The organism is Pseudoalteromonas sp. Hal040 (genome assembly GCF_037162425.1).
Lineage (GTDB): Bacteria > Pseudomonadota > Gammaproteobacteria > Enterobacterales > Alteromonadaceae > Pseudoalteromonas > Pseudoalteromonas gelatinilytica.
The window spans coordinates 57,672-173,014 of the sequence record NZ_JARLUU010000001.1 but is presented as its reverse complement, the minus strand read 5'-3'; the positions used below and the strand labels follow the sequence as shown (position 1 = coordinate 173,014).

99 protein-coding genes, 1 tRNA gene, 6 pseudogenes and 1 riboswitch (1 of these 107 only partly in view) are annotated in these 115,343 nt (G+C 42.0%); of the genes and pseudogenes, 37 read left to right on the top strand and 69 right to left on the bottom strand.

Features of this window, described 5'->3' with window-relative positions; all coding sequences use genetic code 11:
• Positions 1 to 900, bottom strand: partial view of a tRNA preQ1(34) S-adenosylmethionine ribosyltransferase-isomerase QueA gene (gene queA, locus P4S60_RS00785; protein ID WP_337114666.1) — the 5' portion only. 132 nt of this gene lie to the left of the window's left edge; 900 of the gene's 1,032 nt are visible here — the first part of the coding sequence; the start codon lies at positions 898 to 900; its stop codon lies beyond the left edge, outside the window.
• A gap of 214 nt (positions 901 to 1,114) precedes the next feature.
• Between queA and P4S60_RS00780 the strand changes: the two genes are divergently transcribed.
• Together P4S60_RS00780 and P4S60_RS00775 are read left to right on the top strand one after the other, a co-directional pair.
• Positions 1,115 to 3,625: an EAL domain-containing protein gene (locus P4S60_RS00780; RefSeq protein WP_105175041.1), complete on the top strand. Its 2,511-nt coding sequence runs from the start codon at positions 1,115 to 1,117 to the stop codon at positions 3,623 to 3,625.
• A gap of 233 nt (positions 3,626 to 3,858) precedes the next feature.
• Entirely contained in the window at positions 3,859 to 4,062 is a 204-nt protein-coding gene (locus tag P4S60_RS00775; RefSeq protein WP_063701809.1) for a hypothetical protein, read from the top strand.
• Between the two features lie 22 nt (positions 4,063 to 4,084).
• Here the strand turns inward: P4S60_RS00775 and P4S60_RS00770 are convergent, their stop codons facing one another.
• The 11 genes and pseudogenes from P4S60_RS00770 to P4S60_RS00720 form a co-directional block, all read right to left on the bottom strand.
• Positions 4,085 to 4,993 carry a hypothetical protein gene (locus P4S60_RS00770; protein WP_063701812.1) on the bottom strand — a complete coding sequence of 303 codons (909 nt, stop codon included), beginning with the start codon at positions 4,991 to 4,993 and terminating at the stop codon, positions 4,085 to 4,087.
• Between the two features lies 1 nt (position 4,994).
• The gene (locus P4S60_RS00765) at positions 4,995 to 5,594 is read right to left on the bottom strand and encodes a hypothetical protein (protein ID WP_337114664.1); all 600 of its coding nucleotides are present in this window, start codon (positions 5,592 to 5,594) and stop codon (positions 4,995 to 4,997) included.
• Positions 5,587 to 5,667: a hypothetical protein gene (locus tag P4S60_RS00760; protein WP_337116806.1), complete on the bottom strand. Its 81-nt coding sequence runs from the start codon at positions 5,665 to 5,667 to the stop codon at positions 5,587 to 5,589. The genes P4S60_RS00765 and P4S60_RS00760 overlap by 8 nt, the downstream gene beginning before the upstream one ends.
• A 14-nt stretch (positions 5,668 to 5,681) precedes the next feature.
• Positions 5,682 to 6,128: an RNA polymerase sigma factor gene (locus P4S60_RS00755; RefSeq protein ID WP_337114663.1), complete on the bottom strand. Its 447-nt coding sequence runs from the start codon at positions 6,126 to 6,128 to the stop codon at positions 5,682 to 5,684.
• A gap of 381 nt (positions 6,129 to 6,509) precedes the next feature.
• Positions 6,510 to 7,436: a hydrogen peroxide-inducible genes activator gene (locus P4S60_RS00750; protein WP_337114662.1), complete on the bottom strand. Its 927-nt coding sequence runs from the start codon at positions 7,434 to 7,436 to the stop codon at positions 6,510 to 6,512.
• Between the two features lie 77 nt (positions 7,437 to 7,513).
• A complete protein-coding gene (locus P4S60_RS00745) occupies positions 7,514 to 8,782 on the bottom strand; it encodes an inorganic phosphate transporter (RefSeq protein ID WP_337114661.1) in 1,269 nt (422 codons plus the stop codon).
• Positions 8,783 to 8,823: 41 nt separating this feature from the next.
• A complete protein-coding gene (locus tag P4S60_RS00740) occupies positions 8,824 to 9,501 on the bottom strand; it encodes a TIGR00153 family protein (protein ID WP_063701824.1) in 678 nt (225 codons plus the stop codon).
• A gap of 150 nt (positions 9,502 to 9,651) precedes the next feature.
• Positions 9,652 to 10,353, bottom strand: a complete 702-nt coding sequence (gene phoU / locus P4S60_RS00735; protein WP_054552476.1) for a phosphate signaling complex protein PhoU — start codon at positions 10,351 to 10,353, stop codon at positions 9,652 to 9,654.
• 47 nt (positions 10,354 to 10,400) lie between these two features.
• Positions 10,401 to 11,228 (bottom strand): phosphate ABC transporter ATP-binding protein PstB, encoded by an 828-nt coding sequence (pstB, locus tag P4S60_RS00730; RefSeq protein WP_337114660.1) that lies wholly within the window; start codon positions 11,226 to 11,228, stop codon positions 10,401 to 10,403.
• Between the two features lie 26 nt (positions 11,229 to 11,254).
• A pseudogene (pstA, locus tag P4S60_RS00725) lies at positions 11,255 to 12,902 on the bottom strand (phosphate ABC transporter permease PstA).
• Positions 12,903 to 12,917: 15 nt separating this feature from the next.
• Entirely contained in the window at positions 12,918 to 15,152 is a 2,235-nt protein-coding gene (locus tag P4S60_RS00720) for an ABC transporter permease subunit (RefSeq protein ID WP_337114659.1), read from the bottom strand.
• 348 nt (positions 15,153 to 15,500) lie between these two features.
• On the opposite strand from P4S60_RS00720, the gene P4S60_RS00715 reads away from it, so the two are divergent.
• From P4S60_RS00715 to ppx, 3 genes and pseudogenes are all read left to right on the top strand, one after another.
• A complete protein-coding gene (locus P4S60_RS00715) occupies positions 15,501 to 16,007 on the top strand; it encodes a glycine cleavage system protein R (protein WP_337114658.1) in 507 nt (168 codons plus the stop codon).
• A gap of 127 nt (positions 16,008 to 16,134) precedes the next feature.
• Entirely contained in the window at positions 16,135 to 18,216 is a 2,082-nt protein-coding gene (gene ppk1, locus P4S60_RS00710) for a polyphosphate kinase 1 (protein WP_337114657.1), read from the top strand.
• Positions 18,209 to 19,695 (top strand): annotated as a pseudogene (gene ppx, locus P4S60_RS00705) (exopolyphosphatase). Before ppk1 ends, ppx begins: the two are co-directional and overlap by 8 nt.
• A 275-nt stretch (positions 19,696 to 19,970) precedes the next feature.
• On the opposite strand, the gene P4S60_RS00700 reads toward ppx, so the two are convergent.
• The 7 genes from P4S60_RS00700 to P4S60_RS00670 form a co-directional block, all read right to left on the bottom strand.
• Positions 19,971 to 20,426: a hypothetical protein gene (locus tag P4S60_RS00700; RefSeq protein ID WP_063701839.1), complete on the bottom strand. Its 456-nt coding sequence runs from the start codon at positions 20,424 to 20,426 to the stop codon at positions 19,971 to 19,973.
• A 142-nt stretch (positions 20,427 to 20,568) separates the two neighbouring features.
• Positions 20,569 to 23,673: an efflux RND transporter permease subunit gene (locus P4S60_RS00695; protein WP_337114656.1), complete on the bottom strand. Its 3,105-nt coding sequence runs from the start codon at positions 23,671 to 23,673 to the stop codon at positions 20,569 to 20,571.
• Entirely contained in the window at positions 23,670 to 25,127 is a 1,458-nt protein-coding gene (locus P4S60_RS00690; protein WP_337114655.1) for an efflux RND transporter periplasmic adaptor subunit, read from the bottom strand. The genes P4S60_RS00695 and P4S60_RS00690 overlap by 4 nt, the downstream gene beginning before the upstream one ends.
• The gene (locus P4S60_RS00685; RefSeq protein ID WP_337114654.1) at positions 25,120 to 26,442 is read right to left on the bottom strand and encodes a TolC family protein; all 1,323 of its coding nucleotides are present in this window, start codon (positions 26,440 to 26,442) and stop codon (positions 25,120 to 25,122) included. The genes P4S60_RS00690 and P4S60_RS00685 overlap by 8 nt, the downstream gene beginning before the upstream one ends.
• 104 nt (positions 26,443 to 26,546) lie before the next feature.
• The gene (locus P4S60_RS00680; protein WP_337114653.1) at positions 26,547 to 26,900 is read right to left on the bottom strand and encodes a hypothetical protein; all 354 of its coding nucleotides are present in this window, start codon (positions 26,898 to 26,900) and stop codon (positions 26,547 to 26,549) included.
• A 43-nt stretch (positions 26,901 to 26,943) separates the two neighbouring features.
• Positions 26,944 to 27,558, bottom strand: coding sequence for a paraquat-inducible protein A (locus P4S60_RS00675; protein WP_337114652.1), 615 nt, complete (start codon positions 27,556 to 27,558; stop codon positions 26,944 to 26,946).
• Between the two features lie 54 nt (positions 27,559 to 27,612).
• Entirely contained in the window at positions 27,613 to 28,890 is a 1,278-nt protein-coding gene (locus P4S60_RS00670) for an EAL and HDOD domain-containing protein (protein ID WP_337114651.1), read from the bottom strand.
• 203 nt (positions 28,891 to 29,093) lie between these two features.
• On the opposite strand from P4S60_RS00670, the gene P4S60_RS00665 reads away from it, so the two are divergent.
• From P4S60_RS00665 to P4S60_RS00655, 3 genes are all read left to right on the top strand, one after another.
• Positions 29,094 to 29,759, top strand: coding sequence for a substrate-binding periplasmic protein (locus P4S60_RS00665; protein ID WP_337114650.1), 666 nt, complete (start codon positions 29,094 to 29,096; stop codon positions 29,757 to 29,759).
• Positions 29,760 to 29,839: 80 nt separating this feature from the next.
• Positions 29,840 to 30,406, top strand: a complete 567-nt coding sequence (locus P4S60_RS00660; protein WP_054563514.1) for a PhnA domain-containing protein — start codon at positions 29,840 to 29,842, stop codon at positions 30,404 to 30,406.
• A 156-nt stretch (positions 30,407 to 30,562) separates the two neighbouring features.
• Positions 30,563 to 31,372 carry an META domain-containing protein gene (locus P4S60_RS00655; protein WP_337114649.1) on the top strand — a complete coding sequence of 270 codons (810 nt, stop codon included), beginning with the start codon at positions 30,563 to 30,565 and terminating at the stop codon, positions 31,370 to 31,372.
• A 57-nt stretch (positions 31,373 to 31,429) separates the two neighbouring features.
• Here the strand turns inward: P4S60_RS00655 and P4S60_RS00650 are convergent, their stop codons facing one another.
• Positions 31,430 to 32,269: a 23S rRNA (adenine(2030)-N(6))-methyltransferase RlmJ gene (locus P4S60_RS00650; protein ID WP_337114648.1), complete on the bottom strand. Its 840-nt coding sequence runs from the start codon at positions 32,267 to 32,269 to the stop codon at positions 31,430 to 31,432.
• 240 nt (positions 32,270 to 32,509) lie between these two features.
• Between P4S60_RS00650 and P4S60_RS00645 the strand changes: the two genes are divergently transcribed.
• The 10 genes from P4S60_RS00645 (at position 32,510) to P4S60_RS00600 (ending at position 39,709) form a co-directional block, all read left to right on the top strand.
• Positions 32,510 to 32,740, top strand: a complete 231-nt coding sequence (locus tag P4S60_RS00645; protein ID WP_054552458.1) for a hypothetical protein — start codon at positions 32,510 to 32,512, stop codon at positions 32,738 to 32,740.
• A complete protein-coding gene (locus P4S60_RS00640) occupies positions 32,740 to 33,027 on the top strand; it encodes a cell division protein ZapA (RefSeq protein ID WP_054552457.1) in 288 nt (95 codons plus the stop codon). The genes P4S60_RS00645 and P4S60_RS00640 overlap by 1 nt, the downstream gene beginning before the upstream one ends.
• A 68-nt stretch (positions 33,028 to 33,095) precedes the next feature.
• A complete protein-coding gene (locus tag P4S60_RS00635) occupies positions 33,096 to 34,082 on the top strand; it encodes an MBL fold metallo-hydrolase (protein ID WP_337114647.1) in 987 nt (328 codons plus the stop codon).
• Between the two features lie 28 nt (positions 34,083 to 34,110).
• Entirely contained in the window at positions 34,111 to 35,607 is a 1,497-nt protein-coding gene (locus tag P4S60_RS00630) for a LysM peptidoglycan-binding domain-containing protein (RefSeq protein WP_337114645.1), read from the top strand.
• Between the two features lie 64 nt (positions 35,608 to 35,671).
• Entirely contained in the window at positions 35,672 to 36,160 is a 489-nt protein-coding gene (locus tag P4S60_RS00625; RefSeq protein WP_337114644.1) for an FKBP-type peptidyl-prolyl cis-trans isomerase, read from the top strand.
• A 9-nt stretch (positions 36,161 to 36,169) separates the two neighbouring features.
• Positions 36,170 to 36,895, top strand: coding sequence for an SDR family NAD(P)-dependent oxidoreductase (locus P4S60_RS00620; RefSeq protein ID WP_337114643.1), 726 nt, complete (start codon positions 36,170 to 36,172; stop codon positions 36,893 to 36,895).
• Positions 36,896 to 37,061: 166 nt separating this feature from the next.
• The gene (locus P4S60_RS00615) at positions 37,062 to 37,487 is read left to right on the top strand and encodes a hypothetical protein (protein ID WP_337114642.1); all 426 of its coding nucleotides are present in this window, start codon (positions 37,062 to 37,064) and stop codon (positions 37,485 to 37,487) included.
• On the top strand, positions 37,438 to 37,734 hold the full coding sequence (locus tag P4S60_RS00610; RefSeq protein ID WP_337114641.1) for an amidohydrolase family protein: 297 nt from the start codon (positions 37,438 to 37,440) through the stop codon (positions 37,732 to 37,734). The genes P4S60_RS00615 and P4S60_RS00610 overlap by 50 nt, the downstream gene beginning before the upstream one ends.
• Before the next feature lie 44 nt (positions 37,735 to 37,778).
• Positions 37,779 to 39,326: a S41 family peptidase gene (locus P4S60_RS00605; protein ID WP_337114640.1), complete on the top strand. Its 1,548-nt coding sequence runs from the start codon at positions 37,779 to 37,781 to the stop codon at positions 39,324 to 39,326.
• An 8-nt stretch (positions 39,327 to 39,334) separates the two neighbouring features.
• Positions 39,335 to 39,709 (top strand): hypothetical protein, encoded by a 375-nt coding sequence (locus P4S60_RS00600; protein WP_337114639.1) that lies wholly within the window; start codon positions 39,335 to 39,337, stop codon positions 39,707 to 39,709.
• Positions 39,710 to 39,790: 81 nt separating this feature from the next.
• Here P4S60_RS00600 and P4S60_RS00595 read toward each other — a convergent pair whose 3' ends face one another.
• The 5 genes and pseudogenes from P4S60_RS00595 to P4S60_RS00575 all read right to left on the bottom strand — a co-directional run bounded on the left by P4S60_RS00595 (position 39,791) and on the right by P4S60_RS00575 (position 46,268).
• On the bottom strand, positions 39,791 to 42,811 hold the full coding sequence (locus P4S60_RS00595) for a TonB-dependent receptor (RefSeq protein ID WP_337114638.1): 3,021 nt from the start codon (positions 42,809 to 42,811) through the stop codon (positions 39,791 to 39,793).
• 410 nt (positions 42,812 to 43,221) lie between these two features.
• Positions 43,222 to 44,397 carry a mandelate racemase/muconate lactonizing enzyme family protein gene (locus P4S60_RS00590; RefSeq protein WP_054552450.1) on the bottom strand — a complete coding sequence of 392 codons (1,176 nt, stop codon included), beginning with the start codon at positions 44,395 to 44,397 and terminating at the stop codon, positions 43,222 to 43,224.
• A gap of 9 nt (positions 44,398 to 44,406) precedes the next feature.
• Positions 44,407 to 45,173 (bottom strand): annotated as a pseudogene (locus P4S60_RS00585) (class II aldolase/adducin family protein).
• A gap of 128 nt (positions 45,174 to 45,301) precedes the next feature.
• Entirely contained in the window at positions 45,302 to 45,625 is a 324-nt protein-coding gene (locus P4S60_RS00580; RefSeq protein ID WP_063701876.1) for a c-type cytochrome, read from the bottom strand.
• Positions 45,626 to 45,728: 103 nt separating this feature from the next.
• Positions 45,729 to 46,268, bottom strand: a complete 540-nt coding sequence (locus P4S60_RS00575; protein WP_063701878.1) for a DUF2058 domain-containing protein — start codon at positions 46,266 to 46,268, stop codon at positions 45,729 to 45,731.
• A gap of 232 nt (positions 46,269 to 46,500) precedes the next feature.
• On the opposite strand from P4S60_RS00575, the pseudogene P4S60_RS00570 reads away from it, so the two are divergent.
• Positions 46,501 to 47,636 (top strand): annotated as a pseudogene (locus tag P4S60_RS00570) (MFS transporter).
• Here P4S60_RS00570 and P4S60_RS00565 read toward each other — a convergent pair.
• Both P4S60_RS00565 and P4S60_RS00560 read right to left on the bottom strand, forming a co-directional pair.
• The gene (locus P4S60_RS00565) at positions 47,603 to 48,103 is read right to left on the bottom strand and encodes a prolyl-tRNA synthetase associated domain-containing protein (protein WP_063701883.1); all 501 of its coding nucleotides are present in this window, start codon (positions 48,101 to 48,103) and stop codon (positions 47,603 to 47,605) included. The pseudogene P4S60_RS00570 and the gene P4S60_RS00565 overlap by 34 nt on opposite strands.
• Positions 48,104 to 48,490, bottom strand: coding sequence for a hypothetical protein (locus P4S60_RS00560; RefSeq protein ID WP_337114637.1), 387 nt, complete (start codon positions 48,488 to 48,490; stop codon positions 48,104 to 48,106). It lies immediately after the preceding gene.
• A gap of 165 nt (positions 48,491 to 48,655) precedes the next feature.
• Here P4S60_RS00560 and P4S60_RS00555 point away from each other — a divergent pair.
• A tRNA-Ala gene (locus tag P4S60_RS00555) sits at positions 48,656 to 48,731 on the top strand.
• 155 nt (positions 48,732 to 48,886) lie between these two features.
• On the opposite strand, the gene P4S60_RS00550 is transcribed toward P4S60_RS00555, so the two are convergent.
• Both P4S60_RS00550 and proB read right to left on the bottom strand, forming a co-directional pair.
• Positions 48,887 to 50,134, bottom strand: a complete 1,248-nt coding sequence (locus P4S60_RS00550; RefSeq protein ID WP_105180673.1) for a glutamate-5-semialdehyde dehydrogenase — start codon at positions 50,132 to 50,134, stop codon at positions 48,887 to 48,889.
• Positions 50,131 to 51,232, bottom strand: a pseudogene (gene proB / locus P4S60_RS00545) (glutamate 5-kinase). Before proB ends, P4S60_RS00550 begins: the two are co-directional and overlap by 4 nt.
• A 921-nt stretch (positions 51,233 to 52,153) precedes the next feature.
• Here proB and P4S60_RS00540 point away from each other — a divergent pair.
• Entirely contained in the window at positions 52,154 to 54,013 is a 1,860-nt protein-coding gene (locus P4S60_RS00540; protein WP_105175062.1) for a cation:proton antiporter, read from the top strand.
• A 210-nt stretch (positions 54,014 to 54,223) separates the two neighbouring features.
• Here the strand turns inward: P4S60_RS00540 and P4S60_RS00535 are convergent, their stop codons facing one another.
• The 15 genes from P4S60_RS00535 to cutA form a co-directional block, all read right to left on the bottom strand.
• A complete protein-coding gene (locus tag P4S60_RS00535; RefSeq protein WP_337114636.1) occupies positions 54,224 to 54,832 on the bottom strand; it encodes a tetratricopeptide repeat protein in 609 nt (202 codons plus the stop codon).
• 112 nt (positions 54,833 to 54,944) lie between these two features.
• Entirely contained in the window at positions 54,945 to 56,258 is a 1,314-nt protein-coding gene (locus P4S60_RS00530) for an adenylosuccinate synthase (protein WP_063701628.1), read from the bottom strand.
• A 226-nt stretch (positions 56,259 to 56,484) separates the two neighbouring features.
• Positions 56,485 to 57,363 carry a protease modulator HflC gene (gene hflC / locus P4S60_RS00525; protein ID WP_337114635.1) on the bottom strand — a complete coding sequence of 293 codons (879 nt, stop codon included), beginning with the start codon at positions 57,361 to 57,363 and terminating at the stop codon, positions 56,485 to 56,487.
• A gap of 5 nt (positions 57,364 to 57,368) precedes the next feature.
• Positions 57,369 to 58,535: an FtsH protease activity modulator HflK gene (gene hflK, locus P4S60_RS00520; protein WP_337114634.1), complete on the bottom strand. Its 1,167-nt coding sequence runs from the start codon at positions 58,533 to 58,535 to the stop codon at positions 57,369 to 57,371.
• Between the two features lie 91 nt (positions 58,536 to 58,626).
• Positions 58,627 to 59,916 (bottom strand): ribosome rescue GTPase HflX, encoded by a 1,290-nt coding sequence (gene hflX / locus P4S60_RS00515; protein ID WP_337114633.1) that lies wholly within the window; start codon positions 59,914 to 59,916, stop codon positions 58,627 to 58,629.
• 17 nt (positions 59,917 to 59,933) lie between these two features.
• A complete protein-coding gene (gene hfq / locus P4S60_RS00510; protein ID WP_337114632.1) occupies positions 59,934 to 60,197 on the bottom strand; it encodes an RNA chaperone Hfq in 264 nt (87 codons plus the stop codon).
• Between the two features lie 80 nt (positions 60,198 to 60,277).
• Positions 60,278 to 61,195, bottom strand: a complete 918-nt coding sequence (gene miaA, locus P4S60_RS00505) for a tRNA (adenosine(37)-N6)-dimethylallyltransferase MiaA (RefSeq protein WP_337114631.1) — start codon at positions 61,193 to 61,195, stop codon at positions 60,278 to 60,280.
• 15 nt (positions 61,196 to 61,210) lie between these two features.
• A complete protein-coding gene (mutL, locus tag P4S60_RS00500; RefSeq protein ID WP_337114630.1) occupies positions 61,211 to 63,055 on the bottom strand; it encodes a DNA mismatch repair endonuclease MutL in 1,845 nt (614 codons plus the stop codon).
• Positions 63,056 to 63,078: 23 nt separating this feature from the next.
• On the bottom strand, positions 63,079 to 64,386 hold the full coding sequence (locus P4S60_RS00495) for an N-acetylmuramoyl-L-alanine amidase (protein WP_337116804.1): 1,308 nt from the start codon (positions 64,384 to 64,386) through the stop codon (positions 63,079 to 63,081).
• A 66-nt stretch (positions 64,387 to 64,452) separates the two neighbouring features.
• A complete protein-coding gene (gene tsaE, locus P4S60_RS00490; RefSeq protein ID WP_063701614.1) occupies positions 64,453 to 64,926 on the bottom strand; it encodes a tRNA (adenosine(37)-N6)-threonylcarbamoyltransferase complex ATPase subunit type 1 TsaE in 474 nt (157 codons plus the stop codon).
• A 141-nt stretch (positions 64,927 to 65,067) separates the two neighbouring features.
• Entirely contained in the window at positions 65,068 to 66,408 is a 1,341-nt protein-coding gene (gene accC / locus P4S60_RS00485) for an acetyl-CoA carboxylase biotin carboxylase subunit (protein WP_337114629.1), read from the bottom strand.
• A gap of 23 nt (positions 66,409 to 66,431) precedes the next feature.
• Positions 66,432 to 66,893, bottom strand: coding sequence for an acetyl-CoA carboxylase biotin carboxyl carrier protein (gene accB, locus P4S60_RS00480; RefSeq protein ID WP_063701610.1), 462 nt, complete (start codon positions 66,891 to 66,893; stop codon positions 66,432 to 66,434).
• A gap of 30 nt (positions 66,894 to 66,923) precedes the next feature.
• Complete coding sequence (gene aroQ / locus P4S60_RS00475) at positions 66,924 to 67,376, bottom strand: type II 3-dehydroquinate dehydratase (protein WP_105175065.1); 453 nt, start codon at positions 67,374 to 67,376, stop codon at positions 66,924 to 66,926.
• Positions 67,377 to 67,725: 349 nt separating this feature from the next.
• Positions 67,726 to 69,552, bottom strand: coding sequence for a protein-disulfide reductase DsbD (locus P4S60_RS00470; RefSeq protein ID WP_337114628.1), 1,827 nt, complete (start codon positions 69,550 to 69,552; stop codon positions 67,726 to 67,728).
• Positions 69,552 to 69,872 (bottom strand): divalent-cation tolerance protein CutA, encoded by a 321-nt coding sequence (gene cutA, locus P4S60_RS00465; RefSeq protein ID WP_063701604.1) that lies wholly within the window; start codon positions 69,870 to 69,872, stop codon positions 69,552 to 69,554. The genes P4S60_RS00470 and cutA overlap by 1 nt, the downstream gene beginning before the upstream one ends.
• A gap of 162 nt (positions 69,873 to 70,034) precedes the next feature.
• Between cutA and P4S60_RS00460 the strand changes: the two genes are divergently transcribed.
• From P4S60_RS00460 to groL, 3 genes are all read left to right on the top strand, one after another.
• Entirely contained in the window at positions 70,035 to 70,511 is a 477-nt protein-coding gene (locus P4S60_RS00460; protein WP_063701602.1) for an FxsA family protein, read from the top strand.
• Between the two features lie 143 nt (positions 70,512 to 70,654).
• A complete protein-coding gene (locus tag P4S60_RS00455; protein ID WP_063701599.1) occupies positions 70,655 to 70,942 on the top strand; it encodes a co-chaperone GroES in 288 nt (95 codons plus the stop codon).
• Between the two features lie 51 nt (positions 70,943 to 70,993).
• Complete coding sequence (gene groL, locus P4S60_RS00450) at positions 70,994 to 72,640, top strand: chaperonin GroEL (RefSeq protein WP_337114627.1); 1,647 nt, start codon at positions 70,994 to 70,996, stop codon at positions 72,638 to 72,640.
• Between the two features lie 161 nt (positions 72,641 to 72,801).
• On the opposite strand, the gene P4S60_RS00445 is transcribed toward groL, so the two are convergent.
• From P4S60_RS00445 to P4S60_RS00395, 11 genes are all read right to left on the bottom strand, one after another.
• A complete protein-coding gene (locus tag P4S60_RS00445; protein WP_337114626.1) occupies positions 72,802 to 73,677 on the bottom strand; it encodes a thrombospondin type 3 repeat-containing protein in 876 nt (291 codons plus the stop codon).
• Positions 73,678 to 74,214: 537 nt separating this feature from the next.
• A complete protein-coding gene (locus tag P4S60_RS00440; RefSeq protein ID WP_337114625.1) occupies positions 74,215 to 75,693 on the bottom strand; it encodes an NAD(P)H-hydrate dehydratase in 1,479 nt (492 codons plus the stop codon).
• A 118-nt stretch (positions 75,694 to 75,811) separates the two neighbouring features.
• A complete protein-coding gene (gene speD, locus P4S60_RS00435; protein ID WP_063701590.1) occupies positions 75,812 to 76,624 on the bottom strand; it encodes an adenosylmethionine decarboxylase in 813 nt (270 codons plus the stop codon).
• An 88-nt stretch (positions 76,625 to 76,712) separates the two neighbouring features.
• Entirely contained in the window at positions 76,713 to 77,126 is a 414-nt protein-coding gene (locus P4S60_RS00430) for an OsmC family protein (RefSeq protein ID WP_063701588.1), read from the bottom strand.
• 144 nt (positions 77,127 to 77,270) lie between these two features.
• On the bottom strand, positions 77,271 to 77,618 hold the full coding sequence (locus P4S60_RS00425) for a DUF3802 family protein (RefSeq protein ID WP_063701586.1): 348 nt from the start codon (positions 77,616 to 77,618) through the stop codon (positions 77,271 to 77,273).
• 128 nt (positions 77,619 to 77,746) lie between these two features.
• Positions 77,747 to 79,216, bottom strand: coding sequence for a succinylglutamate-semialdehyde dehydrogenase (gene astD / locus P4S60_RS00420; protein WP_337114624.1), 1,470 nt, complete (start codon positions 79,214 to 79,216; stop codon positions 77,747 to 77,749).
• Positions 79,217 to 79,234: 18 nt separating this feature from the next.
• On the bottom strand, positions 79,235 to 80,251 hold the full coding sequence (astA, locus tag P4S60_RS00415; RefSeq protein ID WP_337114623.1) for an arginine N-succinyltransferase: 1,017 nt from the start codon (positions 80,249 to 80,251) through the stop codon (positions 79,235 to 79,237).
• Positions 80,252 to 80,331: 80 nt separating this feature from the next.
• The gene (locus P4S60_RS00410; protein ID WP_063701580.1) at positions 80,332 to 81,537 is read right to left on the bottom strand and encodes an aspartate aminotransferase family protein; all 1,206 of its coding nucleotides are present in this window, start codon (positions 81,535 to 81,537) and stop codon (positions 80,332 to 80,334) included.
• Between the two features lie 369 nt (positions 81,538 to 81,906).
• On the bottom strand, positions 81,907 to 83,067 hold the full coding sequence (locus P4S60_RS00405) for an HDOD domain-containing protein (RefSeq protein ID WP_337116803.1): 1,161 nt from the start codon (positions 83,065 to 83,067) through the stop codon (positions 81,907 to 81,909).
• Positions 83,068 to 83,115: 48 nt separating this feature from the next.
• Positions 83,116 to 83,694: an anthranilate synthase component II gene (locus P4S60_RS00400; protein WP_054552416.1), complete on the bottom strand. Its 579-nt coding sequence runs from the start codon at positions 83,692 to 83,694 to the stop codon at positions 83,116 to 83,118.
• Positions 83,695 to 83,776: 82 nt separating this feature from the next.
• On the bottom strand, positions 83,777 to 84,175 hold the full coding sequence (locus P4S60_RS00395; RefSeq protein ID WP_337114622.1) for an acyl-CoA thioesterase: 399 nt from the start codon (positions 84,173 to 84,175) through the stop codon (positions 83,777 to 83,779).
• A gap of 36 nt (positions 84,176 to 84,211) precedes the next feature.
• Between P4S60_RS00395 and P4S60_RS00390 the strand changes: the two genes are divergently transcribed.
• A complete protein-coding gene (locus tag P4S60_RS00390) occupies positions 84,212 to 84,916 on the top strand; it encodes a 2OG-Fe(II) oxygenase (RefSeq protein ID WP_337114621.1) in 705 nt (234 codons plus the stop codon).
• Positions 84,917 to 85,098: 182 nt separating this feature from the next.
• On the opposite strand, the gene P4S60_RS00385 is transcribed toward P4S60_RS00390, so the two are convergent.
• The 9 genes from P4S60_RS00385 to P4S60_RS00345 all read right to left on the bottom strand — a co-directional run bounded on the left by P4S60_RS00385 (position 85,099) and on the right by P4S60_RS00345 (position 99,992).
• Complete coding sequence (locus tag P4S60_RS00385; RefSeq protein WP_337114620.1) at positions 85,099 to 86,337, bottom strand: cysteine desulfurase-like protein; 1,239 nt, start codon at positions 86,335 to 86,337, stop codon at positions 85,099 to 85,101.
• A 9-nt stretch (positions 86,338 to 86,346) separates the two neighbouring features.
• Positions 86,347 to 86,979 (bottom strand): 2OG-Fe dioxygenase family protein, encoded by a 633-nt coding sequence (locus P4S60_RS00380; RefSeq protein WP_063701569.1) that lies wholly within the window; start codon positions 86,977 to 86,979, stop codon positions 86,347 to 86,349.
• A 199-nt stretch (positions 86,980 to 87,178) separates the two neighbouring features.
• On the bottom strand, positions 87,179 to 91,183 hold the full coding sequence (locus P4S60_RS00375; RefSeq protein ID WP_337114619.1) for a PKD domain-containing protein: 4,005 nt from the start codon (positions 91,181 to 91,183) through the stop codon (positions 87,179 to 87,181).
• 108 nt (positions 91,184 to 91,291) lie between these two features.
• Complete coding sequence (locus tag P4S60_RS00370; RefSeq protein WP_337114618.1) at positions 91,292 to 92,293, bottom strand: hypothetical protein; 1,002 nt, start codon at positions 92,291 to 92,293, stop codon at positions 91,292 to 91,294.
• Positions 92,293 to 93,234 (bottom strand): hypothetical protein, encoded by a 942-nt coding sequence (locus P4S60_RS00365; RefSeq protein WP_063701563.1) that lies wholly within the window; start codon positions 93,232 to 93,234, stop codon positions 92,293 to 92,295. The genes P4S60_RS00370 and P4S60_RS00365 overlap by 1 nt, the downstream gene beginning before the upstream one ends.
• 212 nt (positions 93,235 to 93,446) lie before the next feature.
• On the bottom strand, positions 93,447 to 96,044 hold the full coding sequence (gene acnB, locus P4S60_RS00360; RefSeq protein WP_337114617.1) for a bifunctional aconitate hydratase 2/2-methylisocitrate dehydratase: 2,598 nt from the start codon (positions 96,042 to 96,044) through the stop codon (positions 93,447 to 93,449).
• A 293-nt stretch (positions 96,045 to 96,337) separates the two neighbouring features.
• Positions 96,338 to 97,408, bottom strand: a complete 1,071-nt coding sequence (locus P4S60_RS00355; protein WP_337114616.1) for an OmpA family protein — start codon at positions 97,406 to 97,408, stop codon at positions 96,338 to 96,340.
• Positions 97,409 to 97,875: 467 nt separating this feature from the next.
• Complete coding sequence (locus tag P4S60_RS00350) at positions 97,876 to 99,288, bottom strand: protein adenylyltransferase SelO (RefSeq protein ID WP_337114615.1); 1,413 nt, start codon at positions 99,286 to 99,288, stop codon at positions 97,876 to 97,878.
• Positions 99,289 to 99,296: 8 nt separating this feature from the next.
• Entirely contained in the window at positions 99,297 to 99,992 is a 696-nt protein-coding gene (locus P4S60_RS00345) for a DNA-3-methyladenine glycosylase I (protein WP_119853752.1), read from the bottom strand.
• Between the two features lie 183 nt (positions 99,993 to 100,175).
• Positions 100,176 to 100,372, top strand: a riboswitch (Lysine riboswitch).
• A gap of 137 nt (positions 100,373 to 100,509) precedes the next feature.
• Between P4S60_RS00345 and dapA the strand changes: the two genes are divergently transcribed.
• From dapA to P4S60_RS00320, 5 genes and pseudogenes are all read left to right on the top strand, one after another.
• On the top strand, positions 100,510 to 101,394 hold the full coding sequence (gene dapA, locus P4S60_RS00340) for a 4-hydroxy-tetrahydrodipicolinate synthase (protein ID WP_337114614.1): 885 nt from the start codon (positions 100,510 to 100,512) through the stop codon (positions 101,392 to 101,394).
• 14 nt (positions 101,395 to 101,408) lie between these two features.
• Positions 101,409 to 102,149, top strand: a complete 741-nt coding sequence (locus P4S60_RS00335; protein ID WP_105180687.1) for a 2,3,4,5-tetrahydropyridine-2,6-dicarboxylate N-succinyltransferase — start codon at positions 101,409 to 101,411, stop codon at positions 102,147 to 102,149.
• Positions 102,149 to 103,352 (top strand): annotated as a pseudogene (locus tag P4S60_RS00330) (PLP-dependent decarboxylase). The gene P4S60_RS00335 and the pseudogene P4S60_RS00330 overlap by 1 nt, the downstream one beginning before the upstream one ends.
• A gap of 5 nt (positions 103,353 to 103,357) precedes the next feature.
• On the top strand, positions 103,358 to 104,476 hold the full coding sequence (locus P4S60_RS00325) for a succinylglutamate desuccinylase/aspartoacylase family protein (protein WP_337114613.1): 1,119 nt from the start codon (positions 103,358 to 103,360) through the stop codon (positions 104,474 to 104,476).
• Between the two features lie 186 nt (positions 104,477 to 104,662).
• Positions 104,663 to 105,700, top strand: a complete 1,038-nt coding sequence (locus P4S60_RS00320) for a phospholipase A (protein ID WP_188731045.1) — start codon at positions 104,663 to 104,665, stop codon at positions 105,698 to 105,700.
• Between the two features lie 42 nt (positions 105,701 to 105,742).
• Here P4S60_RS00320 and P4S60_RS00315 read toward each other — a convergent pair whose 3' ends face one another.
• Positions 105,743 to 106,636 carry a bifunctional GNAT family N-acetyltransferase/hotdog fold thioesterase gene (locus tag P4S60_RS00315; RefSeq protein ID WP_337114612.1) on the bottom strand — a complete coding sequence of 298 codons (894 nt, stop codon included), beginning with the start codon at positions 106,634 to 106,636 and terminating at the stop codon, positions 105,743 to 105,745.
• Positions 106,637 to 106,862: 226 nt separating this feature from the next.
• Here P4S60_RS00315 and P4S60_RS00310 point away from each other — a divergent pair, with 226 nt between their 5' ends.
• Entirely contained in the window at positions 106,863 to 107,552 is a 690-nt protein-coding gene (locus tag P4S60_RS00310; RefSeq protein WP_337114611.1) for a spermidine synthase, read from the top strand.
• Positions 107,553 to 107,559: 7 nt separating this feature from the next.
• Here the strand turns inward: P4S60_RS00310 and dtd are convergent, their stop codons facing one another.
• From dtd to P4S60_RS00295, 3 genes are read right to left on the bottom strand one after another with little or no spacing between them, the layout of a single operon-like run.
• The gene (dtd, locus tag P4S60_RS00305; RefSeq protein WP_337114610.1) at positions 107,560 to 107,997 is read right to left on the bottom strand and encodes a D-aminoacyl-tRNA deacylase; all 438 of its coding nucleotides are present in this window, start codon (positions 107,995 to 107,997) and stop codon (positions 107,560 to 107,562) included.
• Positions 107,985 to 108,938 carry an alpha/beta fold hydrolase gene (locus tag P4S60_RS00300; protein WP_337114609.1) on the bottom strand — a complete coding sequence of 318 codons (954 nt, stop codon included), beginning with the start codon at positions 108,936 to 108,938 and terminating at the stop codon, positions 107,985 to 107,987. The genes dtd and P4S60_RS00300 overlap by 13 nt, the downstream gene beginning before the upstream one ends.
• A 25-nt stretch (positions 108,939 to 108,963) precedes the next feature.
• Positions 108,964 to 109,836, bottom strand: coding sequence for a virulence factor BrkB family protein (locus P4S60_RS00295; protein WP_337114608.1), 873 nt, complete (start codon positions 109,834 to 109,836; stop codon positions 108,964 to 108,966).
• 86 nt (positions 109,837 to 109,922) lie between these two features.
• Here P4S60_RS00295 and P4S60_RS00290 point away from each other — a divergent pair, with 86 nt between their 5' ends.
• Both P4S60_RS00290 and P4S60_RS00285 read left to right on the top strand, forming a co-directional pair.
• A complete protein-coding gene (locus tag P4S60_RS00290; protein ID WP_337114607.1) occupies positions 109,923 to 110,579 on the top strand; it encodes a DUF2959 domain-containing protein in 657 nt (218 codons plus the stop codon).
• A 132-nt stretch (positions 110,580 to 110,711) separates the two neighbouring features.
• The gene (locus tag P4S60_RS00285; RefSeq protein WP_337114606.1) at positions 110,712 to 111,803 is read left to right on the top strand and encodes an MBL fold metallo-hydrolase; all 1,092 of its coding nucleotides are present in this window, start codon (positions 110,712 to 110,714) and stop codon (positions 111,801 to 111,803) included.
• Between the two features lie 15 nt (positions 111,804 to 111,818).
• On the opposite strand, the gene P4S60_RS00280 is transcribed toward P4S60_RS00285, so the two are convergent.
• On the bottom strand, positions 111,819 to 112,244 hold the full coding sequence (locus tag P4S60_RS00280; RefSeq protein ID WP_337114605.1) for a BLUF domain-containing protein: 426 nt from the start codon (positions 112,242 to 112,244) through the stop codon (positions 111,819 to 111,821).
• Between the two features lie 266 nt (positions 112,245 to 112,510).
• On the opposite strand from P4S60_RS00280, the gene P4S60_RS00275 reads away from it, so the two are divergent.
• The 4 genes from P4S60_RS00275 (at position 112,511) to P4S60_RS00260 (ending at position 115,281) form a co-directional block, all read left to right on the top strand.
• Positions 112,511 to 112,651, top strand: a complete 141-nt coding sequence (locus P4S60_RS00275) for a DUF3149 domain-containing protein (RefSeq protein WP_119852677.1) — start codon at positions 112,511 to 112,513, stop codon at positions 112,649 to 112,651.
• Positions 112,652 to 112,793: 142 nt separating this feature from the next.
• Complete coding sequence (locus P4S60_RS00270) at positions 112,794 to 113,774, top strand: hydrolase (RefSeq protein ID WP_337114604.1); 981 nt, start codon at positions 112,794 to 112,796, stop codon at positions 113,772 to 113,774.
• Positions 113,771 to 114,028, top strand: a complete 258-nt coding sequence (locus P4S60_RS00265; RefSeq protein ID WP_063701522.1) for a YheU family protein — start codon at positions 113,771 to 113,773, stop codon at positions 114,026 to 114,028. Before P4S60_RS00270 ends, P4S60_RS00265 begins: the two co-directional genes overlap by 4 nt.
• A gap of 59 nt (positions 114,029 to 114,087) precedes the next feature.
• Positions 114,088 to 115,281: a dipeptidase gene (locus P4S60_RS00260; RefSeq protein WP_337114603.1), complete on the top strand. Its 1,194-nt coding sequence runs from the start codon at positions 114,088 to 114,090 to the stop codon at positions 115,279 to 115,281.
• The last annotated feature ends 62 nt before the right edge of the window (positions 115,282 to 115,343 follow it).

The following is a 115,343-nucleotide window of genomic DNA, read 5'->3' as shown; positions in this document are numbered from 1 at the left end:
CGGTAAGTGGAAATTTGTTACCATGGCATCAACCACATTGAACTGATAACCCGGGTAAATAAAGATATCGGTATCACCAAAGTAAGTATTTAATTTGCCGCCGTGCACTTTAGCAGCAGACTCTAACGAGCGAACTGAGGTAGTACCTACGGCTATTACGCGACCACCTTTCGCTTTCGTTTCAGCGACCGCTTTAACCACATCATCAGGTACTTCAATGTACTCAGAGTGCATAACATGCTCGTCAACTGAGTCAACGCGCACAGGCTGGAATGTACCCGCACCGACATGCAAAGTCACAAACGCCATGTTAATGCCCTTATCTTTTAAGGCCGCCATTAACTTATCATCAAAATGCAGGCCCGCAGTTGGCGCGGCAACAGCACCAGGCTTTTCACCATAAACCGTTTGGTAGCGCTCGCGATCTGACTCATTATCAGGGCGGTCAATATAAGGTGGTAATGGCATGTGGCCGATGTCGTTTAAGATATCGAGGACATTTTCGTCTTTGGCAAATTCAAGCTCAAAAAGCTCGCTATGACGCGCAACCATGGTTGCTTCAGCTTTACCTTCAAGAATGATTTTTGAGCCTGGTTTTGGCGATTTGCTAGCTCGCACATGCGCAAGCACACGGTGCTCGTCAAGTACGCGTTCAACTAACACCTCAAGCTTACCGCCCGATTCTTTTTGCCCAAACATGCGGGCAGGGATCACTTTAGTGTTATTAAAAACTAATAAGTCATTTTTATTAACAAGCGATAAAATATCACTAAACACTTTATGCTCAAGGTGGCCTGATGGGCCATCAAGCGTCAGTAAACGGCTGCTAGTTCGATCTGCTTTCGGAAAACGAGCAATTAATTCATCAGGAAGGTCAAAGCTAAAATCAGCTACGCGCATAGAGCATATCTCTCATTAATAAAAACGCGCCAAGTTTACTCTGATACGCCCACCACCTCAAGCAAAGCCCTGTGCCAACTTCGTACAAGCTTAAAGGATTGCAAACTTAAGTACTTATTAACCGCTTTTGGGTAAAGTTTGCTTGTAGATTAGGCAAAATGTCATTATTCTAGCTTATTCACTAAACATGGTTTAAGTAAGAGGTAGTAGCGCCATGGCCAAGCAGTTAAAGCTGCTAATTTTGAACGCAAGCGTTGCTGAGCGTGAGACTATTAAGTCGACATTAAACAAGCTTAATGTTTTCATGTTTATCGAAGCCAGTGACTCTCAAGATGCGCTAAAAATTCTCAAAAGCCACCCGGTGGATATTATCATTACAGGCCTTGAAGTCGGTAAGATTGATGGTTGGCGCTTTTCACGCATGATCCGTTCAGGGTTATTAAAAACCCCAAAAAACACACCTATTTTACTTACTCCACCAATCTATTGTGAACGTATAGCCGAAACCACTGCTCGCAGCTATGGCATTGATGCTGTTCTTCCATTTGAACGCCAAGATATGTTGCCGCAAGTGCTTGCCAACGTGTTATCAACACACCTTGAAAAAAGTAGTCGCCTTAATTTATTACTGCTTGAAACCGATAACCGTAAGGCAAAGGATATCAGCGAACAGCTAAAACTTAGCTTCGCGATAACCCATACCACCTCAACAAAAGCGACGCTTGCGACCTATCTACAACAAAAGTTTGCCATTGTATTGATTGACGCCACCGAGTCTCATTCAGATACTGCGGCTGGGTTAATTAGCGAAATATTACAACACAACCCTAAGCAAGCAATCGTAACCATTATTGATAACAATGATGCAGATTACGCAGAGCAGTTATTACTTTCTGGTGTTACTGATTTTATTCGCGCCCCGTACGATCATTCATTATTGAGTAAAGTGTGTGACCACGCTGCTCGTCGTGAAGATTTCATGGTTAGCTACGCAGAGTTTGCACAAAAAGTAGAACAACTAAGCCAAAGTCAAAGCCGTTATAAAGAGCTGTTTTCTGCCCACCAACGTATCTTATTACATTTAAATACGGTGGTACTTGAGTTTAACCAAGAGGGAAATATTCGCTTTATTAACCCAGCTTGGGAGCACTTAACAGGCTATGGCATTAAGTCTAGCTTGGCAAAATCATTGACTGATTTTTGTTTGCCTGAGTGCAAAACAAAGCTACAAGATACAATTCAGAGTATTTTGCATGGTGGTGAGCAACAGCAACAGGTAGAGATCCAACTTAAGCATAAAAATGGCAATGCTATTTGGGTTGAGTGCCGTTTACAGCTGATTAAAAACAGCCAAAACTCTGCGACCATTACCGCCACTATTGATAACATTCATGAACGTAAGCAGGCTGAGTTACAACTTCGCCATTTAGCCTTGCACGATACGCTCACAGAGCTACATAACCGTTACTACTTTGACCAACAGTTACAACGTATTTGTAAGGCCAAATACACCAGTAAAGATACAGAGCATGCGCTCATCTATATCGATTTAGATCACTTTAAAATCATTAACGACAGTAAAGGCCATCAACAAGGTGACATCGTTTTAAAAGAGGTTGCCCAGTTATTCACTGCGAATATCAGTGATGAGCATTTAGTGTGCCGCATCGGTGGTGATGAATTTGCCGTGATCTTAAAAAATACTAACTTACTTGATGCACACTTGGTGGCAGAAAGTATTTGTATGGCGATTGAAAAACACCGCTTTCACTCCGAAGGCCAAGAGTACTCAATTAGCTGCTCTATTGGTTTAACGCAAATCACCGAGCAAAATAACGACCCAAGTGAATGTTTAAAGCAAGCTGATATCGCCCTTTATGTAGCAAAAAGCTTAGGCCGTAACTTAGTTCACTGTTACTCAAAAGAAGATAGCCATCATAACAGCTTACAAGCGGGTCTTGAGTGGGGTCATAGCATTCGCCAAGCATTACAACATGATGCAATCGAACTGCACTATCAACCAATTTGGGACTTCAAACGCGGCCATGTTGCTTATTTTGAAGCGCTATTACGTTTGAAGTTGAATGACGAGCTTATTTATCCCAACCAGTTTATTCCTGCGCTTGAGCTTTTAAACGATACCTTTTTAATGGATCAATGCGTCATTCGTAATGCCATTAAGAGCGTTGCCGAGTACCCAGAGCTTAATCAAGTCGCAATTAACTTATCAGCACAGTCGTTTTTAGATGAGCGCCTATTGCCGCACATTGAATCGAGCTTAAAAGAATATAATGTTGAACCAACACGCATTATTTTTGAGATCACCGAGTCTGCGAGTATCAATAACCTGGTTGCAACCCGTGCGATGATCGAGCGTTTAAACGGCTTAGGCTGTCATTTCTCAATTGATGACTTTGGTACCGGCTTTAGTACCTTCAACTACCTTAAACAATTACCGGCTCAGCATGTAAAAATTGATGGCTCATTTGTTCGTGATATGTTGAATGACCCAATCGATTTAGCTCTTGTAAAAGCGATCAATGATATTAGCCGTTCGCTTGATAAGCGCTCTGTAGCTGAATATGTTGAAAACAAAGATATATTCTTAGCACTAAAAGAAATTGGTATAGACTATGGTCAAGGGTACTTTATTGCCCGCCCTGTACCGGTTGAAAAAATTAGCGCTGAACTTAAAAAAATATCTGAAAATAATCTGTTTAATTAACAGTTAGCTAACATTAAAAAGCCTAGCTCTGATACATTTTTAAACATTTTTTATTAGTTTTTAAGCTTCCATACTCACAATACTCATCTATACTTTAATCCACAGCAAGAACAAATGTCGTGGTTTTATGGTGATTGCCAAATAAAAACATGACATTACTTATTACATTAAACATACTGAATATAACTTAACATCGTTAAGTCCATGTATTGACGGTATAAAGGAGAAAAGTGATGACACAACTAATCGTTTTGTTGCTGATTGTGAATCTAGGGATAGCGTATCAATGTTACCGTAATGCGACCTTTAAGGGGTATCCGGTAAAAATATTTACAGGGCTAGGTTTAGTCCCTTACTTCAACTTAGTCGTGTGGGTTTATTTGTTGTTTTTACCTGACTTAAAACCATTTTCAATGAATGAAAAGCAGCCACTTTAGGCTGCTTTTTAGTTGGGAGAATTTAAAAGCGATAACTTGATGCCTTGTCGATAAGTTGTGCGGCTTTTATATCGCCAACCACGCACTTTTTGATATCTGACTTTTTAAATACTTTAACCAGCTCACCCTTACCTTCACTCACACCGCGAATGATAAAGCTCACATGTTCATCGTTAGGCAGGCTTCTTAAACCGCTACCATAATCACATAAGGTCAGTGATAAGCTTTTATCTACTTGCTTAGCTAAAGCAGCCAACTGCTGTTGTTGCTCTTTCACACGAGCTTGTTTTTTCTCAGCTAGCTCTTTGCGCATTTCTTGTTGTTTTAAAGACAGCTTTTGCTGCTCTTTCTCAAGCTCTTTAATTGATGCTTGTAGTGCTTGTTTACGTTTTTCGAGCTCTTGCTCTTTAGCATCTTTATCGTGGCGACGATCAAACTCAAGGTCACGCTTTTCACGTTCAAGATCACGGATTTCACGGCTCACATCGCGCTCTTGCTCGGCAACTTCACGCACTCGTTCTGCACTTTCGCGCATCACTTCCATGGCCTGCTGATAGGCTTCTTGCGTTTTTACGACCACCGCATCGCTGATCACTTGCACATGCTCGCCTAGCACTTCGATTTCAGTTAGCTCTTCAAAATCGATATCTGGCATGGGTGGAAGCGGTGCATCAGGCACTGACGCAAACACTGTAGACCAGCGTGAGCCGCCTCTTACGTCAAAGCTAAACACCACACCTTGATGCTGCAAATAACTTGATGATACGTTTCTTACCTTGTTATCGGTGTCTTGTTTTAATGCTGCTGTGAGAATTTTTTCCATGATCCCGACTTCACGCTGAATTTTATCTAATTCATCACTTGCTTGTGCTTGTACGCTTACTGCTGTGCAAAGCAATAAGGCAGCCGTGGTTGATTTGTATTTTGACATCTTAATACTCCAAATTGTTGGCAACGGTTGGCATTGGCCTGCCATCCACTTGCTCTGCTAAATCATTTAACTGCATACGTAAGTACGCTTGGTCTTGGGCGCGCTGTGTTTTGATATAAGCCAGCACGCTGGCAATATCTTCTTGGCGCTCTACTCGCCCGGTTTTAATTGCTTCTTTGGCCAGTTGATACATCTGCTGTTGCTGCACTTCGTTTTGCGCAGTGATGATGTTTTGCAACTGATCAATTTGCTTTTGTTGTGACTCTAATAAATTGGTTTGTTTAGCCACTTGTTCGAGTAACTGCTGGTTTCCTTGCTGTGGATTACTAACAAAAATCCACGCGCAAAATGCAATTGATGCAGCTACTGCCCACATCCCAGAACCAAAAAACAAACTCGTTTTTTGCACTTTGGGCATCGTGGATTCTCGATCCCAGTTTGGTACAGATACTGTTTCATAGTGGTGACTTTGTTGTTGCCACTGCATTGCATTGTTCATCATTAATGCATACTCAGCATCGGCTTGAAGTAACGCAATTTGCTCATCAGTTAGGCTTTCGCCTTCTAACCATGCGGTAAATAATGAATCTAAATTAGCCATCTACGGCCTCCAAATGCACTTTTAACTTACCAAGCGCACTGTATAGTCTTGATTTAGCTGTATTGGTTGAAATACCTAATTGCTCAGCTATTTCTTCAAACGTACAGTGCTGAAAAACTTTAACTCCACCACCAAGCGTTGCTCCCAGGGTAAATTGTTCATCATTTCTTTGAGTTCATGATGCTGCTCAGATTGCAGTTGATTGGTTTCTAACTCACTGCGCTCACAGCTTTCTTCTGGTACGGCGTCCAAACCTTGATGCAGCTTACGGCGGCGGTAATATTCAACACTACGCCGATGCACAATTTGATAAAGCCAAGTGCTAAAACTCGATTCACCACGAAAACTCGGTAAGCTCTTATACACAGAAATAAACACTTCTTGCATTAAGTCCATTGCATCATCAGGGTGACTTAACATCCTTAGGCAATAGTTATATACCTGTGATTCGTGCTGCTTGACTAATTTCAACCACGCCCGTTTATTGCCCTGTTGCGCTTTAGCAATTAGTGTCTCAAGTGATTGAAAAAACACGCTAGCCTCGTCATCTGATCTGCCTTTAATGGTTTTGTTATTATGTTAGTCGAGGGAAGGAAAAAAATAGTTTGCTTAAATAATAAAAAACCCCAAATTTTTTATTTGGGGTTCTTTATACCCAAACCACCTCAAAATGCGAGTTTCAGTTGGAATTAAAAGCGATTTAGGCAAGGCATTGATTGCAAGTAATAGTGGTTCTATTGTTAAAATCAATAACGCAGTATAAATCGCTTTTAAACCAACCCGTTGGGCGCTTCACAGGCACTTACTCTCATCGTTGTTACTTCTTAAAAGGGACTGCCATTCTTGCAAAGTAACGCCTTGATATTAAGCACCTGTGAAACGCTGAATTCTGCATCTTGAGGTGGTTTGGGTATATTATTCGTTACACTGACCGTCTAAGCTACACTGCTTATTCAGAAACAGCTCTAGCTGCTGGCTAAACAGCCTAAAATCTCTGATCCGGCCTGTTGTTTTACGCCATACAATACCAATATCTCGGTATGCATCGCCTTGTGATGGTGTGGCAACCATATCTTTTTTATCTAGAATACCGGCGTTAATTGCCATCTGCGGTAAGAAAGTAACACCAAGCTGGTGTTCAACCATACTTAATAAGGTATGTAAGCTTGCCGCTTCAAATGGGTTAATACAGCTTGAGCGATTCAAATGACAAGCACTGAGTGCGTGGCCAGTCATACAATGCTCACGCTCTAGCAAGAATACACTTGCATCCGGTAAAAGATTAAAATCTTCCACGCCATCTGCGGGTGTGTAATCTTTATGATGCACTAGGCTGAAGTGATCTTTAGCAAGGACTTGAGTATGAAACTTTTCAGTGTCATACGGTAACGCGAGCAATGCCATATCAATTTGCCCATGCTCTAGCTTATCGAGTAGTTTGTCACTGGTATCTTCAACCAAAACTAGCTCCAGCTCGGTAAATGTTTGTTTGCAGAAATGATATAACGGCGCAGCAATAAAGCTGGCAATCGTCGGGATCACACCAAGCGTGAGTGTGCCGCTTAATGGCGTTAAAAAGCTCTTCGTCAGCTCTTTTAAACTTAAGGTGTCGTCAATGATCTTACGTGCTTTTTCGACAACCTCTTCACCAATTGCAGTAAACATTAAGCTGCGGTTTTCGCGCTCAATAAGTTGGCAACCTAGGGTTTCTTCTAAGTTTTGAATTGCACTACTTAAGGTTGATTGACCAATAAAACAGGCGCTTGCTGCGCGGCCAAAATGTTGATGTTGGTGAACTGCTAATAAATATTGTAGTTGTTTAATACTTGGTAAGTTATTCATACTCTACCTGAAAATAAAAAGACCCCAACACCTAAGGCATTGAGATCTTTTCAAGCTAAAAGTCTTTTAGTACTTTTTTATACCCCGAAGGCAGTTCTCAGTACGTAGAAAATAACAATAGCAAGGGCTGCGCCAACTGGCAACGTAATTACCCAAGAAACTACAATGTTTCTTACAACACCCATGTTAAGTGCCGCAATACCGCGTGCCATACCAACACCTAATACCGCACCAACAAGTGTTTGTGTAGTAGAGATAGGTAAACCAGTACCTGATGCGATAACAACTGTAGAAGCAGCAGCAAGCTCAGCAGCAAAACCACGGCTAGGCGTTAAGTGGGTGATACCTTCACCAATTGTTTTGATTACTTTCTTACCTAAGATAGCAAGACCAGCAACAATACCTAAACCACCTAGTGGTAAAATCCACCATGCAATAGCCGCTTTCTTAGCGATTTCACCGTTGTGCTCAACAATGTTTACAACAGCTGCTAGTGGACCAATCGCGTTAGCAACGTCGTTTGAACCGTGTGCGAATGCCATACAACATGCTGTTAGTACCATAAGTACCGCGAACACTTTCTCAACGTTGTTGAATTGCATTTTCTTGTCAGCTTTAGGGTCAATCTTAAGGCGTGAAATAGCGAATTTACCAATGATACCGACTACAACAGCGATCGCGATAGAAAGCATGTAACCTTCAAATGAACCTAAGTTGATACCAATGTGCTTCAAGCCTTTCTTGATTGTTACAAGAGACATGATGAAGCCCGCTAGACCCATGTATACAGGTACGTAGCGCTTGGCATTTTTAAGAGGTGCGTCAGTGTCAAAAATTAGCTTTTGCGCACTCATGAAAATCAAATAAGCAATAAAACCAGATATAGCAGGGGTAACAATCCAGCTACCTACAATACCCATTACCTTGTTCCATTGGATTGCTTCGCTACCTACCGCAACCAATGCGAAACCAATGATGGCACCAATGATTGAGTGAGTAGTTGAAACCGGCCAGCCTAAGAACGAGGCAATCAATAACCAGCTACCTGCAGCGAATAACGCGGCGATCATACCGAGTATCATTAACTCAGGTACGTCCATAAATGGGGTCGCATCGATAATCCCTTTACGGATCGTTGATGTAACCTCACCACCGGCAAGGTATGCGCCAGCGAACTCAAACACCATCGCGATGATGATAGCTTGCTTAATTGTAAGTGCTTTTGAACCTACTGATGTACCCATCGCATTGGCAACGTCATTTGCACCAATACCATAAGCCATAAAGAAACCGACTGCGGCGGCAGTTAAAACGAGTAACGTGCCGTAATTTGCAATGATATCCATTGTGTGAACCTTTAATTTTTTTCGTATGAACTGATTTTTAATTAACGAGCTAACATCAGCTCAAGACGAGAACCTACGCGCTCAGCAATATCAGCTAAGTCACCTACCCATTCGATGATCTTGTATAAGAACATCACGTCGATTGGGTTAAGTTCATTTTCAACGGCGCGCAATTGACGGCGAATTTTGATTTGCATGTCATCCGTGTCTTGCTCAATTGCGTCCAATTCAACGAGCATTTTCTCAACTAAAGTCACTTCGCGACCTTTGAAGCCCGTTTCAAGAAGCTCATCTAGCTCATTGATTGCTTTTGATGCTTGTTTTGTTGCATCAACACAACGAGTTACATAAGCAAGGAAATCTGCTTGGATTTCGGTAGGAATAGTCATCTCACGACCAACTACACGACCTGCAATATCTTTTGCTTTATTAGCAATTTTGTCTTGTTGAGTAACAAGCTCTAGCAAATCGGTACGCTCAACTGGCATGAATAAGCCACGTGGTAGTTGAAGGCGAATGTTACGTTTCATTTCATCAGCTTCACGCTCTAAATTACGAATGTTTAGGCGGATTTCTTCCGCTTCTTGCCACTCTTCTTTGAAAACGTGATTAAAGAAAGGGATCAATGCTTTACTTGCTTGATGTGCTTTCTTAATGTGATCTTCCATAGGCTTAATAGGAGATTTAGCAAATACCCCTAAAAATGCATTTGTAGGCATAACTGACCCTTTATAAATTAGTATGCTTTGGCAGCTGCGAATTTTACAGCATTGTGTTCGATTGTGAACGCTTTTTCTGCCTTACATTACCAATAATAGACAAAGCGGCCAAAGGCCGCTCGGTTTAATAATGAAAAGTTGCGGTTAAAATTACAGCGACTTTTCGATATCTGCTTGAGATGTATGACGAATATCTTTGCCGTTTACAAAGTAGATGATGTACTCAGCAATATTTTGACAACGGTCGCCGATACGCTCTAAAGAGCGTACTGACCACACTAAATCCATAATTTTCGGGATTGAGCGTGGATCTTCCATCATATATGTCATGATTTGACGGGTAATTGCTTCGTATTCACGGTCAACTTTGGCATCTTCTTTATGTACTTCAAACGCACATTGCACATCCATACGTGCAAATGCATCAAGTACATCATGAAGCATTTTTGATACTTGGCGACCCATGTTTTCAATGTTCACCAGTAGGTCTTGCTGATCTTTTGTAAATGAGTCCAGCGCAACTTTAGCAATACGCTCAGCTTCATCGCCAATACGCTCTAAGTCAGCAATTGTTTTCGCAATGGCAATTACAAGACGTAAGTCACTGGCAGCTGGCTGACGACGAGCGATAATGCGTGTGCATTCTTCATCGATGTTCACTTCCATTGCATTTACTTTATAGTCGTTCTCACGAACTTTTTGTGCCAGATCTGCATCGCCATTGCTAACAGCATCAAGTGCACTGTTTAGTTGTTGTTCAACTAAACCACCCATGTTTAATACATGGTTGCGCACATTTTCAAGCTCTTCATTAAAGCGGCCCGAAATGTGTTTATTGATATTATGTTCCATTGTCTACCTCTATAAATTTCGTTTACGGTACCAAGTGACTTTATTGACTAACCGTAACGGCCTGTAATGTAGTCTTCTGTTTTCTTCTTGCTTGGTGTTGTAAATAACGTATTGGTATCTGAATACTCAATCAACTCACCCATGTACATGAACGCAGTTTGGTCTGATACACGAGCAGCTTGTTGCATGTTGTGAGTAACAATTACCACGGTAAACTTATTCTTTAAGTCGTTAATTAGCTCTTCGATAACTAAAGTAGAAATTGGATCTAGTGCCGATGTAGGCTCATCCAGAAGTAGTACTTCAGGCTCGATAGCAATTGAGCGAGCAATAACAAGACGCTGTTGCTGACCACCCGATAGGCCAAATGCACTATCGTGTAAACGGTCTTTAACTTCATCCCATAACGCCGCGCCACGTAAAGATTGTTCAACCACTTCGTCTAGTTTACGCTTTTCTTTAATACCTTGTAAGCGTAGGCCATAAACGACATTTTCGTAGATTGATTTTGGAAATGGATTAGGACGTTGGAATACCATCCCAACATTTCGTCTTAATGCTGCAACATCAACACTCTTATCGTAGATGTTGTGGCCGTGTAATAAGATCTCACCTTCAATACGACAACTATCAACTAGGTCGTTCATACGGTTGATACAACGTAAAAGTGTTGATTTACCACAGCCTGACGGACCTATAAACGCGGTTACCTGACCTTTCGGGATGTTCATATTTACGCCGCTAAGCGCTTGTTTATCACCGTAGTATAGATCTAAGTTTTTAATCTCTAACGCTGTTTGCTCTGCAGTTAGGTTATCTAAATCTAGCTTTGCCGAGCTTTTCGCTTGGTTTACTTGTGGTGCAACTGTAATCATCTCTGTCTACCTATAAAAATTCTGTATTAATGCTCAAGAGCTCTAAACTTTTCGCGTAAGTGGTTACGAATACCAATCGCGGTGATATTCAGGGCGATAATTACTGATACCAGTAAGAATGCCGTGGCATATACCAGCGGACGTGCCGCTTCTACGTTAGGGCTTTGGAAACCAACATCATAAATGTGGAAACCTAAGTGCATAAATTTTCTATCTAAATGTACGTATGGGAAGTTACCGTCAAGAGGCAGTGTTGGCGCCATCTTAACAACACCAACAAGCATAAGTGGTGCTACTTCACCGGCTGCACGTGCAACCGCTAAGATTAAACCTGTCATAATCGCAGGGCTTGCCATCGGAATGATGATGCGCCATAGCGTTTCTGCTTTTGTTGCGCCAAGTGCTAATGAACCATGACGAACCGTGCTTGGAATACGTGATAAACCTTCTTCCGTTGAAACAATAACAACTGGAAGCGTTAAAATTGCTAGCGTTAATGCTGACCAAATCACACCTGGCGTACCAAATACTGGACTTGGCGATGATTCTGGGTAGAACAATTGGTCAATACTGCCACCTAGCATATATACAAAGAAACCTAGACCAAATACACCGTATACAATTGAAGGTACACCCGCAAGGTTGATTACCGCGATACGGATCATTTTAGTAACGGCATTCTTTGCTGCGTATTCATGTAAGTAAATCGCTGCAACCACACCAAACGGCGTAACAATCACTGCCATCAGTAATACCATGAACACAGTACCGAAAATCGCCGGGAATACCCCCTTCAGTGTTTGCCTCACGCGGGTCATCCGCTACAAACTTACCAAGTTGTACAAAGTAGTGGCCTAGCTTAGCGAAGAAGCCCATGTCATTTGGGAACCACACATCAAGAACTTGATACAGAGGTAAAGTAACCACTTCACCGCGCATGTCTTTAACCGTTACTTGGTCACGCTTTGCTTCTTTACGAAGTGCAAATAACTGTTTTTCTAGCACGGCATATTCAGCACGTAGCTCAGCGCGTGTTTGTGCAAGCTCAGCAACACGCTCATCCGTCAACTCGTTATCAAGCTGATACGCTTTTTCTTTTAAGCGCAAGCGCTCAAGTTCATAGTTGATATGACCAATATCACCATTTTGTAAATCGAGCGCTTGGTCGTTTAGGTCAACAGCACGGTCAACAAGATCATAAAGTACCTCGATTTTGTTATCTGTAATAACTTCACCGTCTTTAATAACCTGTTCTACATAACCGTAAAAGTTACCGTTTTTGCTACGCTCGAATACTGCAAGTTCAGCTGGCGCTGTACGCGATGTGATATCTGTCTCTAATACCCAACGGAAATCGAGATCAACGTACTCACGGTTACCTGTTTTGATTAGTAAGCGCTCTAGTTGCTCTTTGTCGTAGTGAGATAAATCAACGCCCGTCGCCTCAATACGTGATTTTGCAACTAGCTCACGGTCATAAACTTCACCGATCACTGTTTGTTTAGCAACTGAGCCTTGCAGCTCAAGTTGCACTACTTCTGATGGCCAGAAAAAGCTTAAACCTTTCCAAGCAATCATGGCTAATAAGCCAAGAACCGAGATTAAACTGATGCTTACCGCACCGCCGGTCATCCAAATCCAAGGAGAACCAGACTTAAACCACTGCTTTACCATGTCGTGTCTCTCCACCTACATTGAACTGTATTTTTCACGCAGTTGCTGACGAACAAACTCAGCCACTGTGTTGAAAACGAATGTGAATATGAATAGTACAAATGCTGCTAAGAATAGAATGCGATAATGCGAGCTGCCTACCTCAGACTCTGGCATTTCTACCGCGATATTCGCTGCAAGCGTTCTCATACCCTGGAAGATACTCCAGTCCATAATAGGTGTATTACCTGTTGCCATTAGTACAATCATTGTTTCACCTACAGCACGACCAAGACCCATCATTACTGCTGAGAAGATACCCGGGCTTGCTGTTAGTAGTACTACGCGAACCAATGTTTGCCATTGCGTTGCACCGAGTGCTAATGAACCATTTGATAAGTGCTTAGGAACACTGAATACCGCATCTTCCGCAATTGAGAAGATAGTTGGGATAACAGCGAAGCCCATCGCAATACCAACAACTAACGAGTTACGTTGGTCGAATGTCATACCTAATTCATTGGTTAGGTACTGACGCACATTACCGTCAAACATCCAAAGCTCAATTGAGTTACTCATCGCAAACGACAACCAACCAATAAAGATAACCACTGGAATAAGTAAAATAGAGTGCGAACCTTCAGGAACACGGTGACGAATTGACGCCGGTAGCTTGTTCCAGCCGAATGCGGTTAATAAAATACCAATTGGTAATAACACTAATAATCCGACAATCGCTGGTAAATGCTCTTCAATTAATGGTGCTAACCAAAGACCGGCTAAGAAACCTAAGATTACTGTTGGTAATGCTTCCATGATTTCTACTGTCGGCTTAACCACTTTACGTAATTCACTCGACATAAAGTACGCCGTGTAAATCGCAGCTGAAAGCGCAATAGGTACTGCAAACAGCATCGCATATAAAGCTGCTTTAATCGTACCGAATGAAATTGGCACTAATGAAAACTTAGATTCAAAATCATCACTGGCAGAGGTTGATTGCCAGATATAACCCGGCTCTGGGTAACCTTCGTACCATACTTCTTGCCATAACGCAGACCACGTTACTTCTGGGTGTTCGTTATGGATTTCGATTACTTTTAATGCGTCATCTGCAAGTACTAGTGCCGCATTTGAACGAGGTGCAATTGCAAAGTTTTGAATTGGACCGTCACTTACTTTACCTTGCCACAGTTTTGCGTCGCTGGTTGTGTAATAAATACCAAGCTCACCGTTAGCACCCGCTGTGAAGAAGGTACGACGATAGAACTCTGTAAAAATGTTTAGTTTCGATTGTTTGCTGGTTTCAAAAGCGCGGATCTTTTGGAACTCACGTCCCTCTTCCGTGTTTACTTCAAACCACTGAGATACTTCACCATTATCGTTAGCAAGCATCAGTGAGTTAGCACCCGCTAATAACTGAGTTGAAACTAGGTTCGCGTTTTCTTCGTTAGCTGCAAGCAGTTGGATTTGCTCAACTTCAGAAGGGTAACGCGTATCGTATACGTAAATTTGATTTGCAGAGCGAACGAATGTACGTGTTGTATCAGGTGAGATTAATAGCTCATCCACACGACCTTCGATATCAAGCTCAGTACGCTCGACATTCCACTCGACTTCGCCAGTGAACATGTTTTCTTCACCGACAAAGCTGCTGAATAAAACGCGCTTGTCAGCAGTTAAAGCAACAACAGCCGTTTTATCTTCATAGTGGCTAAACGCAAATTTAGTGATTGCTGCGCCTTGTTCATCAACTTCAAGCGCCATATCACCGAGCGGGTAGTCTAATCGGGGTGTTAATTGGCGTTGGTTATTTGGGAATGTCACCAAAAACTTAGGTGCAACCACAACAACCGTACCATTTTCTAAACCGTACGCATATTGACCTTGAAACGGTGCAGAGCTTGCAAAGCTGCTTACATCGCTAGGTAATTCAGCATTAAGAGTGGTGATCTTTTTACCAAAATGTTCTTTTTCAACATTGTAAAAGTCCACGCTACCTTTTTCACCGAGTAAAAAGGCAACCTCTGTTTGCTCTTCAATGCCAAGGCCAACAACTTCTGACGCATTTTGTAGTTTTACACTGTTACGTGTTTCTACTTTTGCTGATTCAAAAATAGGTTGAACAACATAAAGAAGGTAAAAGAATATGAGTAACAGTGCTACTAGCACCATTACGCCACCTGCGGAAATACCCCACTTGGCAAACCTGTCTTTAAATAGACGGCTTCTATCCGTATGAAAGGTAGGTTTATTCGGATTGGAAGTCATCAAAACACCCTTAAATCTTAACGTTGCGCGAATTATATTTCACCAAGATGACAGTAATGTTACAAACGTCATAATTCAGTGTAATAAAGCAAGCTTTTCGGGAACGTAGTTTAAAGTTAAAAAATGACCAATTTACGACAATTGTAAGCGCTTTTATAAGTCCTAAATTAACAAGCTAACAAACTGTTATATCTAATTTTTTATAACTATATGGAAAAAATTGGACAAACAATAAAACAGCATCAATACTCAAGAAGACTTATTTTTTTCAACAATAAGAATCATTTTTAACCAACGCCTCCTTCCTTTTATTGCATTTTTCAGAGGCATTTTTATAGAGATTTAAGTATGAAGCAGTTAGTAATTACTATTTTGGGGCCAGATAAACCCGGCCTAGTTGAAGACCTTTCAGCCACAATTCTAAGCCACCACGGCAACTGGTTAAGCAGTAATTTAAGCCACCTTGCAGGGCATTTTGCAGGGATCATTGAAGCAGCAGTACCTGAAGAACACTTACAAGAATTACAAGATGCGTTACATAGCCTGCCGCATTTAGAGGTCAGAATCGAACGCGGCACCGAGACGCTGCCTGATGAAAAATCTGAGCAAATTAATTTTGTTATCACTGGCAATGATAGACCTGGCATTGTACAAGAGCTAGCCAGCGTTATTCGTCACAAAGGGGCTAATATCACTCACCTCAATTCAAAGCAACAAAGTGCACCTAACTGGGGTGTGCCTATTTTTAGTGCCGTTGCCACCGTTGCTTTACCAATGGGCATGAACAAAGACGAAGTAATTAGCGCACTTGAGTCTATCACTACAGACCTAATTGTTGATATTGAGGACGCGTAACACAAGTTTATAGGGATATTTTGAACTTTAAAAAAGCGACATACATGTCACAAAACTGACATGTATGTCACACAACCGTCATCTGCATCCTCTATATTCTAACTAGCTATAAACGTTGGAAAACCAGATGAACGCATCACATTCTTCTTCTCAAGCCATCAATTACTTTGCCAAAGAGCTAAGTTGGCTGTCATTTAATGAACGCGTGCTGCAAGAAGCCAAAGATAAATCGAACCCAATTATTGAGCGCATGCGCTTTTTAGGTATTTACTCAAACAACATGGATGAGTTTTTCCGTGTCCGTGTTGCAGATGTAAAGCGCCGAATTTTACTTAATAAAATTCCTGATGCGAACTTTGATGAAGATGAGATCCTACTCCATCAAATCCAGAGTAAAGTGCTCCAGCTTGGCAAAAAATTTAATCAAATTCATAAAGATATTTTGAATGATTTAAACGAGCATAATATTCACGTAGAGTTACCAGAGAAGTTATCTGAATTTCACTTGAGTTGGCTGAAAAAATTCTTCCACGACAATGTACTGCAACACATTTTGCCGATTTTGCTCTCTGAAAAGAAAGACTACTCAGATCAAATTAACGACACCATGACTTATTTGTTTGTCGAGATGACCAATCAAAAAAGTCATTATGCCATGATGGAGGTGCCTACTGACCGCGTCTCACGCTTTGTTATTTTGCCGCCTGAGAAAACACGTCGCCACAAAACCATTGTGATGCTTGATGACATCATTGCCTACTTTATTCGCGATGTATTTAGCAGCTTTTTTAGCTTTGATGATATTCAATGTTATGCCATCAAACTGACCCGCGATGCCGAGTACAATTTAGATGATGAACTCGAAGAAGGTTTACTCGATAAAATGTCGAAAGGTCTGAAACAGCGTATTTCTGCTGAGCCTGTACGCCTTGTTTATGACGAGAGCATGCCTGATGAAATGCTTAAAGTGATGAAAAAGCGCCTTAACATAAGCCAACATGATGCGCTTATTCCCGGCGGCCGTTATCGTAACTTCCGCGATTTTATTGCGTTTCCAAATGTTGGCCGTCAGTATTTAGAAAACAAACCACTGCCTGCATTACAAAGCACGGCCTTTAACAATCACTCGAGTGTGTTTGATGCCATTTCAGAGCAAGATATTTTACTGTATTACCCCTATCACACCTTTAATCATTTACTTGAGTTTGTGCGCCAAGCTGCTTTTGACCCAGATGTAACCCAAATTAAGGTCAATATTTATCGTGTTGCGAGTCAGTCTCGACTTGTCTCTACGCTTATTAATGCGGCAAAAAATGGTAAGCATGTAACCGTAATGGTTGAGCTGAAAGCGCGCTTTGATGAACAGAACAACATTGAATGGGCAAAAACCCTAAGTAACGCTGGGGTTAAAGTGATTTTTGGTATTCCTGCGCTGAAAGTGCACAGTAAGCTATGCGTTATTCACCGTAAAGAAAAGAATAACATCGTGAAGTATGCCCATATAGGCACGGGTAACTTCCATGAAAAAACCGCCAAAATCTACACGGACTTTAGCTTATTCACCAAGCATGAAGGCATTAGTGAAGAATGCGATAGCGTGTTTAAGTTTATCGAAAGTAGTTACCGACCATTTCAATTTGACCATTTAATGATTTCGCCAGTTAACGCACGACAAACTATTATGTCGCTAATTGATGCTGAAATAACCAATGTAGAGCATGGTAAGGCTGGCCGAATTACGCTAAAAATAAACAACCTTGTTGATAAAGAGCTGGTCGATCACCTCTACTTTGCCGGAAGACGCGGCGTAAAAATTCGCATTATTGTGCGTGGTATGTGTTCCTTAGTGCCCTCTGCTGTTAACGATAATATTCGCATTATTAGTATCGTTGACCGCTTTTTAGAGCATCCTCGGGTGATGGTGTTTCATAATAATGGCAACGAAAAAGTGTATATTTCATCGGCAGACTGGATGACCCGAAATCTTGATCACCGTGTTGAAGTCGCGACTCCGATTTATAATGAAAAATTAAAACAGCTTATTATTGATATTCTTGAGCTACAGTTTAAAGATAGATCAAAAGCACGCATAATCGATAGCGAACAAAAAAACAGCTATGTGCGCCGTGGCAATCGTAAAAAAATTCGCTCGCAAATTGCCATTTATGACCACCTTAAGAAATGGGAAAGTAACTACAATAATGAATGATTATCCCTCAATTGCTGCCGTTGATTTAGGCTCAAACAGTTTTCATTTAGTGGTGGCAAGAGAGGTCGATGGCTCTTTGCAAATCTTACACAAAGAAAAACAGCGCGTTTATTTAGCTGACGGTTTAGATGATAAAAATCATTTAAGCCAAGAAGCTATTGAGCGCGCACTAGCCATTCTCAAACAATTTGCCATAACCTTGCAGGACTTTCCCTTGAGAATGTCAAAGTGGCCGCTACTTACACATTGCGCCGTGCGAAAAACATTCATTCATTCTTAACGCAAGCAAGTAAAGTGTTTCCTTACCCGATTGAAGTAATATCAGGGCAAGAAGAAGCGCGTTTAATATACCAAGGTGTTGCCCATTATATTCATCACGATGAGAACCGCTTAATCATTGATATCGGCGGCGGCAGTACTGAACTCATCATTGGTAAACACTTTAAACATAAGCTACTTGCTAGCCGCAACATGGGCTGTGTCAGCTATACCAAGCAGTTTTTTGCAGATGGACAAATCAATACTAAGCGCTTTGCCAAAGCCGAAGTTCGCGCAGAGCAAGAACTCGAAGTGATCTTTGCAAATTACTTATCAGCTGGCTGGCAATCAGTGGTGGGAACATCAGGCACGATTAAATCAATCCTTGCCATGATCAATGCAAACGATGCAGAGCAAGAGCTAATTACTTTAGAGCGATTATTAGAATTAAAAACCCAGTTTATTGCTGCAAAACAAATACAAGCGCTGCAAATTGAAGGTCTTACGCCTGAGCGGCAAGTGAGTATTTGTGGTGGTTTAGCTATTTTAATTGCCATATTTAGACTGTTTAACATCGAAGCGATGCAATATAGCGACTTTTCACTGCGTGAAGGCCTGCTTCATGAAATGCAGCAAAAGCTCGCCCATAAGGATATTCGCACAAATACCATAGCGAACCTATCTGAGCGCAATGCCATAGATAAAGATCATGCTAATCGCGTCTCAACAACCGCAAAGTGGCTATTCGAACAAGTAAGAGAAACATGGCACTTGACTGACTCTGATCACATAAATTTACTGGATTGGGCTGCACAGCTACATGAAATTGGTTTAGGGGTTAATTCTTCGGGGTTACATAAACACAGTGCCTATATCGTGGCGAACAGCCAATTACCTGGCTTTACACAGCAACAACAAACACTTCTTAGCTGTATGATCCGCTTTTATCGTAAAAAGATCCGTTTAGAAGATTTTCCGGCACTGCATACCATGCAACATTATGAAATATTACAGCTCATTGTGATTTTGCGTTTAGCAGTACTACTAAATCAAAAGCGCATTACTGACCAAGGCTTTAAGCTTGAGGTAACAGCCAAGCAAAATAGTATGTTCTTAAAGTTTCACAACAAGTGGCTTAAAGAACATACCTTGCTTTTAGCTGACTTACAGCAAGAACAAAAATACCTTAAAAAAGTCGGCTTCTTACTCGATTTTCATTAAGCTGATTAATATATACCCAAACACCTCAAGATGTAAGTTTCAGTTGGAATTAAAAGCGATTTAGGCAAGGCATTGATTGCAAGTAATAGTGGTTCTATTGTTAAGATCAATAACGCAGTATAAATCGCTTTTAAACCAACCCGTTGGGCGCTTCACAGGTACTTACTCTCATCGTTGTTACTTCTTAAAAGGGACTGCCATTCTTGCAAAGTAACGCCTTGATATTAAGCACCTGTGAAACGCTGAATTCTGCATCTTGAGGTGGTTTGGGTATACTACATATCCATATGGCGGTTTGAGCTTTGCATCATTTGCTTAAGGCCTTGATGTTCAAGTTCTAGCAAACGTTCGAGCTTTTCTTTGGTATCTGCCGTTTCGGCGCGTGACACCAAGTACTCATATAAGTCGATTACTTTTTGGTGTTGCGTGGTTAAGTAAACCTGAATCGCCTTTTCATCAATGCGCTGATCAGTGCTGATATCGTTAAAAGTAATTAGCTCTGGATTTTCAGAAAAATACTCATAGCAATACGTATCGAGTGTGTTTACTTCGGTAATCGCTTTAAAACCAACGAGATCTTCTGCCAGCTTCTTCTCATATTGCAGATAATAGTCCACCAGCATTTGATTGTGCTCGTCCAGTAAGTCTTTAACACTGTGGAAATTGGCTGCCATTTGAGTATGAAATAACACGGTCCAATCATAAACTTGTTGTATTGTTTTAACTTGCATGTGCATTCCTTATCAAAATCAATTTAATATGACTTTGCATAAATCACACCAGCAACAAACAAACCAATTATCAACAAGTTAAAAATAAAATGTGTAACTTGCAGCAATTAAAAGCGCACAAGTTACACACTGACTGTAAAATTTATAGGTCGCGTTTACGCCATATAAAATAAAGCGCAGGTAACACAAGTAGCGTTAAAACTATGGCACTGAGCATCCCGCCGACCATAGGCGCGGCTATTCGGCTCATCACCTCACTGCCCGTTCCAGTGCCATAAAGCACCGGCAGTAACCCAATGATAATAGTGGCAACTGTCATCATTACAGGCCTAACCCGAAGGCCAGCACCATTGATGATTGCTTGGCGCAGCTCTGTAACCGTAAACTGCGATGATTGCGCTTTGGCATCTTGATACGCTTGATTGAGATAAACCAGCATGATCACGCCTATTTCTACGGCAACTCCTGCTAAGGCAATAAAACCAACCCCAACAGCGACCGAAAAGTTAAAACCTTCAAGGTACATCAGCCAAATACCCCCTATCATTGCAAGTGGTAAGGTCAGCATGATCATTGCCACCTCAATAAAGCTTCTAAAATTGAGGTATAACAACACCACAATGATTGCCAAGGTGAGTGGCAATACGTAACTGAGTTTGGCTTTTGCGCGCTCCATGTATTCATATTGCCCCGCCCAAGTAATTGAATAACCAGCAGGTAGCTCAAGTTGCTCATGCAGCGCTTGTTGCGCACGCTCAACATAACTGCCGATATCACTGCCTTCAATGTCAATTAAGCTCCAGCCATTAATACGTGCATTTTCACTTTTAATACCCGGCGGGCCATCTTCGATGAAGACATGGGCAACATCAGCCAATGCAATACGCTGTCCGTCTGGCGTCACAATCGGTAACAACTTAAGCTCTTCTGGCGAGTCGCGATAATCTTGCGGGTAACGCAAGTTAACTGGGTAACGCTCTTGCCCTTCAACCGTTTCTGTCACATTCATACCACCGATAGCGGTGGCAACTACCTGTTGCACATCAGCAATGTTCAAACCATAACGCGCTGCTTTTTCACGGTTGATATCGACTTTGATGTAGCGACCACCAGCAACGCGCTCTGAGTACACCGAAGCTGTCCCCGGTAAATCTTTTAAGATGACTTCAATTTGCTCACCGATTTTTTGAATTTCGCTCAGCTTTGGCCCTGCTACTTTGATCCCCACAGGCGTTTTAATACCAGTGGCAAGCATGTCGATTCGCGTTTTGATTGGCATAACCCATGCATTGGTAAGCCCTGGGAACTTAACCAGATTATCGAGCTCTTTTTTCAGTTTTTCGGTTGTCATACCCTCTCGCCACTGTGATTTTGGCTTTAACTGAATAAAGGTTTCGATCATGGTGAGTGGAGCCGGATCTGTTGCAGTATCCGCTCGACCTACTTTACCAAATACCGACTCAACCTCTGGCACACTGGCAATTAGCTTATCTGTCTGCTGTAAGATTTCACGGGCCTTACCTATTGAAATACCTGGGTAAGTCGTTGGCATATACATTAAGTCGCCCTCATCAAGAGGAGGAATAAACTCACTACCAATTTTATTAACCGGGTAAAAGCCAATAGCAGCCAACACTAATGCCAGTACCAATGTTGTTTTCGGTGCTTTTAATACCGCATTTAACAAGGGTTTATAGGCTGCCACTAATATGCGGTTTACAGGGTTTTTCTGCTCCGAAATAACCTTACCGCGAATAAAGTAGCCCATTAATACCGGCACCAGTGTAATCGCTAAACCAGCCGAGGCCGCCATTGCATAGGTTTTTGTATAAGCCAGTGGCGAGAACATTCGTCCTTCTTGTGCTTCAAGAATAAACACTGGCATAAAGCTGACAGTGATAATTAATAAACTAAAGAATAACGCGGGCCCGACTTCTGCGGCTGAGTCCATCACCACTTGCCAGCGGTTTTCATCGGTCAGTGGGGTTTTCTCCATATGCTTATGCATATTTTCTATCATCACGATAGCACCATCTGTCATTGCACCAATAGCAATCGCTATCCCGCCAAGCGACATGATATTAGCGTTTATACCTTGCCAATACATAACCACAAAAGCCGTTAAAATGCCCATTGGCAACGTAATAATGGCTACGATCGATGAACGTATATGGAATAAAAACACCACACACACTAAGGCCACGACGATTAATTCTTCAATTAGCTTTGAGCTTAAGTTATCAAGCGCTTGGGTAATAAGGTTTGAGCGGTCGTACACTGGGATGATTTCAACGCCCTCAGGCAGACCTTTTTTGAGCGACTCTAGCTTTTCTTTTACTAGTTTGATGATTGCTTCGGCGTTTTCTCCAAAGCGCATCACCACTACACCACCAGTTACTTCGCCCTCGCCGTTAAGCTCGGCAATACCACGGCGCATTTGCGGCCCAAGTTTTATATCAGCCACATCGCGTAATTGCAGTGGCGTGCCATTGGCATTAGTACCCAGCGGAATGGCTTCTAAATCTGCGACACTTTTAATATAACCTGTGCTTGATACCATGTATTCGGCTTCAGCCATTTCGACCACTGAGGCACCGCGCTCTTGGTTACCTTGCTTAATTGCTGTTTGAATTAAACTTAGCGGAATACCATAAGCACGCAATTTATCTGGGTCGACATTAACCTGATACTGCTTAACCATACCGCCAACAGACGCTACTTCTGATACGCCCGGCACAGTTTGCAGCTCAAACTTTAAAAACCAATCTTGCAGGCTTCGTAGCTGACTTATATCGTGCTTACCGGTTTTATCCACCAGCGCATACAAGTAAATCCAACCCACTCCTGTCGCATCAGGGCCAAGTTCAGGCCTTGCTGAGTCAGGTAAGCGAGCACTTACTTGACTCAAATACTCTTGCACCCGACTACGGGCCCAGTAAAGGTCGGTGTCTTCATTAAAAATAACGTATACATAAGAGTCACCAAAAAACGAAAAGCCCCTTACCGTTTCAGCACCCGGCACCGACAACATGGCCGTGGTGATAGGAAACGTTACTTGGTCTTGCACCACTTGTGGCGCTTGTCCTGGGTAAGACGTTTTTACAATAACCTGCACATCAGATAAGTCAGGCAAGGCATCAACTGGGGTATTCTTTAAAGAAAAAATCCCAAAGCCCGCCAACATTAAAGACAGCAGTAATACAAAGAAGCGATTACCGACTGACCAACGGATCACGGCGGCTATCATTGCATTTCTCCTTGCATAGGGTGGCTCATGGTCATGATGTCAAAAATCACAAACTCACCGTCTACCAACTTAAAGGTAAAATGCACTTCATCATCGCTTTGCAAACTAGACATATCAATGCGCGGCGAAAAATGAAACTCCATAGTTGCAGCCTCGCGTCCCCACTTAGGGATGGCTTCGCGACTGATCACGGCTTTGCGGGCTTCGCGGTCAATGCTGTTGATCACGCCATTGACCATTGCGCTGTCACTATCAGGCTCTTGCATACGCATAAAGTCAGAACTCTTACTTGATTCGGAATCTATTAAGAACTGCGCTGAAACCACAACGTTATCGTCTTTCAGTAAGCCTGATAAAATTTCAACATCATGATTATCACTACGACCTAGCGTCACAGCCACTGACTTAAAGCGCCCTTCACCTAAATCAATGACAACACGGTCTTGGCTACCGGTGCGGATCACCGCTTCTTTGGCTATCACTAATTGCGGCTCAGTTGGCTTAGTAGTAATGCTGACTTCAGCAAACATATTCGGTTTTAATAAGCCATCTTGGTTGGCAAAACGTAAGCGCACGCGCAGGGTACGGTTTTTCTCATCAAGGGTTGGGTAAATATAATCGACCTTGCCTTGCCAGCGTTTGCCCGGTAAGTAATCTAAGCTCATGGTAACAGGCAAGCCTTTATGAATAAGCCCTGCTTGACGCTCAAAAACTTCTGCCTCGACCCATACTTCTTCTAGGTGAGCAATACTCATCATGGTTGTGCCTGGTTTCACAAAGAAGCCTTCGCGGATATTTAACTCATCCAATACGCCACTTTGCTTGGCATAAAAGGTAATGTTTTGTCTGACCTTTTGGCTTTGCTCTAATCGGGCAATAAAATCGTCAGAAACATTCAGTGAGGCCAACCGTGCTTTTGCCGCACGTATAAGCACCGCATTGTTACGTTTAAGGGCAAGCAGTAGCTCTTCTTGCGCATTCACTAGCTGTGGAGAATACAAGGTATAAAGTGGCTCGCCTTGCTTAACTTGGTCACCAGCGGCTTTTACATATAAGGTTTCTATCCAACCTTCGACACGAGGGTGAATATGCACGAGTTGGTCTTGGTCGTATTGCACATAGCCAACCGTATCAACCGTCGTTTGTAATGATTTAAACCGTACGGGCGCTGTTCTTACCCCTAAATTATTAACGACTGCTGGTGAGATTCTCACAGTACCTGGGCTGTCTTCAGCGCTACTTTGCTCTTCATAAACGGGCACTAACTCCATACCCATTGGTGATAACCCTGGTTCATCACGGCGGTAATTACTGTCCATAGGCGCCACCCAATATAGCGGCTTTTTCTCAGCGCTTGGCATTTGTTCATGCTCTGGCTCAGCCAATTTATTTACAGCCGTTGCCAATGCTGCACCTACCGCCAAAGCGATAACTAATTTCACTGTGTTATTCATTGCTAGCTCCTTGGCTTTGTGCTGCATTTATTTGGTTATCTTTTGCTGCTGCGTAATAATTAAGGCGAGCGAGGGTTATTTGTTTGTCTATTTCGATGTTTAACGCATCAATTTTTGCGTTAAGTTCGCTGATGCGTGCGCGCATCACTTCTGAAAAGTCACCATCATCATTGGTGTAAGCATTTAATGTCGCCTCAGCTTGCTCTGCCATTTGCGGTAATAGCTGCTGTTGATACAGCGCTTTGCGCTGAGCAAGTCGGCTTAGTTGGCTAAGCTCTTTAAAATACTGACCTTGCAGTTTTTGTAGGGTAATAAGTTTGTTGGTTTTTACCGCCTCGGCATTAGCTATTGCCGCATTGACTTGTTGATCTTGACGGTTATCAGTAAACAGCGGTAAATCAACACTTACCCCTATAGAGAATAAGTCAGCGCGAGAGTCACCCATCGGGGTATCATCACGATAGCCATAGCCTAGGTTCATACCAAATTGCGGCTTATACGCTTCTTTCGCCACTTGCACTTGGGTGTTTTTAGCACGCATTGCATGATCAATAGCAATAATTGCCGGGTGACTCATGAGCACTTCTGTGACACCCGATGGTGCAAGCTCTTGATAAGCCATTACTGCGGCCACCTTGGTGTTTTCATCGCTCACTGCACCGTTTAGCATTTCAATAGGTAGCCATTGTGCTAGTCGCTTTTTGGCACTATCAAACTGTTGCTCTAACATCACCAGCTTATCTTCAAGCCGAGTCAGCTCTAGCTGGGCGCGAATAATATCCTGCTGGCGAGTCGCACCAAGTGTATTAGCATAACTTGCTTCTGTAATATCAATAAGCTGATTAAATAAGGCTTTATCTTGGTTGATCAGTTGAATGCTTTTTTGTGCGCGATAGGCATTTAGCCATGCTTCACTAACCATGGCTTTAACCTGTGCTTGGCGGTCTGCTCTAAGCCAAGGGTATTGTTCAGCCGATTGTTTTAAAGCTTGTTGCTGTAAGGCAAGACTATCACCTCGGCTAAATTGTTGTGACAAGCCCACTTTGAATTGCGTCATACCCTCTTGGTCAAAGGCAAAGCCATCGGTTGGTAAATTCATTAGCCCAACAGTTAACACAGGATCTGGCAAGGTACCGGCGGCAATGCTTTGCGCTTCTATCGCCTGTTGCTGGTATTTATTTGCCTGTAACCAAGGCTCGTGAGTCAATGCATAATCAATCACCTGATTGAGTGCCAACGGCTCTGCTTTCACTAAACTTGAGGTTATCAATACTGCGCCTAGAGAAAGCGCCTTAATCAATTTGCTGTGAATCATCACATGCTCCAAAAATCTTAAAAATGGTTAAAAAACAATAGATTTTGGGTGCAGAATGAGGTGTATTTCAGCGTTTTACTGAATTTTAAATAGACCTATCCTGCTTAAGCAGTAATAGGTGGGCGATATAAAGAACTTGCATGGAAACTCAGCTGGCTGGCGCCTAACACGGTGACTTTTTCTGATTGCTTAATTGATTTAACAACTAAATCATTTAACGGCAGGAGTGAGTGAGCTGTACAGGCATTAAACGGACACGCACAATCGCTGTTATCCATTGCATTTTCATGGCAACAATCCATATCACTCATGTCGCTGTCAGCATTCATATTAGCATGATGATCCATTTGCATGCTGGCATGTGGCATATCACACACCATAGCAACAGACGCAACTGACTGACCCACAAAAGTGAGCAGCATCATAGCTATCAATAAGTAGCTTGAAAGTCGCGTCATCATCATACCTTAAAAATTAATTGCCCAAATTGTAGCCCGAAATTTACGCGCTCGACAAGGGTTTATCTATTTTTATGCTATTGCTGGCAGCAATAGCAAACAGGCAATAGCCAGTAAAATACCAAAATCCATCACCCAGTTCTGCATGCATTTTTATTAGCTCGCCCATTTGCCCATCGGCATTACCTGCTAAATAGGCCACGATCAACGCAATCACAAACACATCGACCATGCTCCATTTACTTAGGCCCTGTATGAGTTGACCGAGTAAATGCTTAAATCTATTCGCAGGTAAAAAACAATAAAGCAACTGCATCAGGAGTTTTAAAGTGGGAATGACAATCGAGAAAACTCCAACAAGCGCGGCGACAAGGTAGTTTTTGTTATTAGCAAGCTCATTCACGGTACCCCAAATGCTGCGTGTTTTTTTATAGGCATCAATTTCACCTTCAAGCTTATCAAGCCCCAACATGCTTGATGCCATCATTAACACGCTACGAGTATTGCGATCGCCTTCATCAGCAATCATTTCAATACCTGTTTTGGCAAGCTTAGATTTATCGATTTTTCCTTCTAGGGTGAGCACCGGCTGGGTTACACCGGGAATAAGTAACGCCAAGGCAATTAAAATAGCCAGTACCGGAAAAACAACACGCATTAGTTACAAACCTTTTAAATACTTTGAGCTCGCATCATAACGAACTCCGCGCATCTAGTCTGTAACCGATGATAAGCTTTCAAACACTTCATCGGCATAAGCACGAGCATCATACATAGCTTGAAAAACCACATCCATTTTTGACGCAGGGCGGATCATCATTAGTAGCTCATGGGCTGTGTGCCACTGCTCTTCTTCCATTGCTTTAACAAGCTGTAAGCTCGCACCTTGCATGCCATTAAAGTTTAATAGTGCGCTCGAAAGCTCACTACCCAGCGAAAACTCTTTGGCAATGATATCTAGCTCCATATCTAAAATTGCATCTAAAACAGAGAGTAAGCCAACTAAATAGCCTTGCTCAGCAAGTTCTTTACCACCGGGTTCAAGCATCAGCGCAATAAATTTAGCTCGTGTTAAACCAAGTTTGGTCAGCTCTTGCGGTTTATCATTACCTAATTCGCTGAGCGCTAATACCCGCACAAATTGTCTAATCGCATCTTCACCGAGATAAATAACCGCTTGCGAAATCGAACGAATTGTTTGCTGACCACTGCTTATACGCGCATTAACTAATTTTAAAATGCGTGCTGTAAGGCCTATATCTTTGGCAACCCGTTGTTGAATTGCATCAAAATTTAAATCTGTTTGCGCAGTACAGTTAAGTAATTCAAGCACGGCAACTTTTGATGGTTCAACATTACCAAAACTCAAAAGCTCTGGCTTGGCAAAAAAGTAGCCTTGAAACAGGTCACAACCAACCGCTTTTAGCTGCTTAAAGTCTTCATAAGTTTCAATGCGTTCCACTATGATAGTGGTCTCTGGGAAGCTGCGTTTGAGCTTTTTGATCATCATGTTGGTTTTGATAATCGGCTGCGTAACTTCAAGCTTAATAAAATCCATTAAAGGTAAAATATCTTGCCATTTATCTGTGCCGTCGTAATCATCAAGCGCGAACAAATAGCCTTCTTGTTTTAACTGCTTAACGCGATTCACTACTTTTGGAATACTGGTAGCCCGCTCGACTATTTCGATAACCGCACTGCGTGGTTGTAACAGCTTAGGAAAGTCATCCAAAATAGCGTCGGTCGATAGGTTGATAAACGCAGGTTGAAAACCCGTTAGCTTCTCGAGTCCCATCAACATTAACGCGTTAAAAAACAGCCGCCCCGTTGCTTGGCCATCACTCGTGCCTGCAGGAAAGACATTATCGCTCGATTCTCTATACAATAATTCGTAAGCATACAAACTTTTATCAGCATTAAATATTGGCTGCCGGGCTATATACTGAGTCACGCTCTGACTTTTGTTACCTTCCATACTTAATTCTGACATTCTACTTCTCACTTAGATGTGGCTATCTCCACATTACTATTGTTATAAGTATAGTGAAAGATGTTTACCTTGCTAAAAAACAAAAACCCAACCAAACTAGGTACATGAAAACGAATCCAATCAGACCATTGCGCTTCTCTAACTCGATTTTCTTAATTTTACTTTTTCTTACTCAAGCAGTTTTGGCTGAGCAGCAACCTGTAATGAAATACAATGTAACTGGCTCTGGTAACTACTACCCTTATTATATTGACGATAAAATCAACCCAGGGATATTCCCTGAAATTATCAAGCAAGTTATGCTGCTTGCAGATATTCAAGTGCTGCATGTCGAGCTTCCTGCCAAACGAACTGTAAAATACCTTCACCAAGGTCATATCGACTTTGATGTCATAAGCCCCGAATGGCTGAGCCAAGCTGAAAAACAAAACCCACAATTTAGTTACTCAGACACCCTATTTACCGTTGATGAGTACCTAGTGAGCCTAACAAACTCTGTGACTCGATGGCAGCAGCTAAACAGTATTCGCAACCAGCCTGTAGGGACTGTTCTAGGTTATTACTATTATGATGATAACCGCTTTAAACGGGTTGATTTTCACTCTGAAAAACAGCTCATTAAGGCACTAAAAATGCAACGTGTTGAGGTCGTTATAATTGATAAACTACCCGCATTATATTGGGCTAAGCTATTTGATGCTGATATCAGCTTTGGCGCATTACATTCACAAGGAAACCTAAAGATTCGCCTGCGCAGTGAACATCAATCATTGTTACCAAAAATAAATGCAGCAATCAAAAAATTAAAAAGCTCTGGCAGCTTAGATGCCATAATCAATAAATACACAAAAAGCATACCCCCACAATAATTAGGGATATTCCGCTTTGGACCTGCTTTTGCTATAATGCGCGCTGTTTTTCTTACCTTGTTAACTAAAAAGAGCCTCCTATGAGCATTGAACAAGCCCTAATCGAACGCAGTAATAACCAATGTGAACTTTGCACTAATACAGATAATCTATCTGTTTACGAAGTGCCACCTGTTACAGAGGCTCATTCTGATAAATGCATTTACGTTTGCCAAACTTGTAAAGATCAAATCGAAAACAATGCTGATTTGACTGCAAACCACTGGCACTGCTTGAACGACAGCATGTGGAGTCAAACTCCTGCTGTCCAAGTTGTGGCTTATCGCATGTTGAAGCGTTTAGCTGCTGACAACGGCTGGGCACAAGACGCACTCGATATGATTTATCTTGAAGAAGACACGTTAAAATGGGCGCAAACGGCCCTAGCTGAAGATGACGATATTAAACACATCGACAGTAATGGTGTTGTACTTCAAGCGGGGGATACAGTGACACTTATTAAAGATCTTGATGTGAAAGGCAGCAGCCTTGTTGCTAAGCGTGGCACAGCAGTAAGAAACATTGGCTTAACGAGCAACCCTGAACACATTGAAGGCCGTGTTGATGGTCAACGCATTGTTATTCTTACCAAATACGTGAAAAAGTAACGAGCACTCAATTTGCTTTATTTCTCTTAAGCGATTCGTTATTAAGAAAATGGGCCTAGTGCCCATTTTTTGTTAATTAAGCTATGATTAAGTCAGCGAACTTTATGCTAATTAAATAACAAAGACGCATAACCCTAAAAACGCAAGGAAACAATCATGGCTTCGGATACCATCTCATCTTTCAAACGCGCTTCTCTATGCAGTTTAATGATCTTAGGGAGCAGCTTAGTATTAACAGGTTGTGGTGAAGACTCTGCCGCACCACAGGCTGAGCAATCAACAATGAAAACTCTTAATACACAGGTTATTTATTTAGATCGCAGCATGCTGCCACCAGGTTCAGTATTAAAAGTACAACTTGCTGATGTATCAAAAATGGATGCCAAAGCTGACGTTATCAGCGAACAAGAAATTGAATTAAATGGCGCGCCGCCATATAACGTAGCACTTGAATATGACGAGAGTAAAATTGCTGACCGTCACCGATATGGTGTGAGTGCACGCATTGAGAATCAAGGTAAATTACTTTACATCAGCACGACTCACAATAATCCATTTGCTGAAGATGTGACGGATGAAGTGTATAAAGTGACAGTGACAAAAGTTTCAGCTAAAAAGCCAGACGTTACTTTGACTAATACGTATTGGAAAGCCGTTACCATCAGCGGAGAAGCAATCACCGTTGAAAATAAAGAACCTTTCGTGCAGTTTAAAGACGATGGTTCAACCAATGGTTATTTAGGGTGTAATAACTTCTCAGGTAGTTACGAAGTTAACGAGCAGACGCTTACATTCAAACCATTAGCAAGCACCAAAAAAATGTGTGTCGCACAAATGGATATCGAAGCAGCCATGTCGGCAGCACTTTCAGCCACAGCTCAATATTCTATCAATGGGGAACAGCTAACCTTGTTAGATGATAGTAATGAGCCGCTTGCAACCTTCGCAGCAACTTACATGAATTAACAACAGTAAAATCAAAAACGCCCAGCAAATGCTGGGCGTTTTTGTATTGAAAAAGAATTACTCTTCAACTAACTGTTCGCGACGATAAAAACCACTGCTATCGCTTAGTAATGAAACAAGCTCAGGTAATACCGCATCCATTGTTTGCTTTAATTTCCATGGCGGGTTGATCACTATCATACCCGATGCAGTCATACCATGAACGTCGGTATCAGCCTCTGTTGCAAGCTCGAAAAGCTGAATGTTACGCATACCCGATGCTATTAAACCCTCTTCCATTCTGTCAATTCGCTCACGATCTACAACCGGATACCAAATCATGTACGTTCCAGTTGCAAAGCGTTTATGCGCCTTAACAAGAGTGTTAACGACCGTGTCGTAATCGTTTTTAATTTCGTATGGAGGGTCAATAAGCACGCAAGCCCGGCGTGATGCTGGTGGTAATAAACCAACTAAGCCTTGAAAGCCGTTTTCACCACGTACGCGAATAGAGCGCTTACCTTTCATGTTGTCTTGCAGTAACTGTAAGTCACGTGGATGCAATTCAAAGAACCACCCGTTATCTTGGCGACGTAAAAAATGCTCTGCTATTTTTGGCGAACCAGGGTAAAAATCTAAATTACCATGTGAGTTAAATGATTTTATCAGCTCAATATACTCATTAAGTGCATCATGCTCACTGTTGTGCTGCCAAAGCTTAGCAATCCCATCTAAATACTCTTGTGTTTTTTGTGCATCACTGCCTGCAAGTTCAAAAAAGCCAGCACCTGAGTGGGTGTCCACATAATCAAGTGGTTTATCTTTAATTGTTTGGTATTTAAGAACTTCAGCTAGAACAAGATGTTTTAGCACATCAGCAGGGTTACCTGCATGAAAAGAGTGTCGATAACTAAGCATATTTATAAGTCGCCAAATGCAAAACTGCATTAAAAATGAATGGCCATATTGTACATGATAAACAGAAAATGATCCTAGGATCTGGCACTTTCGTGAATCAAAAATGAATAAAAAAGCCGCTACGCTGAATTACACCTTAATAATAAATAAAAATCCCCTAAAAAGGCCGTAAATGCTGGCATATCAAGACACTTTCCTTTACATTTGCATGACAATAATCACAGTTTTATGAGCGCATTTATGAATAACGAAACCCTTTCCCAACTCGAACAACTGATCGACAAATTAATCCTTCGCAACAGCGAACTTGAAAGTGAAGTTAAAAGCCTACAAGAACAAACCGCTAAGCTTTTAGATGAGAACGAAACTCTGCAACTGGAAGTACTAGAAAACGAAGAGAAACAAAAAGATACAAGCAGCACATTGACTGGCCTGCTTGAGAAATTGCAAAGCGTTCAACAGGCTAGCTAATGAGCAGCCCACAAAGTCAGCGGGTCACCGTAGAGCTACTAGGTAAAGAGCATGAGTTCTCTTGCCCACCAGGGCAAGAGCATGCCCTAGTTGCTGCTGCACAAAATTTGAATGACTTAGTGGAGCAAATGAAACAACGCTCATCGGTTCGCAATGACCAAAAAGCATTGCTAATGGCAGCATTACATCTAAGTCATGAATTGCTTGAAGTTAAATCGCAACAAGCAGAACAAGAGCAACAACATGACAGCTTAATAGATAAGCTCAGCCAACACCTTAGTATTTAGAAAAAAGCGCATCTGGCGCTTTTTTTGTTTACAATCAACTGCACTGACACTTATTCGAGCTAAACACCATGCGATTTTGTGCTTTTTTGATCTGTATTTTCGTAAGCTATAGCGCCCAAGCAAGCGTTAGCTGGCATAGCATCACTCCCGAAATCCAATTTCTACAACAACAAAATAAGCTGCGCTTTTACGATTCGAATCAAGTGCTGATAGAGGGTAAAGAATGTGCCTTAATGTTTGATGCCAGTGGTAACTTTGCCGAAGTAGAAAAGCTCGCAGAACAGCTAAAAAAACGCTTAAAAACACCATTATGTTATTTAGTGGCGAGTCATTATCATGATGATCATCTGTTAGGCTTGGCCGTTTTACAGGCTGAGTTCCCTGAAGCTAAACTCATTGTACATCAGCAAGTAGCGACTGAGTTTTCAGCAATGCAGCAAGCATTGGCAGATAAATTAGATGGCTATGAAAAAAGCATCGAGCTCAGCTATCAACGGCTTGCCAATCAACCTGAAGATCAACAAGCTATTTGGCGCGACAAACTTGAACTTGCAAAAAAGCGCTTATTTCGCTGGCGAGAGCTCACCTTAAACCCGCCAGCTATTAGCATTACTGAGTCAACACAGCTAAACCTTGGTAACTACCCCGTCGTTATTACACCTTACCAAGCGCATACTAAGGGCGATCTCACTTTAAGTGCAGATCAAGGTCGCGTACTGTTAGGCGGCGATATAGTCGACAGCTTACCCTACCCTGGGCATGGTACATTCACGCGCTGGATAACCACGCTACAAGATATTCAAAAAAATACCGCACTGACAACTATTTTACCGGGTCACGGTAAGTCGCTGACACCTGCTGAACTGGCGCTCCCTTTAAGGTTTTTGAAAACCATTCAAGAGATGACAAATTCCTCGCCAGATAAATCAGTGAGTGAATTAATTCCGCTTTTTCCTTCAAATGTTAAACAGCAATACCAACTTGATGAAGTGGGCGAAAGAGCGTTTTCTATGTTTCTAGAAGCTGGACTTAAACAGAGCAAATTGTCAAAATAGGGCTAAAATAGTAAAAGGATTTTATTATATGGCTCAAGTAAGTTTGAAATATTTACTTTTGCTGAGCTTGTTTATTGGCTTACAAGGATGCCAACTAACTCAGCAAGAAACAGAACAACAACGGGCAAGGCCGGAGATTTTTAGCCATTTCGAGCCCGATTTAACAACCCAGCAAGCACCTAGTGAGTTTGTCGATTCAACAGCTGTCGAACCTCGTCCTATTGCTGCGCCCATAGCAGTCAATAATACCCCACTAGCAAAGCCTCGATCAAAAGATCTATGGCAGCATATCGCCAACAATTTAACGCTGGTATTTCAAACCAACAAACATACATCTGCACGAGTAAAATGGTATTTGAAACAACCTAATTACTTGATTAAAGTAAATAAACGTGCTGCGCCCTATTTGTATCATATCGTCACACGTATCGAGCAACAGAAGCTACCGATGGAGCTGGCACTATTACCCTTTGTTGAAAGTGATTTTAGACCAACAATACGTTCATCAGAACAAGCCGTTGGTGTTTGGCAGTTAGTCGGCGCAACGGCCTATCATTTTGGTGTGCAAAGCGACCAATGGTATGACGGACGCCAAGATATACTCGCTTCAACTGATGCCGCTTTAGCTTATTTAAGTTACTTACATAAACGCTTTGATGGTGACTGGCTGCATGCCCTTGCTGCCTATAACAGTGGTGAAGGACGCGTTAAAAAAGCTATCGAAAAAAATAAAAAGCTTGGCAAAAAAACTGACTATTGGTCATTATCACTACCAAAAGAAACTGCTGAATATATTCCTAAACTTTTGGCGCTTAGCTATTTACTTAAGCATCCTGAGCAAGGCTTAAAGCGCCCTAAATTAGCGAATAAAGCACTCACCACTGAATTTGATGTCGGCCAGCAATTTGATTTTTCGGTGATCGCTAACTTATCTGGCGTGGGGCATAACCAGCTCCACAAATTAAACCCAGGATATTTAAAAAACCAAAGCTCGCCAAATGGTCCACATACTCTGCTTTTACCTATGGAGCGCCGTACCTTGCTGCAAAGTAAGCTGTTTCGCAACAACTTTGCTGGTGAATATATAGTGCAAAAAGACGATACCCTTTATGGCATTGCCAGACGCTTTAATATGTCTGTAAAGGATCTGAAAGCGCTTAATAGTAAAACAAGTAACCTGATTAAAGTCGGTGAACAATTGCGACTATCACAGCCCCAAACCATGCCTGAATCTTTACTGGTTGATTACAATATTAGCCCTTACCTTGAACAGCATGAGGAAGTTATCGCAACCATTGCGGTTGATTACCTCGTTAAACCAGGTGATTCAATTTGGAGTATCAGCCAGCTATACGACGTGCCTCATAAAGACGTTGCAACGTGGAATAAACTCAGTGCCACCAGCATTTTAAAACCAGGCACCATTTTGACATTGCACCTACCGCAAGCAAAACCCGCTGAGCCGCAAGTACCAGCCAGCGAAGCCATGTTGTCAGGTATCGAAAGCTCGTTGAAAAAGCCTTGATTGCTCACGCTTTGTGGTTAGCGTAAAATCAGCGCCTATATTTTAAATTCAAAAGAGAAATAACATGCAAATCAGTAAAGACGCAGTGGTTGAATTTCACTACACACTTAGTGAAGCAGGCGAGCAAATCGAATCAAGCAAAGATGGCGAGCCACTTTCATATATCCATGGCACTGAAGGCATGCTTCCTGGTCTTGAAAAAGCCCTTGAAGGTAAAGCGGCTGGTGTTAACTTCAGCGTAACACTTGAGCCTAGCGAATCTTACGGCGAGCGCGTTGATAATCTAATTCAACGTATTCCTCTTAAGCACTTACAAGGCAACACAAAAGTGTGGAAGCCAGGTATGACTGCAATCGTTCATTCAAACCAAGGTCGTCACCAAGTGACTATCGTTAAAGTAGGCCGTTTCAATGCAGATTGTGACTTAAACCACCCATTTGCTGGTAAAACACTGACATTTGATGTTGAAGTGATCAATGTTCGCCAAGCAACAGCTGACGAATTATCACACGGCCACGTGCACGGTGAAGGCGGTTGTGGCCACAGCCACTAAGGGTAAAAAATGACAAACGTTGCAATTGTCACCGGTGGCAGCAAAGGTATTGGTAAAGCTGTAGTTGAGCGTTTAGAGCGTGAAGCCTACACAGTTTATAACTTGGATATCACCCCGTCTGAGGGAAATTATCACTACTGTGATGTCAGTGATGTTCAGCAGGTGAAGTCGGTTATTGCCGACATTATTACACAGACGGGTCGCGTTGATGCTTTAGTCTCTAATGCGGGTCGTCATTTAAGTGCCAACATTGAAAATACCGATGAAGCAACGTTTGATGCCCTGTTTGCGCTCAATGTGAAAGGTGCCTATGCAGCAATTCAAGCTGTATTACCTAGCATGAAAAGCCTGCAAGGCGGTAGTATCGTATTGGTTGCCTCTGATCAGGCAATCATTGGCAAACCAAACTCGTTTGCTTATAACCTAACCAAGCACGCGCTAGCTTCCATGGCAAAAACGACAGCACTCGATTATGCGGCGTTTAACATTCGTGCTAACGCGGTTTGTCCAGGTACGATAGAAACACCACTGTTTCATAATGCGATTGATGCATATTGCCAGCGCAGTGGTGCCGATAAAGCAGAAATTGTTGCTGAAGAAGCCGCGCTGCAACCGCTAGGCCGTTTAGGGCAACCAGAGGAAATTGCTGCTTTGGTGAACTTTTTAATAAGCCCAGAAGCAAGCTTTATTACTGGCAGCTTACAAAGCATTGATGGTGGATACACCACGCAATGAGCGACAAAATTATTGACCCCCATGTGCACTTTTTTAACCTCACTGAGGGTCAATACACTTGGCTACAAGGTAGCAATTCCCCCCTTGGCCAAATTTAGATAAAATCAAAAAGCAAATTACTACCTCAGAACTTAAAGCCGCTTGTCCATTTCAACTAGAAGCTTTGGTGCATATTGAAGCTGGGTTTGATAATCAAGCGCCTGTGAATGAGCTTAATTGGCTTGCAACATATTTAAATGACATTCCTTATCGCGCAATCAGCTACAGCGCGATTGACGCATCTAGCAAACACTTTGAAGTGTCACTCAATGAGTTAGATCATCCATCTTTGGTTGGTATTCGCGATATAACCGAAGGTGATGAAGCCAAGCGCTTATTAACTCCTCACTGCCAAGACAACCTAGCCATGCTCGCAGGCGAAAACTTACACTTTGAAGCACAGTTTGAAATTGAAAACATGCAGGCAACTGAGCAGCTGATTAAGTATTGCACAGCCCTGCCATCATTACGTGTGGTGATTAATCATTTAGGCTTTATTTGTGATGAGCAAAGATGGCTTGAAGCAATCATTAAGCTCAGCCAGTCGCGATAATATCTCGATAAAGTTCTCAGGCTTAGAATTCACGCAAATTGCCGTAAACAAACATCTTTGGCTGGTTAATAATTTAGTTAAGTATTTTGGTGAACATCGCGTTATGTTTGCCAGTAATTTCCCTGTTTGCCAAATGAATACCAGCTACACAAACTGCTGGAAGCACTATCACTCATTGTGCTCGCAGTCGAGTTTATGGCATAAACTAAGCTATAAAAACGCCCGCGAAATCTATCTAATTGCTTAAAAACTAGCTATATTCAGGTCAGTAAAGCTGTTTAGGTTGGTGTTATGTTTGTTCATTTTAAAAAGCCTTTAGCTGCTGTAGCAGTTACGTGTTCGCTTATCATTGCAGGCTGTGGTGGTTCTGGTAGCTCAGAGTCAGGGACTATCGATGCTGCAGATATCACATGGACTCAAGGTGTATTTGAGCCATCAAGTAAATTTGACCAACAATGCCAAGCACTCAATGAAAAGCACTGGCTACGCGCTTGGAGTCACGAAACCTATCTTTGGTATGACGAAATAACGGACCGCGACCCTGCATTAACTGACGGTGTTTTAAATTACTTTGCCTTATTAAAAACCCAAAACACCACGGAGTCAGGTGCAAACAAAGATAACTTTCATGCCAGCTTGCCAACTGACGAATGGCAAGCTCAGAGCCAATCTGGGCAGTCTTTTGGTTATGGCTTTAAACTTAAGTTAATCAGTGCCAGCGCCCCTCGCAAAGGGATTATCAGCTACACAGAACCTAATTCTCCGGCTGCAAATCTCAATCTGAGCCGAGGCTTAGAAGTCGTTGAAGTGGATGGCGTTGACTTTGTTAATGCCAGCACCCAAGCTGAGGTTGATGTATTAAATGCAGGCCTCTTTCCTTCGGAATCCGGCAAAGTAACCTCTTTTGTATTCAAAGACATTAATACCAGCGAAATTCGTGAAATCACTATGACTGCACAAACCATTACAGGCCAAGCAGTTAGTAACATTCAGACCTTTGCCAATGGTGAAGTAGGCTACTTTCAGTTTAATCGCCATAATGCTGTGGCAGAAAAGCCTTTGTATGACGCCTTTAATAGCTTAGCTGCAAGTAACGTTAAAGACTTGATCATCGATATGCGATACAACCCTGGTGGATACTTATTAATGGCCAGCCAAGTTGCTTACATGGTGGCAGGCGGAAACAATACCTCAGGCAAAATCTTTGAACGCACTATTTTTAACGATCAACATCCAACCTTTAACCCAGTTACTGGCGATCGCTTAGAACCCGTTTATTTTACCGATGAGTTTTTAGGCTTTGCCGAAAACCCAGCTATCAGCCCAGGAACCCCATTGCCTTCGTTGAACCTAGAACGTGTTTTTGTGCTGACAACAGGCAACACCTGCTCAGCCAGTGAGGCCGTGATTAATGGCCTACGGGGTGCTGATATCGAGGTAATTCAAATAGGCGAAACAACCTGCGGTAAACCTTATGGTTACTACCCGACTGATAACTGTGATACCACTTATTTCAGTATTCAGTTTACCGGCGTCAATAACAAAGAATTTGGTGAATATGCTGATGGCTTTGCGCCACAAAATAGCAATGATAGCGAGTATCAGCCAGTGATGATCCCAGGCTGTGCTGTCGCTGATGACTTCACACACCAATTAGGCGATGAAAATGAAGCTATGCTAAGTACTGCACTTAGCTATCGCGAGACAGGCCGTTGCCCTCAAGCCACTTCAACGATTAGTGAACAAGGGTTTGCACCAGCAATTTTTACAGACACACCAAAAGTGCATGACATCCGTACTTCGACCTTACTTCAGCAAAGTAAAATTTTAGAGCAGTAGGAACCTTAATGAGAGCCCAACTAACTAGTGTATTACTGATATCGACGCTGCTAGGCTGTAATGCACAAAGCCAAGAGCCAACACCTAAATTACAACATGCGCGGCTAACTGAGCCACAAAGTGAGCTAATAGCACAAGGTATTGCCAGATTAATGCATAGTAAGCCAATCGCAGTTGCCGATGATGCGTTTATAAATAGCAGTGTGTTAGTCACAGATAGTATGAGTGTTGTGGATGCTAAGGGTAACCCGATGATGGGCAAACAGCTAGCGATGCCTGAGCGCTTTGAATTATTAATCAAAAACAGCATGTGCTTTGTCCGCCATTTAGATAGTAAAGCAACCGAACCACTACCTTTGGTAAAATGCAGGCCAATTGATTAATTTAAACCTGAAAAGTAGATATAAAAAAAGCCCTTACGGGCTTTTTTAGTCGGGGGACAATCAAATTGATTGTTCTTATGCTTAGAAGCGAGCTTCAAATCCTAAGCGTACATAGCGAGGTGATTGCCATGTATACGCAGATCCATAATAAGAGTTAACTTCACCCTCATTTTGCTCATAATGCTCATTTGCTGATGTGATTTCTTGGCTATTAAGTACGTTGAATACGTTAATAGTCGCACGCATATCAATATCAGATACTGTGAAGTCATATGCAGCTGATAAATCTAGGTTAAACGTCCAAGGAGTACGACCTGCTGTACCGCGAGTGTGCTGCTCATAGATTTTTTCGTCTTGTTGACATTCGCCATCACCATTTGTGTCTGGACACTCATTGGTATAGATGTAGAAAGTATCACCCCAGCCGCCATTTAGGTTTGGATCTTTTGATGGGTAACCTTGACCAAATAAGCTTTGTGGACGACCACTTTGAAGTGTCGCATTCCAACCAACTGTTAGGTTTTCAACAGGCTCCCAGCTACCGAAGAACTTGAACGTATGACGACGATCGTTAGGCTGATAACCTTGTGAACCATCCATTACTGCAGGGAAATCGAAATCTTGCGTAATACCCGCATCAGCTTGGCCGATGTCAGACTTAACAGCACCTTCGAAGTTACCAACACTACGCGCCCATGTATAACCAAATTGGTAGCGGATAGTTTCTGCGCGGTAATCTAAGCTAAATTCAACTGACGTATACTCATTGTTTGCTTTCGGCAAGCCGATTGTTTCTGCTGAGTAAGTTGTTAGTGAGCCAGCATCTGGAACACCGTCATTATCAAAGCTTGAGTCACCCCAATCTGTGCCATTCCAGTAGTAACCATCGCTGTACCAGCTTGATGTAGAACCTGGATTGATCATGACGCAGTATGGGTATGCATAACGGCCACAGTAATCATCAAGTGCGGTTGCAACTTCACGATACGTACCTTTTACACCCACAGTGTATTCATCATTAAGCGCTTGTTGTACACCGATGATGTACTCATCTTTAGAGAACGGATCCGCTTCTTTTGCTTGGAAAATATCTTTTTCCGGAATAACTGGTACACCACTCACTTGTTGTGAGTTTGCTAAACCACCACTACCGATAGAATCAGCTAAAGGAGCAAGGCCTGTTGGTGCGCCAGTTGTAGGATCAACACCCGTATATGTGTAGGCAGTCGTGATATCACTTACACCTGATGCCGCACGGAAAATCGTGTTATTAGCAACTGGTAAGTAGTAACGACCATATGTACCGTACACTTTTGTATCACCCGTACCTGTTGGATCCCAAGTGAAACCTAAGCGCGGTGCAATGTCTGTTTTAAAGCTTGTTAATAACTTGCCTGTTGTACCCCAACTATCGAATTCATCGATACGTAAGCCAACATTCACTGCAAAGTCATCAGTTACTTGCCAGCGGTCTTCAAGGTAGTAAGCTGTTAATTCTGATTCAAAGCTACCACCACCGTCAAAGATACGATCTTCAACATAATCAAGTGCAGCACCTGTGTTATTGGTAAGCGCACCATTATCAGCTTGCCAGCTACCATTTGCAGCAAGTGTACGATAGTCATAGCTATGACCACCAATTGGTTGGCTGATTCGCTCTGATTTACGCTCTTGGTAATCGATACCAAAGCTAATTTCGTGTGCATCCCACACATACTCTACATCTAAGCGGTATTGAGTGTTGTCATCGTTATTTGCACCGTAACTACCACCAGCACCACAGCCAGTGATTGGGTTTGAAGTACCACGCGAGTCAGTTACACTTGGACAAACTAGGTTTTCAGACTGAGTTTCATATTCAGTTTTGATGTTACCAGCCATTGCAGTCACTACTAGGTCTTCTGTTAAGATACCTGTATAGCTTAAGCTTTGTGCTTTACCACCACGCTTTAGAAGTGCGCCATCGATACGATCACCAATCGCACCATTATCATATTCATAAACAGAGCGCTCGATATCACGACGGTTTGAGTAAGCGAAATAGCTTAAACGATGGTTGTCAGTAATATCCCAATCTAGTTTACCACCCCAGAATAAGTTATCGCCGCCTGATGCTGACTCTTTGCGATATTGATCATTTGGCGAGAATTCGTCACCACCCCAAGTATATGTAGACTCAGTATCACGAGGGTTAACTAAGCCGTAGAAGAATAAAGTGTCTTCAATTAACGGACCGCCCACTGCTAAAGTGATATCAGCACTATTATCAGAGGCTACGCTTTCATCTCGGAAAATTTGCCCGGCACCTTGGTTACCACGAGAGATTGAGCCATCATCTTGTAGTGAATCAGGGGCATATTGCACAACTGCAGAGAATTCCCACTCATTGGTACCACTTTTGGTCGTGGTGTTAATCGTACCACCTGTCGCTCGGCCAAACTTAGCTGAGTAACCACCCGTTTTTACTTGGAATTGGTCATAAAATTCGAACGGCACTTCACCACAGCCTAAACCTTGACGTGTATTTGTAACCTCTAGACCATTAATATAACAAGCATTTTCAGCTACAGATGAGCCACCAAATGACGCAGTGTTACCAAATGCACTATCACCTTTAACTGCACCAGGTGCTAATAATGCAACCGAAGTAAGGTCACGGCTAATTGGCATACGGTCGATTTCAGCATCGGTAATAACTAAGCCTGAGTCAGCTGTAGATAAATCGATAGATGAAATACGCGCACCAACAACCTGGATAACTTCAGGGCCCGAGTTTGCAACGCTTGCTAAATCAAAGTTTGCCTTTGAGTTAGCACCTAAAGAAACACGCACTTTATCTTCAGCAACAACATTACCGTCTTTTAGAATCTGAATGTCATAGTTACCTGATGGTAGTGATGCAAAGCGGAACGTTCCATTTTCTGAAATATTTAAAGTACGTTCTAAACCTGTTGCTGGGTTTTTAACTTTTACAGTGTATGAAGAGGTATTTGTCACATTCTGAACAGAACCAATAACGTCTGATGCTGATGCGGGAAGGGCTAAACCTAACGATGCAGTTACTGCAATCGCTGTTATGCTTTTCCGAAACATTGATTTCATTTTTGTATCCCTGTTTAAATTATAATTATTCATACCTTTAAAAAGGCATATTTACATTAGTAAAGTGAAACAAGAATGTAAATTAAAAAACATAAATATATTACAAAAAATCCATATTTATTAGAAATAATGGATAAATGTAACTTTATGTAATCAATAGGATTTGCGAAGTATAATTTCAGAAACATAAACAATTAACATTGAAACTATATTAAAAAAGTAAAAACAACCCTTATACTTAACATTAAACCTAAGGAATTAAGGCTTTCCTTTTTAATCACCGATCGTTAATTATTTTATAAATGAGCCCAATAAATAATTTTTAACAATTACACTTTCTCACAAAAAAAGCCCTTACGGGCTTTTCATTGTTCAAAATTAAATTTTAACTTTGATATTGTGAATTAGTGTTACTTAATCTCAACACGTTGAGAACGCATAACAACTTCATCATTTAATTCAATACCGATACCTGGCTCTTCTGATACTTGGAAGAAACCATTTTTAGGTTGTGGATCTTGAATACACAATTCACGGTTCCATTTCTTAATCGCATAGGTGTGATGTTCGTGAATTAAGAAGTTAGGAATTGCGGTTTCTAAGTGCAAGGAAGCTGCGGTTGCAACAGGGCCGCCACACACGTGAGCTTGAATACGCACATCGAAGATATCAGCATAATCACACACTTTTTTAGTTTCTGTGAAACCACCACATAGACCTAAGTCTGGCTGAAGTACATCAATACTTTGATCTTCTAGATATGGACGCACACCCCAGCGATTATACAAACGTTCACCACCTGCAATTGGCACGGCAACTTTGTCGGCAACTTTTGCGTGTAATGAATGATTTAAGTAGTTCACTGGCTCTTCGTAATACATACAATCGAACTCTTCAGCAATTTCACCAATTTGAATTGCTGATGTCGCGCCTGGTAAGCTGTGACATTCAAAAATAATATCAACTTCGTCACCGACGGCTTCACGAATAGCTTGCATGCGCGCACGATATAACTTCATTTCTGCACGAGAAATAATGTTAGTTCGGTCATAATAAGTATTGCCGTTTTTATCGTACTGAATAGGGTCAACTTTTACCGCATCATACCCTTCAGCCATCGCCTTAAGTGCAGCTTCTGCATATTCTTCTGGGTGAACAAGTGCTTTAAATTCGCTGTCCCAGTCAAACTGTAATTGTGATGCATAAGTACGTAGCTTGTCGTTAACTTTACCGCCTAATAGCTGGTAAACAGGCAGGCCTAATGCTTTACCTTTAATATCCCAAAGCGCAGTATCAATGGCGCTCATTGCTGCATACACAACAGGACCACCACCTAAACCCCAAAAGCTTTCGCGTAGCATTCGTGACCACAGTTTTTCTGTTTGAAATGGGTCATGACCAATTAAAAAGGCATCAGCCATTTCTTTGATCATTGCCGCAGCTGCACTATGACCTAAATCATAAGCCAGACCCGCTTCACCTACACCGCTAATACCTTCATCGGTGTGAATACGCACAAAAACAGGTGTCCAAGCAGGTCTGTCTGGACAATGAATATCGAACACTTCGACGCGATTAACTTTCATGGTTACTCCTTACTGAGCAAAACTAGGATCAAGACGATAAGCTTTACGCAACATTGCTGGCCAAGCTAGTTGACCACCCGTGCTGCCGCTATGCACGACATTCGCTTGATTATAAATATTATCGATAATTGGTTGTGGTACCGGAATTGCCGTTTGACCACTGGCTTGAATAGCCAATTGAATTTCACACGCACGCTGCAAATCGTAAAAGCGCATAAACGCATCACCCACGGTTGGGCCAACGGTTAAACCACCGTGGTTAACCAATAACATGTGATTGGTGGTGCCTAAATCATCTTGCAGACGCTTTTTCTCATCACTGTTTACCGCTAACCCTTCGTAGCCGTGATAAGACAATGATGTCAATGAAAACATTGAGTATTGGCTTAGTGGTAACAGGCCTTTTTTTGCGTTGCAACGGCGATGGTTTCTTTTGTGTGTAAATGAATAACACAATGAGCATCATCACGAACTTCATGAATGGCACTATGAATAGTGAAACCTGCCGGGTTAATTTTAAACGGCGTGTCATCAAGAATGTTGCCTGCTAAATCGACCTTTACAAGGTTCGATGCCGTCACTTCATCAAAACTTAAACCAAACGCATTAACCAAATACTGATCTGTCCCTGGCAAGCGGGCAGACAGATGAGTGTAAATTAAATCACCCCATCGAAAGTGCTCCACCAAACGGTAACAGGCAGCTAAATCAACACGAAGCTGCCATTCTTGTTCAGATACTTTATTTTTTAAATCGAGTTTTGGTAAGTCAAACATGGGAAACCTTGTAAATGTGACACAGCACAAATAGATGTATAGAAGTCTAAATTACTATTAATGGATGATCAATAGGTGATACAAAAAGGCCACATCAATTGATGTGGCCTTTTTCGCTTTATGTATGCTTATTTTACTTGCGATAAGTAATCAGCAATTGCAGCCATTTCTTCTTCAGATACGTTTGCAACCATCGCTTTCATCGCAGCAGTCATACCGTTACTACGCGCACCTGATTTGATGTCTTTCATTTGCGCTAGTAAGTACTCTTTATTTTGACCATTTAATTTTGGGTACTGAGCCATGATAGGCGCTTTACCTTCTGGACCGTGACAAGTTTGGCAAAGCTTAGCTGTGTAAAGAGCTTGGCCATCCGCTGCCATCGAATTGAAAGATAAGCTTGCAGCCATTGCAATGCCAGCCCCACATAAAATTTTCGTGATCTTGCTCATTTGTATCTTCTCTTTATTGACGGGTTATTAAACATTTTCTTTAGTGTAGACCATGATTTAACAATATTGCACCCGAAAATTGTAACGGCAATCGAAACAGGTGTTACCAAATTAAATCATCAGGTACTTCAAAATCAGCATACGGATCATCTTCATCCTTCTGCTTATCTTCAGGCTCAACATGGAACACTATATAATCTTCGCTGACCTCAGCGACTTTTCGCGCTGGCTCGTCTTCCAGTACAAAAAATTGGCCTTCTAAAACACAAATTGCTAAACGGCCACCAGCAAGGGCCTTTTGTGTTTTTTCGTTTACTTCTAGCTCTTTCACTTTATTTTGATAAGTGAAGTTAAATGTTCGGTCACCACGAATTTCATCTTGATTGTGATGCTCTAAAATTTGCTTAACGCGGGCAACTTGCTCACGTTGTTTTTGCTCTTCTAAACGCGCTTTATTAAGCTCATCGGCTTTTTTCTGCTGCTCAAGCTTAGTTTGCTCAATATGTTTTTGTAAATCGCTCGGATTACTGGTGGCGCCTTTCTTTTTCTTCTTTTGCTGTTTGCGCTTTTCTGTTTTGGCTACTTTAGCTTTGTGTGCCGTAGTAAGGCCAGCTTTAAGTAATTGATCTTGTAATGAACCCATGACGAAATTCCAATTTAATAATGCGTATTAGGGTTATTTTAATCAGCTCTGCCAACAAATAACAGTACTGAGCCCACTTGATTCACAGCAATCGAGTATATTGCAGTGAGATTAACATGCGATGAAATCATGACACTTTGATTTAACGCAAGATTTATAATTTTAGTCGCCTTTGAACTTGTAAAAAAACCTGTACCCGATAAGCTAGGGCTTTTCCTCTAGGGAGCTAAAAATGCAGCTGCGACATTTGTTACTTTGCTCTGTATTTATTTTCTTTGTTTTATACGCCCCACAACCCTTACTAGGATTATTCGCCAGCCATTTTTCTGTATCGCCAGCGACTGCCGGTAGCTTAATGACCGCGACGATGCTGCCACTGGCCATTGCTCCTTTAGTTTACGGCTTGTTCTTAGCTAAGCGAAATCCACTTACAATTTTAAAATTTGCCATGCTCGTGTTGGCCATAAGCTGCGTTGCTTTTACCTTTGCACCAAGCTTTGAGCTGCTATTGCTGGTTCGCTTTATCCAAGGGATCACTCTCCCGCGGCGCTCACCGCTATGACCAGTTATATAGGTGTGACTTATCAGGCCGACCAATTACAACGTAATATGACGCTTTACATTGGCAGTACCATAGTCGGTGGCTACTTCGGACGCATGCTTGCCGCCTTGTTTACAGACTTTTTAAGCTGGCAAAGTTTTTATTATGTGATTGCGCTAGGGTTAGTACTGTTTGCAATCGCCATTCCCAAATCAAGCAAAAGCGCAAGCATTCACGCTGCAAAATCGCCGCTGTTGTATCTAAAGCAATTAAAAGATCCACTCGTATTAAAGCTCTACGGGGCAGTATTTTGTATGTTTTTTTGCTTTGCAGCACTGTTAAATTATTTACCTTTCATTTTGCAAGACAGCTTTGCTATCACCAATACCCGAGATATCGGACTGGTTTACAGTGGCTATTTATTAGGTGCGCTGGCATCCATAGCCACACCTTGGCTGTTACGTAAGTCATCAACACCTTGGCGTTTGCTAACTTGGGTCTTTGTATTCTATAGCCTAACAATGGTGTTATTAATGAGCCAACAGTTACTGCTATTTGTGGTCGCTTTTACTGGCTTTTGCGGTGCAATGTTTGTGATCCACTCAAGTGCCGCCCCACTGGTAAATAAAATCAGCAGCGCACCAGCAAGCGTGACGAATGGAGGCTATGTATCGTTTTATTATAGCGGTGGCGCACTGGGTTCGTTATTGCCTGGGCTGGTATATCAGCAACACGGCCAAGTTGCCTTTATGACCGTGCTACTTTTAGTCTGCTTAGTGGGTTTAAGCTTAGTTTATTTGGCAGGTAGAAATACGATACGCGGTTGATGCCCGGTACTTTCAAAAAAGCGCTCTAAATCATCTTTTTTCATCAGCCATGTCGCGGTATTTTCAAAAGGGTGACAATGAAAAAGCTCGTTAAACCAAATTTCTTGGTCTAGCCAAAGGGTTACATTATTTTGCTTATCGTTTAAAAGTGCCAACATAGAAACACAGCCCGGTGGCACTTTTAGATAACGCGCTAATCGCTCATCGGATGCAAACCCTAATCGAGATAAGCCTTGCTGCTGAGCAATAGCCTTTAAATCAAGCTGCTTGTCGTGAGCAGTGATCACTAAAAAGTGGCGCTTGCCTTCGTTATCTCGTAAAAACAAGTTTTTTAATCGAGTGCCCGGTCTATCGAGCATAAATTTATCGGCATCTAAGCTACCGTGTAATGGTGGATGCTCAATCACATCATAATTAATATCTAATTGAGCTAGCGTAGCAGCTAACTTGCTTTTATCTGCATACATTTACAAACAACGTCCTCGTAATTGCACACTTAAATCACGCCATAATACTTCATCAATGACGTGCTTATCGTCACAGTATTGTCGTTCTTTAAGTTCTTCGTTTAATAATTCCACCGCTTGATCCTCAAGCATGAGTTTTAAGTTGCTTGATTCTTCAAAGACTTCTTGTTCGGAAAAATCTTTAAATTGGCTTCGTGTCATAGGCTTATCAAGGTTTATTGGGCGACGACCTTGGGCTTTTACTGACACCACATAGGCAAAAATTTTATTGCCTTGGTCGTCATTTTTTTCGTAAAACTGCTTATTGTTAATTTCAAACGGAGGGGCCTCTTCTTGGCTTGCGCAACCGGCAAGTAAAGCAACCAAAAGCCATGCTATTTTTTTCATTATTGGATAAGCCTTGTACAGTGTATGCGCACTAGTCTATCAAAAATAAAACAACAGAGTAAAAATTCGATCATTTTAAAAAAATACTTGACCAAAAATGCAAAAATATTTAAAGTTCACCCCGCTTGAGACGCAAGACTTAAGCATCCTGTATTTTAGGAATGTGGGGCTATAGCTCAGCTGGGAGAGCGCCTGCCTTGCACGCAGGAGGTCAGCAGTTCGATCCTGCTTAGCTCCACCACCTTCCTACTCTTCTTTAGGCAATCTGCCGAATCTTTAATAAAAACCAATACATTCTAAGTTAAAGCAATTTTATTTGTCTTTCTGTCGTATTCGTTTTATAACAGACACAAAAAAACCGAGCAAAGCTCGGCTTTTTAAACAATTTTTTAGCGATTACTCACGAATTTGACCTTCGCCATTCACTAAGTATTTTTCAGTTGTCAGCGATTCTAAGCCCATAGGGCCATAAGCATGTAGCTTCGTTGTCGCAATACCAATCTCAGCACCTAAGCCTAATTGTGAGCCATCAGAAAAACGCGATGATGCATTAACCATCACCACAGATGCATCCACACTACGTTGGAATAACTGCGCTGCAGCTTGATCTTTAGTACAAATCACTTCTGTGTGGTTTGAACCAAATTTAGCAATGTGATCAATCGCACCTGCAAAATCAGGCACAACCTTAATTGCAATTTCTAAATCTAAGTACTCTTCACCAAACTCGTCGTCAGCAAGTACAGTGGCATTATCAAAATACTCTGCAGCTTTCGCATCTGCATTTACTTTTACGCCTTCTTGACGAAGAACAACTGCACACAGGTTTAAAAACTCATCAGCGATATCTTGGTGAACCACTAAACCTTCTAAGGCATTACACACACCAGTGCGCTGAGTTTTACCATTTAATAGTAAATTGATTGCGACATTCAGATCAGCGTCTTTATCAACATAAAGGTGGCATACACCTTTAAAGTGCTGAATGACTGGGATAGTGCTGTTTTCTGTCACAAAGTTAATTAAGCCTTCACCACCACGTGGGATGATTAAATCAATTGTGTCGCGTTGTTGCATCAGCTCCATAAGTAGACCACGGTCTGGATCTGGGATCACCGAAATTAACGCAGCAGGTAAACCATGCTTTTCAAGCACTTTGTGCATCACACTCGCAATGGCTTGTGAACTACGCAGTGCTTCTTTACCACCACGTAAAATCACACCATTACCCGATTTAAAGCATAACGCACCAGCATCAGCCGTCACATTCGGGCGTGCTTCATAAATCATACACACAACACCAAGTGGTACGCGCATCTTGCTGATCTTAATACCGTTTGGACGCTCTGAAATTTCACGTAATTGGCCTACAGGATCATCAAGGCTAACAATTACTTCTATGCCTTCAGCCATTGCTTCAATACGCTCATCGTTTAGCGTTAAACGGTCAATCATAGACGCAGCAAGGTTGTTATCACGCGCTGCTGCCAAATCGCTTTCGTTTTCTTTGATGATAAAGGCTTTATTTTCTCGCAATGCCTGTGCCATCTCAGTTAACACTTGATTCTTAGTAGCAGTATCAAGTAAAGCTAACTGGGTTGCAGCTTTTGCAGCCTGACTCGAAATATCCGTAATTAAACTCATGACTTCTCCAATAATGCGATATCTTTCTCTGAAACAACTGGGCCGATTGAATCTTGCATTTTTTCGCTAAATTCACTTTGCTCGTTGTCAGCAATAAAATTCAATAAACAGCTACTGTAATTCGCTGTTGCTTTTGCTAGACGCGTACCATCATCACTGCGGACTAAAATAGTATCGCCTACGCCAAATTCTCCATGTACCGCAACGATTTCATCGCTACGAATACAGCCATCTTCGGTTGATTTATCAATCGAACCTTCTACGACAACCTCACCTTGCTCATTTGCTGTGTGAGTCATCCAATGCACAGCTTCTTGCATTGGTTTGTCATATGGTTTGAAGATAGTACCTGGGTTATCACCCTCTAACAGTCGGTTAAACGTCTGTTCTTTAAAACCATTTAAGATAAAGGTTGTAATACCATGTGAAGTGGCTTTTTCTGCCGCTTCAATTTTCGTTTTCATACCACCTGTACCAACTGCGCTGGTTGCACAGCCGGCCATGGCATAAATAGATTCATCAATGCTATCTATTTCAGGTAGCAGCACTGCATCTTCATGTAAATTCGGGTTCTTGTCATAAAGACCATCTACGTCCGAAAAGATCATCAATGCATCTGCATCCGCGACTGGCTGCAACCATTGCCGACAAGTTATCGTTGTCGCCAACTTTTAAATCATCGGTTGTTACCGTGTCATTCTCATTAATGATTGGTAACACACCATGTTCAAGTAAAGTGAATACGGTTTCACGAATACTGGTGTAACGCTCACGGTCACGTAAGTCACCGTGGGTTAATAAAATTTGTGCCGATGGAAAATCAAAGAAGCGATCCCACATTGCCATCATTTCTGTTTGACCAGCAGCCGCCATAGCTTTTTTCATCGTTACTGAACGTTTTTCTTGTTCAGGGAATAAATGCGAACCAGCAGCTACCGAACCCGATGATACTAAAATAACTTCGATACCTTGCGCTCGACAACGAACGATGAACTGTGCAATGGTCAGTAAATAACGTGAACGACACCCATCTTGTTCTGGTGCGATTAACGCGCTACCTACTTTTAGTACTATACGTCGCCATTTAAACTTTTGCATAACTGTTCAACTTTCCATTTTACTATCTGTTCAGTGCCAATTTGCCACTGATTAAAAGACTCGCGTTTAGTGTTACTAAACGCACTGACTATTATCACTTTGTCAAACCACTTATCTATGCACACGACTACGCCACGCAAGTACTGCGATTAGATATAGCACAACTTTTATTCAGTCAGTAGACCAAACGGTTATAAACCATAAGTTGATTAAAAAAGATAAGTGTTGTTTATGTATCGCTGTAAAAAGCTGTGTGCGGCTTTTATTAATCACAACATACATAGAGCCTATACAATCAGGTACACCAGCAGATAGGGTGTAGATTGTATGACCGAGATTTAGCCGCCACGATGGGGGCTAAACATTGACCAGATAATGAACTTATATTCTATTCAACACGTAATAAATATACACTGAACGTTAGCAAGCTCATTTCTATTTAATTAGAAAACAAAGTGTATAAAACACTAAATATGTTACAACCAACTGATTAATTAAAGATAAAACACTAAACAAGTGTAATATCACTTATAAAAACTTAGATATCAAATTGTTTGAACACGAAATATAATACGGGAAATCAGGGGCAAAGATCAAGGGCAAAAAGTAATCATAGCTTTTATACTTGCCATAAATGTTAGAAATAGACACTTTTTAACAATGAGTTAGTGAGCAAGATGCATGGCATAATGATTTTTTACCAATTAATCTGATTTTTGTTCTTAAAAGCACCCCAAAAAGTAGTAATAACGACTAAAATCGTATTTGAAGCAACAAGTTTGCTTGTGTCCATGACGGTGAGTAGGCTTTAATAGGCAAGCATTTTATTTAAAAGTTCAGCGGCTAACTATCGTCTTCAAACGCGATTATCTATGGTGTTGGTATTTTTTAAATAGTAGTAACTAAAGGATAATTCATTCTATGTCAGCAATTTATATAGCAGGGATCGCCTTGTGCTCGGTATTAGCACAATGGGTAGCTTGGGCGTTTCGTGTACCGGCTATTTTATTTTTACTACTAACAGGTCTAGTACTTGGTCCTTTCAGTGGCATTTTAGAACCCGACGCATTATTAGGTGACTTATTATTCCCTGTAGTCTCTCTTAGCGTTGCTGTGATCTTATTCGAAGGCTCACTGACCCTTCACTTTAGAGAACTAAAAGGTATCGGCAAGGTTGTTCGTAATCTTTGTTCAATCGGCATGATCACAACTTGCTTAGTAATAAGCCTAAGCGCATATTGGATTTTAGAGCTTAACTGGCGGGTTGCCGCAGTGCTTGGTGCAGTACTTGTTGTTACTGGCCCTACTGTTATTGCACCGCTGTTAAACTCTATGAGACCGACCCAAGATATCGACCGTATTTTGCGTTGGGAAGGCATAGTAATAGACCCTATTGGTGCCTTGTTTGCTGTATTGGTGTTTGAAGCTGTTATGCTTGTAGGCCAAGGCGAAGTACTCAGTCATACCATTATCGCTCTATTTAAAACCTTAGGTGTTGGATTAACGATTGGTGTGGTAGCAGGTTGGCTCACTACATTGCTAATACGCCGCGAATGGCTACCGTTCGAATTACATAAATTTGGTATTTTAGCGTTAGTACTGATTAGTTTTACGGTTTCTAACCACCTTAGCCACGAATCAGGTCTTCTCGCTGTTACTGTGTTTGGTATTTGGCTTGCGAACCAAGATGAGCTCGAAATTGACTCAGTGCTAGAGTTTAAAGAAGACCTGTCGATGATCTTAATCTCATCGTTATTCATCTTACTTGCTGCCCGTCTACAGCTCTCTGATTTAATGATGTTACATAGCGATGTGTTTATTTTCTTAGCCATCGTGTTATTTGTAGCCCGTCCTGCATGTATCGCAATCTCGACCTTTAAAACCGATTTACCACTTAAGTCTCGTTTAGTTCTCTCGTGGATTGCGCCACGGGGTATTGTTGCCGCGGCGGTAGGTTCTGTATTCGCGTTAAGTATGGTGGAAGCCGGCATTGCTGATGCAGAGAAAATCGTGCCACTTATCTTCACGGTGATCATCGTGACAGTGGTATTGCAAAGTCTGACAGCTACGCCCTTGGCAAAGTTATTAAAAGTACGTCAGCCTGCGCCAAATACCATTTTAATTATTGGTGCAAACCATGTAGCCCGCGCCATTGCCTGCGGCCTAAAAGATCAAAATATTCCAGTGCATTTGTCTGATCCGGCATGGGAGAACTGCAAAATGGCACGTATGGATGGCTTACCTTGTTACTATGGTAATCCACAATCTGAACATGCTGAACGTTATTTACCATTAACGACGATTCGTAGTGTTCTCGCGCTTTCGCCTAACCGCCACCACAACGCATTAGGTGTGCAGTACTTCTCGCATTTACTTGACGAAAAAGATGTGTTTTCACTGCGCTCTTCAACTAACCATGCTAAGGCAAACAAAGACAGTGCGACCTTCTTATCTCGACAAATTCTGTTCGGCGACAATGGCGCTTATGCGCGCTTAAGTAGCTTAATTGCCAAAGGCGGCAAGGTCAGTGCAACACGTATTTCTGATGAGTTTAGCTGGGAGCAATACAAAGAAGTAAATAGCGAAGCTATCCCATTGTTTATCTTGCATGGCGAAAAGACAGATGATGATGATTCACCTATAAAAATTCGTCCGTTCACTACTAACATGGAAAAAACTCCGCAAGTAGGTGAGCGAATTGTGGCGCTACAACCGCCTAAATTGTCGGTGCTGAAAGACCCGAACAACGGCAAACCAAAAGAAAATAAAGAAGAGAAATAATACCAATTCGCTTAATAAAGTGGTCAATTTTGAGGCAATAAAACCTCGTTGATAACAAGGCAAAAATTTCGTTATTTAGTTGTTCTAAATCAGAAATTTTTAACGCAGGTAGCGACAGGTTTAATCCCTCAAAATGATTAAGTATTATTGCGGATTGGTATAATAATGAGGCCAGCATTAGCTGGCCTTTTTAAATGTATTTGTATTTACCTACATAGGTAAGCGTGCGCGTGCTACGACGCTGTCTGGCATTTTCTCTGCAAGCTGTGCAAGTAGGTGCTCAATTTTTTTGTGGGTGGCTTTATCGGCAACCATTGAGTGGAATAACCATCGGTAGGCGTCTTCATAATCACGCGGACTACCATAGCCTTGATTAAATAGGTTAACCAAACGCATTTGTGCCTTTAAGTTGCCTTGGGCAGATGCTTCTCGTAAATAGGTGACTGCCATCGCTTTATCTTGCTGCACTAACTGGCCAACATCATAGTAACGACCAAGCTGCTCTAAAGCCGCGCCTAGCCCTTGCTGAGCGGCCTGACGCATGTAATAAACCCCTAACTCTACATTACGGTCTACACACACTGCATACGCTAGCATATCGCCATACAGGAACTGATATGAGGGCAGTGCCATTTTATTGGCTCGCGCCTCGATATCTTGCACTAACTGGCAATCATCTGCCTTTACACGTGCTAGGTGGGCATTTTTATTGATCAAGCCAATTAACTCGCTCTCTGTGTACAGAGGCACTGCAGTTATTGGCTCTTCAGCCATGCTTAGGCTTGAGAAGAGTAATGTTAAAGGCAATAAAACACGCATCAAAGTCACTTAAGTAAAGTCAGTCTTAGCAAATAATATACAATTATCATTCCAGAGTGAATTTCGGGCACAAAAAAAGCTGCCGAAGCAGCTTTTTGAGTCACTATGACAATTATGCAAACGGGCTGCGTAATACCATAGTTTCTACACGGTCAGGACCTGTAGAGATGATATCAACTGGAACACCAGTGATTTCTTCAATACGTTTGATGTAATCAAGTGCCGCTTGCGGTAATTGATCAACTGACGTAGCACCTACTGTGTTTTCTGACCAGCCTGGCATCTCTTCGTATACTGGTGTTACTTTCTCGTAACCTTCAGCCGCTAATGGCGTAACGTTCGTTACTGTGCCATCTTCTAACTGGTAACCAGTACAGATTTTTAATGTTTCTAAACCGTCTAAAACGTCTAGTTTAGTTAAACAGAAACCTGAAATGCTGTTGATTTGAACTGCACGGCGCATTGCCACTGCATCTAACCAACCAGTACGGCGTAAACGACCAGTCGTTGCACCGAACTCATGACCTTTTTCACCTAAGTGCTTACCTACTGGATCTTGTTTATCAAGACCGTCGTAAAGCTCTGTAGGGAAAGGACCAGAACCTACACGCGTTGTGTAAGCTTTGATGATACCTAACACGTAATCAAGGTGTAATGGACCAAAACCAGCACCTGTCGCTACACCACCAGCCGTTGTGTTTGATGATGTTACGTACGGGTAAGTACCGTGGTCGATGTCAAGTAATGTACCTTGCGCACCTTCGAATAAGATATGGTCGCCCGCTAAACGCGTTTGATCAAGTAGCTCAGTAACATCAACAACCATTGCTTTTAAGATATCTGCGATAGCCATTGCATCGTCAAATGTCTTTTGGAAGTCAACTGGCTCAACTTTGTAGTAATGCTCTAACGTGAAGTTATGGTATTCCAATACTTCTTTAAGCTTGCTAGCAAACTGTTCAGGGTTGAATAAATCACCTACACGTAAACCACGACGTGCTACTTTGTCTTCATAAGCTGGACCGATACCACGACCTGTAGTACCAATTGGCTTATCGCCACGTGCTTTTTCACGGGCTAAATCTAATGCAATGTGGAAAGGTAAAATTAATGGACATGCTTCGCTGATTAATAAGCGCTCACGTACTGGTACGCCACGCTCTTCTAGCATGCCGATTTCTTTCATTAATGCTTCTGGTGATAAAACAACACCATTACCGATCACACACTTAACATTGTCACGTAATACACCCGATGGAATAAGGTGTAAAACCGTCTTTTCACCGTTGATTACCAGAGTATGGCCTGCGTTATGACCACCTTGATAACGAACTACTAAAGATGCTTTGTCTGTAAGGAGGTCAACTACCTTACCCTTACCTTCGTCACCCCATTGGGTGCCTAGTACAACAACGTTTTTACCCATTGCAAATTCACTTAGAAAAAATTAGGACGAGATTTTATCAGAAAACGAGGTGAAAGATCACCCCGTTTAGCTTATTTTTTCTGCGCCTGAATTTTTATCATCTCAATTAATCAAACAACCGCATGCAGAACAGAGGTTTATAAACTAGCTAAGGATAAAAATTAATCACGTGCAGAAACAAAAAAAGCCCTACAAGCTGCAGGGCTTTTCATCACACAAATAGTAATTATTGTGCTTTTGTACCTTTCATATAATTAAAGAAGTCGCTATCAGGTGAAATCACCATCACGTCTTGCTTATTTTTAAAAGTGTTTTTGTAAGCCTCTAGGCTACGCACGAAACCGAAAAACTCTGCGTCTTTGCTGTAAGCGTTAGCATAGATAGCGGCAGCATCGGCATCACCTTGACCACGAACAGTACGCGCATTACGCTCAGCGTCTGCAAGCATTACTGTTACACGGCGGTCGACTTCTGCACGAATTGTTTCAGCTTTTTCTTGACCTTCAGAGCGGTGCTCTTTTGCTACCGCAGTACGCTCAGCGCGCATACGTTGGAAGATTGAGCTACTCACCTCTTGCGGTAAGTTAATTTGCTTAACACGTACATCAAGTACTTCAATACCTAGCTCTTGCGCACTTTCAGACGCTTGAACTAATGCTTCTTCCATCAGCTCACTACGCTCACCAGAAACAATCTCTCTGATAGTACGAGAACCGAAGTTAGTACGTAGACCATTGTTTACCTTTTGCTTAAGGAGTGTTTCAGCGTATTGCTTATCACCACGAGCACGAAGGTAGAATGCACTAAAGTCATTAATGCGCCACTTCACATAAGAATCAACGATTAAGTCTTTTTTCTCACTTGTTACGAAACGGTCAGGTGCACCATCTAGCGTTTGAATACGTGCATCTAAACGACGTACTTGGCTAAAGAAAGGCACTTTTAGATGTAAGCCAGGACCATACACTACAGCCTTATCATCACTGTCTTTTTCAACTTTGCTGAATAACAGTACGATTGCTTTCTCGCCTTCTTGCACGACAAAAATCGCTGAGAAAGACAGCACAACTGCAAGGGCAAGTATTACTAAACTAAAATTTTTCATCTTGCTTATCTCCCCTCATTAAAACGGTCAGTTGCGAAACGGTCATTGCTTGAATTTACCGTGCTGTTACGTGATGTGTTTAGCTTATTGCGAAGATCTTGAATATCACTTGAGCTTGGTAGTGCAACACGTGTTGCTGTGCCTTGCTTTTCCATGATTTTATCAAGTGGTAAATACATCATGTTATTACCGCCTTCAACATCAACTAACACTTTAGAGGTGTTACCTAGCACTTCTTCCATCGCATCAATGTAAAGACGCTTACGAGTTACTTCTTTCGCAGCTTGGTACTCAGGTAATAGCTTTTCAAAACGTGCCACTTCACCTTGTGCTTCTAATGTAATACGTTCACGATACGCTTCTGCTTCTTGTGTCATACGGGTTACTTGACCACGAGCACGAGGTTCAATTTCACGAGCATAGGCCTCTGCTTCACGGATGAAACGCTCTTCATCTTCTTGTGCAGCAATTGCATCATCAAATGCGTCTTTTACTTCGCCCGGCGGACGTGAATCTTTAAAGTTCACATCGCTTACAATAATACCTAGATTGTAAGGCTCGATAATTTTGTTTAGCTCATCCCATGTTTGTTGACGCACTAACTCACGACCAGTTGTTAGTACTTGGTCCATTTTCACATGACCAATAACATAACGAAGCGCACTATCAAGGGCTTGTTGTAAGCTGTGATCAGCATCAGTAACGCTGAACTTGTAAAGATGTGGGTCGATAACACGGTACTGTACTTCAAACTCTACATTTACCACGTTTTCGTCTTCTGTCAGCATGAAGCCTTTAGCAGATAACGAGCGAACCGCTTCGATATCAACCGGGATCACACGTTCAATGAAGGTCATTTTCCAACGTAAGCCAGGTTCTGCAATGCGATTGTATTGTCCAAATTGTAAAACAATACCGCGCTCAGCTTCTTTTACCGTGTAAATACCACTTAATGCCCATACGATGACGGCAATAATAAGGATGAAAGAAATGCCTGCGCCACCAAGTCCGCCGCCGCTTTTACCTGGCTTATTACCACCAAATAAACCGCCAAACTTGTTGCCGAACTTACGCATTACCTCGTCTAAATCAGGTGGGCCTTGATCTTTTCCGCCTTTATTATTCCACGGATCTTTATCATTGCCATTATTACCCGGTTCATTCCAGGCCATAGCTATACTCCATTGTTATCTAAATGAATTAGGTTAAATCTATCAAATCTACAGCATTTCTCATACTAAAAAAGACAAATGCTGGTGATTTTTAGTTAGTCGCTATGAAAGAGTTGAGATCCTGTCCCATCTCTTTTTTCAAGCGATTCCATTCTGCCATTGGCAAGCGTACCGATAGTAACCAGTTCCCTTGCTCATCAAAACTCTCTTGATGAACTGCGTTTAAGTTAAACAGTGCTGCACGAATACGACCATGCTGAGGTGGTAATTTTAGATCGTCAGCAAACATTTTCTTAGCAAGTAACTCGTTAATTGCCTCACTCAGCAGCTCACAACCAACACCTGTTCGTGCCGATAACCACACCCGTACTGGTTGGCCTTCGTCATTTCTATCTATACGTGGCGCAACGTCATCGAGTGCATCAATTTTGTTATAAACCAATAATTGCGGCACTTCATCTGCTTCTATCTCTTTTAAAACAGACTGTACTTGCTCAATATTTTCTTTTCGACGTGGGTCTGCCACATCGATAACGTGTAACTGTAAATCCGCTTCGCGGGTTTCCGTTAAGGTTGCTTTGAATGCTGCGACAAGGTCATGAGGTAAGTGACGAATAAAACCTACCGTGTCAGCTAAAATAACTGGCCCAATATCACCTATATCCAACTTACGTAAGGTTGGATCAAGCGTTGCGAATAACTGATCTGCTGCGTACACATCAGAATCTGTAATACGGTTAAATAACGTTGATTTACCCGCATTGGTGTAACCAACCAGTGACACAGTGGGTATTTCATTTCGCGTACGCGCACGTCGTCCCTGCTCACGTTGAACAGCAACTTTATCTAAACGAGCACGAATATTTTTAATTCTTGCACGTAGCAATCGTCTATCGGTTTCGAGCTGGGTTTCACCCGGACCACGTAAACCTATCCCCCCTTTTTGTCTTTCAAGGTGGGTCCAACCACGGATCAGGCGAGTAGAAATATGGCGTAACTGAGCTAACTCAACCTGAAGCTTACCTTCGTGAGTACGCGCTCGCCGCGCAAAAATATCAAGGATCAAACTCGTACGATCAAGAACACGGCACTGACAAACGCGCTCTAAATTGCGTTCCTGTGACGGGCTAAGTTGATGGTTGAAAATGATGACATCTGCATTGTGGATTTTGACAGTTTCAGCGATTTCTTCTGCTTTTCCGGTACCGACGAAAAGTTTCGGATGCGGTGCTTGACGACTGCCTTGCACAATCGCCAAACTACTAACACCAGCAGAAGATACCAACAACTCTAATTCGTGAAGATCTTCGCGATCCCCCTCTTTAGGTAAGTCGATATGAACTAAAACTGCCTGTTCGCCGGCTTCATAACGGTCAAACAAGCATTACGCTCCTAAGTTTAAAAATTTCCAGTTTCTTGCTCTTCTGAATCATCACTTCCTTGAACGCCTTGGAAGTTAACAGAACGCGCTGGAACAACAGTTGAAATAGCGTGTTTATACACCATTTGATTTACGGTGTTTTCAAGTAAAATAACAAATTGGTCAAATGACTGGATTTTACCCTGTAATTTAATGCCATTAACCAAAAAGATTGATACTGGAATGCGCTCACGACGTAACGCATTTAAAAATGGGTCTTGTAACGACTGGCCTTTTGCCATGTTATTTTCCTTCGTTCTAGGTGTTATTATAATTAAGTAGCTGAACTAATTTAACAAAGCTAAAAAACTTCCAGCTACTACTAGCTTAGCGAACTTACTACACGTTGCAAGTTTTCTTCATCACCCGTGGTCAACCAAGTTACTTCAGGCCAACCTCTTAACCAAGTCAGTTGTCGCTTGGCTAACTGCCGTGTGGCTGCAATACCACGAAAGACCATCTCATCATAGTCAATTTCGCCAGCAATGTAATCCCACATTTGTCTATAACCCACACAACGAATCGAAGGTAGGTCAGGGTGTAAATCCTTACGTTTATATAGGGATGAAACTTCATTTTCAAACCCCTGATCGAGCATTATTTTAAACCTTTTCTCAATTCGCTGATGTAATTCACTGCGATCATCAGGCGCAATGGCAAATTGATAGAAAGTATAAGGAAGCTCAGGCTGCTTTTGTTTTTGCAGCTCAGTCATTGTTTTACCTGTTATACGATACACTTCTAATGCGCGATTAATACGTTGCGAATCATTTTCGCTCATTTTTTTCGCTGCATCTGGATCGATTTTCACAAGTTCTTTATGCAAATGTGGCCAGCCAAACTGCTTTGCTTCCTTTTCGAGTTCAGCACGTACTTCAGGTGATGCCTCTGGTAGCGGTGATAAGCCATCAATAAGCGACTTAAAATACATCATTGTACCGCCAACCAATACAGGTACTTTACCTTGCTTATGAAATAGATCAATCTTTTCAATTGCATCACGGCGAAAATCCGCCACTGAATAACTTTCTGCTGGGTCAATAATATCAATCAAGTGATGCGGCGCACGAGCAAGCTCTTCGGCATTTGGTTTTGCCGTGCCGATGTCCATATCTTTATAGACTAATGCTGAATCAACACTGATTATTTCTGTGTTTAAATGATCACACAGCGAAATTGCTAAGTCTGTTTTCCCTGCAGCGGTTGGTCCCATTAAAAAAATGACGGGTAAGTTATTCAAGCCTAAATACCTTGCTTAATTTAAAAACTGAGATAGTTCTATTTTAACCGCTTTTTGACGTAAACGTTGCATAGTTTGTGGATTATTTTCTAACCGAGCCACTTGCTCCATAAAGGCCTGACTTGCGTAATAACGTGCGGGTATTTGCTGAGCTAACCAAGCTAGCCATTCATCGAGTGAACTTGGAGAAGCTTTACAGCCAGTAATAAGCCGCTCAATAGCATCACTTACATCAAGTAAATACACGCAAGGCGGAAGCTTCTTCACCATCACAAACTGTTTTTCTATTACTAAATCAAAACCAAGTAAGGTAAACCAAGACTGCTGAGTATTTAGCGCGCTAATATCATCAGCGCTTGCATTTACTCGCACGGGTAACAATAGAGCTTTGCCATCAAGGCTGCCCGCTTGTTCTACTTGGGCTTGCCAGTCGAGTGCTAATGCATGCTTAAAGTGCGCTGCAAAGAGTTGATGGTCTTCGCTAAATACGCACTCGCCTTCACGTACGTGGATGAGTTTTGCAAGCTTAGCTTGCTCAACAACAGGTGCTGCAATGCTTGGCTCTGGGCGTACTTGGTCAAAATGCGCAGCATGTTGCTCACTGATCCCTTGATAAAAAGCATTTACATCTTGATGCGATGTTTTACTGCGTCCTTGGCTGTCGCCACTAAACCCACCGCCAGAGCGCCCTGCTCCTGTTGCCCCTGAATAACTCGCTGAACGTGTTGGCTGTAATTCAGATTTCGGATAATCATACTGCTCTGTTGGCGCTGATTGAATAAAACTTGGCTGCGTGTTGCTTTGGAGTGTCTCATTCAGCGGAACATGCTGAAAAGCAGTGTCATTGTGCTCTGCAAAACTGGCCTCATGCTGAAGTGGCACCACAACTTGTTTTATTGCCTGCAAAATAAAGTCATGCACTAAACGGCCTTGATGAAAACGCACTTCATGTTTAGCCGGGTGCACGTTTACATCGACCTGACGAGGGTCAATATCAATATAAATAACAAAACCGGGCAGCTCTTCTGAGCCTGCGACTTCTTCAAAGGCTTGGCGAATAGCATGCAAAATAAGTTTATCGCGCATCATGCGATTATTCACGTAGGTATATTGTGTGCTATTTGCTGAGCCCACGGGTAATACCCAACCTCGCAGCATCAAACCAGCCTCACCTGATTGAATATGCAGCCCCTGCTCACTAAATGCTTTACCCGCCACTTGTGCAACACGACTTATCGCTTGCTCTGGGTTTGGCTTAGCACGGTATTGACGCACGACCTTGCCGTTATGCGTTAGCGTTATAGACACATCAAAGCGACTCAGCGCGATCCGCTTAATAAGCTCATCAATATGTGAAAACTCGGTTTTCTCGGTACGAAGAAACTTACGGCGTGCAGGAGTATTAAAAAATAGATCCTTTACCTCAATGGTGGTGCCGTCAGGGTGTGCAGTTGGCTTAACCTGTACCGCCATGTCACGGCCTTCTGCAAATGCTTGCCATGCTGCTTCTTGTTGTTGTGGTTTTGAGCTCAAGGTTAAGCGAGAAACAGAACTAATTGAAGCTAACGCTTCACCACGAAAACCCAGCGAGCAAATATTCTCTAAGTCATCAAGAGATTTTAGTTTACTCGTCGCATGGCGCGATAACGCTAAGGTCAGTTCATCTTTATTAATGCCTGAGCCATTGTCGCGAATACGAATTAGCTTATGGCCACCACGTTCAATATCAATTTGTATACGCGTAGCGCCTGCATCTAAACTGTTTTCAACGAGTTCTTTAACAACGGAAGCAGGACGTTCAACCACTTCACCGGCAGCAATTTGGTTCGCCAATCGCGCGGGTAGTATTTCTATGCTCATAGTGTTCCTAACACGAAAATTGACTAGCTTTGGGGGATATCAAGCTCTTGACCAATAAACAAAGTATTCGATTTTAAGTTATTAGCAGTTTTTAATTTACTAACCGAGGTGTTGTATCTGTTTGCCAAAATACTTAACGACTCGCCCGGACGTACTTTGTGTTTAGTCGGAAATTGCGATTTTAATTTCGCAAATAACGAATCATCCGGTGGATTTTGCAGATAATAACTTTTAATTGATGTGAAAATTGCTTTAGCTAAGCGCTCTTGATGCTGCGCTGTTTTTAATAATCGCTCTTCACGCGGATTAGAAATAAAGCCGGTTTCGACCAAAATAGACGGGATATCTGGCGATTTTAATACAGCAAGACTGGCTGCCTGCGGCACTTTTTTATGTAGTTTGGCTACTTTTTTTAATTCACTCACCACTTCTTCTGCGACACTAAAGCCCGTTTTCATTGAGTGGTCCATCGACATATCTAATAGCGCTTGAGCTAAATATTTTTCACTCGCAGTATCTTTTAATACCCCAGCTGCACCACCTAAAAGCTCGGAGTGTTTTTCTTTATCCTCGATCCATTTACCGATTTCTGAGTTAGCACGACGAAGCGATAACACCCACACAGAGGCCCCGTTTGGCTGCGGGCTGGTAAACGCATCTGCATGGATCGAGACAAAAAAGTCTGCTTTTTTCTCTCTCGCAATACTGGTGCGCGTATTCAAGTTTACAAAGTAATCACTGCGGCGCACCATGCGCGAAATCATGCCCTTTTCAGCATCTATCATTCGTTCTAAGCGCTTGGCTATTTGTAGCGTGATATCTTTTTCGTAAGTGCCCGATGGGCCAATTGAGCCAGGATCTTCACCACCGTGACCCGCATCAATCGCAATAACGATATCACGCTCTTGCTGTAGCTCACGCTTTTTAACACTGGTATTCGTTGCAGCCACAGGCTCAGCTTTCGGTGTTTTGTCTACAAGGTCAACGACTAAACGGTGTTTGTAAGGATCGGTAGGCAATAAGGCAAACACCACTGGTTTAGTGGCTCGCGCTAATTCAAAAACAAACCGTACACTTTTACTATCTTTTGGTTTTGAGTAACGCAGTTTTGAAAGTATCTGATGCTTTTTAGGGATATCAGGCAAGCTATCAAGCTTATCAGTATCTTTTAAGTCAATCACTAAACGGGCTGGGTTCTTCAGCATGAAATAGCTAAAATCAGGTTTATCGTTTAAATCAAAGACCACACGGGTGCTATCTGGTGAGGGCCAAACACGTACGCTATTAATCGTATTTTGTGCGAGCACAATCTGGCTCACAACCAAAAACATTAAAATAGTTAATAGTTTAAACGTACAACGACCCATTTTTACTCGTACACCTTTATTTTTATTAGTTTATTCTTGCGCGCTCTTAAGTTGCTTAACAATTGCCTGACCGCGGTCAGTTAAGCTGTTAATAGTAATCGCACGCGCTTCGCCTTCATAGCGTAGGGTGATATCAAGATCCGGTGTTGGGATAAATTCGCCGCCTTTTTCTGGCCATTCCACAACACAAATAGCCTGTGGTGAAAAATAGTCGCGAATACCCATATATTCAAGTTCTTCAGGATCACCTAAGCGATACAAATCAAAGTGATAAACATCAGCTTTAGCTAATTGGTAAGGTTCAACCAGTGTATAAGTTGGACTCTTAACCTTACCTTGATGACCGAAACCTTGCACGATACCACGGGTTAATGTCGTTTTACCGGCACCTAAGTCACCGTGTAAATAAATAACAGCTCCTTGCTCCATTAATGCGGCAAGTTGCTTACCCATATTAACCGTTGCTGCTTCATCAGCGAGTGGAAAACCAACACTGTCGGTCATTATTACCTCATGAAAAACGAAAAAACATTACTTTGTTAATCATACCAGAATATTTTTGTAAGGCGAGAATCGCTCTTATGCCTAATTTGACAAAAAAAAGCCGGCAAAGTTGCCGGCTTTTTAGCTTAAACAGAATTTTGTTTACAGACCTAGTTTCTTCTCAAGGTAGTGGATGTTTGTACCACCGTTTTGGAAGTTTTCATCTGCCAAGATTTTCTTGTGCAGTGGTGTATTGGTCTTGATGCCATCAATAACTAATTCATTTAACGCATTGCGTGAACGAGCAATCGCTACATCACGGTTCTCACCGTAACAGATCAGCTTACCAATCATTGAATCGTAATGAGGTGGTACTGTGTAATCTGCATAGATGTGGCTGTCCCAACGAATACCTAAGCCGCCAGCAGGGTGGAATCGCGTGATTTTACCTGGTGAAGGAATGAATGTTTCTGGGTCTTCCGCATTAATACGGCACTCAATTGCATGACCACGAATAACCACATCTTCTTGTGTGAATGATAATGGCTGGCCAGCAGCAATTTTTAGCTGTTCTTTGATTAAGTCAACGCCAGTAACCATTTCTGTTACTGGGTGCTCAACCTGAATACGGGTATTCATTTCGATGAAATAGAACTCGCCGTTTTCGTATAAGAATTCGAACGTACCTGCACCGCGATAACCGATTTCGATACACGCACGAGTACAACGGTCACCGATAAACTTACGCATTTCAGCTGTAATACCTGGTGCTGGTGCTTCTTCAACTACTTTTTGGTGACGACGTTGCATAGAACAATCACGCTCACCTAAGTGAACTGCATTGCCTTGACCGTCAGCAAGTACTTGAACTTCGATATGACGTGGGTTTTCAAGGAATTTTTCCATGTAAACCATACCGTTACCGAAGAATTGCTTCGCTTCTTGTTGCGTTAGTGCAATTGAATCTACTAATTCTTTTTCGCCGCGCACAACACGCATACCACGACCACCGCCGCCGCCTGCTGCTTTAATGATTACAGGGTAACCAATACGCTTAGCGATTTGAATATTGCGCTCGTTGTCTGCGGTTAATGGGCCGTCAGAACCTGGTACACATGGTACACCCGCTTTACGCATCGCTTCGATTGCAGAAACTTTATCACCCATTAGACGAATTGTGTCGCCTTTAGGACCGATAAATACAAAGCCGCTTTGCTCAACTTGATCAGCAAAGTCTGCATTTTCCGAAAGGAAACCATAACCTGGGTGAATAGCAACCGCGTCTGTTACTTCTGCCGCTGCAATAATGCGCGGGATATCTAGGTAACTTTCGCTTGCAGCTGGTTTACCAATACAAATTGTTTCATCTGCCAGTAACACGTGCTTAAGATCACGGTCTGCCGTTGAATGCACAGCAACAGTTTTGATCCCAAGCTCTTTGCAGGCGCGCAGTACGCGAAGTGCAATTTCACCTCGGTTTGCAATGACTACTTTATCTAACATAGAGTTGGCCTTTTGTTGCGCTATTATTCAATGATGAATAAAGGTTGATCGAATTCTACTGGCTCGCCATTTTCAACTAAGATAGCTTTTACTGTGCCTGCTTTATCAGATTCGATTTGGTTCATCATCTTCATTGCTTCAACGATACATAACGTGTCGCCAACATTTACTTTTGAACCTACTTCTACATAAGGCGCTGCTTCAGGAGAAGCTGCTGAGTAGAATGAACCAACCATAGGTGATTTAACTTGGTGACCTGTTGGTGCTGCTGGCGCTGCGTCTGCTGCTGGTGCTTCAGCCACTGGAGCTGGTGCCGCCGCTGGAGCAGGTGCTGCAAAATGTTGCGGCGCATACTGCATTGCAGGTGCTGCAGCCATGTTGCTACGATTGATGCGTACTGATTCTTCACCTTCAGTGATTTCTAATTCAGCAATACCAGATTCTTCTACTAGTTCGATAAGTTTTTTGATCTTGCGAATATCCATTGATCGACCCGCCTGTTAGTTATTTAAAAATTAATGTGTGTTTTGCAACCGGCTAACAGCAGCTTCAAGTGCCACCTTATAACCCATTGCTCCTAATCCAATAATGACGCCTTGTGCCACATCCGAAAAATACGAATGATGGCGGAATGCTTCGCGAGCATGCACATTAGTTAAATGCACCTCGTAAAAGGGAATGTTTACACTAAGCAATGCATCCCGTAAGGCTACGCTAGTATGCGTAAATGCAGCAGGGTTAATAATAATTGCATCAACCACTTGCCATGCATCGTGAATACGTTCTATTAATGCTGCTTCACTGTTACTTTGGAAATGCGTTAATTCAACATTGTGACCCGCAGCAACCTGACTAAGTTCGGCTATAATCTCATCAAGAGATTGAGTACCGTACTTTTCTGGTTCACGCTTGCCAAGCATGTTTAAATTTGGCCCATTTAGAACTAAAAGTTTGAATTTTGCAGCCATAATACGCGATATATCCTATAAGTAAGCAGTTTAACCATATTCACCATAAACCCACGCTTAACCTAAGCGTGTTGATGTAAAATAGCAACTATTTCTCACGTTAACCACCTATTATAGATATTTCGACGTAAATAGCAGCAAAATACTGGTCTAATCACTACCTATTCGTGGTAAAGGCAGGCACAGCAAGGCACACAACAGGGTCATTCTGAGCATTTTCCTGCTGATAAATTGAACTTTACCAAGTGAAATTACGACTTTTCATTGAAAACCACCATTTTTTACGAGACAGAAACAAAAAACGCCACTCAGATGAGTGGCGTTTCGCTATTTTCTTGCACGTTTGCGTTTATTTAGCGCTATTTCGTACTTTTGCTAAATGCTCAGCAAAGTCTTTGGCATTTAAAAAGCCTGTTACACGTTGCTCTAAAAGCTCATTACCTTGGGTATCAAAGAACAGAATGCTCGGTAAACCAAAGACTGTGAACTCTTCCATTAGCTCAATTGTTTTTGCATCACTTTCGGTTAAATCGATTTGGATTAACTCAAAGTGAGTAAACTGTGCTTGAACATTCGTATCAGGAAAAGTGTAGTGTTCAAACTCTTTACACGCGACGCACCAGTCTGCGTATAAGTCGACCATCACTAAGCGCCCTTCGCTACTTGCAGCTGCAATTTCGTCTTTCAATTCACTTAAATTAGCAACTTGTTTAAAACCATGTGTTTGTACTGCGGCTTCGGCAACCACCGCTTTACTCGGCCAAAAATAATTTTTCGTTAGGCTCGCCCCCGTCACAACCAGTAAGGTTGCAGCAAACCAGAGTGCTGTTTTTAGCTTGCCTTGTGATTGCGCACTTTGCCAATGGTGTAAATAAAGTGCGGTCGCAAGTGCTAATAAACCAGCCATTAACCAAATGATTTCAATATCAACAATACGCTCAAGCAGAATTAGCGGAACGACCAGCATGATGAAGCCGAATAACGTTTTCACTTGCTCCATCCAACCACCGGCTTTGGGTAGTAATTTACCGCCAGAAGTCCCCAGTAATAATAGCGGTAAGCCCATGCCTAAACTGAGTACATAAAGTGTTAAACCACCGACCAGGTAGTCACCACTTTGGGCTACATAGAGTAAAGCAGCAGACAATGGCGCTGTTGTACAAGGTGACGCAATCAAACCAGACAACACACCCATCATAAATACGCCAACATAGTTACCGCCTTTTTGCTGGTTACTTACCTGAGTAAGCTTATTCATCATGCCGCTAGGCAGCTTAATTTCGTACCAGCCAAACATCGACATCGCCAGCAATACAAACAAAATACTAAAGCTAATTAACACCGTTGGGTGCTGCAAGTACCCTTGTACTTGACCACCTAATGATGCAACTACTAAGCCCAGTGCAGCATAGGTAACGGCCATCCCTTGCACATAAACAAACGACAGCGAAAACGCTTTTTTAGTCGATAAGTTCTGCTGACCCGCTATAAGGCTCGACAAAATCGGAAACATTGGAAATACGCAAGGCGTAAAAGCCAGACCAATACCCACTAAAAAGAAGATTACTAGGTTGGTCAATAAGCCCTGCGATGCCAGTTTATCGGTATATGACTGCTCACCAGCTGGTTTTGCTACTTCTTGAGAAACGTTTGTTGATGCCTCATTGGTATCAGCTGCTTGTGTTAATGCCGCTAGCGCATTCCCCGCTGACGCGGTTTGTGAAACTTGCTCGCCAGCAATGACAGATAAAGGAATGGTTCTAACTTCTGGCGGATAACAAAGTCCAGCTTCAGCACAGCCTTGAAAACGCACTTTAACAACCGCCCCTTCCGTCACATTACTGAGCTTAGTCACCACACTCAATGAGTTAAAGAAGACCTCGGTTTTGCCAAAAAACTCATCCTCTATGATTTGCCCTTTGCCAAGATCTGGGATTTCAATATCAGCGCCTTTAGCAATTATTTCGACTTTCTTTTTATAGAGGTAATAATCAGGCGCTATATCCCAGCCGATAAATAACGTTTTGCCTTGCTGGTCAAAATCAAAAACAAATGCCTGATCAACTGGCAGAAATGTTTGCTCAGCAGGTTGTAATAGATTTCCAAGTAAATTGTTATTACTTGCACTGGCCGGCACAAGCCACAGTGCGCACAGTAATAAAAGGAACGATCGCATTAATTAAGTACCTCATCCATCCAATTAAAATAGGCTAAATTGCCTGTTGCTACATCAACGACCTGAATTTCTGGTATCTCATAACTATGTAATTTCTTGATAGTTTGGATCACTTCATTCATTTTTTCTGACTTTGTTTTGATCAGTAACTTACTTTCTGTAGCTTGAGTTATCTCGCCATCCCACATGTAAATAGATTCGATTGTAGGCATAATGTTCACACAAGCCGCTAGCTTTTCTTTAACTAGATGTTGTGCCAACTGACGGGCTTCAGCCTCATTCGCACAAGTAGTAAAAATAAGTCGAAAATGCGTAGTCATAAGGAACCTTTGTTTGATTACGTGAGTCGCACCATAGTAGCCGATAGTAACTATAATGTGTAGCGAGCAAGGTGATCCTAGGTTCCACCTTGAAAAATGACCTGCTCACCCCTATTTATATTTCACTGACTCGAAAGAGAATGACATTTTTTAGAGAGCGTTATGTTTAGATTTTTGTTTTTGTTATTTATTTTAGTGCCGATTGTGGAGATTGCGTTACTCATTCAAGTGAGTGAAGTAATCGGCGGCTTTGCCACCATAGCGCTTGTGATTGTGACCGCGATTGTCGGTGCGAAATTAGTGAAGCAGCAAGGCATGGGCGCGATTCAAAACGTGCAATTACAAATGGCACAAGGGCAAATGCCTGCAAAAGAATTATTTACTGGTTTATGTGTGATTATCGCCGGCGTTTTATTAATGACACCGGGCATTATGACTGACTTTTTTGGCTTTTTATTACTCACGCCAGCAATCCGCAACAAACTAGCTGCAGGCCTTGCCAGCCAAGCGACAGTGCGTATGAGTACGCAAGCAAATCAAGGCTCTGCACACTTCCAATATCATAGCAAAGCAGCCGCTCATGAAGAGCCAAACCATCAACCTACAACTATTGATGGTGAATTTGAGCGAAAAGATTAAAATTTTTTAATTTTTGTACTTGGATTTTTTTAAGCCACCCCCATTAATGAATGCAATGAAACGCAACGGGTGGCTTAGCACTCCCCTGCAATAACACAAGATTTTTTCTGTACTGTTCAGAAACTGTTAGGAGAACTAAATAAATGAACATTCGTCCTTTACATGATCGCGTCATCGTTAAGCGTCTAGAAGAAGAAACTAAGTCTGCTGGCGGTATTGTATTAACTGGCTCTGCAGCTGAAAAATCAACTCGCGGAGAAGTTATCGCTGTTGGTAATGGCCGCGTTTTAGACAACGGTGAAGTAAGAGCATTAGAAGTAAAAGCCGGTGACACTGTGCTGTTCGGCTCTTATGTTGAAAAAGTTGAAAAGATCGAAGGTCAAGAGTACCTGATCATGCGTGAAGATAACATTCTAGGCATTGTAGGCTAATCCTACTTTTCATTTAGCAACCCGTTTACAGAATTTAAGAGGAATTAAATCATGGCAGCAAAAGAAGTACTTTTTGCAGGTGACGCACGTGGCAAAATGCTAACTGGCGTAAACATTTTAGCAAACGCAGTAAAAGTAACTTTAGGTCCTAAAGGCCGTAACGTTGTATTAGACAAATCATTCGGCGCTCCAGTGATTACTAAAGACGGTGTATCTGTAGCAAAAGAAATCGAGCTTGAAGACAAGTTCGAAAACATGGGCGCACAAATGGTTAAAGAAGTAGCGTCGAAAGCGAATGACGCTGCAGGTGACGGTACAACAACTGCAACTGTATTAGCGCAAGCTATCGTAAACGAAGGCTTAAAAGCAGTTGCAGCGGGTATGAACCCAATGGACCTTAAGCGTGGTATCGATAAAGCTGTTACCGCTGCTGTTCAAGAACTTAAAGCACTTTCTGTTCCTTGTGCCGATGCTAAAGCAATTGCACAAGTAGGTACTATTTCTGCTAACTCTGATAGCGAAATCGGTAACATCATTGCTGAAGCAATGGAAAAAGTAGGCCGTGATTCAGGCGTAATCACAGTTGAAGAAGGTCAGTCGTTAGAAAACGAACTAGACGTAGTTGAAGGTATGCAGTTTGACCGTGGTTATCTGTCTCCTTACTTCATCAACAACGCTGAAAAAGGCGCAGTAGAGCTAGACAACCCATTCATTCTACTTGTAGACAAAAAAGTATCTAACATTCGTGAGTTACTACCTACATTAGAAGCCGTAGCTAAAGCTAGCAAGCCTCTACTTATCATTGCTGAAGACCTTGAAGGCGAAGCGCTTGCAACGCTTGTAGTAAACAACATGCGCGGCATCGTTAAAGTATCTGCAGTTAAAGCTCCAGGTTTTGGTGACCGTCGTAAAGCGATGCTACAAGACATCGCCGTATTAACTGGCGGTACCGTTATTTCTGAAGAAATCGGTTTAGAGCTAGAAAAAGCAACAGTTGAAGACCTAGGTACAGCGAAGCGCGTTGTAATCACTAAAGATGACACAACAATCATCGACGGTGCAGGTGAAGAAGACGGCATCAACGGCCGTGTTGCACAAATCAAAGCACAAATCGAAGAAGCAACGTCTGACTACGATAAAGAGAAACTACAAGAGCGTATGGCTAAACTAGCTGGCGGTGTTGCAGTAATCAAAGTTGGCGCAGCAACTGAAATCGAAATGAAAGAGAAAAAAGACCGCGTTGAAGATGCGCTACACGCAACTCGCGCGGCGGTTGAAGAAGGTGTTGTACCGGGTGGTGGTGTTGCATTAGTTCGCGTAGCTAGCAAACTTGCTGAGCTTGTTGGCGACAACGAAGACCAAAGCCACGGTATTAAAGTTGCACTTCGTGCGATGGAAGCACCACTTCGTCAAATCGTAACGAACGCAGGTGACGAAGCATCAGTTGTTGTTAACACAGTAAAAGGTGGTGAAGGTAACTACGGTTACAACGCAGCATCTGGCGAGTACAACGACATGATCGAAATGGGTATCTTAGACCCAACTAAAGTAACGCGTTCTGCACTACAGTACGCAGCTTCAATCGCGGGTCTAATGATCACAACTGAAGCAATGGTTGCTGAAATCCCTAAAGATGACGCGGGTGCTCCTGATATGGGCGGCATGGGCGGCATGGGTGGTATGGGCGGCATGATGTAATTATCCCCCTGGTTAAGATCTTTATTTAAAGATATTACCCGAAGGCACCTCACCTTCAAAAGAAAGCCCCTATAAACAAATGTTTTTAGGGGCTTTTTACGATTATAGAAACACAGTCTGATTTAAAATTTCTAACTCTATTTAACTAGAGCTGCTCTTAGCTACTTACCTTTCTTTGGTTTACCTTTATCTGATTTAGCAGCCTCACTGACAATCATGTCTTTTTGCTCTTCGGTGATTAAAGCTTGATCTAAAAGCTCTTCTGCCGCTTTTGCAACACAACTGACGTATTTACCATGATTAGCAAACTCTGATGATTCTCCACATTGTGCAGCCATATGTTGCTCAACAGAACATCCTTCATAAGTTACCTCCTCTGAAGCTGGAGTATCAGGGCAATAATCAAGATCATTATTCACACCATCGCCGTCAACATCAGCATCACATACATCACCTTGGCCATCCTGATCAAAATCTAGCTGATCAGGGTTTGCAACTTCAGGGCAATTGTCCACAGCATCAGGGATACCGTCTTGATCCATATCTTCATCAACGATACCTATCGGGTCACTGATAGTTGAAACAAGGCAATAATCATCACATGAATAAGTTAATGAAGCTGGCATCTGATCCCATACAGCCAAAATAGTGCCGTGCATTGCATCATTTGTGTAAATTAACCAATATTGCCATCCCCAATACACATCATATGATGCTCCACCATCATTAAGGATTGTATAACTGCTCGGTCTTGGTCGAATATCAAATGCGCCTATGCCTGAGCCATAGTTGAACATTTGCATTGCAAATTTTCCATCTTCAGTCCGAAAACCATCATCATACATTTGCTGCGTAGTGTAAGTTCCAAACGTTCCACCAGATACAACTTGATCAGACGATACTGAGATTGTCGAACCATTAATACTGCCATTTGTGGGTTGTAAGTGAACAGTTCCAGTCATAGCTGTAACATCTGCAAATGCCACTGCAGACATAAAACATGAGGCTACTCCTGAAATAAGTAGGTGCTTATTCATATTTATATCCTTAAATTTTGGAGGGTTGAAATGTGCATTCCAAACATCACCCAGAAGTTTAATGAAGCAGTATGAGGCAATTTTATAAGGTGTATAAAACATTCCCGAGACATGACGAAACGAGCTTTTCTGAAACTGCGGATTAATATTTGTAGACAATCCCAAAAAAGTCAATTTACAACCAGCAATAATTTACAAAAACTTTACCGGCGTTACCGTGAAGATTTAAATTTAAAACCAAAAAAGAAAAGACAAATAAAAACACAAAAAATCAATGCGTTAAAAACAGATAAAGCTCGAGAAGTAAGAATTGAAAGATAGCATGCGAATTCAAGTCACTTTACACAGGCCGTTTGTACCATTTAATAGAACAATAAACTAATAGCTAAGCTCACAAGCCCCGCCATACTTCTTTTTCAATGACTGGCACGTTGAATAGGCATATCCACAACGTTTTTCACCTTTCAGTATGTGGCAGTTCTAGCTATCAGTTTTAAGCTGTCAGCTATCAGAACCAGACGGCTGACGGCTGACGGCTCAGTTAACCAACTCCCTCACTATCGCAAACAAGTCACTCGGCAACATGCCTCTTTCGCCTTCATGCTCTGCAGCAATATCCCCAGCTTTTGCATGTAATGTTACGCCCAAACACGCTGCTTGCTGAGGAGTAAGCCCCTGTGCGATCAGTGCCGCTATGATACCTGTTAATACATCACCACTGCCGCCAACCGCAAGTGCAGGATTTCCATCAATACACACCCATGTTTGGTTATTATTAGCAATTAAACTACCAGCGCCTTTGAGTACACAAGTAGTGGAATAGCTGCGCGCAAGCTGTTTTACCGCATGAAAGCGATTTTCTTCAATATCAACCGTGCGGCAATTCAGTAATCTTGCAGCCTCACCGGGGTGCGGTGTGATTACGGTATTCGCTAATAGGAATGATGAAGCATGCTGAGCTATTAAATTTAGTGCGTCGGCATCAATAATCAGTGGCTTGTTATTAGTGAAACAATACTGCATGACAATTTCAAAGGTTGTTTCGGACCAAGCGTCCTGACCAAGCCCTGGACCAATAGCAATACAACTCGCCCACTCTAGCGCACTAATTATATTTGTATCGGTAACCATAAGTTCAGGTCGTCCAATGCTCACTGGCAAAATAGAACTGCTATGGGTATACACTTTGACCATGCCCGCACCAGTGCGAAGAGCGGCCTCTGCGGTTAAACGAATTGCGCCTGCTGTGCCAGCATTACCACCAACACACAATAATTTTCCATGACTGGTTTTGTAACTGTTATTATCGCGCTCAGGAAGCCTCGGCTGCGTCTGATAGTTGATAAGCTCTGCAGCGGGTGATGTCAGTTTTAAAAAGGCATCTTCAATACCTAAATCAGCAAACTCTAGGTTACCTGCATGTGCTCGCCCTTGCCCTGTCACTAAACCTTGTTTAATCCCCACAAAAGTCACAGTGAGTGCAGCTTTAATTGCGACTCCCTGTACGACACCTGTGTCTGCATGAATACCTGAGGGTAGGTCGATAGCAACTATCGGCACTTGGCTTTCGTTGGCAGCTTTAATTAAGGTTGAAAAAGGCTCGCGCACCTTGCTTTGAATACCCGTACCAAGTAAGCCATCAATAATGATGTCTGCTTGCCCAATAACGCTTATATCTGCTGTTATTGCTCCCCCTGCGTCGAGCCAAGCTTGCTGAGCATTGAGGGCATCCCCTTTGAGCGGTTTATCGGGCATGGCAGCAATAACTCTAACCTGCTTACCCGCTTGTTTAGCTAAGCGAGCAACAACATAACCATCACCTGCATTGTTACCAACGCCCGCTAACACAACGAATGTATTTGCTTTAGGAAAATAGCTGATAGCTTGTTGGTAAGTAGCCTGCCCTGCTCGCTCCATAAGCTCATACATACTGATACCACAGCGCTTGGCAGCGGGTCCTTCATTTTCACGAACTTGCTCTGCTAAAAATACCGACTGCGAGAGAGGTACTGACATATCAATCCTTAAATTGGCCTTTTAATCAGCATATAAGTACAGCTGAATGCAGTCAATGAGGCATAAAAAAACGGCGCGTAACTTACATTACGCGCCGTTTTTCTGAAGCTATAGTAACTTACTCTGTGTCTGGTAAGTTACGACCGTAGAAGATCTCTTGCATCTCACGAGTTAGCTTAGAACGAATTTCTTCTTCTTCGTCTTCAGAAAGATCCGCTGTAGAAACACCGAATAAATAAGTATTCAAGTCTGTTTCTTTTAACATCATCTTCGTGTGGAACAAGTTCTCTTGATACACGTTCACGTCCATCATTTGGTACGCTTCTTTAGTATCTTCAGTCATGTAGTTCTGAATTGAGTTAATTGCATGGTCGATATAGTGCTTAACACCATCAACATCACGGGTGAAACCACGTACGCGGTAGTCAATTGTTACAACATCAGACTCAAGGCTGTGAATTAAGAAGTTTAACGCTTTTAATGGCGAGATAATGCCACACGTTGATACTTCGATATCAGCACGGAATGTACAGATACCATCATCAGGGTGTGCTTCTGGGTATGTGTGAACACAGATGTGGCTCTTATCTAAGTGCGCTACAACTGTTTCAGGAAGAGGACCCGGCGCTTCATCAACGTCATACGTTGTTTGTTGCTCAATCGGCTCTTCTGAGATCAAGATTGTTACACTGGCACCTTGCGGATCATAATCTTGGCGAGAAACATTCAAGATGTTTGCACCAATAATATCCACAACTTCACCTAAAATATCGGTAAGGCGATCAGCACTATACTGTTCGTCGATATATTCAATATATTCTTTACGCTGTTGTTCAGTCTTTGCGTAACAAATATCGTAAATACTAAAGCTTAAGCTCTTAGTTAAGTTATTAAAGCCATGAAGCTTAATTTTATCGAAGGGTTTATTCATGCTAAACCAACCTTTAAACGAGTGAAACCTGCACCAGCAGAAATAAAAGTTCGCGGATTTTATACGAAATTTGTGCTCGGAAAAAGCGTTATTTTACCTGTTCTTGCACAACTTCATGACTATGCGTAATTTCTACTGTTTTATCAAGCATTAAGGCAACAGAACAATACTTTTCAGCTGACAGTTGAACAGCGCGAGCAAGGTGCTTTTCAGAGACATCGTTACCGGTAACCACAAAGTGTAGGTTAATCTTAGTAAACACGCGAGGCGCTGACTCTGCACGTTCAGCAGTTAGCTTAACTTGTACGTCAGAAAACGACTGCTTCGCTTTTTTCAAAATGCTAACAACATCAACAGATGAACAACAGCCTGCTGACATTAACACCATTTCCATTGGGCTAGGTGCTGCACTATCGCTACCTGCATCAAAAACTACATTGTGACCTGAATTTGAAAGGCCAATAAACGTATCACCTTCTACCCATTTTACATTCGCTTGCATGTGTTTTATCTCTTAAAGTTATTTTGCTTGATTGTAAGCAAGTCACACACAGATGCAAGGGATAAGAGGTGAGCTTTAGAGGAAAGCGAGTCGCTTATTTTAAGCAGCTCGCTTAAGACGAGAGATTGTGTGGTGCTTTATAAACTAGGCGTTTTCTACAACAGCACTGTCGAATAAGTTTTTCACCAATCCGGCAAACTCATCGATAAAAGCATGCTGTTCAACGGTTACAGTGTGATTCGTGACACTACTAAGTACTTCTTGTAGGTCGTAAACAATACCGTCGACTTCGCGGACTATTTGACTACGTTGTTCAGTATTAAGCTCTGTATGTTGCTCGCAAAGTAACATGACGTTTTCTGCTATCACGTCTTCAATCAGCTCTAACACTGTTGGAGCTCCTGGTTTAATTTGACCTGGCTTCTCAAAAAGCGCTAAATTTTGAGTGAGATACATGACAAGATCATCGTACCCTTGCCTATCTAAAACCATACGACTGCACACCTAATAAAAAACTATCTCTTTAGATTTAAGCAGAAAGCGCTTTTAATTGCTACCTTTGCTAGACATCTCATACAAAAAAAGCAGCCTAAGCTGCTTTTTGTAATGATTTACGATTATTAATCGATTTTTAAGCCTGGACTCAATGTCGCTGGCATCGCTACTTTTTCAAGCTCAACTGAAGCGACTGGGTATGCACAATAGTCAGCTGCATAGTAGGCACTTGCTCTGTGGTTACCCGATGCGCCAATACCACCAAATGGTGCAGCACTTGATGCACCCGTAATAGGACGGTTCCAGTTAACGATACCTGCGCGAATACGACGTAAGAAGTGATCATAATCAGCGGCGCTGTCACTTAATAAACCTGCTGACAAGCCAAAGCTAGTGTCATTTGCTTTATCAATAGCGGCATCAAAATCAGTAAAACGGAATACTTTAAGCAGTGGTCCAAAGTGCTCTTCATCTGGGAAGTTCGCAACGTTTGTACACTCTAAAATACCCGGTGTTACAAAGCCGGTATTTTCTTTGTGAGTTAGCTCAACAAGTACGTCTGCACCTAGCTCAACAAGTTGCTTTTGTGCAGCAACCATACCTGCAGCCGCTGTAGCAGAAATCATCGACCCTATGAAAGGTTGATCTTCTGCGTCGTAGTCGCCCACTTTAATTGCTTTAGTTGCTTTAATAAGACCCGCTAAGATGGCATCACCTTGCTCACCTTTAGGTAAAAACAACTTACGCGCACACGTACAACGTTGACCAGTAGAAATAAACGCTGATTGGATAATATCGTGGATAGCCGCTTTAGTATCAGTAACATCAGTAACGATTAACGGGTTATTACCGCCCATTTCCAACGCTAAAATTTTACCCGGTTGACCTGCAAACTGTTCATGTAAAATATGACCCGTACGAGAAGAACCCGTAAAGAATAAGCCGTCGATACCTTTGTGAGATGCAAGCGCTTTACCGGTTTCAACTTCACCTTGCACAAGGTTGATAACACCCGCAGGTAGACCAGCCTTTTGCCATAACTTTAACGTTAACTCAGCAACTGCTGGCGTTAGCTCAGACGGTTTAAATACCACGGTATTACCAGCTAAAAGTGCAGGTACAATGTGCCCGTTTGGTAAGTGACCAGGGAAGTTATACGGACCAAACACAGCGACAACGCCATGAGGCTTGTGACGGATCATCGCACGACCTTGTGGCATAGGGTTTTCAACATCACCAGTACGTTCTAAAAATGCTTTTTCAGAGATAGCAATTTTACCCACCATCGCACCCGCTTCAGTACGAGTTTCCCAAAGTGGTTTACCGGTTTCTTGTGCGATAGCAATCGCTAATTCTTCGCTGTGTTCTTTAAGCGTTTCTGCGAATGTTTTTACAATCGCTAAACGCTCTGCAAATGTTTTATCAGCCCAGCTGTAAAACGCTTCACGTGCAGCAGCAACGGCGCTGTCTACTTGCTCAGCGGTTGCTGTGTTTGCTTGCCAGATCACATCGTTATTTGCTGGATTTACAGATTGAAAATCATGACCAAGGCCCGCTTGCCATTGACCATTAATAAATTGCGCTGCATGAGTCATTAATATGTCTCCTGAATTTTATAGTGTTGCAAGTGAAACTGAATCGCCAGCTTCTAGGTGAAGCGCCTTGGCAAGTTCACTTGAAATTGTGACGGTATCGGCATCACACGTAAGGCTCACTTCAGTCACGGTTGCTCTAAAATCAGCAAGCTTGTCGTTTGCTAACAATACCGTGGTGTCGCCTTGGCTTTCACCAATCTCAACTTTTACTGTTCTTGCGTTACGCACTGTGGCGATATTATCGACCTTAGCTTCAACAGTTGGACCCGCATCAAAAATGTCTACATAACCATTAAAAGTAAAACCTTCACTCTTTAATAGTTCAATCGCTGGGCGTGTATTGTCATGTACTTGACCAATCACAGCTTGCGCGTCTTTGCTTAGTAAGTTGACGTAAATTGGGTATTTTGGCATTAACTCAGCGATAAATACTTTCTGACCAATACCCGTTAAGTAGTCTGCCGTCGGAAAGTCCATCGAGAAAAAGTGTTCTTCGAGCCATTGCCAGAATGGGCTTTCGCCATTTTCATCTGAAACACCACGCATTTCTGCAATCACTGTTTCAGCAAAACGCTCTTTATGTTGGTTAATGAACATAAAACGCGCTTTTGAAAGCAATTTACCGTTATTGTTTTTACGGTAGCCGTCTTTTAAGAATAAAGTGCACAGCTCAGTTGCACCTGTGTAATCATTACACAGCGTTAAAATATCAACGGCTTTATACACGTTTAGCGTACGAGATGAGTGAATCGCTTTACTTAAATGATAATGATAAAAAGCATCATCCAAACCTACGGCAGCTTCAATACCTGAAGTCCCTACAACTTCTCCCGTTTCGCTATCTTCAAGAACAAACAAGTAACCTTCATCACCTGGCTGCTGCGCTGTTTTTGCGAATGAGCTGACAGAGTGATCGATTTTCTTTTGTAATAACTCTTCATTATTAGGCAAAGACGTAAAGCCATGTCCTGATTCATCAGCAATCTTTACTAAGGCTTGGTAATCGCTTTGCTGGATTGGGCGAAGGATCATCATAAGTCCGCTTGCTCCCTTATAAATAACGGTAAATTAAGAAATGAGGGCAAGCCTAGCTTGCCCTGAAATGACAGTTTCGCTTAGCCGTTTACGACTTTTGCAACTGCTTTTTCGAAACGAGCCATACCTTCGCGGATATCAGCTTCTGGAATAACAAGTGACGGTGTGAAACGAACAACATCAGCACCAGCAACTAAAGACATAACGCCTTCTTCAGTACCGGCAACTAGGAATTCTTTTGCACGACCTTTGAATTGCTCAGTCACCACTGCACCAATTAAAAGACCTTCGCCACGGATTTCAGTGAATACATTGTACTTTTCGTTAATCGCAGTTAGTAACTCACGGAATAATGCTGACTTTTCTTTAACACCGTTAAGTACGTCTGGCGTATTTACTGTGTCGAATGCTGCTTCTGCTACTGCACACGCAAGTGGGTTACCGCCGTAAGTAGAACCATGAGTACCGACTTTTAAGTGCTTAGCAATATCAGTTGTCGTGATCATCGCACCGATTGGGAAGCCACCACCTAACGCTTTTGCCGTTGTTAAGATATCTGGAGTTACATTAAGACCTTGGTAAGCATAAAGTTCACCAGTACGACCAACACCTGTTTGCACTTCATCAAAGATAAGTAGTGCATTGTGTTTAGTACATAGCGCACGTACACCTTCAACAAACTCAGCAGTTGGAGAAATGATACCGCCTTCACCTTGCAGAGGCTCCATCATTACCGCACAGGTATTGTCTGAGATAAGTGCTTCAAAGGCCGCTAAATCGTTGTAATCACAGTGCACGATATCACCCGGTTTTGGACCAAAACCATCAGAGTATGCAGCTTGACCGCCTACTGTTACAGTGAAGAATGTACGGCCGTGGAAGCCTTTATTGAATGAGATAATTTGTGACTTTTGCTCACCGTAATTATCCAGTGCAAAACGACGTGCTAGCTTAAGTGCCGCTTCGTTTGCTTCTGCACCTGAGTTTGCAAAATATACTTTCTCTGCAAACGTTGCATCAGTTAGCTTTTTAGCTAAACGAAGTGCTGGCTCATTCGTCATTACATTTGATAAGTGCCAAATTTTTTCGCCTTGCTCTTTTAATGCACTTACAAGAGCCGGGTGACAATGGCCAAGACAGTTAACAGCAATACCACCAGCAAAATCGATAAATTCGCGACCTTCTTGGTCCCATACGCGAGAGCCTTCGCCTCGAACTGGAATAACACTTGATGGTGCATAGTTAGGAACCATTACTTGATCAAATAATTCGCGATTGACTGTCATTTTATATCCTCATAATTGTAAGCACACACAGAGTAAGGTAGCGCCCTAAAGCTAAACTAAGCCATTTTACTTAGCCGATTGAGCTTAGCGCAAAATCACCAAAATTACTCTTTGGTTCAATTTTCATTCATCCATTATTTCAGAAAATTTTCGTCATGTCTCTTAGAAAACTTTCATGTAGCCCTTGAAAATAAAGGGCTTGAGATATTTTTTCATGGATAGTGAATAACTATTTGAAGGTTGTTTTTCGCTCGAAATAGAACAAAAAGGCGTGCCGCTACTGAGCCAAGCAGAGGCTAAAGAGAAAAAATTTGTTGCTGCGGATTGATAAACAGTGAATGAATAGTCGCAAAAAAATTAACAATTTTTTTAATTAATTTGGATATGAAAGCGATCAAAATTGCATTTTGCTAGCTGATCAAGCTCTTCTTTACTGAAATCGAAGTGCGCAAACCAACGCTCAGTTTCGTCACTTTCGACCAGTTGATGCTCATTTAAACTTAAATACTGGGCATAACAACGGGCTTTTAAAATCACTTTGGTAAGTGGCAAATACTCATCATTTTTAGCCAGTGGCGTCGTTAACTGCTGCATGACCGCATTAAATGGTAAATACCTAAAGGCCATTTGCTCAATCACGGTCGCTGTTACCTTCATCGACTGCTTGTTTAGCAAGGTGCTTAAAAACAAAGGGTCTGGTTTTAGTTCTAATAAAGCTGTGTGCAAGTCTTTCTTTTGCTCATCACGGGCTTTTGTTACTTGGCGTTGCCAAACTAACTCGAAAATACGAAGATATATGCGAACTAGCGCTATCTTACCCACATCAAGTAGCATACCTAAAGTAAACGCGTGCACCTCATTTACACCATTAAGCTTCGCAATCTCTTGTGCTGCGATAGCACATGCCATTGAATTATCACGAAGTCGACGTTTTAACAGCGGGAATGGTTCTGTACTGTGCGGCATCCAATGGCGTACCGCAAAGGTTGGCACGACAAATTTTAAGTTATCTAAACCAATGTAGCGCGACGCTAATAATGGATTATCTACTTGAACTGAAGTGTGTTTATTACGTTGTTTACGATAGAAAGGTAAATTCACAAACGCGACAAGCTCACGGCCTAACCAACTTAAGTCTTTAACTAAGGGCTCGAGTCGACCCACTGAGGCCGAGCGCACAGCTAAAATATCTAAAATAGCAGGGACGCTATCTTGGATGCCGATTGTTTCGTGAATCACGGTATCAATGTCTTCAAGCTGCTTCTGCATGGCGGCTTCAATCACTTGGTGTAACTGTTTGCTCGCCTGAGCACGGTATTTATGGTGAGCTGTACTACTCTTTTGACGCTTTTTCTCGGCAGCAACTTCAACCTCTAATAAAGTACGCTGCTCCATTGACTCGCCATAATCGATTTCTAAAGTATGAATAAAACCAATTTGGCGCTGTGCAAAACTGTGACCAAGCAAAAGATCGTGCGCGCGCTCATTAAGCACCATCGCAGTCCTTTGTTGTCGGTTTTCTTCGGTCATTTGCACAGGCGTATTGTCGGTCATATTTGTTAATTCACTAGCCTAAGATTAGAAGCGAGTTAAAAAGTTAGCAAGTAATTCAAGCCCTTGTTGGGTCAAAATTGCTTCGGGGTGAAATTGCACTCCTTCAAGTGCTAAATCATTATGCATGATCCCCATAATTTCATCAAAATCAGAATTTTGTTCTGTCCATGCGGTAATAGTGAAGTCACTAGGCAAGCTTTGTTTATCCACCACTAAAGAGTGGTACCGACATACTGTCAGCGGGTTGGCCAAACCGTTAAACACACCTTGATTGGTATGCTTAACTAACGAGGTTTTACCATGCATCACTTGCTTTGCACGGATCACATCGGCACCTAGAGCTTGAGCAATAGTTTGGTGCCCTAAGCAAATACCAAGAATAGGTAACTGGCCTTTTAATTGTTCAACCACTTGCAAAGAAATGCCTGCTTCGTTTGGTGAACATGGCCCAGGTGAAAGTACGATGTGCTCTGGGTTAAGTTGTTTAATCTCTGCGATACTGATCTCATCGTTTCGTTTAACTAATACATCTTGATCCAAGCGCTGAAAATACTGCACTAGGTTGTATGTAAACGAATCATAATTGTCGATCATTAACAGCATTGCGTGTAACCCAAAATTATTCAGTCAAAATAATGAAGGCGCATTTTACCCCAAGCACACATAAATGTCGGCAAAAAATGGTTTATTCCTCTGCGATTAAATGCGTTGTGAGGTCAGCCCTTTCTTGCTCATTAAGTTTTTGCGAGCATTTATTTGCAAAGTCGTAACGTACTAGTACCGTTTTACCAACGGCACAGCAGTTATCTTGCTGCCAAGCCTCTTGGCGCAGTACAAATGAACTAGAGCCAACGTGCTCAACACTGGTTTTCACTGTGACATCGTGACCATAAAACAACTCACCTACAAAGCTTACTTCAACTTTAGCAATGATCAGTTTCCACTCATAAGGGTTTAAATCGGGCGTAAAAAACCTGAAAATAGGCGCTCGGGCGGCTTCAAACCATACAGGGAGTACGGTATTGTTGATGTGCCCTAGCACATCTGTTTCGCTAAAGCGTGGTGTGATAGTTTCAGTAAACATAGTAACCCTATAAAAAATATAAACTAAAGGTAGCTCATGACGGACTTTATTCGCGTATACGAAAACGCCCTCAGCAAAGAATTTTGCGACAACTTTATCACGGTATTTGAACAAAGCCCGCATTTAAAACAAGGCATTACCTCAGGCGGAGTTGACCTAGCGAAAAAAGACAGCCGCGATTTATACCTTAATAATCACCCTGAATACGCTGAGCAACTAAAGCATATTCAACAAACGACTGCGGGTTACGTCTTCAAATATCTTGAAGAACATATTTTTATGATGATTGGTGCCTTTGGTTTAAAGGTTTACCATCCGCAAACAGGCAAATCTGTTGACCTAACACAAGATAACTTTGAAGAAGTCGGCAAACCACAATTGCCATTACTCGTGCAGCAAATTTTCCGCATGGGTCCAATTCAAGCACAAAAATACGATATCAATAAAGGTGGCTACCCTTATTGGCATAGCGAGGTATACCCGCAAGCTGGCCACAACGAAGCTCTACATCGCGTGCTGTTATTTATGTTCTATTTAAATGATGTAGAAGAAGGTGGTGAAACTGAGTTTTACTATCAACAACGAAAAATATCACCAAAACAAGGCACTATGGTCGTAGCGCCAGGCTACTTTACCCACACTCACCGTGGTAATAAGCCAGTTTCAAATGATAAGTATATTTTAACCTCGTGGGTCTTATTCAACCGCGCGGAACAAATTTATGGCCAACCACAATCCTAATGCTAAGCGGTAAGCGGTAAGCGGTAAGCGGTAAGCGGTAAGCGGTAAGCGGTAATAAGCTAAGCTAAAGCTATTAGTAGAAGGAGTGCAACGTTTGATGTTGCGCTTTTTTATGGCAATAAAAAAGCAGCCCACTCAGGCTGCTTAAAACTTATAGCTTAACTAAAACTAACAACTCAGATTTAACCTGCCAGTAATTGATCAAATAAATCAAAAACCTTATCAAGCTCTTCAATCGTGTTGTAGTGCATGCAACCAATGCGTACTACGCCGCCGGTTTCTAATACACCGAGCTGCTTACATAAGCCTTGAGCGTAGAAATTACCATCCCACACGCAAATATGTTGCTTACCTAAAAACTCAGACACAATACGTGGCTCAATGCCTTCAAATGTGAGGGCAAAAGTCGGTGTACGCTCAGTTAAACGATCTAAATCATCAATACCGAATAACTTTATACGCGGATAATTAGCTAAACGCGTTAAGAAATGCTTACTTAATGCCATTTCATGTTGTTTAGTAATAGCAAATGCAGCCGCAAGTTTTTCTCGGCGTGAATGGCTTTCGTCAAGTTCACTAATTGCAGCAATGTAATCAACAGCTGCAATTAAACCAGCCAGCGCTTCAAAACTTTGCGTACCCGTTTCCCAGCGACCTGGCGCAACATCTTTTGCCGGCTCAACTTTGTATGGTGTGAAACCTTCAAGGTGTTCACGTTTACCATAAACAATACCAAGGTGAGGACCAAAGAACTTGTATGCAGAGCACGCTAAAAAGTCACAATCAAGCGCTTGTACATCAACCAGCTCATGAGGTGCGTAATGAACGGCATCAACATAAACTAACGCACCAGCCGCATGAGCAAGCTCAACAATGCGTTTAATATCATTAATTGAACCCGTCGTGTTCGACGCATACGTCACTGCAACAAGCTTTGTTTTGCTTGATAAAAGGCTTTCAAAATGTGCCATATCTAAGCTGCAATCAGCTTCGTTGATAAGAGCCGTTTTTACTGTTGCGCCTTTATCTTCAGCAGCTTGCTGCCAAGATGATACGTTTGAGAAATGATCTGCATTGGTAACGATGATTTCATCATCATTAGTCCAATCACGCGAGATAGCGCGGCTAAAGCTGAACGTTAAGCTTGTCATGTTTGCACCAAACACGATTTGCTCTTTAGATGGGGCATTTAATAAATCAGCTGCAGCTTGGCGAGCATTTGCCATTAACTCGACTGTTTTGTCACTTGAGAAAAATGCACCACCTAAGTTTGAATTGTAGTAACCCAAGTAAGCAGTCATAGCACTTAAGACTGACTGTGGCACTTGAGAGCCGCCCGGGCCATCAAGGAAAATAGGTGACTGTCCTGCAACTTGTTGCATAAGTGCAGGGAATTGGCGACGTAATTGCTTTAAGTTCATGAGTTACCCTTAAGCAGTGAGTACGAAGCAATCAAGGTAACCTTCTTTGCTTGCGTCTACTTTATTCATTGGCGTTGCGTTGTGCCATACTTCACGGTCATTAATCAGTGCGAACATGCCGTCTTTAATTTCCATTTTGAAACATGGTTCAGCTTGTTGGTGTTCGTAAACAAGTAGCTCACCACCTTCTAGGTTTTCGTGTGATACACCACATACACATACGTGATCAAAACCATCTTGGTGAACACCTTCTGGCGCAGCAGGTGTGTCACTGTCGATCGCAAGCATTCTAAATTGATGAATTTCTATATCGCGATCATCGCTAATACCTGTCATATCGCGGAACTGATTAACGATTTGCTTCATGCCATCCGTCGCTAATAAGCTATCTTCAAGGTTCTCATACGTGCGCTCTACATTACCTTGAAAGGTATTGATTGAGTCATCTTGCACGAACGCTTTTGTAGGTTGTAGTTTTAATTCACCATCAACAACTTTAATGACTGAATAACGACGCTTACGAAATTCACCATCTGCGTATGGATTAGCAGGTAGGTTAGCAAACGAAGGCTTTACTGCATCAATATGCGCTTGGCTTACAAAACGAAGTTGTAAAAGGTTCTGGTTGTTTAATGTAGTCATTTCGATCTCGCCTTATTACGTTGAGAATGTTGGCGAGGATTTTAATTCAATTAGCGGGGAATTTTTGCGTTTTTATGTAAACCAGCAAGGCATAATGCATAATTTTAAGATCGTTATACTTGGCTTTTAGAATATTTAATCTAAAAAATAAAAACAGCCACAAATGTGGCTGTTTTAGATTGCACAATTTACTACACGTTTAATTGCTCATAGAAAGGGAAACTTGATCTTGTGACTGACAACTATTACCTGCTAAATACTTACAGAAAACGAGTTCGGTGCGATTGTTACTGATAAGCTCAAGCAGCGTGTCTTGGCCATTTTCAATAAATGACAATTTACCATCAACCAATTGAACACCCGTGATACTTTGATCTCCAATCGTCAGTGAGTAATCGTAAGTCTGACTATCTTCATTATAATCCTGCTCACTTAATGACCATGTTGTGCCATCGCTCTCATATAAAGTGAAGCTATATAAGTTGTAGTCGTAGAATTTATCAACTGCTGTTGAACTAGCATAATCATGTACATATAGATTGGCAGAGAATTTTTCTAGCACCCCAGTGCCATTATCATCGAACGCCACAGTACGCTCGACAAAATATCGGGCTCCATCAATAGCAATTAGCTTGTAAACAAACTCACCATAAAGGAAGCACGTATCTAAGCTAGTATCACAGAAGTCAGTTGTTTCCCAACCTCCAGAGCTAGTATCTACATAAAGCCTTCTAATATAGCGGTTATTAACAAAGCTTCCCTGATATGAACTTGTTCCAAAGGTAAAGAAGATTTCACCATCGTCATAAATTTGGATTTCACTCCAATGCGAATCAATTTCATGACCCTCTCTAAATTGATGACGACCAGAAAAATTACTTGTATTAATGGCTACTTCATTGCGTTTAACAAACATGCCTGCATCAACATAATCCCCCTCGCTATCATTACCCTGGTCTAAGAATTGGTAACCAACGTTAATATTTTTAGTGAAGTAGAGAGTATCTGTTGAATTATCACTGTTGTGATTAAGTACTAAGTTGCTATCAATGATCTGCCAACTAAACGTATCTTGCTCATCATTCAAAATATCTATGTAAGAGCCCGTTCCGTCAGCATTGATCTGCATATTTAATAGCACTCCTCCTTGTTCTGCGCTTACTGCCCATTGCCCTACGATATCATCACTAGCAACAGCAATTTCATCGCCATCAGCAAAAGCATAAACATTGGAACTTTCAGAGCTGGTATTCACTAAAACGTCATTCTCGTAATAGCTATATTCAACTGTTAGCCAATGCCAATTAAGCCCTTTTTCTGCCATTGGCATTAACTCAGCGTAACTGATCTCAGTTCGATACTGAACCTCAGTCATACCATCAGGGAAAGAGATATATTCTTCTACAACGATACTATCGATAGGTGATAACTCAATGTGATCATCAACTTCATACCAGTTGATATTTGAACTACCGTTGAGAGTTACAGCGCCAGTGTTATCTGCATTTAGTAATAAGCCCAAGGCTGGTGCATTATATAAATCACTGTTATTTAAAATATACTCGCCAGAAGCTAATAATGCAGGTTTAAACGTTGCGGTAATATCGCAATCAGCACCTGTGGTATAGACAAGATAATAGCCTCCTTCAATATATCCTTCGCATCCTGTAATTTCGTCAATAACATACCCTTCATCAGGGCTAATTACGAAAGATGCATATTGGTACCAATACGAAGTTTGACTGGTAGGTGAGAGGTTACCGTTCTGAGATGGATTCACAGTTAAGGTTACTTTAGGGCGCTTAGGTAAGTAACTAATTTGCGTATCAGCTGAACAACTACTTCCTTGTTGGTATCGGCAAATAGTAACAGCATTTTCATCCGCAGAAACCAGTTCAACAAACCACGTATTACCATCAACTTGATAGCTTAATACGCCATCATTGAACGTTGCTATATGCTCAACACCATCAAAACTGACAACATACTCTACTTCACCTAAGTCATTATATTGCATGTAAATCGCATCTGAAGAGCTATCATCTTTATAAAATAAAATAGAACCCTCTAATAGCTCTTCAGTAAAGGCTGAGTATGACAAGTCTTTACTGTATTCATAAATGAATACCGATTTAACTTCATCATATGCCTCACCAGCCATAGTGTAATAAGTTAGCGTTCTGATAATGTAATAGGTGCTACCAACAATGTTAATGAATTCATGTTGCATTTCACTTTCAAGGTAACAGTCATCAGCAAAGCCATCACAGCTTGAAACAAGACCATATGTTTCTGAATAAAAGCGTTTTCTAGAGAAATTGCCATCTTCAATATGACCTTGGAAACTTGAATAACCTAAACCAATAGCAACACTACCATCAGGGTAAATATTCAAATCATAAGATTGAGAAGTACCAACAAAACCATGCCAACGACCAATAATATCCTCATCGGTTGTTGTTACATTCGCTTTTTTAACCATTAAGCCTGTTAATGTATTACTTGGCTCATCAAAACTAGTGTCTAATGCTACAACTTGATAGCCCGCTGAGAGGGCTTTCGTGAACCAAAACTCAATTAGCCCAGTTTCACCATTTTCATCATAACTAATAGATAACTTAGTATCATTGAGTACCCAACTAAATACCTCACTACTTTCACCCGTTACATCTCCTGTACCATCGGCATAAAAGCGTAAAGTTTCAGGTTCATCATCAGATGACGCAGAATCGTAATCATTGTCTCTGAGGTCTAAAACCCATGTGCTTTCTGTTAACTCGGTAGTGTTTAGTGCTATTGTTTTAGTTTTATCAATCAGGTTTGTTGTATAGGTTCGAGTACTTGAAGGCTCCACAACGGGTTCACTACCATTTTGGTAGTCCAATGTTCGCTGTGTGGTTTGAGTTACTTCAATCGTTCTGAAAACCTCGTTTTCTGCTAAAACTTGAAAACTAATATCTGTTAATTTTGTTTGCGCAATATAAGATTCATTGCCATCGTTATATTCATCAGTGTAAGTCACTACACTATTTGCCAATGCTAAAGTATACACTCCTGATTCTTTACTCATTGTCAGTGTTGAGCTTGTATTTGCATTAAGTTCACCCGTACCGTCACTTGCCAGGACAAGGTGATATGCATCATTGTTATAATAACGAGGTGAGTTAACGATAAAATCACCAACAATAGGCTCATCGCTATCAGAAACTAAGTTTTCATCTTTTTTAATTTCTTCTTTCGTCTCTTCAATGAGATCAGGATCTTTCTCATTTACTTCATCTTCAAAATTCTTAGCGGTATCTTCGTCACTGACAAGATCGAGTGTATTTTCTACGCCTTCAGGGAGAACATAGTCAGCATTATCCACGATGATTTTGATAAGAGTTGCCAATAGGATTTTTTCATCAGCATCAACATTTAGTAACGCTGCGTTTAGCTCTTCTACAGATTGAGGTTCTTCATTATTACGCGTTAAAAGCGCATACTCTGCGGTCGTCACATTCGTGATGTTGACGCCAAAGTTGTCTTCACTATCAAGCGTACTATCATCACCAGCCTGTTCCAATAACGCTTGAATTGAGCTTAACTGTGAAACGAAAACAACCCCAGGATTGGTGCTATCAAGACCTTTTGCTTTAACCAGCACAAGCTTTTCACTTGCAGATTCGTCCACTACAAGCTCTATTGTATAGCGCCCGGTTGGGTCTGCATTGACCGAAAAGACATCACTTCCAACATTAATCTCTAACTCTGCATTAGCAATTGGTTGATCCGTTACTATCCCGGTAATTGTCACTGTTGATACATTTCGTTTAAATATAACGCTATGCTTTGCTGAAGCTGTTGCCCCATCATTATCTGTTACAGTGACAGTGAAGTTAACAGTTGTATCAGCATCTATATCAGGTGTTTGAAAAGTAGCTTCTGCGCTTGTTAAGCCACCGCTTTGTGCAAAGTCAAAACTAGCATCAGATGTCCAACTATAAGAAGCAATGCTACCGTCGCTATCAACAGCTACAGCGCTTAATTTAAATGAGGTTTGCTCTGTGCCCTCTGAGTCAGCACTAATAGAAACTGTTGGACTTTGATTAACTGGGTCTACAGGATCTGGTTTAGTTCCAGAGTCACTACTTCCACCTCCCCCGCATCCAACTAAAAATAAGGTACCAAAAACCGCGGCTAACAGCCGCTTTTGAATTAACATATCTATACTCCATTACATTCGCTTATAGCAGGGAAACTCTTAGCTATTTAAACGCTAAATCCCTTAACGTTGATAATAAGCCACAGCGAACTGTGGCTCTTGGTTTACTCAATTAATTGCTTTTCTTACTTGCTGAAGCTGCTCTTGGAATGGTAAACCTCTAAGGTCGCCTAAGCCTACTGCCATAGTCAGTGCATAAATTTCACTTTCTAGACTCAGCATGTGTGCTTCAACGGTGTCTTTATCAATAGCCGCTTTTTGCGCCAAGTACTCAGCATAGAGACTATCAATACGATCTATTTGCAGTGCCAATAATGCTGCTTGTTGTTTAATTTGCTCGTACTCACGATAGTTCGCTTTGCTGTATGCTTCGCCTTGTTCTAATTGCTTGCGAACGTCCTGATAAACAGTCGGAAAAACATCTACTTTTTTGGAATTAGCTAGTGCATAAATTTTTTCGATATACTGAGAAAAATAAAACTGCACAACGGCGTCTTTTTCTAAATCAATGAGTTGTCCTAATAGCTTAGGTACATATTCAGCAACTTGCTGCTCTTGCCCATCGATGAGCATTCCCTTTAATTGCTGATGTTGCTTATCTAGCTCTCGGTAACGCTTCTCATAAGAGGTTTCCGCATCCAATTGATCTAAAATTGCAAACTCATCTCTTATTGGCTGTAAAACAGAAGTGATCCTTTGCTTAGCAAGCTGCGCTTCAGCAACCAACGAAATGACTTCCTGACTTTGAGACATGATTTCATCTGAAACCGTATCCGATGAAAATAGTGACGCGCTTTTTAGCGCATATTCAGGAGCTAAACGCAGCTCATTAAATTCAGGCTCTAGCACCGCCCATACTTTGCGAGCCTTAGTTACACGCTCCTCATCAAATTGCGCTAGGCTATCTGCATCTATTTGATTATAAGCACTAAGGGCTTCTTGGAAGACACTTTGGGCTTTATCAAATGCTGCACGTATTTGCTCAGGTGTTGCTTCTTCGCCAGTAATGCTACTGGCAAGAGAACCTAAATCTTGCTGTACAGAATCAATAGTTTTACATCCAGATAAAGCACAAATGAATAACGAGCTAACAATGACTAACTTGTTCATTAATAGCTCCACTGTAAACCAACGGCAAATGATACATTACTATATTCAACTTCAGGCACGCGCAGACGTTGACCATTTTCAAGATTCTTGGTCACAATATCGCGAGACTTGTATTGCGCATCAATACCGCCCATTAACGCAATATGCGACATTATTTGATAACGCAGTCCCACTCGCCCCAACACTCCCCAGCCATTAAAGCTGTCGGTAAGCGTGGTTGTTTCAAATTGAGTGTTTTGAATTTCTGAGTACATTGGCGTACTCAGCTCAGCTTCGGCATACCAACTGTATTTATTGAAACTGTCTTTTAAACGGCTATCGTAACGAGCACCTAAAGTAAGCAAGATACCCATTTGATCTTCTGACACAGAGACCACAGGTCGAAGCTGAGAATTGTAGTCTTGTTGGTCACCTATATTGTTTGCATTGTTCATACCCGGCAAGGTAAAACGTGCTGGGTTATCGGGATCCGCTGAGATAGCAATAAGTGCCTCATCAAATGCCGCTGCACCAGGCTGCACAAAGGCAAAATTTGAACGTGTAAAACTCGACGTAAAAAACTTGGTACCTAGGGTGAATTGTATGGCTTTTGAAAAGTTATATGCGCCTTTAAAACCGATCTCATTCGCTTTCGTTTTAAATGCATTTTCTTGAATATCGCCAAACTCAGCCAAGTGCCAAGTTTCAGTTTCAATTTCAGTCGAAATTGTTGCTGCGCTTTCAATATAAAAGCCCCATGTATCATCAATCCCTGTATATGATATCTGTCGAATTGCGGGGTTAGTAACATCAATTGATTGACTGAGCTTGCCAAATCCAGCTACATCATTGAGTGTTTCACTGTAGCTAATCGTTTCAAAACCGAGTCGAACTTCGCTAAAAGAGGGGTTAACAGCAAGAGCCGAACCGCTGAGAGGGAGTAAAAGAAGAAGTGCTTTCATTGTTCAATTCCTTGATTTGCAAAATCTATGCAGCCAAGAAATGATGCTTACCTTCCTTGGTTACAATATTAAACACAAAGTTACAACTGTTAACTTTTCACAACAATCAGTGTAGACAAATGTATTAATTTTACAAACCAAACTGAACAAAAACTTAATAAAAAAGCCCGCTAAATGCGGGCTTTTATACTAGTAAATTAAATTATTACTAATTATACGGCTTGCTGAACGATTACTTGGTCTGCCTTTTTAGTGTATTGAGGCATACGGTGGAAGTTCAGGTAGCGATACGTATCAGCGGCTGTTGCATTGATCTTAGCTGCATACTCTTGATACTCAGCTGGTGTAGGTAATTTACCTAGGATTGCTGCTACTGCTGCAAGTTCTGCAGATGCTAAGAATACGTTTGCGCCAGTACCTAGACGGTTAGGGAAGTTACGCGTAGAAGTAGACACAACAGTTGCTTTATCAGCAACACGTGCTTGGTTACCCATACACAGTGAACATCCTGGAGTTTCGATACGTGCACCTACACGACCAAAGATACCATAGTAACCTTCGTCAGTAAGTTGGTCTTTATCCATCTTCGTTGGTGGTGCAACCCAAAGTTGAGTTGGGATACGGCCACTGTAACCATCTAGTAGTTTACCTGCAGCACGGAAGTGACCAATGTTAGTCATACACGAACCGATGAATACTTCGTCGATTGTCTCGCCAGTAACGTCTGAAAGAAGACGCGCATCATCTGGGTCATTTGGTGCACAAAGGATTGGCTCTTTGATGTCTGCTAGGTCGATTTCAAGTACGTGTTTGTACTCTGCATCTGCATCAGCTTCCATAAGCTCAGGGTTAGCTAACCACTCTTGCATCGCTGTGATACGACGCTCAATAGTACGAACATCACCGTAACCTTCAGAGATCATCCACTTAAGCATTACGATGTTTGACTCAAGGTATTCAGCGATAGACTCTTTAGAAAGTTTAACTGTACAACCTGCTGCTGAACGCTCAGCTGACGCATCAGAAAGCTCGAACGCTTGCTCAACTGTTAGGTGCTCAACACCTTCGATTTCTAGTACACGACCAGAGAACTCGTTGATCTTACCTTTCTTCTCAACTGTAAGAAGACCTTCTTTGATACCGTAGTAAGGAATCGCATGTACTAGGTCACGTAATGTGATACCTGGCTGCATTTCGCCTTTGAAACGTACTAAGATTGACTCAGGCATATCAAGAGGCATTACACCTGTTGCTGCTGCGAATGCTACCGCACCTGAACCCGCTGGGAATGAAATACCTAGAGGGAAACGAGTATGTGAGTCACCACCAGTACCTACTGTATCTGGTAATAACATACGGTTTAACCATGAGTGGATTACACCGTCACCAGGACGTAGTGATACACCGCCACGGTTCATGATGAAATCAGGAAGTGTGTGGTGAGTGTTTACGTCAATTGGCTTAGGGTAAGCAGAAGTATGACAGAAAGACTGCATTGTTAAATCTGCAGAGAAACCTAAACACGCAAGGTCTTTAAGTTCGTCACGCGTCATAGGACCTGTTGTATCTTGCGAACCAACAGTTGTCATTTTCGGCTCACAGTATTGACCAGGACGTACGCCAGGCATGTTACATGCTTTACCAACCATCTTCTGAGCTAATGTGAAGCCTTTACCAGAATCTTCAACTAGAGCTGGTTTGCGGAAGATATCTTCTGCTTCTAAACCTAGAGATTTACGCGCTTTGTCAGTTAGACCACGACCGATGATTAGTGGGATACGACCACCAGCACGCACTTCATCAAGAATTACGTCTGATTTAAGAGAGAAAGTAGAGATTACTTCATCAGTACCGTGACGCTTTACAACACCTTCGTAAGGGAAGATATCGATTTGGTCACCCATGTTTAGCTCATCAACAGGTAGTTCGATTGGCAATGCACCAGAGTCTTCCATTGTGTTGAAGAAGATAGGAGCAATTTTGCCACCTAAACATACACCACCAACGCGCTTGTTTGGTACGAAAGGAATATCATCACCCATGAACCAAAGTACTGAGTTAGTTGCAGATTTACGAGATGAACCCGTACCAACTACATCACCCACGTATGCAAGAGGTAAACCTTTAGTTTTAAGCTCTTCTAGTTGTGAGATTGGACCAACTTCACCTGGTTTTTCAGGGTTGATGCCATCACGTTCGTTCTTCAGCATAGCTAAAGCGTGTAATGGAATATCTGGACGTGACCAAGCATCTGGAGCAGGTGAAAGGTCATCAGTATTTGTTTCACCAGTTACTTTGAATACGGTAACTGAAATTTTTTCAGCAACTGCAGGCTTGTTTACAAACCATTCTGCATTTGCCCAAGACGCGATCACTTGCTTAGCAAATTCGTTACCTGCTTTCGCTTTTTCTTCTACATCGTAGAAAGCGTCGAACATTAATAATGTGTTTGAAAGACCTTTAACAACGATTGGTGCTAACGCTTCGTCATCTAAAAGATCGATCATAGGTTCGATGTTGTAACCACCTAACATAGTACCAAGTAGCTCAGCTGCTTTTTCTTTTGATAAAAGTGGAGAGCTCGCTTCACCTTTTGCAACTGCAGCTAAGAAACCAGCTTTAATATAAGCCGCATCATCAACACCCGGTGGTACACGGTTAACTAGAAGATCAACGATGAACTCTTCTTCGCCTGCCGGTGGGTTTTTGATTAATTCAATAAGATCAGCCGTTTGCTGAGCATCTAATGGCGCTGGTACGATACCTAACGCGGCACGTTCTTCTACGTGTTTACGATATTCTTGTAGCACAATATTGCCCTCTTGGTGACGTGAAAGTACTCGGTAGTATTAAGCTAAATACCAATTAAGACCCAGTACTTATAGTATTCTGACGGTTAATTATAAAGCTTTTAAGTATAGATGAAAATCCATGCTGTGGTTAGGCACTTTATATTCACTATAAATACCATGAATAGTACTAGAAAAAAACGCTATTCAAATGAATATTTATTAAGAATCATTCCTATCTACTTACTTCAAGTCTTAGAAATAAAAAAACCCAGCACTAGGCTGGGTTTTTAAAACTTTCGTAAAGAGTTAAATTAACGCTCTACTTTAACACGCTCAATTACAGTTACTTTCGCTTCAACACGACGGTTTTCAGCGTGAGCTTCTGGCGTATTTGCAGGGTTTTTAAGGCGTTCCTCACCCATACCAACAGTAGTTAGACGCATTGGATCAATGCCATCTTCGATTAGTTTCTTAGCAACTGCATCAGCACGTTTCTTAGATAACCACTTGTTGTAGTCAGCTTTACCAACTGATGAAGTGTGACCTTCAAGTACTACGTCAGTACCTGGGTGCTCTTTTAAGAACTTAGCAGCACGGTCAATGTCATCTAGATATTGTTGAGAAACTTTAGATGTGTTGTTAGGGAACGTGATTAGTAAGCTCTTAGTTACTTCACGGTCTTCATATAATGTACAACCAGTGCCATCCACAGCATCTGTCATTGGCGTGTTAGCACATTGGTCATCAGCATCAGGGATGTTATCGCCATCGCTATCAACTGGCTCAACTGCAACAGGAACAACTGTTGGAGCAGGTTCAACTGGCTCTGAAGCTGAGCTTTGTGCGCCAAAGATGTAGCTTAGGCCTAATTTAGCGCCAACATCTGTGTAACCACGGTCAAGACCTTGGTATAAAGATGTTTCAGCGTTAAATGCGAAATTATCTGTGAAGTAGTGTTGGTAACCAGCCCCCACGTTTGCGAACATTAGATCTTCATCAACCGCATCAAGATTTTTAAGACCGAAAATACCGTAGAATGGACCACCACCTAAGTGATATAAAGCGTCGATACCGTAACGTTTGCCGCTTTCAGAACCACTCATTGTAGTGCCATCGTTTAAATCTACGCTGTAGTCGAAATCCATATCAGCGTATTCTAAACGAGCGCTCCAGTAATCACTGAAACGATAACCAAGCTCTAAGCCCCAACCTGTAGAATCATCTACATTTAGGCCGCCAGCTGAAAAGTCACGAACGTCTTCCCAAGATGCGTCATAGTAGTCGCCAAATGCGCCGATGTAGAAACCTTGCTTTTCGGCAGCGAAGCTTGAAGCACTAGTTGCAGCAAGTGCTAAAGCAATAGTAAGTGATTTTAATTTCATTGTTTCCTTCCCATTTTCACAATTAAAATTGTAGCTAAGTTAAACCAGCTCAATCAGTTTAAACAGAGTAGTCGACTAATAGTTAATCAAAACTTAACGAACTCGGTACAGAACAAAAATCTTGCCGAGTAATTTCAGTCAATTACCCAATAATAGGTTATCTAAATAACTTTGCATAACAATGCCTTTAGATCGCTTTGTTATGATTAGGTGAAAGCCGCTTTTCAGCCCAATCTACTGACTTCAAAACCGATAAAAGTCCATTCCCAATTACATTATTATATTGGTTATTTTTAAATCAACAAGTTGAAAGCAACTTTATTTGTAAATTTTCGTTAAAAAGCAAAACTTTAGTGCTATTTTATTGATATAAATCATAACACTGGCGGCTAGCTTGCTCAATCAACGAACACTTAGATTTTAAAAAATGAGCATTTACAATTGTTATCAACCATAAAGATTAACCCTTAAGTACCACAAAAAGTTTGGTAATTACAATCACCTTCCTTCGGAGGTTGATACCATGCAGCAAATTGTTCCTCATACTTATATGGAGCTTTGATGACTTTCATAAACTCATCAAGTGAAACGCTTTGAGCTGTTTGTTCATACTCAGCCAAGATCATTTCAATATTATGATTGCGTGGAATGACTGCAGGATTAACAGCTCGCATTGTGCTGTAACTTTCAGGAGATGTTCTTAACTTCCATTTTGAAACCCATCCTTTAAGTTGAGAATCGATAGCAAAGTCTCTCACTAAAGATTCAGTGAGCGCATTGAAAGTATTGGTATAATCAAGCTGATGTTGTTTCATTAAACTTAGCAATTCTGAAACCAAAGCATGATCGCCTTCTTGCTGATCTGCTAATCCTAATTTCTGCTGCCACATAGTATTAAATGCATCATTGAATTTAGCTGCAAAATCATTCACTACCGGCGAGAGTTTTTCGACGGCACTCTCTTGATCAGCAAATAACGGAATTAAGCTTTCAGCCAAACGTGCAATATTCCAATTGGCAATATTGGGTTGATTACCAAATGCGTAACGTCCTTGATGGTCAATTGAACTGAACACCGTGTCTAGGTCAAACTGATTCATCATCGCACAAGGACCATAGTCAATCGTTTCACCACTAATCAAGGTATTATCGGTATTCATCACGCCATGTATAAAGCCAATTCGCATCCAGCTGATAACAAGCTCAATTTGCTTATCGAGTACGGCAGTTAAAAATTCAATATAACGCTGCTCACCCGTGCTGTTAATGTCAGGAAAATGACAATTAATTGCGTAATCAACGAGCTTTTCTAGCCCTTCGATATCCCCTTGGGTAGCTAAATATTGAAATGAACCCACACGGATATGGCTTTTCGCTAGGCGAGTAACAACTGCACCCGGGCGAGGTGGCTGACGATATACCGTTTCGCCAGTTGTAACCACAGCTAAACAGCGCGTAGTTGCGATGCCAAGCGCATTAAGCGCCTCACTCATTATGTACTCTCGTACTGCTGGGCCTATGGCACAGCGACCATCACCACCGCGCGAGAACACTGTTGCTCCAGCGCCTTTTAACTGCAAGTCCCACAATGTGCCATCTTTATCTGCAATAGCGCCAAGCAAATGTGCTCGGCCATCACCAAGACGCGGTGAAAAATGACCAAATTGATGACCTGAGTAACCAAGTGCAACCGGTGCAACGTCGTTATCTATCGTTGAACCAGATAACAATTTAGCTAAAAATTCGCTGTCGTGATTAATCGCAAAATTATCAGCGAGCTTGTCATTGAAGAGCAGCAATTGCGGCTCAGCAACGGCGCTAGGCATATCTTTAATCGCAAGTAGTTCACTAATATCTGTGTATCGAGTTTGCAGTTTCATAACTGTCCTTAACGTGTTGCGACACCTACGCGGTTATCACCTACACCATAAGCCACGAGCTGACTAAGTGCCTGCAGGCTGTAACCACTTTGTTGTTGTAATTCATTGAAGAAGTCTTGCGCCGCTTGTAATGACTTTTTAGTTTGTAAGCCGCCATCAATCAACTCATGGGCACGCAAGTAGGCTTCTACATCGCGAGAAAGCAAAAAGGTATCTTTACCAAGCGCTCGCAAAGCGTAAGGGCCAGTGTTGCCTCCTAATCGAGCGCCATGTTTTTTAAGATAAGCCCACAGACCAATAATATTGTCAGTTGGCCAATCTGCTATAAATTGACTGAAGCTGCCATGTTTTTCGGCAACTTCGTGGATCATGTATGCATTTTCAGGGATCGTTTGTACTTTTTTGAAATTTCGGATGATACGTTCGTCACTAGCTTTTTGCTCAAGCATATCCGGTGGCATCATCAATAATTTTTCTACGCTGAAATCCCAAAACACATCACGGAAACCAGCCCACTTATTATTGATTACAGACCAATAAAAGCCGCTTTGAAAGACTTTACGCGTAAACTCTTCTAACCATAAATCGTCATGCATTTTGGCAATATCAGTATCATCGAGCGGGTTTGATAACAGCGCATGCAGCATTTCTTCACTGCCCTTTCGAGATACGGCTCGTTGATAAATATCGTTGAATTTTTCCATCATTTTTCCAATTTATGTGGTTAGCGCTAAGTGTACGTAAAAACATGGTTATACGTAACCATGTTGCAAAATCGGTCACTAAAAAACAAATCCTTCGCCTTGACACCTAGATGGCTAAAATGCTTTAATCGCCGCCAATACCCTATTTAACTATGTTGGCTTTAACCTTTAAAGCGAGCATAAAGGGCTGGAAGAGGTGCGTTATTCAGGTAGCGTATGGGAAGAGCACAGACTCTGTTGATCATACGTGAGGGGAATTAACGCCGAGAAGTAACACCGTTTGTGAGGTGCTTATTTCGGGCGACTGGGCTGAATCCCAGCGACTGTCACCAACAATAGCAAAACGCTATTGATTAGTTTGGTGGAGAGCTTCTGGTCTTAGTATAATAAGGCCGTCGCGTCTTTATTATTTTAAGCCCATTCGCTCTTCGAATTATACCTTGTTCGAACGACAACATGCGGCTCCATTCAAATGTTCCCGCATAAACTCTTCGAATACCTTATAAGTTCGTGAGAGATGATCAACAATTTTGATTTAAACGACTATCCATTATGGACAGCACTTGTCACGCCATTTTCTGAATCTGGCGAGGTCGATTACACGGCCCTTGAACAACTGGTCACTGAGCAGCAAGATGCAAATAACGGCATTTTATTGCTTGGCAGTACCGGTGAAGGACTGGCGCTTTCACTCAAAGAGCAACAAGCCATTGTTGAGCATGTTTGCCAATTAGCACCGACTGTACCACTTATGGTTGCTGTGGGCGGCATGAACCTCAAGCAACAAGTTGCTTGGGTTGAATACTGCAACCAACTACCTATTCATGGCTATCTATTGGGCTCACCTCTGTATGCAAAACCTGGGGTTGTTGGCCAAACACATTGGTTTGAAAGCCTACTTAACGCAAGCCATCACCCTTGTATGTTGTATAACGTACCAGGACGTAGCGCAGTTGAGATCTCACCGCAGGTGATCAAAAACCTTGCTGAGCACAAAAATCTTTGGGCTTTAAAAGAGGCCAGTGGCGACATTAGCAAATTTGAAGGCTTTAGAACGGCATCACCAACATTAGCCATTTTCAGTGGCGATGATGCACTTATGCCGTATTTTGCTCAAGCTGGTGCCAAAGGTTTAGTTTCGGTTGCCGCGAATGCTTGGCCGATTCAAACCCATGAGTTTGTTAAACGCAGTTTAAGTGGTCAATACCCAAATCTATTCACCGATTGGTCGCAAGCAATCCAAAGTTTATTCGCTGTAGCAAATCCAATCCCCGTAAAAGTACTGATGCACCTGCAAGGTAAAATAAATACCCCGCATTTACGTCCGCCGCTTACGCATTTAGAGCTTGAGCAAACAGACAGCATCACCCACGCAAACAACACAATTTTATCTTGGAACTAAAAACAGGTTTTATCATGAGCTGGTTAGAATTATTAAACAACTTAGAATCAGGCGCAGTTCGCGCAGCAACACAAGACGAGAACGGCAACTGGCACGCCAATGTTGAAGTTAAACAAGGCATTTTAGAAGCCTTTAAAAATGGCACAAATACCGAGTTCCCGGGTGGTTTTGTTGATAAGCACAACTTAGCACCACAAGGCTTTGCAGCAGATGCAGGCGTGCGTATGGTACCAGGTGGTAGCAGTGTTCGTCGTGGTGCACACGTTGCCAAAGGCACCATTATCATGCCTCCAGCGTATGTAAATATTGGCGCGTTCATCGACGAAGGCACAATGGTCGACAGCCACGCACTAGTGGGTTCATGTGCACAAGTGGGTAAAAATGTTCACCTAAGTGCAGCAGTGCAATTAGGTGGCGTACTTGAGCCAATTGGTGCCAGCCCTGTGGTAATTGAAGATGGCGCATTCATTGGCGCAGGCTGCGTTATTGTTGAAGGTGTGGTTGTGAAAAAAGGTGCTGTACTTGCGCCGGGTGTTCGCTTATCGGCAACCATTCCTGTCTACGATTGCGTTAACGAGCGCCAGCTAGACAAAGGTGAAGCAATCCCAGAAAACGCGATTGTGATCCCAGGCTCTCGTCCAGCTTCAAATGCATGGGGTCGTGAACAAGGTCTAAGCATGTCGTGTGCATTGATCGTGAAATACCGTGACGAACAAAGCGATGCATCATTACTGTTAGAAGAGGTTTTACGTTAATGAGCTTTTTGAGCACGCCCATCAAGCAAGCGGCTGAACACGTTTCAACGCATCTTGATACGCCATTTTTTATCTATGATTTAGATAAATTAACTGCACATTTAAATCAACTGACTGCACAAACCGATGTAAAACTTTGGTATGCCGTTAAGGCCAACCCACTGTCTCGCATTATTCAATGTTTAGACAGCGCAGGGTTTAACTTTGATGTTGCAAGTAAAGGTGAACTTGAGCAAGTACTTGCCCAAGGCATCGATAGCGAGCGCGTGCTCAACACAGGGCCTGCAAAAAGCCCTGCACAAATTTCACATTTTATTGCTCGCGGCGTACGTACTTTTGTGGCCGAGAGCATTAACCAAGTTCGCTGGTTAAGCGAACAAGCAACAAAAGCAAATTGTCAGCTGCAAGTTCTATTGCGTGTACAACTTCGTTGGCCAGACAGCGAAAAGAACCCACTTGGTGGTGATAGCCTCACTCCTTTTGGTTTGGGCTGCGATGAGTGGCAAGCACTCACTGCAAGTGATTACCCTGCTCTTAGCTTTGATGGTCTGCATATTTTCCAATGGGGCAATATGCTGAGCACTGACAAGCTCGCCGAGCTATGGCGCGCGATGATTGCGCCACTGCAACAGCTAGCACGCTCATTAAACATTAATCTTAATATTCTCGACTTAGGGGGGCTTAGGCATTCCTTATACGCAAGATGCTAACCGACTCGATTGGTCTGCACTTATCGAGACCCTGGCGAGCATAAAAGCAGATGCCGGTGTTAATGAGCTTTGGATGGAACTTGGCCGCTATGCGGTGGGCGAATGCGGCCATTACGCAACGCCAGTTGTTGAGCGTAAAGTAAATTACAATCAACAGCAGGTCATTTTATCAGGCGGTATTAACCATTTACTTCGCCCAGCTGTGACAAGCCAAGATTTTCCTGCATCGTTACTACGCGAATCGACGGCTGAGCCTGCAGCAATGACTTTATACGGGCCACTTTGCACCGCCCTTGATTGCTTAGGTGAGCACCAATTAGCGAGCGATTTAAATGAGCAAGACTGGTTGGTATTCAGCCAATGTGGCGCATATGGCTTCACCGAAAGTATGCCGTACTTTCTATGCCACGAATTAGCGGCTGAATACATCCTTGAACAAGGCAATATTGAGTGCATCCGTAGCGCTGAAGATGCCAGCTATTATTTAAGGTAATCACCATGAGTAAAGAATTAATCAGCCAAGAGAATATTGTGGTTGGCGAGATTGCAAACGGCCTACCACTGACAATTCCTGTGTATCGCTTAAAAGGCGATGGCACGGGGCCAAACGTGTATATACAAGCCAATATGCACGGCGCTGAAGTACAAGGTAACGCAGTAATTTATCAATTGCTTGAGCAGCTAAAATCACTCAAGCTGCGTGGCGATATTACTCTAGTGCCTTATGCCAACCCTATTGGTTGCAACCAAAAATCAGGTGAGTTTACTTTAGGTCGCTTCGATCCAATTACTGGCACCAACTGGAACCGTATGTACCGCTTTAATAAAGCGTTACCGTCACAGATTGCTGAACAGCATAAAGACAGTGATGATGCGACCCTTAAAGCGGCGTTTAAACAGGCACTCGTTGCTGACATCGACAGTCAATTAACGGGCCCAGATTACAGCCTACCAACGGGTAAGCGTATTGCGCTTAACTTGCAAAAGCTCGCCCATCAGGCTGATATTGTTTTAGATCTTCACACCGGGCCTATCTCAAGTCAGCACTTATACTGCCCTGAATACGCCAAAGAAAGCGCGAGCTACTTTAACATCGAACATGTGTTATTGATCCCAAGTGATTTTGATGGCGCGATGGATGAAGCGAGTTTCTGTCCATGGTGGTCACTATCTGAAGAGCTTGGCAAGCAAGGCCGTGAATTCGCTGTCCAAGTCGAAGCATTCACCGTTGAGCTAGGTAGCCAAGAAAAAATCGATTTAAGTGCAGCACTTGATGATGCAAATAGCATTTTAAGTTACCTCAATTACAAAGAGGTATTAGTTGATGCTGCGTACCAACCAAAAGCGATGACACGCTATGCCTGTATGCTTGAAGATTATATAGCTTACTACGCCCCTATGGGTGGCATGGTAGAATACCTTGCCCCACTGGGTGGCCATATTAAAGCAGGTGAGCCTATCGCCCGTATTTTAAGAATGGAGCGCTACCTTTCTGAGCAGCCGCTACAAACATTAAGTTTTGATAAAGACGCCATCGCTATTTTGCATTTTGCTTCAGCAAGCGTGAATCAAGGTACCGAACTTTATAAGTTTTTTACCAACGTATTTGAGCTATAAGCTCATCCCTTCTCATTGCGTGAGAGTCGACGGCTTAAGCCCTTAGGCCGTTACAGCAGGGCTCCAAGCTTAGCTTGGGGCTCTCTATTTACCTAAAATTTCAACAATTCAGTACAAGTTCACGGTTACTTATGTAAAAATCGTTATAATTATACCTACTTACAAGTCTACTGAAAGGGAACTGCAATGGGATGGCGCATTTGGCTGGCAGCCGCTGGCTTATTTTCTGTACCTGTATTTGCTCAAACTGAACAACCACAAACTAACGAACAAGATGACGCGCTAGAACTCGTAAAGCAGTGTATTTTGAACGAAGCTATTGGCGGTGACGGTAAACAAACACTCGAAGAACTTCGTAAAAAATGTTCTGACTTAGACGAGAGCAAAAAGCTCACCGCTCTTGAAAAACGTAAAGCCCGTGAAGAAGTAAGTAAGAAAAACCGTAATGTGATCACCCCACATAAGCGTAACTATATATTGCCGCTGTCTTACGTATCCAATCCTAATGAGCGCCCTTTTGATGGCCTAAAAGACCTCGCTGAAGAAGTCGATGGCGAGCCACTTGATAATCTTGAAGTAAAATATCAACTATCAATCAAAGTGCCTATCTTCGAAGGCTTCTCAGATAAAGACCAAGGCGTATTTTTTGCATTTACCATGCAATCGTTTTGGCAGTTTTATAATAAAGATATTTCATCACCGTTTCGTGAAACGAATTATGAACCTGAGATATTCTGGGTGAACTACCTCGACCCTGAGCATGTGCTTTGGGGCGATGAAATGGCAATTGCAATTGGTGCCTCACATCAATCGAATGGCCGCAGCCAGCCAAATTCTCGTTCATGGAACCGTATTTATGCGGATTTCTTATGGGAAAAAGATGGCTTTGTATTTAGCTTTAAGCCTTGGTACCGCATTCCTGAAGATAAAAAAGACGATGAGCTCGAAGCCCGTGGCGATGATAATCCAGATATCTACAAATACATGGGTTACTTTGAGTTCTCGGGTGCATACCGTTACAACGAGCATGAATTTAGCTTTATGACCCGTAATAACTTAAATTCAGATAACCGCGGTGCAATCCAATTAGATTGGTCTTTCCCTCTTTGGGGCCGATTACGTGGTTACGCACAATACTTTAATGGTTATGGCGAAAGCTTAATTGATTACAACGCCGATATTGAACGTTTTGGTGTGGGTATTCTATTAACTGACCTACTTTAACTGATAAAGAGCGAGCTTTAGTTAGCTCGCTCTAAATAGTCGTTATTTTTTAACGATGAAGTGACCTTCAAATTCTGCCACTAACACATCGCCATCGTATATGTTTACTGGCACATGGTAGCTTGCTTTACCACTGTCTTCTAACTCCGCTAACTTGCCTTTACAACCAGCCAGCTCAACACTTCCACGAGGGTCGTTATTCAGTGGTTTAAGGTATTTAATGTTGGCATCAGCTAACACGATATTCCCTTCAAGCCCTGCTTCTTTTAGTGCAAGGTAGGTTGCGCCCCACCCAGTTAAAGTCGCTAAACTATAAATCGAGCCAGCAAACATGGTGTTATGAAGGTTTAAGTTCGCATCTAAGTCGGCGCGAGTGGTAAACTGCCAATCGGTATAGCTTTCTACTTTAATACCCATCGCATCACTGATTGGGATCGACTCACGCCACGTGTTTTGCAGCACTTGTGTCCAGTTTGGATGGCGGAACCACCCCGGCTCAGACGGCTTTTGTTTTACCATTTTCCAGTGCTGAACATCATCATAAGCAAGGTGTGCTTTTTCTTTTACTTCGTAGCCATGACGCTTATAGAAATCAAGGGCTCGCTCACGAGCAAACAATACCAGCTCGTCGGCATCTTGAGTCCATGCTATTTTTTCTAATTCATGTAATAAACGGCTACCAATATGCTGGTTACGATTACCTTCAGCGACCGCCATATAACGAACTTGCGCTTGCTTGTGATTATTAAAATGCAGGCGAGCTACACCTAATACGTCGCCGTTATTATTTTTGATAAAGCGGTGCTCTGCGTCTTGCTCCAAGTCATCTTGCTCAGAACCGCGCGGCTCGCCCCAAGGTGCTCTTAAAACCTGCCAACGCAATGAATAATACGCTTGCCAATCTTCGCTGCTTTGTGGGGTGGTCACTTTAAACATAAAAACTCCTGTGATAATTCAGCCACTGTCTGTTGTTTTTCTCATGGCCTTTTGAATGCGAATTACGATACGCTATCTTCTAACAAGTTGGAATAATACTTTGGTGACCCAGCCTAAATTATTATTCTTAGCTGTAAAAACTAATGCACAATTGCACTTTATGCCTACTGGTCTATGCTGAAATAATTGTCTTATTTTTATAATGATATTGCTAAAGGCCCGAAATATGGAACATTTTTTTGAACCCAGTGGCGCAGTAAAACATAGTTTTATTGAGGACTGTCACCGATTAGGGCAACTCATTTATTGGCATAAGCAAGGCAATTACAGTATTCAAGTTAGGCAACTTAACCAATTACGTTGGTTACTGATCAACGAAACCCTGCAATCCGTTATCGAAAAACGCCGCCCTGCTAGATTACTTTTCCCACACTTACAATACCTTGCAAAACTTTGGCAAGACCTAGACGAACCTCAAAAGATTTTAGAACTAGGGCTAGGTGGTGGTGCTATTCGTAATTACTTACAGCACACCTACCCTGATAGCCAACTGACATCGGTAGATAAAAACCCCGACATAATTCACTGCTATAAACGCTATTTTGGGGGCGATCACGCTAATAACCTACACTGTTTTGATGCTCAGCAAGTGTTAGAGCAAAACAACGAATACAATTGGATTATCCTAGATTTATTCAGTGAGGTAGATGCGCCATTATTTTTATACAAACACCAGTTTTACACTAAACTAAGAGCAGCGATGGCAAAAGATGGCTTGTTGTTCATTAATTTTTTATCTAATCACCCATCGCAGCTAAAACAACTTGAACACCTACTAATCACTGAATTCGGTAAGCGGCCAAGCATTGTAAAAATCCCCGACTACGTGAACCACATAGTGATGATCAAAAAGTAGCTGTCTGTTACACAGATAAATTAAAAGTAACGGGGCCATCGTTACATAGGCTTACTTGCATATCAGCACCAAATTTCCCTGTAGCTACTGTTAAACCTGCTTTTTTAGCTTCTGTGATAAAATACTCATAGAGCGTGTTGGCTTGTTCTGGCGTGCCAGCACTTGAAAAGCTCGGACGCATGCCCTTTTTAGTGTCGGCTGCTAACGTAAACTGCGAAACCACTAAAAGCTCCCCCTTGATATCACTCAAACTTAAATTCATCTTTCCTTGTTCATCGGTAAAAATACGGTAATTACTGACTTTGTGTAAAAGCTTTTGAGCGCTTTGCTCGGTATCCTGTTTTTCAACACCTAATAGCAGCAAAATACCTTGCGAAATTTCACCGACTACTGCGCCTGCCACTTCTACTTTTGCCTGTTTTACTCTTTGAATTAAGCCTTGCATTGATCCCTCGATAACTTGATATACATTAAATCTGCGGCACGTCGCATTGCCGCCAAATATACCTGATTATCGCTGCTGTGCCCAATGCCATCTAAAATCAATAATTGCGCATTTAACTGTTCAGCAAGCTGCTGTACGGCACTATAGCGACAGATCAAATCGGCACGGCCATGAATAAACCAAATGGGTAGATGCGTTAAGACATGCGCATTTTCTGCGATATAGCCTTCTTCAATAAAACAGTGATGACGAAAATAATGCACCATTAACCTTGCTTGATTTAGCCCAACATGAGGCTCTTGTAACCCCCAGTTTGTTAAGGGCTCACCATGACATAACACCTGCTCCCAATGACACCACTGCTTGGCAAATTTACTGGCTTTAATTTGATCATCACTGTTTAGTTGTTGCTGATAAAAGTCGAGTAAGGCATGCCAATCAGTGTAATCATGTGCAAATTCATTAAAGCATTCTGGATAGAAATGCGCGCCGGCTCCTTTTGTTGTGTAAAGCCATTCAAAATCACTGTTACAAGCTAAAAAACTGGCCCGTAAAATAAGCCCCGAAATGTGTTCCCGGTGCTTAATTGCGTATACGAGCGCTAAGGTTGCCCCCCAAGATTCGCCACACACTAGCCACTTTTCAATGCCCAACTGATTGCGCAAAAACTCAAGATCTGCAACTAACTCTGAGGTGGTATTTTGAGAGATATCATGAGGAGTTGAGTGACCACAGCCACGCTGGCTGAACATGATCACCCGAAAACGTTCTAAATCGAAAAAGCGGCAATTTTCAGGACACAAACCCGCACCGGGCCCGCCATGACATAACACCACAGCGATACCTGTCGCGGCCCCATACTCTTGCACATGAATTTGATGACCATCGCCAACACTCAAATGATAGTCACGGTTGGCAATATAATGTGGATGTAACTGCACCTCGCTCTCCTTAGGTGCAGTATATTTAAACTTCTATATCAGGCGTGTCTTCAATGTTTTCAGGGCTGATACAAACAGTAAATTCTGCACCGAGTAATACGACAACCCATGACAAATACACCCATACAAATAAAATTGGGATCGTTGCCAGTGCACCATAAATTACTTCGTATGATGGGAAGTGGCTGATGTACAAAGCAAAGCCTTTCTTTGTCAGCTCGAACAACATAGCTGCAAACAAAGCGCCTGGAATTGCCGCTCTAAATGGAACTCGTGTGTTAGGAACTAAAGTATAGAGCATAATGAAGCCAACCATTGAAATTATGTAAGGTAATAATTTCAATAAAAAGCCACTAAATCCCGGTATCCCTTGATCAGCAAATGACACTAAAGACACAATGTATGAGGTAACACCAATGCTTGCCCCTAATAGTACAGGGCCTAAGCTCAGCACCATCCAATAAACAGCAAACGAAATCATCATTGGACGTTTTTTCTTGATACGCCAAATCCGGTTCAATGTGGCATCGACATTGCGAATAAGCAGCAAAGATACCGCCGCTAAAAAGCCCACACCGACGGCAGTCATTTTATTCGCATTACCGGCAAAGGCGCTAATATGCTCTTTAATGACATCTGACGAAGTTGGCACAAGATTAGTAAACAAAAAGTTTTCTATGGTTACCAAAGTGCTTTCGAAACCCGGAAAAGCAGAAAAAATAGCAACACCAACCGCCACTAACGGCACAATTGATAATAAGGTTACATAAGCCAAATAACCCGCATTGACAGTGATTTGATCGTCAATACAACGATTAAGATACTGCATCCACCAAGCAGGCTGTTGCTTTAAGAAAATGCTTATTTGCAGCTTATAACGAGTGAGCTTCTCATTCATAGAATCTAATTTCTGCTAAAATGTTTTGATAATCATAGCAATCCACCACATAATTTGAAATGACAGGTACCTAAAAAGGATTCTCAATGAAAAAACTGACACTTTTAAGTGCACCACTATTTGCAGTAACAATGGCATTATCAGGCTGTCAGTCAGCTTATTACTCAGCCATGGAGTCTGTCGGTGTGCATAAACGCGACATTTTAGTGGACCGCGTAGAAGAAACAAAAGAAGCACAACAAGAGTCACAAGAAGAGTTTCAATCAGCATTAGATAGATTAACCACGCTTATCAATTTTGATGGTGGTGAACTACAAGATGCCTACAATCAACTTAATGATGATTACGAGTCGAGCCTATCGGCAGCAAACGACGTAACAAGCAACATCAATAAAGTTGAAGATGTAGCCGAAGCGTTATTTGAAGAATGGGCTGATGAACTTGAGCAATATAAAAGTGCCTCACTAAAACGTGAAAGCAGCAAAAAGCTCAATGCAACTAAACGCCAGTTTGACCAACTGCTACGCTCAATGCGCGCTGCTGAAAGCAAGATGGAACCCGTGTTATCGTCTTTACATGACAACGTTCTGTATTTAAAACACAACTTAAACGCGCAAGCAGTTTCTGCCATCAAAGGTGAGTTCACTAATCTTAAACGCGATATTAAAGTGTTAATGGACGACATGAACAAATCTATCGAAGACTCTAATAAGTTCATTGAGCAAATGAATAAAGCAGGTTAATTAGCCCGCACTATTTTTTACTAAGCCTACTTAAACGTAGGCTTTTTTGTGTAATCTCTTGTTACTTTTTAATGATTTATCTTAAATCTTATTTTGCTAAACTCACGGCAAAGAATAAAAAGTAAGCATGGTATGCATTTAAAAACACTCTCAACACTTATTGCAGCAGCACTTTTAATAGCCTGTAGCAGCCCTAATAAGGTCAATGTTATTGCCGGTGAAGGCACCATCACGCCATTAAAAACCGAGGGGAAGTACGAAGGTCGCTACCACAACCTTTACCCTGGGGATAAAGAGTACCCAACAACCTGCACTGATAATTGCTATGAAGAATCAGACCTGCTTATTTGCGACGACAGCAACTCACAATGCCAGTTTCAAGCAGAACAACATGTGCCTGAAATCAACTCAGGGTTTACAGTTCGCTGGCTAGGCCATGCTGGTTTTTATATTCAATCACCCAATGGTGAACAGCTCTTGTTTGACCCAGTCAAAGAGCAATTTGATTCGCCCGTAGACTTGGCCTTTAAGCTCGCTGGGGGTATTTATCGCAAGCCAGGTTTTTGGCCCTCACAAGCTGAAATTAATGACTTAGATGCGGTACTGTATTCACATATTCACTATGATCATTTTAACAAAGCCGATATTGAAGAAATTGGTAACAAACCACGCTATCTAGTGCCATTAGGATTTGCCGATAACTTCCCAACAGGTGGCTTTGATATTTCAGAAATGGCCTGGTACGCAAGTACACAGATTAATGATTTAACGATTCATGCAGTGCCAGCCCATCACTTTAGCAGTCGCATCATGGTGCCTTTCATCTACGACGACCACAACAAAGATTTATGGAGTGGCTGGTTACTTGAGCAAAATGGAAAAACATTATATTTTGCTGGCGATACTGGGTATTCAAAACATTTTCAGGATATTAAGCAAAAATATGGCGAGATTGATATATGTTTAATGCCCATCGCTTCTTATTACCATGAGGAAAATGGTAAGTGGTATCGCTATGTCCACACAACGCCAGAAGACACTTTAAACGCTGCTGAGGAGCTAAGTTGTAAAGTGATGATCCCATGGGGTTATGGCAATTCAAGCTGGCAAATGGGCGACCATTCAAGCCACTCTGCATTATTAAGATTACTGCAGATGCAAAAGCAGATGGACAGCCAAGTTCCCCTTTACATATTGAATGAAGGTGAGCAAGTGTCACTGTAGTGACACTTGCAAGCATTACATAGTATGTGTGAGCAACGAGTCCCGTAAAGCCAACATAAGTTTATGGGCGCTTCCAGCTGACATGGCTAATGGATTAAATGCGCTGCTACCAGAGTACTTTAAGTTTAATGGGGTTGTAAGTTTTGAATAAGGTATATAGCCCATTGACCAATTTTCAAATTCACGCTCAACAATTTCACAGTAATTAAGCATGATGATATTGCGATGGCGAGTGTCATTAAGAATACGATGATAAGTCTCATTGACCGCTTTACGAGATCCTTCTAAGCACTGCAGAAAATGTGTGCTATTAAAACACAGCAACCCTGTTACATTGCATTCAGCATTATTCTTTTTCGCTTTCTCAAGAATATCTTCGATGTCATTAGGCCCAAACCCATCGCTAATTTCACTTGTGTAAATCAGTCTAACTAAATACATCTTACTCTCCTACAAGTTGGATTTAGAAAAGATAGTACAGATGACATGTTTAGCAAAAAGAGTTAGCACGTAGCGCAGGCTAAATACTGACTTTTATCAAGCCCCCCCTCTTGCTCTGCTTAAAAATTTGAACTGCCCTTATAAACTTGATCCAAATCAACTATTAAATCGGCTTATTTAGCATCAGGAAAATTGCTTGATCTGGATCATATCAGCCGTCCTCAAGCCAGCCTATGATTAACCCATAGACATTAGGAGGCACAACCATGAACGTATTCTTCAGAGATTTTTTTAGCGACCCAGTTTTATTTATGTCATTCGGCATTTTGGCAGTTGTTATCGTTTTATGCCTTTTCTACGTTGGTTTCTTTATTAAGAAAATTCACGACGCAGAAGTTCCTAAATAAGAATTAAGCACGACGCACAAAGCCCCTATCCAATTTATTGTTTAGGGGCTTTTTATTTGCAGCTAGCTAAAATCTTGTAGCGGTTCTCAAAAAGCAAAAACTTGCTACAATAGGCGCTTATTTTGTTTCGAAAGTGTCAGCTATGTTACCTGAGTTTAAGCCTGCGTGGTGGATGCGCAATCGCCATTTACAAACCATAATGCCGCGCTTTTTTCGCCCTTTTCATAATACCCGCTACGACTTATCGACAATCGATACTCCTGATGGTGACTTTTTAGAACTGGCTTGGGCAATACCTCATAACGAGCAAGCACCCCTCGCTATTGTATTGCATGGTTTAGAAGGCAACATAAATAGCTTTTATGCTAAAGGCATGATGAAAAAACTTAAGCAGCAAGGCTTTGCTGTAGTTTTAATGCATTTTCGAAACTGCTCTCGCGAAGTTAACCGTTTAGCACGTGCTTATCACAGTGGTGAAACAGAAGACCTGCGCTTTTTCATCAACCATCTTAAGAGCAAGTTTCCAAAACGCCCGTTATTTGCAGTGGGCTTTTCATTAGGTGGTAATGTTCTGGCAAAGTATTTAGGTGAGCAAGGTACTAAATCGAACTTATCTGGCGCAGCCGTTGTGTCTGCACCGTTTGATTTATCTTCATCTTGCGACGTTATTCGCAAGAGCCTAGGTAAGATTTATCAAAAATATTTGCTCGACCGCATGAAAAAGTCGATGCAAAGAAAGCTGCCACAAATCGAACAACAAATTAGCCTAACGCCTGAAAAGCTTATGGCGATTGATGACTTATGGCAATTCGATAATATGCTCACAGCACCACTGCATGGATTTGCGGGCGCTGAAGATTATTATCAACAAGCGAGCGCAAAGCCGTTTTTAAAAAGCATTGCAACACCTACGCTGATTGTGCACGCCAAAGATGACCCAATGTTATCAATAAAAGCTGTACCAGATAGCGTAGATGTCAGTGAACATGTTACGTCGCGCATCTCAGAACAAGGTGGCCATGTCGGCTTTATTAGCGGTAAAAACCCTTTTAAACCCGAGTATTGGCTTGAACGAATTGTGCCTGAGTATTTTCAACAATTAGTTAAAAAAGAGCAGCTATGATCATTCCTCACGACCGCCTCGATAAAGAGACTCTGTATAATTTAATCGAAAGTTATGTGTTACGTGAAGGCACTGACTACGGCGAACAAGAGTTTAGTATTGAAAGCAAAGTAGCGCAGGTTCATCAACAGCTTAAAAGTGGTGAAGCCATGGTGTTTTTTTCTGAGTTACATGAATCAGTGACTATTATCTCAAAGGCTGAATTCATTGCCTTGCAGGCAGATCCAGAGTACCAAGCGTCGTTTAACGACTAAACTTGTAAGTTAAACCGTATCCCTTCACAATGGCTTTTTAACTTAAAGAGCCATTAAAAATGAAAAAACTAAGCTCATTGGTTGCCGCTGTGTCTTTGGCCTTGATTGGCCAAGCAAGCGCAGATCAGGTTACTGCATCAGATAAAGCCATTAAACTGGCAAAAGACACTATTTTAATCGATACGCATATCGATGTGCCTTATCGTATTCATAACAAGTGGGCTGACGTAACAAAAGCCACAAGCGACGGTGATTTTGATTATCCACGTGCTGTGCAAGGTGGTTTGAATGCCCCTTTCATGTCAATTTACATTCCTGCAAACCTAGAATTTGAAGGCAAAGGTAAAAGCTACCAATTAGCAAATCAGCTAATCGACTCGATGGAAGCGATTGTGCAACGCGCGCCAGATAAGTTCGCTATTGCAGACTCGACTGCTGATATTAAAGAGCAGTTTAAACAAGGCAAAATGTCGATTGCTATGGGCATGGAAAACGGCTCACCTATCGAAGGCGACATTAAAAACCTTAAGCATTTTTATGAACGTGGCGTACGTTACATCACTTTAGCCCACTCGCAGAGTAACCACATTTCTGATTCATCTTATGATATTCGTCGTAAGTGGAAAGGCCTGAGCCCATTTGGTAAAGAGTTGGTAAAAGAAATGAATAACATTGGTATGCTGGTTGATGTATCGCATATTTCTGATGATGCGTTCTACCAAGTGATGGAAATTTCAAAAGTGCCTGTGATTGCTTCACACTCATCACTGCGTAAATACACCCCTGGCTTTGAGCGTAATATGAATGACGACATGCTGTTAGCTCTTAAAAAGAACGGTGGTGTTATTCAAATTAACTTCGGTTCAAGCTTTGTTACGGCACAGGCTGGCTCTTGGTACGATCAACTTAAATCAGCAAAAGCTGAAAAGAAAAAAGACGGTACTAAGCTAAGTAAAGATTTTGATGCCGCTTATCGCGCTAAAAACCCGTTTCCATTTGCAAGCTTAGAACAAGTACTTGATCACATTGATCATGTCGTTGAGCTAATTGGTATCGATTATGTGGGTATTGGCTCAGATTACGATGGTGTAGGCGACTCTCTACCTACTGGCTTAAAAGATGTATCTAGCTATCCTAACCTAGTGCAAGGTCTAATGGACCGTGGGTATAGCGATAAAGACATTAAAAAGATTTTAAGTGGCAATATGCTTCGTGTTTGGCAACAAGCTGAAGCATACGCAAAAGCCCATTAATCGACATAAACTCTCTTTAAAAGCGCAGCTAACTAGCTGCGCTTTTTGTTTTTATCATCATA

Coding starts and splice junctions, on each gene's coding strand:
- P4S60_RS00575 (WP_063701878.1), bottom strand. CDS start 46,268: ATGGGTTCATTACAAGATCAATTACTTAAAGCTGGCCTTACTACGGCA.
- speD (WP_063701590.1), bottom strand. CDS start 76,624: ATGAATAAACCCTTCGATAAAATTAAGCTTCATGGCTTTAATAACTTA.
- P4S60_RS00665 (WP_337114650.1), top strand. CDS start 29,094: ATGAAATACAATGTAACTGGCTCTGGTAACTACTACCCTTATTATATT.
- P4S60_RS00645 (WP_054552458.1), top strand. CDS start 32,510: ATGAATAACGAAACCCTTTCCCAACTCGAACAACTGATCGACAAATTA.
- P4S60_RS00320 (WP_188731045.1), top strand. CDS start 104,663: ATGGGATGGCGCATTTGGCTGGCAGCCGCTGGCTTATTTTCTGTACCT.
- P4S60_RS00750 (WP_337114662.1), bottom strand. CDS start 7,436: ATGAATAACTTACCAAGTATTAAACAACTACAATATTTATTAGCAGTT.
- aroQ (WP_105175065.1), bottom strand. CDS start 67,376: ATGGCTGCAAAATTCAAACTTTTAGTTCTAAATGGGCCAAATTTAAAC.
- P4S60_RS00280 (WP_337114605.1), bottom strand. CDS start 112,244: ATGTATTTAGTTAGACTGATTTACACAAGTGAAATTAGCGATGGGTTT.
- P4S60_RS00310 (WP_337114611.1), top strand. CDS start 106,863: ATGGAACATTTTTTTGAACCCAGTGGCGCAGTAAAACATAGTTTTATT.
- P4S60_RS00470 (WP_337114628.1), bottom strand. CDS start 69,552: ATGCGATCGTTCCTTTTATTACTGTGCGCACTGTGGCTTGTGCCGGCC.
- P4S60_RS00685 (WP_337114654.1), bottom strand. CDS start 26,442: ATGATTCACAGCAAATTGATTAAGGCGCTTTCTCTAGGCGCAGTATTG.
- P4S60_RS00740 (WP_063701824.1), bottom strand. CDS start 9,501: ATGCCTACAAATGCATTTTTAGGGGTATTTGCTAAATCTCCTATTAAG.
- P4S60_RS00540 (WP_105175062.1), top strand. CDS start 52,154: ATGTCAGCAATTTATATAGCAGGGATCGCCTTGTGCTCGGTATTAGCA.
- P4S60_RS00700 (WP_063701839.1), bottom strand. CDS start 20,426: ATGCAAGTTAAAACAATACAACAAGTTTATGATTGGACCGTGTTATTT.
- P4S60_RS00390 (WP_337114621.1), top strand. CDS start 84,212: ATGACGGACTTTATTCGCGTATACGAAAACGCCCTCAGCAAAGAATTT.
- P4S60_RS00400 (WP_054552416.1), bottom strand. CDS start 83,694: ATGCTGTTAATGATCGACAATTATGATTCGTTTACATACAACCTAGTG.
- P4S60_RS00425 (WP_063701586.1), bottom strand. CDS start 77,618: ATGGTTTTAGATAGGCAAGGGTACGATGATCTTGTCATGTATCTCACT.
- P4S60_RS00530 (WP_063701628.1), bottom strand. CDS start 56,258: ATGGGTAAAAACGTTGTTGTACTAGGCACCCAATGGGGTGACGAAGGT.
- P4S60_RS00620 (WP_337114643.1), top strand. CDS start 36,170: ATGACAAACGTTGCAATTGTCACCGGTGGCAGCAAAGGTATTGGTAAA.
- astD (WP_337114624.1), bottom strand. CDS start 79,216: ATGACTCATGCAGCGCAATTTATTAATGGTCAATGGCAAGCGGGCCTT.
- cutA (WP_063701604.1), bottom strand. CDS start 69,872: ATGACTACGCATTTTCGACTTATTTTTACTACTTGTGCGAATGAGGCT.
- P4S60_RS00745 (WP_337114661.1), bottom strand. CDS start 8,782: ATGGATATCATTGCAAATTACGGCACGTTACTCGTTTTAACTGCCGCC.
- P4S60_RS00335 (WP_105180687.1), top strand. CDS start 101,409: ATGAGCTGGTTAGAATTATTAAACAACTTAGAATCAGGCGCAGTTCGC.
- P4S60_RS00590 (WP_054552450.1), bottom strand. CDS start 44,397: ATGAAAGTTAATCGCGTCGAAGTGTTCGATATTCATTGTCCAGACAGA.
- P4S60_RS00640 (WP_054552457.1), top strand. CDS start 32,740: ATGAGCAGCCCACAAAGTCAGCGGGTCACCGTAGAGCTACTAGGTAAA.
- P4S60_RS00385 (WP_337114620.1), bottom strand. CDS start 86,337: ATGAACTTAAAGCAATTACGTCGCCAATTCCCTGCACTTATGCAACAA.
- P4S60_RS00550 (WP_105180673.1), bottom strand. CDS start 50,134: ATGAGTTTAATTACGGATATTTCGAGTCAGGCTGCAAAAGCTGCAACC.
- P4S60_RS00285 (WP_337114606.1), top strand. CDS start 110,712: ATGCATTTAAAAACACTCTCAACACTTATTGCAGCAGCACTTTTAATA.
- ppk1 (WP_337114657.1), top strand. CDS start 16,135: ATGAACGCATCACATTCTTCTTCTCAAGCCATCAATTACTTTGCCAAA.
- P4S60_RS00720 (WP_337114659.1), bottom strand. CDS start 15,152: ATGACTTCCAATCCGAATAAACCTACCTTTCATACGGATAGAAGCCGT.
- accB (WP_063701610.1), bottom strand. CDS start 66,893: ATGGATATTCGCAAGATCAAAAAACTTATCGAACTAGTAGAAGAATCT.
- P4S60_RS00295 (WP_337114608.1), bottom strand. CDS start 109,836: ATGAATGAGAAGCTCACTCGTTATAAGCTGCAAATAAGCATTTTCTTA.
- P4S60_RS00770 (WP_063701812.1), bottom strand. CDS start 4,993: ATGTCAAAATACAAATCAACCACGGCTGCCTTATTGCTTTGCACAGCA.
- P4S60_RS00655 (WP_337114649.1), top strand. CDS start 30,563: ATGGCTTCGGATACCATCTCATCTTTCAAACGCGCTTCTCTATGCAGT.
- P4S60_RS00375 (WP_337114619.1), bottom strand. CDS start 91,183: ATGTTAATTCAAAAGCGGCTGTTAGCCGCGGTTTTTGGTACCTTATTT.
- dtd (WP_337114610.1), bottom strand. CDS start 107,997: ATGCAAGGCTTAATTCAAAGAGTAAAACAGGCAAAAGTAGAAGTGGCA.
- P4S60_RS00610 (WP_337114641.1), top strand. CDS start 37,438: ATGAGCAAAGATGGCTTGAAGCAATCATTAAGCTCAGCCAGTCGCGAT.
- P4S60_RS00650 (WP_337114648.1), bottom strand. CDS start 32,269: ATGCTTAGTTATCGACACTCTTTTCATGCAGGTAACCCTGCTGATGTG.
- accC (WP_337114629.1), bottom strand. CDS start 66,408: ATGTTAGATAAAGTAGTCATTGCAAACCGAGGTGAAATTGCACTTCGC.
- P4S60_RS00605 (WP_337114640.1), top strand. CDS start 37,779: ATGTTTGTTCATTTTAAAAAGCCTTTAGCTGCTGTAGCAGTTACGTGT.
- P4S60_RS00580 (WP_063701876.1), bottom strand. CDS start 45,625: ATGAGCAAGATCACGAAAATTTTATGTGGGGCTGGCATTGCAATGGCT.
- P4S60_RS00445 (WP_337114626.1), bottom strand. CDS start 73,677: ATGAATAAGCACCTACTTATTTCAGGAGTAGCCTCATGTTTTATGTCT.
- hfq (WP_337114632.1), bottom strand. CDS start 60,197: ATGGCAAAAGGCCAGTCGTTACAAGACCCATTTTTAAATGCGTTACGT.
- P4S60_RS00410 (WP_063701580.1), bottom strand. CDS start 81,537: ATGACAGTCAATCGCGAATTATTTGATCAAGTAATGGTTCCTAACTAT.
- P4S60_RS00560 (WP_337114637.1), bottom strand. CDS start 48,490: ATGAAAAAAATAGCATGGCTTTTGGTTGCTTTACTTGCCGGTTGCGCA.
- P4S60_RS00315 (WP_337114612.1), bottom strand. CDS start 106,636: ATGTTTAAAGTGACCACCCCACAAAGCAGCGAAGATTGGCAAGCGTAT.
- P4S60_RS00260 (WP_337114603.1), top strand. CDS start 114,088: ATGAAAAAACTAAGCTCATTGGTTGCCGCTGTGTCTTTGGCCTTGATT.
- hflC (WP_337114635.1), bottom strand. CDS start 57,363: ATGAAAAATTTTAGTTTAGTAATACTTGCCCTTGCAGTTGTGCTGTCT.
- phoU (WP_054552476.1), bottom strand. CDS start 10,353: ATGGAACATAATATCAATAAACACATTTCGGGCCGCTTTAATGAAGAG.
- P4S60_RS00780 (WP_105175041.1), top strand. CDS start 1,115: ATGGCCAAGCAGTTAAAGCTGCTAATTTTGAACGCAAGCGTTGCTGAG.
- P4S60_RS00355 (WP_337114616.1), bottom strand. CDS start 97,408: ATGAAATTAAAATCACTTACTATTGCTTTAGCACTTGCTGCAACTAGT.
- P4S60_RS00405 (WP_337116803.1), bottom strand. CDS start 83,067: ATGACCGAAGAAAACCGACAACAAAGGACTGCGATGGTGCTTAATGAG.
- P4S60_RS00670 (WP_337114651.1), bottom strand. CDS start 28,890: ATGTCAGAATTAAGTATGGAAGGTAACAAAAGTCAGAGCGTGACTCAG.
- groL (WP_337114627.1), top strand. CDS start 70,994: ATGGCAGCAAAAGAAGTACTTTTTGCAGGTGACGCACGTGGCAAAATG.
- P4S60_RS00265 (WP_063701522.1), top strand. CDS start 113,771: ATGATCATTCCTCACGACCGCCTCGATAAAGAGACTCTGTATAATTTA.
- P4S60_RS00535 (WP_337114636.1), bottom strand. CDS start 54,832: ATGCGTGTTTTATTGCCTTTAACATTACTCTTCTCAAGCCTAAGCATG.
- P4S60_RS00690 (WP_337114655.1), bottom strand. CDS start 25,127: ATGAATAACACAGTGAAATTAGTTATCGCTTTGGCGGTAGGTGCAGCA.
- tsaE (WP_063701614.1), bottom strand. CDS start 64,926: ATGACCGACAGTGTTGGTTTTCCACTCGCTGATGAAGCAGCAACGGTT.
- P4S60_RS00430 (WP_063701588.1), bottom strand. CDS start 77,126: ATGCAAGCGAATGTAAAATGGGTAGAAGGTGATACGTTTATTGGCCTT.
- P4S60_RS00460 (WP_063701602.1), top strand. CDS start 70,035: ATGTTTAGATTTTTGTTTTTGTTATTTATTTTAGTGCCGATTGTGGAG.
- P4S60_RS00395 (WP_337114622.1), bottom strand. CDS start 84,175: ATGTTTACTGAAACTATCACACCACGCTTTAGCGAAACAGATGTGCTA.
- P4S60_RS00350 (WP_337114615.1), bottom strand. CDS start 99,288: ATGAAACTGCAAACTCGATACACAGATATTAGTGAACTACTTGCGATT.
- P4S60_RS00345 (WP_119853752.1), bottom strand. CDS start 99,992: ATGGAAAAATTCAACGATATTTATCAACGAGCCGTATCTCGAAAGGGC.
- P4S60_RS00675 (WP_337114652.1), bottom strand. CDS start 27,558: ATGCGTGTTGTTTTTCCGGTACTGGCTATTTTAATTGCCTTGGCGTTA.
- P4S60_RS00325 (WP_337114613.1), top strand. CDS start 103,358: ATGAGTAAAGAATTAATCAGCCAAGAGAATATTGTGGTTGGCGAGATT.
- P4S60_RS00370 (WP_337114618.1), bottom strand. CDS start 92,293: ATGAACAAGTTAGTCATTGTTAGCTCGTTATTCATTTGTGCTTTATCT.
- pstB (WP_337114660.1), bottom strand. CDS start 11,228: ATGATTACAGTTGCACCACAAGTAAACCAAGCGAAAAGCTCGGCAAAG.
- P4S60_RS00715 (WP_337114658.1), top strand. CDS start 15,501: ATGAAGCAGTTAGTAATTACTATTTTGGGGCCAGATAAACCCGGCCTA.
- dapA (WP_337114614.1), top strand. CDS start 100,510: ATGATCAACAATTTTGATTTAAACGACTATCCATTATGGACAGCACTT.
- P4S60_RS00595 (WP_337114638.1), bottom strand. CDS start 42,811: ATGAAATCAATGTTTCGGAAAAGCATAACAGCGATTGCAGTAACTGCA.
- P4S60_RS00695 (WP_337114656.1), bottom strand. CDS start 23,673: ATGATAGCCGCCGTGATCCGTTGGTCAGTCGGTAATCGCTTCTTTGTA.
- P4S60_RS00365 (WP_063701563.1), bottom strand. CDS start 93,234: ATGAAAGCACTTCTTCTTTTACTCCCTCTCAGCGGTTCGGCTCTTGCT.
- P4S60_RS00775 (WP_063701809.1), top strand. CDS start 3,859: ATGACACAACTAATCGTTTTGTTGCTGATTGTGAATCTAGGGATAGCG.
- hflK (WP_337114634.1), bottom strand. CDS start 58,535: ATGGCCTGGAATGAACCGGGTAATAATGGCAATGATAAAGATCCGTGG.
- P4S60_RS00440 (WP_337114625.1), bottom strand. CDS start 75,693: ATGTCAGTACCTCTCTCGCAGTCGGTATTTTTAGCAGAGCAAGTTCGT.
- P4S60_RS00600 (WP_337114639.1), top strand. CDS start 39,335: ATGAGAGCCCAACTAACTAGTGTATTACTGATATCGACGCTGCTAGGC.
- P4S60_RS00765 (WP_337114664.1), bottom strand. CDS start 5,594: ATGGCTAATTTAGATTCATTATTTACCGCATGGTTAGAAGGCGAAAGC.
- P4S60_RS00455 (WP_063701599.1), top strand. CDS start 70,655: ATGAACATTCGTCCTTTACATGATCGCGTCATCGTTAAGCGTCTAGAA.
- P4S60_RS00630 (WP_337114645.1), top strand. CDS start 34,111: ATGGCTCAAGTAAGTTTGAAATATTTACTTTTGCTGAGCTTGTTTATT.
- P4S60_RS00680 (WP_337114653.1), bottom strand. CDS start 26,900: ATGACGCGACTTTCAAGCTACTTATTGATAGCTATGATGCTGCTCACT.
- P4S60_RS00660 (WP_054563514.1), top strand. CDS start 29,840: ATGAGCATTGAACAAGCCCTAATCGAACGCAGTAATAACCAATGTGAA.
- mutL (WP_337114630.1), bottom strand. CDS start 63,055: ATGAGCATAGAAATACTACCCGCGCGATTGGCGAACCAAATTGCTGCC.
- P4S60_RS00565 (WP_063701883.1), bottom strand. CDS start 48,103: ATGTATGCAGATAAAAGCAAGTTAGCTGCTACGCTAGCTCAATTAGAT.
- P4S60_RS00635 (WP_337114647.1), top strand. CDS start 33,096: ATGCGATTTTGTGCTTTTTTGATCTGTATTTTCGTAAGCTATAGCGCC.
- P4S60_RS00495 (WP_337116804.1), bottom strand. CDS start 64,386: ATGTTTTTGGTTGTGAGCCAGATTGTGCTCGCACAAAATACGATTAAT.
- P4S60_RS00625 (WP_337114644.1), top strand. CDS start 35,672: ATGCAAATCAGTAAAGACGCAGTGGTTGAATTTCACTACACACTTAGT.
- P4S60_RS00275 (WP_119852677.1), top strand. CDS start 112,511: ATGAACGTATTCTTCAGAGATTTTTTTAGCGACCCAGTTTTATTTATG.
- P4S60_RS00290 (WP_337114607.1), top strand. CDS start 109,923: ATGAAAAAACTGACACTTTTAAGTGCACCACTATTTGCAGTAACAATG.
- astA (WP_337114623.1), bottom strand. CDS start 80,251: ATGATGATCCTTCGCCCAATCCAGCAAAGCGATTACCAAGCCTTAGTA.
- P4S60_RS00270 (WP_337114604.1), top strand. CDS start 112,794: ATGTTACCTGAGTTTAAGCCTGCGTGGTGGATGCGCAATCGCCATTTA.
- P4S60_RS00380 (WP_063701569.1), bottom strand. CDS start 86,979: ATGACTACATTAAACAACCAGAACCTTTTACAACTTCGTTTTGTAAGC.